Origin of the sequence: Providencia sp. 2023EL-00965 (assembly GCF_033550225.1) — a bacterium.
Taxonomy (GTDB): domain Bacteria; phylum Pseudomonadota; class Gammaproteobacteria; order Enterobacterales; family Enterobacteriaceae; genus Providencia; species Providencia manganoxydans.
In genome coordinates this window covers 1-115,343 of the sequence record NZ_JAWUEH010000001.1, presented here as the reverse complement: position 1 = coordinate 115,343, position 115,343 = coordinate 1, and the positions used below count along the sequence as shown (strand labels likewise).

Here is a 115,343-nt window from a genome sequence, read left to right as displayed (position 1 = left end):
GCCAGAAAAGCTCAGTGTTGGTATCAGTTATATTCCTGAAGATACTTTTGAAAGCTATTCATTGATGAAAACCAGCCCTTATTTTCTAGAGATCTCCAGTAAAACAGCAAGCAAAGGCGCTGCTTTACAAGTGATTTGTGAAAAGTTAGCCATCACACCGGACAAAGTCATGAGTATTGGCGATCAAAATAATGATTTACAAATGCTTCAGTATGCCAAGATCCCTGTCGCGATGGGCAATGCAATTGATAATGTCCGCAATATTGCAAAATTTGTCACAGCAACGAACAATGAAGATGGTGTTGCCGTCGCATTAAATAAATTTATAAACCAACAATAATGCCATAGGCAGTGTCACTCACTGCCATTTAATAAAATATTGAAATAAATCGCTAATCACTAGCTCTAAGCCCCCCTATTTATCTACCTCCTAAAGTCAAATGACTGATCGAAGTCTGACGCTCCCCTCTAAATTTGATACTATCTGCGCCTTTAAAAATACTGTAATAAAAAAATATTCATTGCAAAACAAACATTACAAGCAGGTAGTAACATGTTTTCGACTAAAGATATGATAATTCTTGGGATGATGGTCTTTGCACTCTTTCTTGGTGCAGGTAATATCATTTTCCCTCCTATGGCTGGCTACCAATCAGGAACAGATTGGTTTAGCACATCACTCGGTTTTATTATTACTGGCGTTATTCTGCCTTTTATTACACTAGTGACTGTTGCTGTAAAAGGCCGTGGGGAAAGGCTTTCCGTTGATCTACCTAAATGGGTTGCTGTTATTTTTTGGGTCGCACTATATTTAATTGTCGGTTCAACATTTGCCATGCCTAGGGTCACCAACACCGCATTTGAAATGGGATTCATTCCTTTAGGTTTTGTGGAAAAAAATACCGCCTCTCATTTAACGTTTGCATTAGTTTTTAATATTTGCTCGCTATTTTTCATGCTCAAACAAGGCACCATGATCAGTGCCATCGGTAAATTTATGACACCTGCACTGCTAGTCTTATTAGTTGTTGTTGGTGTCGCTGTAGTGGTTGAGCCTCTGTCTGCGATCAATGCGCCAGTGAAACAATATGCAGATTATGCCTTCTTCGGTGGAGTCATTGATGGTTATCAAACCATGGATGTTTTATCCGCCATGGCATTTGGGGGGATTGTCGCTAGAGCTTTAGCCTCTAAAAATATTACTCAGCCTCGCACAGTTGCATTTATTACCATAAAAGCAGGTTTAATTTCAGTTAGTCTATTGGCAGCGCTCTATATTTGCTTATTCTATCTTGGCGCAACAAGTGATCTCGTCGCCAATACGGCAACCAATGGCGGACAAATTTTCTCACGTTATGTTGATGCACTATTTGGTTCTGTGGGAACGTGGATCATGTGTGGGATTGTATTGTTAGCCAGTATGACAACGTTAGTCGGTGTGACCAGTGCTTGTGCCGATTACTTTGCAACATTCCATCATCGCTTAGGTTATCGTTTTTGGGTTATATTTTTCACGCTGCTAACCACGATTGTTTCGACCTTCGGGCTAGACACCCTATTACGCGTCACCATTCCAGCACTCCTGATGATATATCCTTCATCTGTTACTATCGTATTCCTTCAATATGCTCGTCGCTATATGGCTGCTCCGCGGATTTCTTACGGTATCACGATCGCCGTCATTGTTTTTATGAGTCTATTGGATACGTTAAACTATTTGAAATTACTCAGTGATAATATGAAGAATTTCCTTCTTACTCATCTCCCTCTCTTTGAGCAAGGTATGGGCTGGTTAATACCGGGTATTATTGCTTGTATCATCTCACTGTTAATTGGAAAAATGTGCTCAGGTAAAACAGCGCAATTGAACAATGAAACAGTATAAATAACCTTAATGGCGCTCTTTACTTGTATTGAACGCCACACGCCTCGTCGCTAGAAAGCAAATAATTGATCCTAACGTTACCATTAACACACCTTGCCAAAAACCAAGTGTTAGCGCGGTACTCAAGAGTATTGAAGAAAATGCCGTTGAAATCACGGGGGTAAAATAGGATAAGGTACCTAAAAATGCCACATTTCCTCTGATCACTGCCAGTGTCCATAACGCATTAGCCCCACCTGTTGCCAACGCAGCAACCAACAATAAACCGACACTAGCAAATGAAAAATCAAAAGATTTTGCGGGTTGCAAAGCAAACAAAAGCCACAAGCCTATTGATGTGACGATAAAAAATAGCACCATGCCATTATGTCCGCCAGAGATACGTTTGGTGACATTACTGTAAAATGCCCAAAAAATGGCACCCACAAAAGCCAATAAATAGCTTAAAGGGTTGCTTTTGATATTCGTTAAGATGGCCTCTACTGAAATGGGTTTATCGCCTGAAATAACCCAAACCAAGCCGACAAAAGCCAACGCTAAACCAACACCAAGCAGCCAAGTAAATTTTTGTCGATTAAAGAATACGGCTAGTGCAATAGTAAAACTTGGCCATAGATAATTTACCATACCCAATTCTATTGCTTGCTGACGGTCATCCGCTAACCCTAACGCTAATACAAAACAGATTTCATAACTGACAAATAAGAGTGTTCCCCAAAAAAGATAACGTTTAGGGTAAATATGGATTTTAGGTAATCCCATAAATAGAATTAGGATAATGGTACCAAAACTATAGATAAGCGCAGCACCACCAACAGCACCAAAGCTTTCGCTTGCACTACGAATTAAACCGACAATAGTGCTCCACAATAATATTGAGATCACACCGTAAAATGTTGCTGCATGCTGACCTAATTTCATTTTTTACTCAGTTTCAAGGTTATCTCACCATTTATTGATAAAAACCTTAAAGCTCAAAATGTTAGAAAGCAAGTATTATTAATAGTGTTTATAGAATGACAATTTTATTAGGGAAGATCTTAGTAAAAAGGCCACCTTATTTGGTGACCTCAAATTGTTGATGATGTGGGATAAAAACGTATTTTCCCTGCTACGTATTATCAGCCGAAAATCAATTTTTATGATTCTTGAATCGCTTTTTTAGATACCCATTGCTTGAGTTGCTCTTTTTCCCAAATTCCTTCTTCTACTTGGATCTTCAATTCAGGATGCTGCTCAATATCAAAGGTCGGTATTTTTCCTGCTTTTCTTTGCAAGTTATAGTCTTTAGCCAATTTAAACGCGATACCAGAGAGTAATAGGATCGCAATGAGGTTGGTAATTGCCATTAGCCCCATCGATAAATCAGCCATCTTCCAGATTAATGGCATTTCAGCTAATGCCCCAAACATCACCATTCCGAGAGCTGCTAAACGCAAGAGAAATAAGCTTGTAGTATGATTATTTTCAAGAAAGATCATATTACTTTCAGCATAGGCATAATTAGCAATGATCGAAGTGAAGGCAAAAAAGAATATCGCCACAGCAACAAATGTAGACCCCCATCCACCAACAACTGATGACAAAGCCAATTGAGTTAGCTCAATGCCATTCACTTTTTCCGTTGGGTTATCCAGCACACCAGAAGAGAGTATAATGATTGCAGTAGCGCTACAAATGACAATGGTATCCATAAAAACACCCAACATTTGTACATAGCCTTGTGAGGCAGGATGCGGTGGATAAGGTGCAGCTGAAGCGGCAGCATTTGGTGCAGATCCCATCCCCGCCTCGTTAGAAAATAAGCCCCGCTGGATCCCCTGCGTCATCGCTTGTCCGATGCCATAACCAATAGCGCCACCAGCAGCCTCTTGCAATCCAAATGCATTACGAATGATCAGTGTAAAAATCTCAGGCAAACGTTCGACATGATGCCCGACAACCCAAAACGCCAATATTAAATAAGCTAGCGCCATAACTGGTACAACTAATTCAGCAACCTTTGCAATTGATTTTAATCCGCCGAAAATAACAATACCGCTCATGATCACAAGAGCAATACCCACATAGAGAGGATTAAAATCAAATGCTACAGCAGTAGCCTGTGCGATTGAGTTTGCCTGCACCGCATTGAATACTAAGCCAAATGCAATAATAAGGAATATCGAAAACAAAACCCCCATCCAACGCAGATTTAGTCCTTTTTGCATATAATAGGCGGGCCCACCACGATAATTACCTTGGTCGTCTTTCGTTTTATAAAGTTGCGCTAGTGTTGATTCAACAAAGGAAGTTGCCATACCGAGTAAAGCAACAACCCACATCCAAAAAATTGCCCCTGGTCCACCAGCGGTAATCGCAATAGCGACCCCCGTTAGGTTTCCGGTTCCCACTCTTGCCGCTAAGCTAGTACATAAAGCTTGGAAAGAAGAGATACCTGCTTTATTTGTTTGATTACTATTTTTTAAGATGCCAAACATATGACTGAAATGACGGATTTGAATAAAACCGGTACGAAAAGTAAAATAGATGCCTGCACCAAGTAACAAGTATATGAGTAGTGAGCCCCAGACTACACTGTTTAGATAGTTGATAAATTCGACCAAACTGTTCCCCTTATTTTATAATATACAAATAAAAATCATTGTTTCACCAATGATAGTTTTCACTATGTTTCGCCTGAAATAACACAGGGATGATTATAGAAACTCATCTTTTATAGGAAGCGTAATTAAATACAAAACAAAGAATCTTAAAACTATATTTTTTTATCTTTTATGTAAAACATTTTTTTAGTTTTAGATAATTACTATCAATTTTTTTATTAAAAAAACTAATATGCTCTCATAATTGGGATAAAAAATAACCATTAATATTAATGGATTATATATTTATCATCTAACAAGACAAATTATTAATCACTTGATTACATTAAAATGTTGTAAGTAGAATTTGATATTCATACACGAGGTTAATTTCTATATGATACCTAAAGTAAATAGCGTTACTTTCATTATTAAGCTTAAGCACTCTACTAATAAAATTGATAGACTAGCGGCTTACATATTTTAAATGTATTAACTGATAAATTAACATTACTCACTTATACATTTTTACTGTGTTTAAAACATACAAATCGCTTATTTTTTCATCTCATCAAAAAACGACTATTGAAAAATAAGCATTGCTTCTATTTATACATCACAATAAACTTTACAACTAAATTGTGATCCTACTGAAGGTTAAAAAATGAAAATCACCATTAAAATCTCTGATGATACTGTATCCCAAAAATCCTATGATGCATTCACTGCTGAGCTAAGAGCAAGAGTGCTAGAAGTATACCCTGGTAGCGATTTATATATTATTCATGATTCAGGTGCCACCACATTTGAAACCAGTGGATTTCATGACGACAAAGAAGCACATGTCGTGTTGCATGAGCTGGTTGAAGATGTTTTAAAACATGGTCACTGGTCAAAATAATCCACACTAGCCACCCATGAAAATGTATCAACAATCATCTTATTGATTGAAAGATAACAAACTTATCTAATATGTGATCGGTTATTAATCAAATACTGGTCACATTTTATCTCTTTTATCTTGCCAATTTTTGACTGACCTTATTTCTGATCAAGAGCAGCCTTAGCATAATTAATTAGCATTTTGCTGCCAAAACAGCTTTACCTTCCACCGTTATATGATAAATTATATAACGTAATTTTCATTTACATTGCTTTGCTATTTATGGCAGCCAGTATTTTTACTGGCTCTTTTTTGTTTCAAAATGCGAAATATGGCTTAAAACCTCATCTTTTCAGGCAATTCTGCTATAGTCTCACTTCAATACACGATAAAGTTAATACTCATTTAGTGTAAAACTAGAGGTACTGTCATGAAACGTCTTTTACTTGCTGTATGCTTTGCACCTGTTATCGCAATGGGTGCTAATGAACCACTAAACATTAGCCAAACTGCTATTGATTATTGTGATATCACTGGAAAAGCACTGAATGATGCTTATGATTCAGATAAAAGCAGCAATGAATTAACATCCAGCGCTCTAAGCCAACTGAAAAGCAAACAAGTTGATCTCGCGAAGTTAGAGATAAATGAAGCTGATTTGCAAAAGAATTTAGATGTTGCCATCAAAGCAGTTCGTGATAGCAAAGGTAAATTTAAAAACCACGATGAATTTACCAAATCGCTAAATGATTCAATCTCAGCCTGTAAGATCCAAACTGAGCTATTATTGAATAAAACAAAATAGCGCGACTTTAACAAATGATGCCCAGACTAATGGCTGGGCAGCATAATGCATTATGATTTTTCTTCTTGGCATATTTTGATGATTGATGCCTCTATTTCTGGTGTATCGCTCAATAATAATTGATTATGACCTGAAAACTTACCATCACGTACATCAACGCTAGCAACAAAAGGCAAAACCGTGCCAGACTCCCCTACTTGGTACGAGCCGCACACACGAACCCCTTCCCCATCTTTATACTGATTACGTTTGACCACGGCGACATCTTTGAAAAAGATTTTCTGTTGCGATGATGACAATTTTTGCTCAACAAGCTGCTGAGCCATTTTTTGGATATCAGTATCATTGATAGTGATTGTGTATTGGTATGCAAAACCTGCTGCCACAATCAATAAAATAATCAATAACTTAGTCTTTACACGTTTCAAGTCATAATCCTTATCTGTGCGTTTAGCTACTAAGTGTAATTATAACGGTATTTTTTAAAATTAAGTGAACAAAATGAGTCAAATGTTTCCCTCAAAGCGCCCTATCATAATGACAGCTATATTTTTTTCGATATTATTTTATTTACATAGGTATCTAATAACCAAATTAAATCAGATATTATTTAATAAATAAAAATGCATTAATTAATGTATGATACTTTAATCAAAATGAATTAAATATTAACAATAAAGCACATTAACACTTAAATAAATCTTAAAATTAACTTTACTTCAAAATTTGAAACAAATATTTTTCATTGTGATGAAATAGTGAGTACTTCATGGCTAAATCATGTTTTATTCTTTTATTTGAGTAAATAGAATTGAAATAATAAATAAAACAGCCACAATAATAATTAGTAGATAGTCAATAGGAGAATAATTATGAAATATCTAAAGCCTCTATTTATTGTGGCAAGTGTTTTCGCTGTGAGTTTTTCTTCTTTCGCATATCATGGTAACAACAATTGTGATGGAACTTGGCATCGAGGAGGTTACCAAAACAATGCCCAGTCCTATGATAATCGACCTTGTAATGACAGCCGCCATTATAATGCTTCAGGTCGCCACTACGGTATGCATAATGGCGCTATGCAATATTCAACTTCTTTGCAAACAGCCCAGCCAGATGAAGCACTGAAAAAAATCGCACTTGATGCACCAAAAGCTGAAAGTGGTAAACAGTATGTTGTCCACGTTTCGGTTGTTGAAATAACGGGTAATAATACTCTACCTCAAAATCAATAACTCATTCAGGGCAGCCAACCTGCCCTATTTTATGATTAGCTACGTGCTATTTTAAAAACCTATCGGTTGGTAACCTTGCCACTCCGGTTTAAAATGCTCGCTATTTGGCTGTTCTATTAAATGAATATAATAATCACTAACTTGATTTAGTAACACACAATCATCAACATCTTTTAAATTATCTTTATGCTGCTGCTGGCTATCAACCAATAATGTATCGATCGCTTTTTGTTTTGCTTCTGCTGGCGTATTTGCAACAAATAAATCGAATTCATGCAATTCAGCTAACTTTGAAGGTTTATAGCCCCAACATTCACAAAATATAATTTTTGCTGATGAGTTGCAGGCTCTTTGCTTAATTCAATTCGATACCCATCTACCCAATTGATGATTGCATAACCATCGATATGAATTTTATCTTTATCTCCAAACCAAGCTTCTCGCAATGCAGGCCATGCATCTGTTGGCTGATGTACCACCACAAATTGGATATCATGTACTTCAATATTGGATTTGCCAGCATTACCACCCACATAAAACATATATAACTTCATTTGTTTTTTCCAATTTATTATTTAATTTCGATATATAATTTATTATATAACCATGTGAATTAAAAGCACAATCTATGCACTATTTTAGTCACATCTGTAATGAAATTTTTATCTTGTAGTTCAATGCAATAGATAAAAATTTAGCTTTATTTTCCTTTTAAAAATATCAAAAAAATCATTAAATGAATATAAATTCACTTTTAATAAATAAATATTTACATTATTATCATTTTTAATCTACTTAGCTCTCAGGGAAAACTATGGATCGTCGTACATTTATAAAAACAAGCTCAATGATTATGAGTGGCCTAGCTGCAAGCAATTTACTTAATCAAGCCATCGCAGAAACAAAAACAGCGATGATTATTGATGAAAAACACCCGTTACTACTCAACTTTAATGAAAATTCACTCGGTATGTCCCCCAAAGCACGGCAAGCCGTTATTGCTGCATTGCCGAGTTCCTTTCGCTACCCAGATAGTGCACGTGCTGAACTCATCAACCATATCGGTGACCACTATAACTTGACAGAACAACATGTGACTTTAGGAAATGGTTCTTCAGAAACCATTCAAGCTGCTATTGCTATGTTGGCTGCACAAGCTCGCAAACAAAATCAAAATATTCAATTAGTCACACCAGATCCCACTTTTAACTACGCTGAGCTCTACTCAATTCCTCTAAATATCAAGATCAGCAAAGTCCCTTTAAAAGAGGATTTTTCTTTCGATTTACACAAGATGGAACAGTTGGCTGACCAATTCGATGGACTATCCATCATTTATATTTGTAACCCTAATAACCCAACAGCAATGATCACCCCTTCCAGTGAGCTCAATCAGTGGATGACAAAGGCGTCTAATAAACAATTTTTTATTATTGATGAAGCCTACGCTGAGTTTGTCGAAGACCCTCAATTCACCAGTGCAATAGAACAAGTAAAACAAGGGCAAAAGAACCTTCTTGTTACTCGCACTTTCTCAAAAATTTTTGCATTAGCTGGCTTACGTGTTGGTTACGGTATTGGAGCTCCGGAAGTCGTAGCTGCAATTGATCAGTTTCTTCCTTTAGATAATACCAATACCGCAGGAGCGGTTGCAGCTCTGGCCTCATTACAAGATAAGCCTTTCATTGCATATAGCTTGAAATCAAATAATGTTTCAAGAAATATCGTGAAATCTGCGCTCAATGAGTTAAATATTGCTTATGCACCATCACAGGCGAATTTCATCTTCCATAAGGTGAAAGGTGACGTGAAAACCTACCAAAAAAGAATGGCAGAAGCGCATATTATGGTTGGAAGAGAATTCCCTCCTGCATTGGGTTGGAGCCGTCTTACATTAGGAACACCTGAAGAAATGGAACAATTTGTTGTGGTATTAAAGCGTTTCCGTGAAAAGGGTTGGATCTAAATATCATAATATCCTCTTGTGTAAAAACCATAAGAGGATAATTAATTGAACAATTATTTGCAGTCAGGTGATATGACATCCCACTTAGCAAACAAACTTAAACCTAACGAATTTGCTAGTGCTATCGAAGCCTGATTATCTATCTGAGTGCGATATTGAGGCTCATAGCCTAATTGAATGGCTTTTTTGCTCATCGCACTAATCACTTTTTTGGCATAACCTTTACCTCGAAAAGGGTCAAGGGTTAGGACGCCAATATCAGCAAATTGAGTATTATCCCAGTCATACATACTCGCCGCACAAACCAACTGTTGCCCTTCAAACGCTCCATAAACTAACCAATGCTCTAACTCAACGTAAGCATTTTCTAAATCATCTTTTGATGCTAATCGTTCAAACTGGCTAAATGCATTTTTATCTTCAGAGGTTAGTGGTCGTATATTTTTTTTGTCACTTTCATTAAGTAATTTTAATTGATTTTGATGAGAAAAATAATAAAGGTTATCGGGACCATGTAATTTAAGTTTTTTTTCTGCTAAATATACTTCTAATTGTTCAAGATTCGTTATTTCTATTTTGCTAAGCATCAAAGCTTCTGCAACTTTCGATGAAAGAGTGACCCTTGTTTTACCATTCACCACTCCTAGCACCATAATACTGTTCGACTCATCTAGCGAATTATTTATCGTCAAGCAAAATGACTCATTTTCAAAATGTTGCACATCACCCGACATTTTCTTAAACCAATACTCAGTTACTATAGAATGGAAATCAGGCATACAATCCTCACTTTGTATAAAAAATATAGTGAAAAGTATACGCTACAACATAGGAATTCCCATCGGTTTGAGTGCTCTTTTCATAGCTATGACATCACAAGCGCCACACCAGTAAAATATCAAAAAGGCCCTTTAAAAATAAAAAATGCACCAGCAAAAATCAAAATAAAGCCAATAATATGATTAATAGTGATACTTTCCCCTAAATAGAGCACAGAAAATATGACAAATACGCAAAGCGTGATAACTTCTTGCATCGTTTTCAATTCTGCGGCGCTATAGTATTGATGCCCAAGGCGATTAGCGGGAACAGCAAAGCAGTACTCAACGAAAGCAATTAACCAACTAAAGAAGATAACACTGTACAACGGTTTATCTGTAAATTTTAAATGGCCGTACCACGCAAACATCATAAAAACATTCGAAATAACTAACAGTATAATAGGATAAGATTTAGCAAGCATTTTGATATACATAGTGGTCAATCGTTTCGCTATTATGGCGATAAAAAAAGTAAAATTCACCACAATTCACGCTTTCTTTTCTTGATAAAATCTTGCTTTAGTTTTATCTCTCTCAGGCTTGGCGAATATTATCGTATCTAGGGGGTTACATGACGTTTCAGTATCGTTTAATGAAAATGACCGATTGTGAAGAAGTCACACATCTACTACAGCGCAATGCACAATCACAAGGCGGGGGATTATTAGGTGAATTTCCACTAAATAAAGTTGAAAGTATGTTTGCTAATTCGTTGCGCGTTATTATCGCTTATGAACGCAACCATATTGTTGGTGTTGTTTTCAGCTTTGATGTAAAAAGTAGCGCTCTTCCCCGGTTAGCACAATATATTACTCAGCAATTTAAAGCGGAAATGAATAATAGCTGGTTTTATGGGCCCGTTTGTATCGATGCGGCCTATCGAGGAAAAAACATGCTTAAACCGCTATATGATGCAATTTGCACTCAGCAAACGGGTAGTCCAGTTGCTTTTATTAACATAGATAATATCCGCTCTCTAAAAGCACATCAAAAATTAGGTATGCGAGAAATCGCTGAGTTTAGCTTTGCTGGCACCCGTTATTACTTAGTAAAAGGATAGTATTGTAATTTACCCTACGCCATATGTACCAACTAGTACATTTTTCTTTTATTTTATTGTCTATTGAGTTACATTAAATAAATAATGTATTAATGAGTACTAATTTATGACGGATTTTTTAACTGCAAATCAAAAAGCATGGGATAAGCAAGCTCAACAGCAGCAAGCTTGGTCAATTCCTGTTGATGCTGACACTATTACAAAAGCCAAACAAGGTGAATGGCAAATACACCTAACCCCTTCTCCATTAGATAAACAATGGTTGGGGGATGTTAAAGGGAAAAAAATCTTATGCCTTGCCTCAGCGGGTGGACAACAAGCCCCTATATTGGCAGCTGCGGGGGCAGATGTGACTGTTTTTGACCTTTCAGAGCAACAATTGGCACAAGATCAACAAGTTGCTATTCGTGATAACCTAAGATTGGAAACCATACAGGGTGATATGCGTGATCTGCATATGTTCGCAGACACTAGCTTTGACCTGATTTTCCATCCAATTTCAAACCTTTATATACCCGATGTCACCCCTGTATGGCGTGAATGTTATCGAATATTGAAAAAAAATGGCAGACTACTTTCGAGTTTTTTCAACCCCATTGTTTTTGTTGGTGACAGAGACCCAAAATTCAGTGAACAAGGTTTAATCAAACCAGCCTACAAAATGCCTTTTTCTGAATTAGAAAATCTCACTGAACAACAAATTATGCTGAAGCATCAAAATCAAGAAGCGTTTGTTTTTGGTCATTCACTCACAGATTTAATTGGCGGGCAAATAAATGTAGGCTTTAATATCGCAGGCTTCCTTGAAGACTGGCAACCTAACCCACGTTTTGTTATCGATAACTACTTACCAACTTTTTTAGCTACATTAGCCATTAAGGTTACATAAATAATAAAGTTAAGGTGAATTATGTTTAAAACTCTACTCTAAATAATTCGAGTTGTAGGTAGGCGACAAATAAAGAGAGTCGCGGGGAGCATAAATAATTATGTGACTCGGCAAGCTGTATGTCGTCAACACCTGTGCAGTTCGAAGTATGATGAGTATAACCTTAACTTTTTAAATTTATTTTTGGCAATATCGAGACCAAACAACCTCAAATTGCTCCACTGGAATAATATCATCAACCTCTTCGACAAAAGGAATTGATACCATGGTTTTACCCACTGAACTTTTATGATATCTCACAATAAAACGTTTAAAACCATAGGGGAGTTCATTTTTAAAACCATAAACCTCACCGCAGTAATATCCCGTTTCTTCGCCATTATCCGATTGACTTAATACATGGTAATTAACATTCCGATACTCTGCTGCGGTTGGGTAAGCAAGAAAATCTTCAACTGAGTTCTCTATTTTCTTTTTAGTATCTATCTCTGATACTTTAGCCATATTTGTCATTATGCCAGCAATATAGGCACCACCAACAATAAGTAACAGCACTAGGCTTCTTAGTAGCATATTTCCCACGGTAATATTGATAAAATCCACACTACCATATTATAGTTAAATTGTAACAAAATGCGACAAGAAAAATAGTCATTTACTGATATGCCATACAGAGATTGGTTAACGATTTATTTTCGTCCCAATTACGTCATTATAAAATAACTAAACCTATTGATATAATTGCCAAAAATAGATCAGTATTGCCGCTGCTAAAACCCAATTCACAGTAGCAATACTTAAACACAACCATGCCGATACTTTGGTTGCCAGAAAATATACGGTAATTAAATACAACAGATAAGGAATTAATGACCACATACCAAATAATGCGGTTTTACGTAATGCTAAAGCACCTTGTTCTTGAATAACAATCACATGAGCAATCAACGCAAATGTTGGGAATAAAGGGATCAGACCGGCAATATAAAAAAGCTTACTCTTTGATAAGATAGCAATCACCAAAACGGCCACAGCACCTAACAAACACTTTAAAAAGAGAGTAATCATAGTTATCTCAAGTTTCTCATCAGAATCAATATATTCTTACCCTTAAAAAGACTCAGACTATCAGCACGCTAGTTTTATCTCAATAACCTACGTTTTAAATCAATTCACGCTAAAAAACAAATAATTACCATTAATACGACGAATGAATCATTAGCATTAATTTAGATTAATATTGATTTGAACATAAAGTATACGTCGTAGCTGCCGATATCATTGATTAGTCCCTACGCCTGACTTCTGTATGACTGTTATAAGGTATATACCAACTATCTGATTTAGCTAGTTATTACCTTATATCTAATAAGTGGTTTACTTATGCATGTTAGAAACATGTTACCGACAGTATGAAAGGAAATAATAAATGATGTCCGATATATCACAAAAATTTAAATTATCGCTTTTCCGGTCTTCGGGTCTTAAAACAACAACTCTAGTTTGGCTTTTATCTGGATTATTAATTGTATTATTACTCTCTTCATGCTGGCTATTCTTTAGTTACCTCAAAAACTACCAAACAACCCTTGGTAAACTGGATGCCATATACCAAGAACAATCAGCTTTGAACGAAACATGGCAATCACTATTACAGGCACGTAATACCTTAAATCGTGCCAGTTCTCGGCATTTACTAGTCATTAATAAAATGCAAACTGCAAATACTGACATTGATAGTTTGATTAAACAGTTCCACGAAAAAATTGATCGGGCTGATTTGCAATGGAAAAATTTCGCTCAACTATCACAAAATAAAAGTGAATTATTATTTAGTGAGCTAGCTCAAAGCTATACCGAGTTACAAGCAGCATTAATGGAACTTTCAAGTTTTTTGGTGCAAGGAAAGACCTACGATTTTCTGAATCAACCTACTCAAAAATTTCAAGATACCTTCGAACTGAATCTTAACTACTATCACCAACAATTAAACCAAAGCTATCATCAAATTTCTGCTGCTAGCGAACAGTTATATAAACAAAGCATTATCGGTATTATTGCGGTTATTATTACTCTTACCTTTATTACTCTGTTAGTTCGCTTTATTTTACAATATTTATTTGTACGACCTTTAAATCAGGTTATCGATGGCATCGAAAAAGTAAGCCAAGGTATTCTTTATCATCATTTTGATAATAAAGGGCTAGCAGAAATTAAATCACTCAAACAGCATGTTTCTAATATGCAAAATAAGCTAATCGAGATCGTTCAAAATATTTACTCCAATACACACAACATCAAAAATGAATTAAACGACATTACTCAAATGAATCAAGACCTGTCAATTCGCGCAGATCAGCAAGCCGCCGCGATTGTAGAAACAGCAGCGAGTATCGAAGAATTAGATTCTTCTTTCAAACTTAATAGTGCTCATACCCACGAATCTTGCCAACTAATGGTTGAAACAGGAGTTACCATTGATAAAAGTAATGAACTGATCTCAGATGTTGTCGAAAATATGGATGATATCGTTGATTTTTCAAAAGAAATTAGCAAAATCACCTCTACTATAGACAATATTGCTTTTCAGACAAATTTATTGGCGTTGAATGCTGCCGTGGAGGCGGCACGTGTTGGTGAACACGGCAAAGGATTTGCTGTTGTCGCCAATGAGGTTCGTGAGCTTTCTATGAGTTGCAACCAAGCCTCTAAAGAAATTAAAACGCTAATCGATAACTCGAATGAGAAAATACACCATTGTTTTCAACTCGCAGCGGATGCTAATGACAATATTGTATCAATTGCCAAGAGTACCTCTAATATCAACGAAAAAATCCAGAATATTTCTCTCGCTTCACATGAGCAAACTTATGGTGTTGGGCAAATACATTTAGCGATTAATGAGCTGGATAATACCACACAAGCTAATGCGACTATGACAAGAGAATTACAAGGCTCTTTACAATCTTTGAAAGCACAATCTGACTTATTAGAAGAAATTATCGAAATATTTCATATTAAACCTTGTGGATCACCACAACCAGAACAAAAAACTCAACAATAATAAATATTTTATATCGCTAAGCAGCTATTTCTTAGTTGCTTAGTCTTGGAGTAAAGCATTTTTATTACCTATTATTGAATCAAATCTGCTATAACTGTCATCCTCTACCCACTAACTATGCATAATAAGTAAAAATGACAATAAAAATAGCCGTTCTTGTTGATAACAACACTCTTATCGATAGCTACTTTTGCGGTGAGCCAGGCGTTAGTTACTATATTGAAGCCGATGGGCGTAAAATCCTATTTGATACGGGATATTCCAATATCTTTATCGATAATGCACACACACTTAATATCGATTTATCTCAGATTACTGATTTAGCTTTATCGCATGGACATAATGATCATACATGGGGGCTAAATCATCTCATACAGCACTATGATAGAAGAAATTGCTGTTTTCAGAAGAAAATTGACTTAATTTATCACCCAGATGCACTATTACCAAAACGTTTTGGCTCAAAAGTTATTGGTGCTAATATTCCTAAAGACGTGTTAGATGCTTATTTTGACAGTAAGCAAACTGTTGAACCCTATTCTCTTACCGAGAACATTATCTTTTTAGGCCAAATTCCACGAAACAACCATTTTGAAGGCAAAGAACCTATTGGTTCAACGGTAGATGCAAACAATCAAACTATAGATGATTATGTATGGGATGATAGTGCCCTAGTCATTAAAACTTCAGCAGGAATTATCATCGTGACCGGCTGCTCACACGCAGGAATTTGTAATATTATTGAGTACGCTAAGCAAGTCACTAATACAAATAAAGTTGTCACTGTGATTGGTGGATTCCACCTACAAAATGCATCTGATGAAATTCTCAATCAAACAGGTGAATACTTCAGCCAACTCGATGTTGATCATATTCATCCATGCCACTGCACTGATTTAGCAGCTAAAATCCACTTATCCAAATTTTCATCTATTAAAGAAGTCGGTGTTGGTTTAGTATTAAATTACCCTCTATAGTCCTCCAAGAGTGATGATTAGCAATTTTCATCACTCTCAGACTTCAGTAATATTAATAAAATCCATAATCCATATTCTCTAAATTACCACCATAAACTTTATCTATATCATTAACTCTTTTTACATAAATGATGCCTTCATTTCCGTAATTATCATAAAATGTAATATATCTAATATGTTGGCCGTACTGCGGATTTTTGGCTAAAATACCATAATCACCATTTTTATCTTTGATCTTAAAACCATAGCTCCTAACTAAATTAATTTTATTATTTGTATTCACTTGAAACTTATATTTGTCTGATAATTTTTCCACCTCTTTATGAGGTGCCAATGCCCACGCAGGCACATACATATCTTGTTGGTTTTTATTGATATGCCGATAAAGTGTTAACGATGAATCCACGTCCATATCTTGGAAAAAATGACTTAATTGATGGGTAGCAACTTGCGATGAATTATACACCTCAATGGATGCCCCATTAGATATCGCTCGACTTAGCTGCCAACCTTTAGGTACAAGTTCATATGTTTTAAATCGCATGACCCCATCATACCAATCAATCTCTTCAGAAATAATTGTAAAGTCATTAATTGTATATCGTTTTGGTTGTAATGCATGGAGGGTAACATACGACTCTTTATCGGAGTTATTACAAGTTGAATAGTGTTCTATTCGGTTAGTTTGCGTATTAGCCGCACTCAATTTAGCACAAATTCGTGTTGCTCCAGCGTCTCTTGTCGCTAAATAAAAATATTTATACTGATTATTATCTCCGACTAATAACACCGGCACAATAGTTTTTAAGCTCTCAATTTCATGTGGATAATTATTTTCTTTTTCAAAAAACTTAAAATTATTTAACTCACTACCTTCATGTTTTAATAGTTTAATATTTTGAATAAGATAATTGTCATTTAGTTGATAACTAACAATTATTTTAGCTTGCATAGTACCATTAGAATAGATACTAACATTATTAGTGTAATTTGAGGTGTAAATATTAACATGACGAAATGCATCGTTATTATTTGAAAATGTAAAACCACTCCAAAACAACAAAATAAAACAAATCAATACCCTAGGTAGCATAAATATTCCATACATGAACAATGTCATGTTTTATATGTGTTAATTGAATATATACAATACCTTTCCTCATTTATCCGGTATATTTTTAAAATTATCAGCTTATATTTATTAAATAGTATGTACTGGTGCGACAAGTGAATGAATCACTAGGAGCGTACATAAGTACGTGACTGGTGCGAATGAACATAGTCAACAAAGTTGCAACTTGAAGTATGACGAGTATAGAAGGCTATAAATATATAGCCTTAACTTTTACCTACAATGAATATTCAAATTCGGGAGCCGAGATCTTCATCTGCTTTTTTGCCATTAATCATACGCGTTAGCTCTTCACAGCGAACAATTTTATTGTTTGAAAGATGGAAACAAGCAAAAACTTCGAATTCACTGATTTCTCCATTTTTCTTTTTAGCACAAGCAATATGCTGAGTATGTACGCACCCATCACCTTCAGCAATCGATTTTATCGTAATAGAAATACTCTCAACCGCATTCTTTAATGCATTAAGATGAGCGACAAACTCTGTATAATCAATTCTTTTCCCATCAACAACTTGAACATAATCAGGGGAAAAATATTGTTCAATAGCGTTAAGATTACCTATATCATTCCCTAATACACTAATTAATGCTTGCTGAACTAACGCCAAATTACTCATTAGATTTTCCTCTTATTAATCATCTCTTTTACTGGATATTTTGCTAGATGACCAATAATTCAAGTCCCGAATAAGAACATTGAACAAAAACAACAATAAATTCTATTTATAGTTGTTTTAACATTATTTATATAGATAAAAGTAAAACTAACAGTCAAAGAGATACTATGTAGCCAAGTGTACAATATCATCCCCTAAATAGTTACTTATTCCCTGTCTGTCTCATAAGGTTACTACTTAAAACCAAATAGTTTAACTGATGTAATCCTATAACATATAAACCTCGGTTGAGAGATCAATGGTAGGTTTTATCGAGTCATTAACAGGAGAGTTATGCACGACAAAATCAACAAACTCTTTTATTTCACTCTCGCTATTCTCAGCTTTTATATGAAATTTTGAAATTATTTTTGAAAAACCAAGTGCGACTTTATCATTTACGCCTAGTAATCTATCACCATCAAACTCACCGATCATATCTACTTTTACTTCTTTTAAATCAATCCCCTTTTGTACAGCAAAAAATTTCGTCACAATACACTGACATGCACCTATAGCAGCAAGTAATGCTTCCACGGGGGTCATTCCTGAATCAGTACCGCCCATAATTGAAGGTGCATCAAGATAATAAGAAATATCACGAGCTTTACATATAACTTTAAAATCATCGGTTGAAACAGTATTTACATTAAAATATCTCTTAGCCATATCATCACCTTTATGTTACTTATATTCACTCAAATAATTAATATAAAAACCCAGTAAAACCTTTATACTAAAAGAACTGATATCGTACATTTTTATGTATTTCATTGAAAAAAATTCACCATCTGATAATAGAGCGTTCATCATAATCCATCATTATTATGGGGAAAAGTCAGATGAGGAACTTAAGGGAAAGAGCACTTACCAGCAAAATGGATTGTACATTTAAATATTATTTTAAATAGCATCAATAAACCTCCTTTCACTAATAAAACAAATAAAAAACTGTTACTACTTAGAATGAATTTTATTTACGATTAATAAGAAAAGGTTTCATACTATCCTGACTAAAAATCCACATTATATATTTACGTCCTGCCAATAACTGACCTTGGTGGCGTATTAAATAAATTAAATTACTATATAGTGAGGTTATTATGAGCTCCGATAATACTACCAATGTACAAGTCACTGATGACGCATCTATCATGCCAGATATATCGAATAAAAAAATTTTAGTTGGCTATTGGCATAATTGGGCTGCTGGTACTAACGATGGCTATCAACAAGGTTCTTCCGTAGCGATGAATCTGACCGATATTCCAACGGAGTATAATGTCGTCGTGGTTGCCTTTATGAAAGGCACCGGCATTCCGACCTTCAAGCCTTATTCACTGACTGATGCTGAGTTCAGACGTCAAGTTGGCGTCTTAAATAGCCAAGGACGTGCAGTACTCATTTCTCTAGGCGGTGCTGATGCACATATAGAATTGAAAACTGGCGATGAAAATAATTTGGCAAATGAAATTATTCGTTTAGTAGAAACTTACGGCTTTGACGGCTTAGATATTGATTTGGAACAAGCGGCAATTAACGCAGTCAATAATAAAACCGTTTTGCCCGCTGCATTGAAAATTGTGAAAACACATTATAAAACTGAAGGCAAAAATTTTATTATCAGCATGGCACCTGAATTCCCTCATTTAGGTACCAACGGAGCTTACTCTGCTTATATTACTGCACTTGAAGGTTATTATGATTTTATTGCACCTCAATATTATAATCAGGGGGGTGATGGCATATGGGTGGATGATACTGGAAATGGAAGTGGTGCTTGGATAGCTCAAAATAATGATTCTGTGAAAGAAAATTTTCTTTATTTTCTGACTGAAAGCTTAGTGACTGGCACTCGCAATTTTATAAAAATTCCTCCCTCTAAATTTGTTATTGGCTTACCCGCCAATAGAGATGCTGCTGGTAGTGGTTATATCGTCGATAAACAGGCTGTTTATAATGCTTTTTCCCGTCTTGATGCTAAAGGTTTATCGATTAAAGGCCTGATGACATGGTCGGTAAATTGGGATAACGGCAAAAATGTCAGTGGTGTAGCTTATAACTGGGAATTTAAAAATCGGTATGCGGACTTACTATCAGGTAACATGTCTTAGCTACTGATATTCAGCCAAAACAGATTGTTAGCTTTATTATTTTAATATTTATAACCAATAACGGGGGCTTTTAGGCTCCCGTTATTAATTACACCATGTAATAAATCATATCGCTTGATGTTTTTATTATAAAATTTATTATATTTCATTAACTTAGAACAATTCATCAGATATTTGAGATCATAAATCACGTTCTTCGCTTCAATTAAATCTATTTCAAATAAGTATATCAATACGGTACAATAAGCTAATTTCTATATAGAGCGTGCACATGAAACAAAAGATCGAGTCTGAGTCAAATAATATTACCCAACCATATTGGCCCACCTTGAAGCTCATGTTGAGCTCTCTCATTGTTTTTAATTTCTACTTAAATTTATCCGATAAAAACAATGTCTCGTTTCTTATTAGTATTTTCGACTTAACATTAATTCCTATGTTTGTATTCATAGTTGCATTCGTTACCAAGAATACGACATGGAAGTCTTTGAGACTTAGTTTACTTTCACCCCTTATAATTTACGTAACATTTCAAACCATTGATGCAATTCCATTATATTTTTCAGGGGAATTAAGTTTAAAAACTTATCTCCTTGAGCCTCAAAATGGAGTATGGTTTTTTTTAGCCACCCCAATTTGGCAAGCCTTTTTTTTATTGTTATCACCAAAATTAAAGTCTAATAGTTTCGCTTTATTTTGTATTTTAGTCGTATCATTGATTTCTGCTTATTTAGCAAGCAACTATCTAATGAAGCTATCAAGCTTTTTTTCTATTATTTTATATTTTCCATTCTTTATAATTGCTTATTTTATTAATGATGAAAATATAGCTTCACTTAGAAAAAACTCTTATTTTACAATTTTAATCATTACAGCTTTAGCCATAGCCGCACTCTATTATGAAAATGACATCAATAGATTAGTTATAACTATGACTAATATTGATTCGCCATCATCTTTTTTTATTATTTATATTTTAAAGTTCTTTATAAGTATGGCTTTAGGTTCTAGCATTATATATTTCGCTTTATCAACGGATAAATATGCAAAAGTATCAAATAACGCTTTAGGTGTGTATTTGATCCATCCTATTATTTGTTTTATTTTTTTACAAGTTTTCGCTTATTTTCATGTGGAATATAGCCTATTAATAATAATATTATTAACGCTATCAACTATTAGCATCGCACTTTTATTAGCTTTTAGTCCAACCATCCACTGGTTTATTGAACCTAAGTTAAATTTTAACAAATTAACGCAATAGGACTGTTTGAGGATCGCTCTCTTTTCATTTGGGATTCACTACATTAGTACCAGTATCACTTAACCAATGACAATATCATGGCAGTAATGAAACATGTTGAGTGTGATTTACAGGAGGATATGCGAAAAAAGCTACACTAAAACCAGCCCCCATAAAGTTGGATAATTAATTAAGTTACCATTAGGAAAGATTGAACGCTGTGATCTACAAGAATCAACCCTTTTAATGCGACAATAAAAAACGGGAACTATTAAGTTCCCGCTATTAATTACACAATATAATTAATTACATAATAATAAATTACATGTGTTTGATGATTGCGTCGCCGAACTCGCTACATTTCAGCAGTTTAGCGCCATCCATCAGACGTTCGAAGTCATAAGTTACGGTCTTAGCTTCGATTGCGCCTTCCATACCTTTAACGATTAGGTCAGCTGCTTCAGTCCAACCCATATGGCGCAGCATCATTTCAGCAGACAGAATGATTGAACCTGGGTTTACTTTATCTTGACCTGCATATTTTGGTGCAGTTCCGTGAGTTGCTTCGAATAGTGCGCACTCTGAACCAATATTCGCACCTGGTGCGATACCAATACCACCAACTTGTGCCGCTAGTGCATCAGAAATATAGTCACCATTTAGATTCATACACGCGATAACATCATACTCCGCTGGGCGCAGTAAGATTTGTTGTAAGAATGCATCGGCAATAACATCTTTAACAATAATATCTTTGCCAGTTTTTGGATTCTTAATTTTAACCCATGGGCCGCCATCTAGTAGTTCACCACCAAACTCTTCTAGAGCAAGCTGATAGCCCCAATCTTTGAAAGCACCTTCAGTAAACTTCATAATGTTACCTTTGTGAACCAGAGTTACTGAATCACGGCCATTATCGATAGCATACTCAATTGCTGCGCGAACCAAACGTTTTGTCCCTTCTTCTGAGCAAGGTTTAATACCAATACCGCAGTTTTCTGGGAAACGAATTTTGGTAACACCCATTTCATTTTTTAAGAAATTGATGACTTTGTCTGCTTCAGTACTGCCCGCTTTCCACTCGATTCCTGCATAGATATCTTCAGAGTTTTCACGGAAGATCACCATATCAGTCAGCTCAGGTTGTTTAACTGGGCTTGGTGTACCTTTGTAGTAACGAACAGGACGTAAACAGATGTAGAGATCAAGTTGTTGACGCAGTGCAACGTTCAAAGAACGAATACCACCACCAACTGGGGTTGTCAGAGGGCCTTTAATTGAAACACGGTAATCACGGATTAAATCGAGAGTTTCTTGCGGTAACCAAACATCTTTACCATAAATTTGAGTAGATTTTTCGCCGGTATAGATTTCCATCCAGGAAATTTTGCGCTCGCCGTTATAGGCTTTTTTAACTGCCGCATCAACCACTTTCAGCATTGCTGGTGTTACGTCAACACCAATCCCATCACCTTCGATATACGGAATAACAGGGTTGTTCGGAACATTCAGTTTGCCTTTGGCATCAATGGTAATCTTAGCGCCTTCTGCCGGAACTACTACTTTGCTTTCCATTAACCTCTCCTTTCACTTGCGCATTTGCTTGTTAATTTTTTGTAAGAGACCTGTCAATACTACTTCAATCTTTCTCTAACGCCAATGGTTAGTCGCTCTAGGTTTAATGTCGATCGCATTAAACGTACTAATCAAATGCCATCACGTCGAGTGCATTCAAAATAATAAACCTTAAAATCAGTTAGTTAAGATTAAAACTCTGTCGTACTCCATATAAAACAGTGATCAGCAAAAAATCCTCATGATTGAAAAATCAAAAAATTTCGCAAAACTATTCGTAGTTTAGCTGGAAAAATATTCTTAAAAATTCGATTTGCTCACATAAACATTGTTAATTACTTAATTTATAATATAAATTATATCCACTTTATGAAAATAAAGTACTTAATGTTCTTAATGTTTTTTATTAATTTAGTAACTATCAGCTTTAGCCTATTTTTAAATTAGATAATTAATATATAAGATTACTAGAATTTCACTTTGTTAACTTAACCGTCATTAAAATCATTATTATTAAAGAAATAAACACAATTCGTATAGTATATTTAATACTGTTAATAAAATAATCAGATATACATTACTTCCACCTAACTGTGACAAAAATATCAATCTAGAACCAACTAATTCAAGAAGATGTCATATAATGTGACATGGTGTTGAATTAATCATTTTATGGGGCTTAACAATCGACTTAAGCTCCGTAATATCACCGATATCCTACCCTACCCTTGAATAAAAGACATATGTCAATTTAATTAAAATTCAACTACACTATAACAACTAGGTTATTTTGCTTTGTGCATTTACTCTTACCTAGCCATCAAATTTGGAATTCAAGCTAATTACTTAAAATGAGTACTCATGTCGATAGCCAAGCGTAAAACTAAGCCACTAGCAAACAAAAAAGCAACGTCAAAGTTTGGTGCTAAATTGCCCTCAAACCGTGCTCGACAACCACTATCACCTCTCGTACGTAAAGTGATCTTATTCAATAAACCTTTTGACGTTTTACCGCAGTTTACCGATGAGCAAGGTAGAGACACCTTAAAAAAATATATTCCAATCGCTGATGTTTATGCTGCTGGCCGGTTAGATCGTGATAGCGAAGGGTTACTCATCTTGACCAATGATGGCAAATTACAAGCACGTTTGACTCACCCCCAAAAAAATACCAATAAAGTCTACTACGCCCAAGTAGAAGGTATCCCCGATGAAGCCTCTCTAGTCAAATTTCGTCACGGGCTGATACTCAATGATGGTCCTACTCTCCCTGCGGGTGTCGAACTAGTTGAAGAGCCGAATTGGTTATGGCCACGAACCCCGCCGATACGCGAACGAAAAAATATTCCAACCCATTGGCTAAAGATCACGTTAAAGGAAGGGAGAAACCGTCAAGTTAGACGCATGACTGCTAATATAGGTTTTCCCACGTTACGATTGATTCGTTATCAGGTTGGTGAATATACACTCAACGATTTAGCTCCCGGAAAATGGAAGGAGATCACACTTGTTTAGACCTCACGTGACTGTTGCAACGATTGTGCACGCCAAAGATAAGTTTTTAGTCGTAGAAGAATGGGTCAATGGTAAGCCTACATGGAATCAACCTGCTGGTCATTTAGAAGCAGATGAAAGCCTGCTTGCCGCAGCTGAACGTGAATTGTTCGAAGAAACAGGGATCCGAGGCAAACCTGAAAAGCTGATTAAAATACACCAATGGATAGCACCCGATAAAACGCCATTTATTCGCTTTTTATTCTCTTTAGAACTGCCAGAGATTTGTGAGACACACCCACAAGACAGTGATATCAGCGGCTGCCACTGGGTTACCGCACAAGATATTTTAAGTAGTGATTGCTTACGCTCGCCTCTCGTTGCACAAAGTATCCATACTTTCCTTGAAGGTGTGACTTACCCATTAGAGGTACTCAATGCCTTTGGTGAGCACTATCAGTAATGCTATATGTGCTATATGTAAAGTAAGCTGATATACGGCACTCATCAGGTCACTGGATGATTTAACAACAAGCCCCATAATATTCCCCGCTAGTGCTGGCGTAATAAGGACACAACATGGTAAAGTATGGGGCTTAATTTTTCCGCAGTGAGAGTATTCCATGTCAGATAACAGCCAAAAAAAAGTCATCGTCGGTATGTCCGGTGGTGTTGACTCCTCCGTTTCAGCTTATTTGCTCCAGCAGCAAGGGTATCAGGTTGTTGGTCTGTTCATGAAAAACTGGGAAGAAGATGACGATGAAGAATATTGCTCTGCGGCAACAGATTTAGCTGATGCACAAGCCGTTTGCGATAAATTAGGTATTGAACTTCATACTATCAATTTTGCGGCTGAATATTGGGATAATGTGTTTGAACACTTTTTATCTGAATATAAAGCAGGCCGTACACCAAACCCTGATATTCTTTGTAATAAAGAAATTAAATTTAAAGCCTTTCTTGAGTTTGCCGCTGAAGATCTTGGTGCTGATTACATCGCAACAGGCCACTATGTTCGTCGCCGTGATGTTGATGGCAAAAGCCAATTACTTCGTGGACTAGATGGCAATAAAGATCAAAGCTATTTTCTTTATACACTCAGCTATGAACAAATTGCCAAAAGTTTATTCCCTGTCGGTGAACTCGAAAAACCAGAAGTTCGACGCATTGCCGAAGAAATCGGCTTAGTCACTGCCAAGAAAAAAGACTCAACTGGCATTTGCTTTATTGGTGAACGTAAATTCCGTGATTTCCTTGGCCGCTATCTACCTGCGCAGCCCGGCCCTATTGTTACTGTTGAAGGTGAAACCATCGGTCAACACGAAGGTTTGATGTATCACACATTAGGGCAACGTAAAGGTCTTGGGATTGGCGGTACAAAAGACGGATCGGATGACCCTTGGTATGTCGTCGATAAAGATGTCGAAAAAAATCAACTTATTGTTGCACAAGGGCATGAACATCCTCGTTTAATGTCAACAGGTTTGATAGCTCAGCAATTGGATTGGGTAGATAGACAACCTCTCGTACAATCTATGCGTTGTGTCGTCAAAACACGCTATCGCCAAGCTGACATTCCATGTACTGTCACCCCGCTTGATAATGGTAAAATTGAAGTCATTTTTGATTACCCAGTTGCCGCGGTGACGCCTGGGCAATCCGCAGTCTTTTACCTTGATGAAGTTTGCCTTGGTGGCGGCATCATTGAATCTCGTATTCAGGAGTAATTGTGGCTAAAAATTATCGCGATATCACTCTTGCGCTCGCAGGCATCTGCCAAGCAAGTTATATGGTACAACAACTTGCTCAAGAAGGTATTTGCAATGACCATGACGCTGAAGTCATGGTCAGCAGTTTAACCAATATGAATCCCTCTTCAACGCTTGATGTCTATGGCAATAACCCTGCTAATCTTAAAACAGGGCTTGGCGCACTACTTGGCATGCTATCAGGCGGTAATAATGGCGGTGGTCTATCCGCTGAAATGACGCGATATATGCTAAGCATTATGGTGTTAGAACGTCGATTGAATAAACAACAACAGGCAATGGATCAGCTAGGACAGCGCATCGATCAATTTGAGCGCCAAGCCAGCTATTTTGAACCTATGTCTGAAGGTGTATTTAATGCGCTAGCGGGGATTTATGTCGATGTCGTTAGCCCGCTAGGTCCTCGTATTCAAGTAACGGGTTCTCCTGATATTCTAAAGAACTCGCTGGTACAGGCAAAAGTTAGAACTCTCTTGCTATCTGGTATTCGCAGTGCGGTCCTATGGCAGCAAGTGGGTGGAAGCCGTTTACAATTAATGTTTTCTCGAAGCCGTCTGAGTAATCAGGCGAAAGAAATTCTGTCTCACCTTTAAAATCTGGAGTTGCTACCAATGGAATTATCCTCACTGACCGCTGTATCCCCGATTGACGGCCGTTACGGTGATAAAGTCAGCGCATTACGCACTATTTTTAGTGAGTTCGGCTTGCTGAAATTTCGCGTACAGGTTGAAGTTCGCTGGCTACAAAAACTGGCGGCAACCGCTCAAATCAAAGAAGTTCCATCATTTGATGCTGACGCAAACGCTTACCTTGATGAAATTGTGGCAAACTTCTGTGAAAAAGACGCGATGCGTATCAAAGAAATTGAGCGCACAACCAATCATGACGTTAAAGCTGTTGAGTATTTTTTAAAAGAAAAAGTAGCCCAAGTTCCCGCCTTACATGCTGTCTCTGAATTTATCCATTTCGCCTGTACTTCTGAAGATATCAATAACCTTTCCCATGCCCTGATGTTGAAAACAGCGCGAGAAGAAGTGTTATTGCCACAATGGCGTCAAATGATCGATAAAGTGACAACAATGGCTCACGAGTATCGTTCACTGCCACTGCTTTCACGCACTCACGGTCAACCAGCAACGCCATCAACCATTGGTAAAGAATTTGCTAACGTTGCTTACCGTATGGAGCGCCAATATCGCCAGTTAGAACAAATTGAGATTTTAGGTAAAATTAATGGTGCTGTAGGTAACTACAATGCACATATTGCAGCATACCCAGAAGTTAACTGGCATGAATTCAGTGAAACATTCGTGACTTCATTAGGTATCACTTGGAACCCGTTCACAACACAAATTGAACCACATGACTATATTGCTGAACTGTTCGATTGTGTTGCACGCTTCAACACTATCTTATTAGATTTTGACCGTGATATTTGGGGCTATGTTGCACTCAATCACTTCAAGCAAAAAACGATTGCAGGTGAAATTGGTTCTTCAACCATGCCTCATAAAGTCAACCCTATTGATTTTGAAAACTCAGAAGGTAACTTGGGTCTTGCCAATGCTGTACTTGCCCATTTAGCCAGTAAACTGCCAGTCTCTCGTTGGCAGCGTGACCTTACTGATTCAACAGTACTGCGTAACCTTGGTGTCGGTCTTGGCTATTCATTGATCGCCTATCAATCAACGCTAAAAGGTTTGAACAAATTAGAAGTGAATGAACAGCATCTATTGGATGAGTTAGATCAAAACTGGGAAGTTCTTGCTGAGCCAATTCAAACGGTAATGCGTCGTTATGGTATTGAAAAGCCATACGAAAAGCTGAAGGAGTTAACCCGAGGTAAACGTGTCACTGCTGAAGGAATGAAACAGTTTATCGATGGGCTTGAGCTACCAGAAGACGAAAAAGTACGTTTGAAAGCGATGACACCGGCAAATTATATTGGTTACGCGGTCTCTTTTATTGATGAATTAAAATAACTGACATCGTATACACTTAATATAATTCAAGCTGTAGTTAGGCTAACTGCTCACTAAAAGCATAGACATAGCCAGAAGCATAAATAGTTATGTGGCTGATGCAAGAGCTGACGCAGCACACTTAAACCAAGGTGTGCTGCAATTTGACGTATCGCAGGTAGATAATTTCTACCGGCCTCCTTCTCTTTTAGCGTATCTATTTTTCTTTTGTTTGCCCTAGGTTTACTTAATCTCTTGTTATGAAGCACTTATCTTTTTACCATAGTGATACCTAATGCGACTGCTCTACAATTATAGGGTGATCTTTTCTTCTTAATGTGAGGTTTTAGATGCGTATTCTTATCGTTGAAGACAATGCCCTGCTGCGTCACCATTTAACTGTCCAGCTTAAAGAACTGGGTCATCAAGTGGATTCAGCTGAAGATGCTAAAGAAGCTGATTACTTTTTACGTGAAAGCTGCCCTGATATTGCAATGGTTGATCTTGGTTTGCCTGATGAGGATGGTTTATCGATGATCCAGCGCTGGCGTAGTGCTCAAGTGAATATCCCTATTTTAGTGTTGACTGCACGTGAAAGCTGGCAAGAAAAAGTTCAAGTCCTTAATAGCGGCGCTGATGATTATGTGACAAAGCCATTCCACCTTGAAGAGTTAGTTGCTCGTATGCAAGCCTTAATGCGTAGAAATAGCGGACTGGCTTCTCAGGTACTCGAACTTGATGGCTTTGTCATTGACCTATCAAGGAAAGAATTTACTGTCAATGGTGAACCCGTCAAACTCACTGCGTTTGAATATACCATCGTAGAAACCTTGCTACGGAATAATAGCAAAGTGGTGAGTAAAGACTCGTTAATGCGCCAGCTGTACCCTGACGCTGAATTACGTGAAAGTCACACTATTGATGTCTTAATGGGGCGTTTACGCAAAAAAATACAGCAGTTTCACGCTAAAGATGTCATAGTTACGGTTCGTGGACAAGGTTATCGTTTTGATGTGAACGGCTAATTATGTGGCTAAAAAAATTTAAGTTTAAGCCTTTATCACTGAGGGCGCGCTTCTTGTGTGCCACCTCAGCGGTGATCCTAGCTTTAACGTTATCTTATGGTATCGTTGCAATATTAGGTTATTTAATTAGTTTCGATAAAACGACTTATACGCTCCTGCGTAGCCAGAGCAACCTTATCTACAGCCTAGCTCAATGGCAAAATGATAAAATTGCTATTCGTGTGCCCCCTAATTTCACACTCAATAATCCTTCTTTAATCATTATTTATAATGAAAATGGCCAAGTTCTCTGGCGACAACGTGAAGTCCCTGCGGTTGAAAACCTGATCCGCCGCGATTGGCTAAAAAAAGAAGGGTTATACGAAATTGATACTGATATCGGCGAAACGCGTCAATTATTGCAGAACAATCCTGAGTTCAATAGCAAGCTAGATGATATGAATAATGATGATGAGCCACTAACGCACTCAGTATCAGTCAATCAATATGAACGTTCAGAAAACCTTCCTCCACTCACTATCGTGGTCGTGGATACGCTACCACAAGATCTGCAAAAAACCGGTTTAGTTTGGGAATGGTTTGGTTATGTGTTACTTGCAAACCTAATATTAGTGATCCCTTTGCTCTGGCTCGCTGCTTATTGGAGTTTGAGGCCGATTAAATCGCTCGTTTCGCAAATCAGTAGCCTTGAGAAAGGCGAACGTGAAATGATGGATGAAAACCCCCCTTATGAATTACGAGGGTTAGTTCGCAATTTAAATAATTTGCTCACTAATGAACGTAAGCGCTATAGTAAATATCGCACCACACTTTCTGACTTAACGCACAGTTTAAAAACCCCACTCGCTGTCCTACAGTCAACGCTACGTTCTCTTCGTACAGGCAAACAAATGACGATTGAGCAAGCCGAGCCTATCATGCTTGAGCAGATAGGTCGTATTTCTCAGCAGGTTGGCTATTATTTGCATCGGGCTTCCGCTCAAGGTGACAAAAACCTGATGCTACGTGAAATTTCCTCAGTTCCCTCTTTGTTAGATAGCCTAGCCAGTGCACTACATAAAGTGTATCAGCACAAAGGAGTTTCTATTACCGTTGATATCTCACCTGAAGTCACTTGGCTAGGCCAGCCCAATGATTTTATGGAAGTAATGGGCAATATTATGGAGAATGCCTGTAAATATTGCCTTGAGTTTGTTGAAGTCAAAGCTATCGTGGGTAATGATAGCCTAACGATCACCGTGGATGATGATGGCCCCGGCGTCCCCGAAAATCAGCGTAATCTTATATTTGTCCGAGGGCAACGTGTCGATACATTAAGACCAGGGCAAGGCCTTGGATTATCTATTGCAGTAGAAATTATTGACCAATACGACGGAGAGATCAAAATCAGTGATAGCTCACTCGGAGGTGCTAAAGTTGAGGTCATTTTCCGTAGGCAAAGCATTCATCAAGACAGTTAATCTGTGATCATAAGTCTGGTTTATCGCCTGCTCTAGCCTGAAATTCAGGTATACTATGTCAATAATATAACAACTCAGGACAATAAGATGGACTATAAACTGAATCTTGACTGGCAGAGTTTTCTGGACAGTCATTGGCAGAAACGCCCTTTACTCATCAAAAATGGTTTTACACGTTTTATTGATCCTATCTCGCCAGATGAACTTGCGGGACTGGCAATGGAAGATGAAGTCGATAGCCGCCTTGTCAGCCATAAAGACGGCTTATGGCAAGTAGCGCATGGCCCATTCGAAAGCTACGACCACTTAGGAGAAGAAAACTGGTCTGTGTTGGTACAGGCTGTTGACCATTGGCATCATCCAAGTGCTGCATTAATGAAACCTTTTCGAGTGTTATCTGACTGGCGAATGGATGACTTAATGATCTCCTATTCAGTACCGGGCGGTGGTGTAGGCCCTCATTTAGACCAATATGACGTCTTTATTATTCAAGGTGAAGGCCGTCGTCGTTGGCGTGTTGGTGAAAAAGTCCCGATGAAGCAACATTGCCCTCATCCTGATCTGCTTCAAGTTCAACCTTTTGATGCGATTATTGATGAAGAAATGGAGCCCGGCGATATTCTTTATATTCCACCGGGGTTCCCACACGAAGGTTATGCGATTGAGCCATCACTCAACTACTCAGTTGGCTTCCGTGCGCCTAATACCCGCGAGTTAATGAGCAGCTTTGCTGATTATCTGATTTCAAATGATCTTGGTAGCTATCGTTATAGTGATCCTGACTTGTCATTTAGAGACAATCCAGCTGAAATATTGCAAGGCGAACAAATAAAATTGCGTGAGATGATGGAGTCTCTGATCAGTGATCCTGAATTGTTCCGCAAATGGTTTGGCGAATTTATCTCACAATCACGTCATGAGTTAGACTTAGCTCCTCCTGAGCCACCTTATGAACAAGATGAAGTGTATAACTTACTCAAAGAACAGCAAGAAACACTGTACAAACTCAATGGGTTAAGAGCACTGCGTGTTGGTGATCAATTTTTTATCAATGGTGAATGTTTAGAAACCATCTGCTATGAAGCTGCTGATAGCTTATGCCGTTATGATTCAGTGGATGCTCAACGATTAGGTGATGCTATTGATGATGTCAACTTTATTGCGTTAATCACGGCATTGATTAATAGTGGTTATTGGTATTTTGACGATTAGTTGATCCGTTTATCCTCTAAATAATTTAAGATGCTGCTAAGCGACAACTAAATGAGTCGCTTAGCAGCATAGAAAGGCTGCAACTGGCTCAAATGAGGCAACGGCTCATTACCTCAGCCCCTGCAACTTGCTATATAACGAATAGCTCCCTCGCTTATTGTTTTATCCTCTAAGGATAATCACTCATTATTTTTTGCATTTTCTGCTGTTAACTCAGCAATACGCATGATCACACTAACCGCCTGTTCCATTCCCTCTAATGTTATAAACTCATGTTTACTATGAAAATTATAACCACCAGTGAAAATATTTGGGCACGGTAATCCACGGTAAGATAATTGTGCACCATCTGTACCACCACGTATTGGTTTAACGATGGGTTCAATACCACACTCTTTCATTGCCTGATGAGCGATTTTAATCACATGCGGGTGCTTCATCACCTCTTTATGCATATTGTAATAAGTATCATCAATTGTCAGTTCGATATAACAACTAGGGTGTAAGCCTTGTCCTACTTTTTCTGCAATACGAATGATATTTTTCTTACGAGCCTCAAACCGTTGGCTGTCGAAATCGCGAATAATGTAATTCATTTCCGCTTTTTCCACTGTACCTTTCATGGAATTAAGATGATAAAAGCCTTCGTAGCCGTCAGTGTGCTCAGGTGTTTCATCTTTAGGTAATTCTGCATGAATACGGTTCGCCAACGCTAATGCATTCACCATCACACCTTTAGCTGTTCCCGGATGCACATTGTTACCCACAATTTTTATGGCCACATTGGCTGCATTGAAGTTTTCGTACTCTAATTCTCCAACACCACCACCATCAACAGTGTATGCCCAACGTGCATCAAATATATTCAAGTCGACATAACGTGCACCCCGCCCGATTTCTTCATCTGGGGTAAAAGCCAAACAAAGTTTACCATGAGGGATTTTGTTAGCTTTTAGACGTACAAATGCAGTAATGATCTCCGCAATACCGGCTTTATCATCAGCACCCAGTAATGTTTTACCATCGGTCATGATCAGTGTTTTACCAATCATTTCATGTAACACGGGAAACATCACTGGTGATAGCACTTCATCACCAATACCTAATGCAATATCACCACCACGATAATTTTCTAAAATTTGAGGGGCAACATTTTTACCTGAAAAATCAGGAGAAGTATCAAGATGAGAAATGAAACCTATCGTTGGTACATCCCAATCAACATTGGAAGGTATACATGCGGTGACGCAGCCTTGCTCTGAAAGCGCGACATCATCGAAACCTAATTCCTTCAATTCTTTCACCAAGGCTCTAGCAAACTTCAATTGCCCTGTACTACTTGGTATTACTTTTGCGTTTAGTTTTGATTGTGTATCAAAAGCTGTATAGTCAAAGAACCGTTCTAAGAGTTTGTCCATACATCATCCCCTTAATATTAATGTCCCTATTATGAGAAAGAATGTATGAACAATTGTTGTTTCAAATCAGCTTTGAGGCTAATCACTGAGTATTTTGCGACTTATTAATACATCAAACTCTCTCAATGCTTGAATTTTCTTTATTAATAAGATTAATTGACCTCAGATACCCATCGTGCTTGTTTAACATCAACGGCGTTAGGAATGAGCCCTATTTTTGTGAATATATCCGCAATTTTTTGTTGTCCTACCAATGTCTCATCATCCATACGCGTAAATCCATACTGTGCACGTTGTAATGCTTTTAACCATATCGCGTTATCTAGGCCCGTTGATACCGATAATATTTCCGCTGTTTCTTGTGGATGCGTATTCGCCCATTCACTTTGCTTGACGAGCTGCTCAATGATGACTTCTGCATACTTAGGGCTTTTTTCAGCGAAATTACGGCTAGCGAGGAAGAATGTGTAATGAGGAACTAAATTTTCACCGTTAACAATTTGGCGTACCGGCAAATTAGTTTCCACTTCTGCCAAAAAAGGATCCCAAATCGCCCATGCATCAACAACCCCTTTTTCAAAGGCTGCTCTCGCATCTGACGGTGGTAAATAAACAGGGGTAATATCCCTGTAGTTAAGCCCTGCATGTTGTAATGCAGCCACCAGCAAATAATTCACATCAGAGCCTTTATTTAATGCAACTCGCTTCCCTTTTAAATCATTGATCGATTTTATTGATGAATCATTAGGTACGATTATTGCTTCTGATTTTGGATTAGCAGGGGAATGACCTAAGTAAACAAAATCAGCTTGTGCCGCTTGAGCAAATATTGGTGGCGCATCCCCTGTCGCCGCTAAATCAATACTCCCAACGTTCAATCCTTCCAACATTTGTGGGCCAGCAGGAAACTCAATCCAACGAATATTGACATCATGTTTTTTAAATTCGTTTTCTAATGTGCCTCGATATTTTAATAATGCAAAAATATTAGCCTTTTGATAGCCAATATTAATCGTTTTTACTTCCCCAAAAGAAAAACTGGAGTAGATGGAAACCACTAATAATGAGGCAAATAACATTAGTTTTTTCACAATAAAGCTCCTAATAAAATAAGTTAGCTCAAATAGTTTCTAGCCGTCATACTTCAGGCGCAGTTCTTGGACTAAGAAATAAAATGTCATCTTGTGTGCTTATTCATGGGTCATTTAAATGTGCCGCAAATCACTTACTATCTAGCTAGCGCTTACCTGCTTTGGCCTTAAATCATTTGCGATCGTTTCGCCAAATGGCCCAGTATTGAAACCTGATCTCGGCAATGAGACCCCTTTTTGTTCTCCCAATAAAGGCATGACTAACTCTGCAAAACGATGTGCTTCCTCTAAATGTGGGTAGCCCGAAAAAATAAACTTGCTAATGCCTAATGCCTGATATTCTCTGATCCGCTCTGCAACTTGTTCAGGAGAACCCACTAAAGCGGTCCCTGCGCCACCACGAACTAAACCAATTCCTGCCCACAAATTAGGCGCAATAAATAAATTATCTTTAGAGCCATTATGAAGTGCTTGCATGCGAGCCTGACCCGCAGAATCCATACGAGCAAAAATGGACTGAGCTTGGGCAATTGTTTCATCATCAAGATGCGAAATCAGTTTATTCGCTGCATCAATCGCTTCTTGTTCGGTTTCACGAACAATGACATGTAAACGAATACCAAACTCCAAGTGATTTCCCCTTTCATCAGCAAGTTGCCGTACGGCTGCAATTTTTTCAGCCACATCAGCAACGGGCTCTCCCCACGTCAAATAGGCATCTATGTGCTTGGCTGCAACCGTTAAAGCAGCAGGAGATGAACCGCCAAAATACAGGGGTGGTCCAAATGGTTGTACTGGCGGAAACAGTAATCCTGCATTTTCAACATGAATATGTTTTCCGTGATAATTTACCTGCTGTTCGCCACGGATCAGGCGTTTGTATACTTCTAAAAATTCCTCTGTGACTTCATAGCGTTCTGAATGTTCGAGGAATATTCCATCACCTTTGTTTTCTGTTGGATCACCACCGGTGACGACATTCACTAATAACCGCCCATCAGATAGCCTATCCAAGGTAGAAGCCATTCGAGCAGCAAGTGATGGGGGTTGCAGCCCTGGCCTAACTGCCACTAAAAAGCGTAATTGCTTAGTTACCGAAACTAATGCTGCTGCGACTAACCATGAGTCTTCACAGCTTTTTCCTGTTGGGATCAAAACACCATGAAAACCTAGACTGTCCGCCGCGATAGCAATTTGCTGTAAATAAGGCAATGTCACTGAACGTCCACCTTTTTGCGTCCCTAAATAGCGCCCTTCTCCATGTGTTGGTAAAAACCAAAATAACTGTAAATCTTGCTGTTTTGTCATATAGACTCCTATTTATTCAATAATCACCGGAGCTTGAACGTCATAATGTTCAAATTCAGTGAGTGCATTCAATACTTTCGCTTCGAGCGCGCCCAAACGAGGGTTAGTCAAGGCTCTGGGATACTCTTCATTAACCTGTAAATCGAAATACACCCCGCCATCCTTTAACATCAACACCCGTTCAGAGGTAAATACCGCCTCGTGCACATCATGTGTCACAAGCACAATAGTAAATTGGTGCTGTTGCCATAACTTAATAATCAGTTGCTGCATTTCGATGCGAGTCAATGCATCAAGTGCTCCTAACGGCTCATCGAGTAATAACAAGCGTGGCTGGTGGATCAGGGCTCTTGCTAATGCGACTCGCTGTTTCTGCCCCCCTGATAACGTGGCTGGCCATTCGTTGGCTTTATCAGCTAACCCGACCGCATCCAAAGCCTCTAGCGCCTGATTAGTCCACTTTCCTGTTAATCCTAGCCCAACGTTATCAATGACTTTTTTCCATGGCAGTAATCGTGGCTCTTGAAACATCATGCGTGTATTACGGTAAAAATCGCTTAGCGATAGCTTTTCAGCTGTGATTTCCCCTGATGTTGGTAAATCGAGATTAGCAATTAACCGTAATAAGGAACTTTTGCCACAACCACTGTGCCCAACAATGGTGACAAACTGCCCTGAAGGAATAGTCAGGCTAAGTGATTTGAGTACTTCATTTGACCCAAACCGCTGAGTGAGGCGATTAATATTTACAGTGATCCCTGCATTTACGTCAGTTGTCATGATGCAGTGACCTCTTTTTTCTGCCAAGCGGGATGCCAACGCAGTAGGACAACCTCTAATAAATAAGTTAGCCAATCTGCCGTTTTACCGAGTAAGGCATAGACAATAATGGTGAATACCACGATATCGGTTCTCAGGAACTCGCGCGCATTCATGGCTAAATAACCAATCCCTGCATTTGCAGAAATTGTTTCAGCGACAATCAGTGTCAACCACATCAACCCAAGTGAGAAACGAATACCGACTAATATTGATGGTAATGCACCAGGAAAAATAACGTGATGAAATAGTTGGTACCCACTTAATCCGTAACTTCTCGCCATTTCAATCAAACCGCGATCAAGATGTTTTATGCCATGTAATGTATTTAGATAGATAGGAAAAAAAGTCCCTAATGCAACAAGAAATATTTTTGCTTTCTCATCAATACCAAACCATAAAATAACCAGCGGGATAAGTGCCAAATGTGGAATATTGCGGATCATCTGTATTGAGCTATCTAATAAGGTTTCCCCCAAACGCGATAATCCTGTAATCAATCCTAAAATAAGCCCTATTGTTCCGCCTATTATAAAACCTATCGAGGCACGCAAAGTACTGACGGCCATATTTGTCCATAACTCACCACTTTTTATTAATCCCCAACCTGCATGCATTACCTGCAAGGGTTCTGGTAATATCCGATTTGATAGCCAACCTGTACTCACAGAAAATTGCCAAATTACCAGTAAACCGAGTGGTACTAACCAACTCAAAATTATATTACGTTGATAATTCATTTTTATCCTCTCAATTCAATAATCGAGTGTGGCTTGGCTTTTATTGTAAAGTTTTCAACTTGAATTTTATTTTTATACAGTGATTGATAAAAAGCATGTAAGTTATTATTTATACGTTCGATAATTTCATTAGAAAATATATATTTCTTATTAATCTCTGAATAGTGAGACTGATTATCACTAATATATATACCACTAATAATTTCCTCTGTTTTTAGCGTCACTAATAAAGGTTTCAGCGCATAATCTAAAGCTAATCGGTGACATTCACTACCACCAGACATAATAGGTAATACGGTTTTATTGGCAAATGCACCTTGTGGCAATAAATCAATCACCGATTTTAATACACCACTGTAAGATGATTGATAAACGGGTGAAGCAATAATAATACCATCTGCTTGTTTAACTCTTTGAATAAATGCTTGTATCTGAGAGTGCTGATATTCTGCTTTCACTAATACATTTGCATCGAATTCACTCACACTCGCCCGGTAGATTTCCCAATCATATTGACTTAACCATTGCTGTGCATAATCGAGTAAGGCAGATGAACGCGATCGCAACGTTGGGCTACCTGAAATAATCAGAATTTTCATATCAATCTCGCTATAAATAACTAATCATCATTAATATTTAGCGAGTTAGCCAATGAGAAAGAAATAATTATTTGTTATTAGCCAGACACTAATTTGTATAAGAATTTTTTCCTCTATAATAGAACAAAATATAAAACCTTTTAAACCAAAGAGATTAATATTAATCTATAAAGTAAAAACTTTTAATATAGTACTAACATTCATTAAATTTACATTAAAGTGAATACTCTCTATTTTATTAGTCATTTGTTTAATTTATTACTCATTGCTTTTTTAACCATAAATGAGTTTACACTAATGACATTTTATCTGTATTGGTGTGTACAAGTCGGCAACTTAACCTATGAACAGCATGCCACTAAAAATCAACAGGTTATAGCTTCTATTCAGGTATACTGCCGCTTCAATTAATTCAACGTAAAATAATTAAAATAGCAGAGAAAAATAATGGCAAAGAACTTTTTAGTTTATGGTGTTAGTAAAGGGCTCGGTAAGGCTCTGGTAGAAGGTATACCGAGTAAACAAGATACCCTGTATGGTGTATCACGCTCATGCCCTCCATTTGTTAGTGATCGTTTTCACTGGATCCAAACTGATTTGTCCGAAGCAAGCTCCGCAGAAGTGGTTAAACAGAGCTTGCAAGACGTGCCTATCGATTGCTTGATCTACAACGTTGGCATCTGGGAAAAACATGCGTTTAGCGACGAATATCACTTTGAAACGACTACAGATGCTGAAATATTGACGATGATCCAAACCAATATCAGTGCTTGTATATTGCATCTAAAAGCGATGCTACCGAATCTGCGTCGAGGAACCAATAGTAAAATCATTTTAATCGGCTCGACGTGGGGGCTGGATAACCATAATGGCCATGAAGTTGCATTTTCTGCGTCTAAATATGCTTTACGCGGTATTGCACAATCACTTCGAGAGACTTTACGTCAAGATCAAATAGGTATTTCAGTGCTGAACTTAGGTTATTTAGCCACTGAATACCCATTATCTGTGCCTGTAGATGAGGTTATTTCACATACGGAAGGTTCGTTGATCCCGCTACAAGATGTATTAAATGCGGTCAAATTTATTTTAAGTACCAGCCATGCAAGCTGTGTCAAAGAGATCACCATGCCCGCAATGCTGGATAAAAATGTGTAATATACTCGTCATACTTCAAGATGCAGGGTTGTTGACTGCATCTCAAATTATTTAGAGTATAACCCACATTTAATGGCTATCACTCGTCATACTCAGCTCGGTAATTAAGTGGTTGATATAATCAACCACGACTTTACTGGCGAGGCCATAGTGTTTTTCATCAAACTCACTTTCTACCTGACTCGGCTCTAAGTTTAATTCAACCGTATGAGCACCGTTGAGTTTCGCCTCATGCACAAAACCTGCCGCAGGATAAACGTGCCCAGAGGTTCCAATCGCAATAAAAATCGTGGCGCCTTCTATCGCCTGATAAATTTGATCCATACCGATTGGCATTTCACCAAACCAAACAATATGTGGTCTTAGCGGCTGAGGAAATTGACAACAATGACAGCGTTCCGTTACTGATAAGTCACCTTTCCATTCCACAACCTGATTAGACCAACTACAGCGTACTTTTAATAGTTCACCATGCATATGAATAATACGCTTACTACCCGCTCGTTCGTGTAAGTTATCTATATTTTGAGTGACAAGTAAGAAATTATCTCCCAACAACTCTTCTAATTGTGCTAAGGCATAATGTGCAGAGTTAGGCTTAATACTGTCTTGCTGTAGCTGACGACGGCGCTCATTGTAAAAGCTTTGCACTAATTGAGGATCTCGAGCAAACCCCTCTGGTGTTGCAACATCTTCAACACGGTGTTCTTCCCATAAACCATCAGTGGAACGAAATGTTTTGATCCCTGATTCTGCGGAAATTCCAGCTCCTGTTAATACAACCACTTTCACATTTTTCATATTAAACATTCTATTTTCACTGTAAAAAGAACGGTTGCGAAATCTTTGACGGCGTAATGTTTTAATTTTTTTAAATTTCTTTAATCTATGACGAAATCGCAACATCGATACACTTCCTTTATGCCAAAAACCTTTTAAAAATACCTGCTTATACTCCAAACAATTCAAGATACAGCTAGGCGATAAATGAATAAGTCGCTGAGAGCTGAGATAGCTATGTGACGAATGCAAATAGATGTCGTCAACAACGCTGCAACCTGAAGTATGATGAATATATAACGCTAATTGGAATGTTAACATAACACAACCAATAACATTAAAATTTGTGAGGAAGTAGACTTAACAAATATTTCACACAACTTCGACAAAAATATACTCTTAATTATCGAAGTTCGAATAAAGACAAGCTAAAATAGCACTAACCCACACTGTCTGATTAATACATCTAAAAGGTTTGTATGGAAAAATTCTTTGAAAGAGCCATGTATGCATCACGTTGGTTACTTGCTCCTATCTATTTTGGCCTTTCTTTAACGTTACTTGCGCTGTCAATCAAGTTCTTCCAAGAGCTTTGGCATGTGCTCCCCAATATTTTTTCGATCCCAGAAGCAGATTTGATACTGATTTTATTGTCACTGATAGATATGGCACTCGTCGGTGGCTTGCTCGTCATGGTGATGTTCTCAGGCTATGAAAACTTTGTTTCTCAGCTCAATATCCCCGATAGTAGCGAAAAGTTAGGTTGGTTAGGTAAAATGGATGCAACATCGTTAAAAAATAAAGTTGCAGCGTCTATCGTCGCCATTTCGTCAATCCATCTATTGAAAATATTCATGAATTCACAAAATGTCCCTGACAATAAATTAATGTGGTATGTGATCATTCACTTAACCTTTGTTTTGTCAGCATTTGTGATGGGTTATTTAGATCAATCTATCATGAAAAAAACCAAATAATCATACTCGCTTGGTTGCGAAATTGACGTAACCAAGCGAGGTTAACGCACTTAAACACCTACATTACCCCCTCTTTTAAGCGAAAATGCCCCCTAAATAATTCAAGGTACAATGAGGCCAAAGCGCTAGGAACATTGACAACACTCCGACCGGTGTGGATAAACCTAACCAACATGCCGTAAATAACCGCTAATTCACTGAGCACTAGGATAAGCCATGAGTAATCATTTCGTTGGCAAATATGAAGCAGAAATCAAATTTAAGTTATTAAACCACCAGCAATTTTTGCAACAGATTATGGCTGATGGTGCAGAAATCTTTACTGAAAATAATACTGAGACTGACTATTTTTTTGATAATCCAAACACCCCTCTAGCTCAGCAAGGTATTAGTATGTCAGTTCGTGAAATGTGGCCCTCAGGGATCAAACTCTGGATAGTCAAAGGCCCTGCGACATCTGAGTGTAAAGCCATTGATATTGACGATTGCAATCATGTTAAGAGCATGCTTACCACTTTAGGTTATCAATGTCATCTCACCACAACGAAAACACGCAGTATTTACTTTCTAGGTGAAGCGCATATTACTATTGACCATTTAGCGGATATTGGTTGGTTTGCTGAATTCGCCATCATGACTGATGAAAAATCGCAATTACCTGAATTGAACCAGCAAATGATGTTGCTCGCCAGACAATATGGTTTTACTGAAACATTAATTGAAAGGCGCAGCTATAAGCAAATCCACCAAGCTCATCAGAATGCAAAATAAAAGAAAGAGGCTGAGTGGGTTTTAGCCGCTCAGCCAATGATAGATTATTGACCGCTTAAAATACGTGCTGGATCTAATTTACTGGCACGACGCGCCGGATACCAGCTAGCAATTAGACTCAATATAACAGTAGTGAGCAGAACATAAACCACATCTAATGGATGTAATTGCGACGGTAGAAAATCAATAAAATAAACATCACCCGATAAAATAGGATGGCCAATTACATATTCCAGCCCTTTGATCATGGTGGTTAAATTGAGTGAAACAACAACTCCAAGTACTGCTCCAATTAATGACCCCACCAAACCGCTCAACAAACCATACCAGAGAAAAATCGCACGAATTTGCCGATCTTTTGCGCCCAAAGTACGCAATACCGCAATATCGTTACTTTTATCTTTCACGGCCATCACTAATGTCGAAACAATATTAAAACAAGCGACACCGATGACGAGGATCATGGCAAGATACATGATACTGCGAACCATTTGAATATCGCTATACATGTAGCCATAATCACCAATCCAACTTTTCACGACCACATGATGCATCGTTTTCAGGCCTGCATCATACACCACCTTATCGGCTTCAAAGGGATTATCGGCTTTGATTTCAAATCCTGTAATGCCATCACCATAATCTAAATATTGCTGTGCATCGGCAAGCGGGATCAGCGCCAATTGATGATCTAATAAGCCACTTAGGCGGAAAATACCCGTTACTTGAACACGGATCCGCTTGGGTTGCTGTATTTTCATACTCGGGTCGGTATTTGGGATCATGATAGTAACCCAATCCCCCACTTTCACATTTAATGAATTTGCGACCCCTTGGCCTAAGATAATTGATTGTTTACCTGCTTTAAAATCCTTCCATGCATCATCAAGCACAAATTTAGGTAATGCACTCACATCCGATTCGGTTTCAGGAGAAACCCCCATCACTTGAATCGCTTTAAGATTTGCACCACGCTCCAGTAAGCCAGTAAAACCAACATAAGGGCTAACAGCTTTCACCCCAGGGGTATTACTAATCACCTTCTCTGCATACTGCCAGTCTTGATAAGGTGCTTTCACTGCATATATTTGCCCATGAGGAACCACTGATAACACGCGGTTTTCTAGCTCACGTTCAAAACCATTCATTGCACTTAAGCCGATAATCAATACCGCAACACCCAGTACAATACCCAATGTCGATACGATAGAAACCAGTGAAACCATACCTGTACGGCGGCGTCCTCGGCTAAAACGTATCGCGGTCAGTAGAGTTAAAGGCAATCCTGACATTACACTGCCCCTAGTGTGATATCTGACTGTAAGTGGCCATCTCGCATTTCAAGTTGCCGTGACAAGCGATGCGCTAATTTCATGTCATGAGTGACCACAAGAAATGCCGTACCTTGGGTCTTATTCAATTCGCCTAACAACTCAAAAATGGCATCTGCATTGCGCAAATCAAGGTTACCTGTTGGTTCATCGGCCATTACCAACGCAGGTTCATTCACCAGTGCACGTGCAATCGCCACACGCTGACGTTCACCACCAGAAAGTTCCGAAGGACGATGACCTGAACGATGTGCTAGCCCAACCGCATCCAACATTTTAGTTGCTCGATTAAATGCATCCGTTTTATTGATACCACCAATCAGCAATGGCATAGCGACATTTTCCAGAGCGGTAAAATCAGGCAGCAAATGGTGAAATTGATAAATAAAACCGAGATCTTTATTGCGAATAGCAGCACGCTGATCAGATGATAAACGGTTGATATGTTGACCACGGAAGATCACTTCGCCCTCGGAAGGGGTATCAAGCCCTCCTAACAAATGAAGTAAAGTACTTTTGCCGGAGCCTGAACTTCCGACAATGGCCATCATTTCACCTTCATTAATCGAAAAGCAGACATCGTTTAACACTTGCGTCGATAACGCCCCTTCTTGATAGACCTTACTCAAATGTTCACAGACAAGAAGTGGTTGTTTATTCATAACGTAATGCCTCAGCAGGTTGCACAGCCGCAGCACGCCAAGAAGGATACAGCGTTGCCAGCAGCGAAATTAGCATTGCGGATATCGCAATAATCAAAATACCTGAAAAATCGAGTTGAATAGGCAATTGAACCCCTTTTGGTAATAATCCGAATAGCGGCATCAAAAAGTTCAATTGACTGGATAGCAAGATACCGAGCAATGCACCAACCAGTGAGCCAATCACCCCAGCCCCCGCACCTTGGATCATAAAGATCGCTAAAATACGCCCTCGTTTAAGACCTAAAGTCTTTAAAATGGCGACTTCAGCTTGTTTTTCCATAACTAGCAGTGATAACGAAGTGATGATATTAAAAGCGGCAACGGCAATAATCAGACTTAATAATAGCCCCATCATGTTTTTTTCCATTTTAACGGCTTGGAAAAATTCCCCTTTACGCTCACGCCAATCAGTCCACACCAAACCTTCAGGTAATGTTTGTTGGCTTAAAACATCGACTTTCAAAGGTTGATCTAAAAACAACCGCCAGCCAGTGATATCCCCTTGTGGATAGCGCATCATTCTTGCGGCATCATTTTGTGCCACAATCAATTCACTTGAATCCGCTTCACCATTAGTCTGGAACACCCCTGCAACGGTAAATAACCGCTGACTAGGAATGCGTCCCATCGGGGTCAACTGACTAACACCCGGTATGATTAGGCGTACTTCATCACCGCGTTTTAATCCTAAATTTTCAGCGAGTTTTTGGCCTAAAAAAACACGATATTGACCCGCCACCAAATCTGCACGCTGGCCATTAACCAAGTTGTCCAAAAGTGGTGATCGCTCATCTGAGGTAATACCCACCATCATACCTACGCCAACATTCGAACGGCTTTGCAGCACAACATCTGATTGCACTATTGGGGCGATATGATTAACCCCTTCGAGATGCTGAAGATCTGTAACGGGGTATTTTTTGGGATCGATATGCCCTGACGCCGACGTTAAAACCGCCTGCGGCATATAAGCAAGTATGCTATCTTGTAGCGAACGTTCGAATCCATTCATGACAGAGGTCACAGTGATCAATGCTGCAACCCCTAACGTGATACCTATCGCTGATAAACTGGATACAAAACGGCCGAATTTATCGGCTGCTCGTCCACGCATATAACGTAGACCTATAAATATTGAGACAGATTGAGACATGAAAACTGTAACGCCCCTGTTGCCAAAGCGAAGTGTTCAGGGATAATAAAGGGTACGAATGATGAATGGAACCACCCGGCCCCGGTTTTGTGGTTTTTTTTCTTATTGGCATGGCCTGTTTGTCTTACTTTCAGACAATTTACGGGGTAAAACAGGTTATTGACCATACTGATCCATTGAGAAACCGAATATTTTTATGTCTTCAAAATATCGTTACGAACTCCCTACTCGCGGTGGTGATGTCCGCCATTTAGGATGCTTGATTGGGGCTGCGGGTGCACTTGAGTGTGCACAGATGATGGAACGTCATCAAGGTCCTGTGGTGTTAGTCACAAGGGATATGCAAAATACCTTACGACTACGCGATGAAATCCAACAGTTTACCGAACTGCCAATCGAAACGCTTTCTGACTGGGAAACCTTACCTTACGACAATTTTTCCCCTCATCAAGAAATTATTTCACAGCGTTTGTCTACCTTATATCGCTTACCAAGTATGCAAAAAGGGGTTTTGATCTTACCGGTCAATACTTTAATGCAAAAAGTTTGTCCCGCAGCGTTTCTCACCGGCCATGCGCTGGTCATGGCAAAAGGCGATAAACTTTCTCGCGATAATTTACGGGATGAACTCGACAAAGCGGGTTATCGCCATGTTGAACAGGTCTTAGAACACGGTGAATACGCGACACGAGGCGCGTTATTAGATTTATTCCCAATGGGCAGTTCATTACCCTACCGTATTGACTTCTTTGATGATGAAATTGATAGTTTGCGGACCTTCGATGTCGACAGCCAAAGAACCCTTGAGGAAGTGGTTAGTATTAATTTACTCCCTGCACATGAATTCCCTACTGACAAAGACGCCATTGAACGCTTTCGTAGCCAATGGCGCGAACGTTTTGAAGTCAGACGTGATCCTGAACACATTTATCAACAAGTCAGTAAAAAGACCTTACCTACGGGGATCGAATATTGGCAACCGTTATTTTTTAGCCAACCATTACCTTCATTGTTCGAATATTTACCAGAAAATACGTTATTTATCTCGCAACAATACCAAGAAGCCGCGGAACGCTTTCAAATCGATACACAACAACGCTTTGAGAGCCGTGGTGTCGATCCTATGCGACCATTGTTACCCCCTGCTGAGTTATGGCTAACGGTTGAACAACTTAATCAAGCCCTCAAAAAATGGCCGCGTGTACAATTATCGACAGAGACATTGACGGATAAAGCGGCCAATACCAACTTAGATTATCAGCCATTACCCGATATCAGCACTCAAGGGCAAAGCAAGCAACCGTTTGAAAAACTGCGCCAATTTATTGAGCATTTCGAAGGTACAGTGATTTTCTCCGTTGAGAGTGAAGGACGTCGTGAAACGGTGACTGAATTGCTCGGCCGTTTAAAAATTCGGCCTGATATTATTAATGATTACTTTAATACTACAGACAATCGTTTTGCTATCATGGTTGGAGCCGCTGAGCATGGTTTTATTCAGCCACATAAAGCGTTAATTTGTGAAAGCGATTTATTGGGTGAACGTGTTGTCCGTCGCCGCAGTGACCATCGCCGTACTATCAATACAGATACGCTGATCCGTAACCTTGCAGAACTGCGCCCCGGTCAACCGGTCGTCCATATCGAACACGGTGTTGGTCGTTATCAGGGTCTTACAACCCTCGAAGCAGGTGGCATCAAAGCTGAGTATTTAATATTAACTTACGCAGGGAATGACAAACTGTATGTCCCTGTTTCATCCCTACATCTAATTAGCCGCTATTCAGGTGGCGCTGACGAAAATGCGCCACTACATCGTTTAGGTAGTGACAGTTGGGGCAAAGCACGTCAAAAAGCGGCCGAAAAAGTGCGTGATGTCGCCGCTGAGCTACTCGATATCTATGCTCAGCGCGCAGCAAAACCTGGTTTTGCCTTTAAACATGATAAAGAGCAATATCAAGAGTTCTGCCAAGGCTTCCCATTTGAAACCACACCTGATCAAGAGCAAGCTATCAACGCAGTACTCAGTGATATGTGCCAACCCATAGCGATGGATCGTTTAGTCTGTGGTGATGTTGGCTTTGGTAAAACAGAAGTCGCTATGCGTGCAGCCTTCTTAGCTATCAATAATAATAAGCAAGTTGCGGTATTAGTACCGACCACGCTACTCGCCCAGCAGCATTATGATAACTTCCGTGATCGCTTCGCCAATTGGCCTGTCAGAATTGAAATGCTGTCACGCTTTAAAACCGCCAAAGAGCAACAACAAATCATTGCAGAAGCAGCCGAAGGTAAAGTCGATATTTTGATTGGTACTCATAAATTACTGCAAAGTGATTTGGTGTGGCATGATCTCGGCTTGCTCGTCGTCGATGAAGAGCATCGTTTTGGTGTTCGCCATAAAGAACGCATCAAAGCAATGCGTGCAGATGTTGATATCTTGACCCTAACGGCGACACCTATCCCACGAACCTTGAATATGGCGATGAGTGGTATGCGTGATTTATCGATTATTGCCACACCACCCGCTCGCCGCTTAGCGGTAAAAACCTTTGTGCGCCAATATGATGATCTTGTGGTTAGAGAAGCGATTCTGCGTGAAACCTTGCGTGGTGGGCAAGTTTATTACCTTTACAATGATGTTGAAAATATTGAGAAAGCCAAAAAACGCCTTGAAGAGTTAGTACCCGAAGCGCGTTTTGTTGTTGGTCACGGGCAAATGCGTGAGCGTGAACTTGAACGTGTGATGAGTGATTTTCATCACCAACGCTTCAATGTTTTGATTTGTACCACTATTATTGAAACAGGTATCGATATTCCAACCGCCAATACCATTATTATTGAGCGTGCCGACCACTTTGGTTTAGCACAATTGCATCAATTGCGTGGTCGTGTCGGTCGTTCACATCATCAAGCTTACGCCTACTTACTCACGCCACACCCGAAAGCGATGACCACCGATGCGCATAAACGACTGGAAGCGATTTCATCACTGGAAGATTTAGGTGCAGGTTTTGCCCTTGCGACTCATGATCTTGAAATTCGTGGTGCAGGTGAACTCCTTGGCGAAGATCAAAGTGGGCAAATGACCACGATTGGCTTCACCTTGTATATGGAGTTGCTTGAAAGTGCCGTCGATGCACTAAAAGATGGACGGGAACCTTCACTAGAGGATTTAATTAACCAGCAGACGGAAGTTGAGCTACGCATGCCAGTTCTCCTCCCCGATGAATACATTCATGATGTAAATATTCGCCTGTCATTTTATAAACGCATTGCCAGTGCCCGTGATGAAGATGAACTGAGTGAACTGCGTATTGAATTAATTGATCGCTTTGGAACGTTACCTGATGCAGGGAAATTTTTACTCGCTAGCGCAGCTATCCGTTTAGAAGCTGAAAAGCTAGGCATTAAACGTATTGAAGCACATGAGCAAGGCGGGTTTATCGAGTTTAGTGAGAAAAACAAAGTTTCACCTAATTTCTTAATTAGTTTATTACAAAACCAGCCTAAAACCTTCCGTCTTGATGGCCCAGTGAAATTGAAGTTTGTAATTGATTTAAGTGACAGGGTCACGCGCATTGATTTTATCAAGCAACTGCTACGTGATTTTTCTGATAACTTACTTGATTAATTAGCCCATAAAACAGCCCTCCAGTAATTGATTGTCCAATTATTGGAGGGCAATTTTAGAGATTACCTTTGCTAAAGAGAGTTCGATACTCAACTAAACAATGAGTGAAAAGTATTACCACTTGAAATTTCACGGACATTTACACAATCATTCAAAATAGGCATAAGTGTTCTTGCCCGGATAGATCTCAACCACTTTATTCAGTGAATTACCATTAGGCTCATCTAATTTCACACAATAAAAAGGCACTAATGCATCAACATTGTTGCGAGCGTTTTCGCACATCTGGCCACTCGATGCGGTTAGCTTTAAACGACCATCACTATCAAGAGGAATAAATAAACCTGGATCATAAGGTGCTCGTACCTTACCTAAGGTATTACCAATCCGATACACCACATCATACCCTACCACGATTTGTTCAACTTTCTGAGTAACCACACAGTTACGGTATTTCTTTTCAACCGGTGGTGGAAATCCATTCGTTTGCAGTGTTTCAATTAGAAAAAACAGTTTGCATTCATTTTGCGCAGGATGGTAACGCGATAAGTACTCTTGGCTAAAGCCCTCTAGCACGCCAATCACTGAGCAATTTTCAGTTTCGATTAAGCGATGCGATTTAATGGGCTCCGTTGAAAGTACCGTTGCTATCCTATTATTTTTCTGTGATGAAGATGATATGAAAATTGCTGTGATAATAATGAGGCAAATAACCATAGCGGCTAATAGCAACTTATATTTTAGCTTCATAGCTTGCCCTTATTAAAAACAGAAACAAAAAATATACTCTACATAATTCGAGGTGCAGCTAGGTAACAAGTATATAAAACGCTAAGAGCATACCTAAGTGTGCAATTAGCGTGAATGAACACCGTTCAGCAACCTTGCAACTTGGAGTATGATGAATATATGTTCATTGTATCCATTCGTTTTTAAAATTCGATAACTACTGTCAATATAAATGAAAGTTTTAGATTTTTCTTAATATAGACCAAGTTAGAGTAAATTTAACTTAGTTATATCCGTTACTAAATCAATAAAGCCACAGTTAGATTCATCTTCACTCATTGATCTAGCTCAATATTTTAAGTAAATATACCATTGTAATAATCATTTTTATTTCGCAGCATTTACCATGCTAAAATAAAATAAATCAAAGCTAATTTTTTATTTGAATCAATTATTATCCTGTGAATAAATAATTATTAGCATATTATTTCAATACTATTAGTTATATTTTTAATTCAAAAGCCCCCGCTAAATGCGAGGACTCATCAATTTAAATATTCACACTCAAAATTTAATGCAGCTTTAATTTCGGTCGAATAATGCGGTTAATACTGCCAACTAACATCATTAAACCTGTCTTGATGTAACCATGAAGTGCGATTTGGTGCATGCGATACAGCGAAATATAGACAAAACGGGCAATACGTCCTTCCACCATCATATCACCACGCATTAGGTTACCCATTAAGCTACCTACCGTGCTGAAACGCGATAGAGAGACTAACGAACCATGATCTTTATAAACATAATCTTTGAGAGGCTTATCTTTCATCATCGCTAAAATATTATCATAGCAACGGCTCGCCATTTGATGTGCAGATTGTGCACGAGGTGGTACAAAGCCACCTTCTGGTTTCGCACAGGAAGCACAGTCACCAATAGCAAAAATAGTGTCATCTAGCGTGGTTTGCAATGTCGGTTTAACCACCAATTGGTTAATACGATTGGTTTCTAACCCTGCGATATCTTTCATAAAATCAGGTGCTTTGATACCCGCAGCCCATACCATCAGGTCGGCACGAATTTTCTCACCGTCTTTCGTGTTTAGCCCTTCATCATCAGCGCTGGTAACCATGGTTTTCGTCAATACTTTAACGCCTAATTTGTTCAACTCTTGGTGGGCTGCACTCGAAATACGCGGAGGCAATGCAGGCAAAATACGTTCCCCAGCCTCAACCAAGGTCACATTCAACGCGTCAGTATCTAACCCTTTAAAACCATAACTGGTCAATTGCTCGACTGCGTTATATAACTCAGCGGAAAGCTCTACCCCTGTCGCTCCTGCACCAACAATGGCGATATTCACTTTTTCTTCTGCGTTATCACGTACAGAATAACGTAAAAATAGGTTGAGCATTTCATCATGGAAACGATGCGCTTGCTGCGGATTATCTAAGAAAATACAGTGTTCTTTAACCCCAGGTGTTCCGAAATCATTTGACGTGCTGCCTAATGCCATCACTAAAATGTCATAATCAATTTCACGTTCAGGCACCAATAGCTCTGTATTTTTATCGCGCAGCTCACCAAGAATAATTTTCTTATTATCACGATCAATTTGTGTTAAAGAACCCAATTGAAAATTAAATGCATTATGACGTGCGTGTGCAAGGTAACTCAGTGCATCTACCCCATCATCTAATGAACCTGTAGCAACTTCATGCAACAATGGTTTCCATAAGTGGCTAGGATTGCGGTCAACCAATGTAATTTCAGCGCGTTTTTTACGCCCTAACTTACGACCAAGCCGTGTTGCTAGCTCTAAGCCACCCGCACCGCCACCCACAATAACAATCTTAGGTTGAGATAAGGCCATGTATTCCTCGTTACAAAATAAATTAATGTTATTTAAGCTTTTTTGAAAATAAAAAACTTAAATAACACTAATAAGCACCGATAAAACCTTATTGACACGTCAGAATACCACGCTTGGTTATTTGGTCATACCAAATATTGATGCATATCAAATTAACTGATTAATATGACAGCGATCACATGTTTTGCTCATATTACTGTTATCACGAAACGAGTCAGCTTCCGATAGATTGATATTAATCAATATTCGAAGTAATTACCAACCTATTTGATAATGAGAATTACTTATTGTAATCTGAAAGTTTTAGTTTAAGTGTAGTAATGGATGAAAGGATATATAATTATTTGAATATAATATAAATATAGAAAAACACCTGATAAATTGACTATCAGGTGTTTACGTTTAATCGGATATATTATTTATTATCGGCTAGCGCTGTTCCTGCCACTTACGATGCAAGTCTACTAACTTATTGTGACTTTCTTGCCAGCGCTGCGCTGCTTGCAGCTCTTTTAAGCTGTATTGACGACCACTATGAAATAGTGATGAAGCTAAGCTGCCCGTTTGTTTAGGTAAATTATCTAAAACACTGACCGCACCAGTCCGATTATTACACACTAGTACCATGTCACAACCCGCCGACAACGATGCTGCTGCTCGCTCAGGGTAGCTTCCCATAATTGCGGCACCTTCCATCGAAAGATCATCAGAGAAGATGACCCCATTAAAGCCTAACTGTTCACGGAGAATCGATTTTAACCAGAAAGGAGAACCACTCGCAGGACGATCATCTGCCTGTGTATAAATTACATGAGCAGGCATCACAGCATCAAGTAAATCACGCTGAATAAAATCCCTAAAAATAGACATATCTTTTTTACGGATAGTTTCCAATGCACGGTCGTCACGTGGCGTCTCTTTATGTGAGTCCGCTTTCACCGCACCATGCCCAGGAAAATGTTTGCCTGTCGTCTTCATCCCTGCGCTACGCATGCCTTTAATAAAACGCTCTGCCATAACCATCGCAATTTCAGGATCTTCATGGAAAGAACGCTCACCAATCGCAATACTTTGATGGCCTAAATCCAGAACTGGAGCAAAACTAATATCAATATCCATCGAAATCATTTCAGAAGCCATTAACCAACCTGCTTCTTCTGCCAACTGGGCACCGTCTGATTGGTTATTTAGGGCAGCAAATGCTTGAGCTGAAGGTAATGCGGTAAAACCATCGCGAAAACGCTGAACTCGACCACCTTCTTGGTCAACGGCAATCAGCAAGCGATGACGCGATGCATCACGAATTTGGCGAACTAACTCCCTTAATTGTGCTGCATCATGAAAGTTACGAGTGAATAAAATCAACCCGCCAACTAACGGATGTGCCAATATTTCACGCTCTTCATTGTCCAGCTCATAACCCTGAACATCTAGCATTATCGGACCCATACATGCCTCACTATTTAAACTGTTTTGCAATTATCACTTACACAGGCAATTCATATTAATTGGATAAATGGAAATATTGCCGTAATGATTGTGATCCTATCAAAAAATTAGGATTTTGGCTTTGATTCCATTGCACTTCATACCACATCAGCATCATATACTTCACCCAAGGCTCCCAACGAGTACAATGGCGAGCTAAGGTTGCCACATCAGTATAAGCACCGCAGTGCGCGCCATATTGATACAAAAAGAATTGACGCTGCTTCTGATCCAGTTGATTAGCTTGAAAATAGGTTTCTAAAGACAGCCCTATATCGGTATTTGCGGCATATTCCCAATCTAACAACATGATACTTTTATCATTCGCACACAAAATATTACCGCGATGAATATCCATGTGCGCAGGAGCGAGTTTTAACATTTTGGGCATGGGTGTGGAAAGAAAATAGTGATGCAATCGTAGCCAACGGGGTTGTTGTCTTTTTCGATCGATCAGATAGCCGTAATGAGCAATTTCATCTCTTAGTTGTAAACGATAACTCAGTAACGGCTGGGTATGTAATTTCGCAATAGTTGCGGCCAAGGCCGATTGAAACTGAGGCGTTAAGAATTGTTCCGGACTTGGATGCTGCCCATCGCACCATGACAGCAACAACCAATCGCGATTTCTTGCCAATTGCCTTGGCGCTTGAACAAAACCCTGCAATTGCTGCAATACACGAGCTTCTTTGCGCCGATTAACCATTAATGAAGATTGCGTTTTACCTTGTGCTCGTGCAATCACATTAATAGGTTGCATTTTAACTATAGCACGTAGGTGGTAACTACCTCCTGATAGCCCTGTTAATGGCGTTATTTCCCAACCTTGACTTGTAATTTCAGGGAAATAACGCGCCAATAAAGCCAATAAAGAGTGCCGATTACTCAATATCGTTTTTTCCTGACCAGAGAATTTCACCGCTCTGTACTGCCATTAATTGCATCTCAATATCGCGTTGTTTGCTTGAACCAGAAACAACACTGTATAACACATAATCTGCTTGTACGTAGCGGCCTAAGCCGATCGCTTTACTTCGTGTCACCAGACTATCTTCTTGAGATAAGCCTAATGTTTTACGCGCTGCATTCGCCACATCTTGCGGTACAACTTTAAAATGGTGGCTATCATCAACCTCTTTTACGATTGCAGCGGTCGCATTTTGTACGGAAAACGATCCTGTCGTATTATTTTTTACAGAATCAACTAACAAGACTTTACCGCCCTCAACACCACTCGTCCCCACCATCTGATTTATCAATGGTGAAATAGCCGAAGACCAATCTATTGTTTTTTGCTTCGGTGGTGTCGGTACCTTATCTGATGGCGGTGGTGTCACCGGTTCAGTAGGTTCACTTGGTTCTATCGGTATAACTGGCGGCGGTGTTTGTGGCCCTTCAGGATGAAAAGAAGGACACCCTGCCAATATCATGGCTGCGGCGGCAACCAATAAGATCCGTTTCATTATTTTTCTCCAGACACTTGCGGTAAAAATACATAAATACGTACATTACGAGCGAGTGGTGATGTACTTTGTGCATTAACGCTCACCGACGAATTGGCGGGGATCAATTGCTGCAAATCATGTGAAGTGACAACTTTTAACCCTTTATCATCATACCAATAGAGCCGATACATCACCGTTACCGCCTTTGGTTGACTATTGCTCATATTGATCCTAGCAACCGTCGCGTAGTTATCAATAGTCACTACAGGTTGTTCAACAATGACACCATGGGCAAGAACAGAAGGCTCCATAATAACACTTTGCTGTTCATTAAAGACTAACCCGTCTCTTTTCCCCCATATACAACCACTCAGTGAGAGAAGTATTGTACTGAGTACTAAACAACGAGTCACAACGGCCCACGGTCTTTTCATTGTCTAACCTTATTTTGCGAGTAATGGTCCCAGTGGACGCCCACCAACAAGATGCATATGGATATGGAAAACTTCCTGGCCTGAGTGTTCATTACAGTTCATAATCAGGCGATAACCACTCTGATCAATGCCTTCTTGCTGAGCAATTTTAGCTGCAACGGTAAACAGTCGTCCAAGAACCAGTTCATCTTCTACAGTCACATCATTCACTGTTGGAATTAATTTGTTTGGGATAATGAGAATATGTGAAGGCGCTTGTGGCGATATATCACGAAATGCGGTGACCAGATCATCTTGATAAACGATATCAGCAGGGATTTCGCGTCGAATAATTTTACTGAAAATAGTTTCTTCTGCCATTGCAAATTCCTTTAATAGTGACAAACAATTACGCTTTCGTCGTACCAACATTCATATGAAATAAACGATTAAAGTTTTCGGTGGTAATGCGAGCCATTTCTTCGGCGCTCACACCTTTTAATACAGCCATGTATTCAGCCACATCCCTCACATACGCAGGCTGATTTTCTTTTCCACGATGAGGAACCGGAGCCAAATAAGGTGAATCTGTTTCAACTAAAATCCGATCTAACGGAACAACCCTCGCCGCTTCACGAATTTGTTCTGCATTACGGAAAGTGACAATACCTGAAAAAGAGATATACATACCTAAATCGAGTAATTCAATGGCTGTTTCTTTATCTTCAGTGAAACAATGCAATACTCCGCCGCATTCTGTCACGTTCTCTTCGCGTAAAATAGCCAATGTATCTGCTCGTGCATCACGTGTATGCACAATAACAGGTTTGTTCACTTGACGGCCAATACGAATATGTTGGCGAAATGACTCTTGTTGAAGAGCTGCATTTTCCTTTTGATAGTAATAATCTAGACCTGTTTCACCTAATGCAACTACTTCTTTACCCGCGGCCAGTTGCGCTAAACGATCAAAATCATGACCTTCATCCAAATTTAACGGATGAATACCACAAGAGAATGCGACATTAGGTCGCTCACCAATCAAGGTTTTCATACTGTCAAAACCCTGTAGTGTCGTTGCGACAGCTAACATAAAACCGACATCGCGTTGCGATGCTTTTGCGATAACATCATCAACGCCTGTATGTAATTTTTCATAATCAAGGCAATCGAGATGGCAGTGTGAATCAACAACAAACATATTTTACTCTTTTATGCTGTAGGGAGAGCAATCAATGCTTCCCATTGTAATAACTGATTAGTTAATAGTAACTCTTGATTAAGCGCAGGCACAGTTAATAACTGATGCCGACAATTTTGCCACGCTTCATAGACATCAAACAGTTTCTCTTTTGACATTCGAGATGCCAAGATACTCGCAAGAGGTAGCTGATCTTGATTTAAACAGAACTGCGCCGCCTGTTGTTGTAGTTTCATGCTATCACTCAACAAACCTAGTACCCAGCCAATCTGTTCAAGCGCTTTATCATTATTCATCACTGGCAATAATGACAACATATCCCCCTGTTGCAAAGCATGTGCTAACGCGTGGCACAAGGTTGTACGCTGTTGCCAATGCTCAGGCTGTAGTAATGACATTGCAGCAATCGGCGCGCCTTGGCATAATTTTAATGCCGTTAACGCGTCATTATAGTTAAGACCCGCAACCTGTTTCTGTAACCAATACCATGCCGTTTGTAACTCAGGTGGTGACAAAAAAGTATATAAGCAACGACTACGCAATGTTGCGAGCAAGCTTTCTCGCTTTTCACACCCTAACAAAAAGTAAGTTTGAGGGGTTGGTTCTTCGAGTGTTTTCAATAACGCATTTGCAGCTGCATCGGTTAATGCTTCGGTACGAGGTATATAAGCCACTTTGGCTCCGCTCTGCTGCGCATGGCTACTCAAGGTATCCGTTAGTTTCCTGACCGCCTCCACACTGATAGTATTTTTACCTTTTTCTGGCTCTAACACATGATAATCAGGGTGTGTACCCGCCAACATAAGTTGACAGCTGTGGCATTTACCGCAACTTTTTAATCCATCCGTATTTTGACATATTAACCAACGACTTATGCCATAACATAGCGCTTCGGCACCATTACCCGGAAGAGAGTGTAATAACAGTGCATGGTGCCCACGGCCTTGTTGATAGGACGTCACCAATTGACGATACGTTTCATTCAACCAAGGGTACCAATTCATACCTTCACCTTATTTAGCCAACCATTTTTGCAATGTTTGGCGAATATCTTGCTGAACTTGTTCAATAGTTTGGCTTGCATCAATAGTGAGAATAGTGTCGTCCGCAGCAGCTAATTCAAGATAGCGTTCACGGGTTCGTTCAAAAAATGATAATGACTCTTGTTCTATTCTATCTAATTCACCACGAGCTCGTGCACGCTGTAACCCTAATTCAGGCGGAAGATCTAAATATAGCGTCAAATGGGGTTTAAAATCACCCAGCACTAAATCACGTAATGATTGCATTAATTGACGATCAATACCTCGCCCGCCACCTTGATATGCTTGAGATGACAAATCATGCCTATCACCAACCACCCAGTGCCCCGCAGCTAATGCAGGTTTAATGACATTTTCAACCAGCTGAACACGTGCAGCGTATAGCATCAAAACTTCTGCCTTATCTGTCACTTTTTCCCCTGAAATACCCTGCTTGATGAGCTCACGCAATTTTTCAGCTAATGGTGTACCACCGGGCTCACGAGTGAAGGTAATATCGTCAATACCTGCGTGGTTTAAGGTTTCTACTACGGTGTTAATCGCCGTCGTTTTTCCCGCACCTTCTAATCCTTCAATAACAATATAGGCGTTTTTCATTTTACTTATCATTCTGCTTTTCAATTTGTCGATAAACTTTCACCGCACGGTTGTGGTCATTCAGGCTATGGCTGAAAGTATGCCCACCGGTTCCATTGGCGACAAAGTATAAATAATCCGTTTTGGCTGGATGGGCTGCGGCTTTAATCGACGCAAGACTTGGCATCGCAATTGGCGTTGGTGGCAATCCATCAATTCGATAAGTATTGTATGGGGTATAGTTATCCAAATCACTACGATAAATTTTACCTCGGTACTTATCACCTAAACCATAAATGACTGTTGGGTCGGTTTGTAAACGCATGTTTTTCTTCAAGCGATTAACAAATACTGAAGCCACTTGATTGCGCTCGCTATCTACCCCTGTTTCTTTTTCAATAATTGATGCCATGATTAACATTTCATAGGCATTTTTATATGGCAGATCTTTATCCCGCCCTTGCCATATTTCATCAACATTTTTTTTCATCTGCTGATGAGCGCGCTTTAAGATATCAAGATCGCGCGTACCCGCAGTATATAAATAAGTATCAGGGTATAGCCACCCTTCAAGTGCGCCATCGCCTTCAAAGCCAATAAAAGCATATAACTCAGTTTGCGTTTTATCTTCCGCTTCATGCTTTAAATACGGCGCATCGCGTAAAGTATTTGTCCAGTCAGACAAACGATTACCTTCCACAAAGCGAATAGTGAATTGTGCTTCTTTACCTCTCGCAATCAATGCCAACATTTGCTCGACGTCCATATCAGGTTGCAAGCGGTAAGTTCCTGCTTTTATTTTGGCGAGCTCAGGACGTAATTTCAGTAACCATTGAAATTGATAACTTGGGTCTATTACCTTCTCATCAACTAACAAAGTTTCAAATGCTACCCGTCCCGTTCCTGCTGGAACAGTAAAGATTTTTTCTTGTGTTAAATTGAGTGGTGTTTTCGCATAGTTCAAAACTTGCTGATACATAAAGTAAGCTATGGCGCCTAAGATCAAGAGAACAACCACCACCGCCATCGAAATTTTTTTAGCTAGTTTCATTCATCAACCATTTAATGACTAAATTTGGCAACGTAAAAAGAGATATTCAAACAATTCCCTTGATGAATATTGCCATTGAGACCTATCTTTACCTAAATTGATAGTGGCAACAGGTAAAATTGGCATTAATGTGTTACAGAGTAAAACTTCTTCACAACACCCCAAGACATCTGGAAAACGCTCGACTTCTTGAAGATGGTACTGGCTTGTGCTGAGCAGCGCTATAATCTTTTGTCTCATTAATCCATTCACCCCAGAGGTGGCTAGACTTGGCGTAAATACCTGAACACCTTTTCGCCAAAAAATATTTGCACTACAGCACTCAATTAAAACACCATCAATATCAACAACCAATGCCTCATCCGCTTGTGCCGCATCGATTTCTTGGCGTATCAGCACTTGTTCTAAGCGATTAAGATGTTTGATACCAGCCAAATACGGATTTTTACTAATTGGCACTTTACTCAGTATTAAATTAGCGCCTGTTTGCTGTATGGTCTGATAATGTTGTGGGAATGCTGACACCGATACAATCACTGTTGGTTGTTCAAATCCTACAGAGCTATAGCCTCTTCCCCCTGTACCACGGCTAATAATAACTTTCATCACAAATTCATCATTGGCCTGCTGCTGACAAATTTGTTGAATATGTTTCTTTAATTGCAACCAATCTGGCTGAGGTAATTGTAGGCGAGCACTATCCTGCACAAGACGTGTAATATGATTGTCAATATTTTTTGGTTGGTGATTAAATACATGGATCGTCGTAAAACAACCATCGCCAAATTGTACGGCACGATCGGAAGCATCGATTTGGCGACATGCGACCCCATTAACCCAATATGACATTGATAACTCTTACAATAATAGCTGATAAATCAGTCAGTAATAGAATGCTGACCATCATAAACTAAAGTGAAGATGACTGCAAAAGGCGCCTAAGAAGAAAAGGCCCCAGTTTATTAAAAACTGAGGCCTTTAAGCTTTTATCGTGTTAATAATTTAACGCGATAATATTCACTTCGATTAAGCTTATTGATAGCGGCGGAAAATCAATGAACCGTTTGTACCGCCAAAACCAAATGAGTTACACAGAGCATACTCCATGTTCTCCACTTTTCTTGCTTTGCCAGGGACAAAATCCAGCTTACAAGCTTCATCTGGATTATCAAGGTTAATCGTTGGTGGAACAATTTGATCTGTTAGAGATAAAATTGTAAAAATAGACTCGATAGCACCTGCGGCACCTAAAAGGTGACCTGTCATTGATTTCGTCGAGCTAACTAACACATTAGCGTCTTCGCCAAACACTGAGATAACAGCTTGTGCTTCAGCAAGATCGCCAGCTGGTGTTGATGTACCATGAGCATTGATATAGCCCACAGCGTTTGCATCAATACCTGCATCATGTAATGCATTTTCCATTGCCAATGCCGCACCTTCACCATTTTCAGGTGGTGATGTCATATGGTAAGCATCACTGCTCATCCCAAAGCCAGCAATTTCAGCGTAAATTTTCGCACCGCGCGCTTTTGCATGTTCATATTCTTCAAGAACAATAATACCTGCACCGTCACCAAGAACAAAACCATCACGGTCTTTATCCCATGGGCGACTAGCCGCTTGTGGATCATCATTACGCGTTGAAAGTGCACGTGCTGCGCCAAACCCAGCAACGCCGAGTGGCGTCGTTGCTTTTTCAGCGCCGCCCGCTAACATAACATCAGCGTCGCCATATGCGATCATGCGCGCTGCATGACCAATATTGTGTACACCTGAAGTACAGGCTGTGGCAATAGAAATACTTGGGCCACGAAAGCCGTACATAATGCTCAGATGACCTGCAACCATGTTAATGATCGTCGAAGGAACGAAGAATGGGCTCACTTTACGAGGACCGCCAGCTTGCAATGCCTCACAGTTCTCTTGGATCAAGCCTAGGCCACCAATACCAGAACCAATCGCTAAACCGATACGGGTAGCATTGGCTTCTGTTACTTCCAATCCAGAATCTTTGATGGCTTGAGAGCCAGCAGCAATACCATACTGGATGAATGGATCCATCTTCCGTGCTTCTTTACGGGAGATGCCATAATCTTCGTAATTGAAATCTTTGACTACACCAGCAAATTTAGTTGCGTGGTTGGTAGTATCAAAATGTTCGATGAGGCTGATACCACTCTGTCCGTCACAAACAGCTTTCCATGATGATTCAACTGTGTTGCCGACAGGAGATAACATGCCCAGTCCGGTTACGACTACACGACGCTTAGACACGTAAATCCTCCAAGGAGGGAAATAATTACAAAAGGAACATAGGCGGTCGAGTGACCGCCTAGATAAGTTTTAAAGCTATTATTTTGATGCGTCTGACGCATTCTCGACGTAGTCAATCGCAGCCTGCACTGTAGTGATCTTTTCAGCTTCTTCGTCAGGGATTTCGATATCGAACTCTTCTTCCAGAGCCATTACTAGCTCAACTGTGTCAAGAGAATCAGCGCCCAAGTCATCAACAAATGAAGCTGCTGTTACAACTTCTTCCTCTTTAACACCTAGTTGCTCAACGATGATTTTCTTAACGCGTTCTTCGATAGTGCTCATACTATTAAAATTCCTATCAAAACTCGCTTTCGCGATGGTTTTCGTAGTTTATAAAATACAGGAAAAGATACAACCCAATCCCGGCTGTTGAAACCTTAATTTTGCATTATTTTGCGCTAATTAACACTAATAATGCAAATGGTTCCATCATTTCTTTAGATCATGTACATGCCGCCATTGACATGTAATGTTTCACCCGTGATGTAACCAGCTTCATTAGAAGCCAAGAATGCTACAGCACTGGCAATTTCTTGCGCATCACCCAGCCTATCAGCAGGAACTTGAGATAAAATGCCTGCACGCTGTTCATCTGTCAATGCTTTGGTCATATCAGTTTCAATAAAACCAGGTGCAACGACATTGACGGTGATACCACGGGAAGCGACTTCGCGAGCTAATGATTTACTAAAACCAATCAACCCAGCTTTTGCTGCTGCATAGTTCGCTTGTCCCGCATTTCCCATCACACCCACAACAGATGCGATAGAAATAATACGTCCACAACGTTTTTTCATCATGGCGCGTAATACGGATTTAGATAAACGGTAAACGGATGAAAGGTTAGTGTCAATAATATCTTGCCACTCATCTTCTTTCATGCGCATCAAAAGGTTATCACGAGTGATACCTGCATTGTTAACCAGTATATCAATTTCGCCAAACTGTTGACGAATATTATTCAAGGTTTCATCAATTGATGCAGGGTCTGTCACATTCAGAGAAAAACCTTTGCCTTTTCCGTCCAAATAAGCAGAAATCGCTTCTGCACCACTTTCGCTCGTTGCGGTACCAATAACGGTAGCGCCACGCTCAGCCAGTGTTAAAGCAATCGCTTTACCGATACCACGGCTAGCACCTGTTACCAGTGCAATTTTTCCTTCAAAGCTCATATCGTCCTCAGAGGTTTTCTAACGCAGTCGCTAATGATACAGGATCATTGGCTGCAACGGCAGTTAAATTAGAGACAATACGCTTGGTAAGACCAGTGAGTACTTTTCCTGGGCCTACTTCAACAAGATGTTCAACACCTTGATCTGCCATCAATTCTACCGTTTCAGTCCAACGAACTGGATTATACAATTGGCGGACCAAAGCATCACGAATATTTTCTGCTGATTGCTCAATTTTCACATCTACGTTGTTAATAACGGGGAAAATTGGTGCATTAAACGTGATTTCTTGTAATGCAACGGCTAATTTTTCAGCAGCGGGCTTCATTAATGCACAATGTGAAGGCACACTAACTGATAGTGGCAGTGCACGTTTAGCGCCCGCTTCTTTACAAGCAGCCCCCGCACGCTCAACCGCTGCTTTTTCACCCGCAATCACCACTTGGCCGGGCGAATTAAAGTTAACCGGTGAAACTACCTGCCCTTGCGCTGCTTCCTGACACGCTTTTTCAATTGCTTCGTTATCTAAACCGATAATTGCATACATTGCACCCGTACCTTCAGGTACCGCTTCTTGCATCAACTTACCGCGTAACTCAACTAATTTAATTGCGTCTTTAAAATCTATCACACCAGCGCACACTAGCGCAGAATACTCACCAAGACTATGTCCTGCCATCATCGTTGGCATTGGACCATTTTTCGCTTTCCACACACGAAAAATGGCAACAGATGCAGCTAATAAGGCAGGCTGGGTTTGCCACGTCTTGTTTAACTCTTCTTCTGGCCCATTTTGCACCAATGCCCAGAGATCATAACCTAATGCTTCAGATGCCTCAGCGAATGTTTGTTCTACGAGCGCATTTTCAGCCGCTAGCGCAGACAACATACCAAGAGACTGAGACCCCTGACCGGGAAAAACCATAGCAAATTGTGTCATGTCTATTTTCTCAGTAAATTAAAAACGAACGAGTGCAGAGCCCCACGTAAAACCACCACCAAATGCTTCAAGAAGCACGAGTTGCCCACGTTGGATACGCCCATCACGCACTGCTTCATCAAATGCTGTCGGCACAGAAGCCGCTGAGGTATTACCATGTCTATCTAACGTCACAACCACTTTATCCATGGTCATATCAAGCTTTTTCGCCGTTGCGGAAATAATTCTTAAGTTTGCTTGATGAGGAACTAACCAATCAAGATCCTCTTTCGCAATACCGCTTGCGGCTAATGTTTCATCAACAATGTGAGCTAATTCACGCACCGCAACCTTAAATACTTCATTACCTGTCATAGTTAAGTAAGCTTGCTCTTCAGAGCCACGCTCACGGTTTGGCAATGCTAACAACTCACCATAACGGCCATCTGCATGCAAATGGGTTGATAAAATCCCCGGTTCTTCCGAAGCGCCTATCACCATCGCGCCTGCCGCATCGCCAAACAGTATAATCGTACCACGATCAGCAGGGTCTAAGGTTTTAGACAGTGCATCTGCGCCAATCACTAATGCTTTTTTCGCCATCCCCGTTTTAACAAACTGATCGACGATGCTAATTGCATAAGTAAAACCTGCACATGCTGCGGCAACATCAAAGGCCGCACAGTCATTAATACCCAACATTTGTTGAATTTGACATGCAGCGCTTGGAAATGCATGTGTTGAAGAGGTTGTTGCAACAACAATTAAACCGATTTCGCTGCTATCCACTTGAGCCATTTCTAGCGCTTTTTGCGCCGCATGGAATCCCATTGTTGCAACACTTTCATCTTCACCGGCAATACGTCTTTCATGAATACCTGTGCGAGTTACAATCCACTCATCAGAAGTATCAACCATTTTTTCCAGATCAGCATTCGTTCTAATTTGTGTTGGTAAATAGCTGCCTGTGCCTAATATTTTGCTATACATAGGTTATTGATCACTCCTGGGTAATACGATATTCAACCGAGCCGCTATTCTGTCAGGGACTTGTCTATCAACCGCTTGGACTGCACGTTCGATGGCCGCTTTAAATGCGCCTTCATTTGCAGCACCATGACTTTTAATAACAATACCGTTTAATCCTAACAGAGTTGCACCATTATACTGGTCGGGGTTCAGCTCCCCAAAACGCTTCATTAAACGTTTTTTTAGCCATTTTTTAGCCAGTTTCATCAACCAACTAGGCTTTGTTTGTTTTTCTTCTGATGATTTCAACAAGGAGAGAATGACTCGGATCACCCCTTCCATTGTTTTTAGCGTGACATTACCTGAGAAGCCGTCACACACAAAAACATCTGTTTTGCCTGTCAGTAATTCATTACCTTCGACATAACCGATATAATTAATTGCCGCAGTTTCTTTGAGGATTGCGGCGGCTTCGCGGATATTATCTAAACCCTTACTTTCTTCTTCACCAATATTGAGCAAAGCAACTCTTGGTGAGGCAATTTTGGCGACTTCCTCAGCAACCACTGAGCCCATCACGGCAAATTGCACTAGCATCTCACTACTGCAAATAACATTTGCACCTAAATCAAGTACAACAGTTTGACCTTTTTGCTGATTGGGCAAAATAGTCATCAACGCAGGTCGTTCAATACCTTCGATGGATTTTAGCATCAATTTAGCTAAGCCCATCAATGCACCTGTATTGCCAGCACTTACGCACGCTTGTGCCTGCCCAGTCTTGACCAATTCTAGCGCCGTTCTCATCGAAGTTCCTTTGCTCTGGCGTATAGCAGCTGATGGTTTTGCATCGTTTGCTATCACACTCTGTGCTGGAATTATTTCGACACGCGAAGTCAACTCAGCACTTTGTTGTGCAAGCAGAGGTTGAATGGCGTCAGGTTGACCGACTAGCAGTAATTTGAGTGCTGGATTAGATGCCAGAGCCTGCAATGCAGCAGGCACTGTGACGCGGGGACCAACATCCCCGCCCATAGCATCTAACGCAATGGTTAGATTAGCCAAAGTCTCAACTTGTAAATGAATTACTTGTTGATAACCTTACGGCCACGGTAGTAACCATCTGCTGTCACATGGTGACGCAGGTGGGTTTCACCTGAAGTTTTGTCTACAGAAACTAGGGTAGCAGTCAGTGCATCATGTGAACGACGCATACCGCGTTTTGAACGAGTTGGTTTATTCTGTTGTACGGCCATTGACCTTACTCCTTAAGTACTTTTCTTTAAACTGGCTAATACGGCAAATGGGTTTGGTTTTTCTGCCTCAGGAGGTAGTTCGCCAAAAACCATGTCCGCTTCGGACACTTCACAGTGTTCAGAATCATGAACCGGAACCACTGGTAAGGATAGAATTATTTCATCTTCTATCATTCCCAGCAAATCTATTTCACCAAACTCATCAATTTGAATTGGTTCATAGCCTTCCGGTAATGCTTCGGCCTTTTCGTCACTGACGACAGGACTAAAACAATACGATACGTAAACATGATGCTTGAAATCTTTTCTGCAACGCTGGCATTGTAGGGTGACATCCACATCAGAATGCCCCTCTATGACCGTCAGACGCTGATTATCAATTTTAAATGATAATTCGCTCTCAACATCACTGTCTACACTGACTACTGATTCAGCAATACGTGTAACTTGCTCAGGTTTATAACTCCCGACATAGTCGAGGTTTTTCTGAGCTGCACGCTGCGCATCGATAGTCAGGGGTAATTTTACCTTTTGCATAAGGCGCGCATATTAACTTTGTAATGAACTATAGTCAAAGAAAAAGGCGGGCAAAACTCGCCTTTTCACCAAAAAATCGCCTGTTAAGCGCCAGATAGTTTAAAATGAGTTCATCCGTTTGGCTATGAGTTTCGAGAAAAATTATGAAATCGATTATTTTGGCATCAACTTCACCTTATCGACAGCAGTTGTTAAAAAAGCTTGGATTACCTTTTTTAGCGGTTGCCCCTAATGTCGACGAAAGCGCAGTGCTAAATGAATCCGCAGAAGCTTTAGTGACACGTTTAGCGCATGCAAAAGCCCATGCTATCAGTAAACAATACCAGCAACACTTGATTATCGGCTCCGATCAAGTTTGTGTGATCGATGGGCAAATCATGGGTAAACCACTTAATTATGACAAGGCCTTTCAACAGCTAAAAAAAGCGTCTGGCCATAAGGTCACTTTTTATACTGGCTTATGTTTACTTGACTCAAGTACGGGGAGTTATCAGGTACAATGTGAATTATTCAATGTTTATTTTCGTTCACTAAGCGATAAGGAAATTGAGTCTTATTTACGCAAAGAAGAGCCTTATCAGTGCGCAGGCAGTTTCAAGTCCGAAGGATTGGGGATTGTTTTATTCGATAGACTCGAGGGGCGCGATCCAAATACCCTGATCGGCCTGCCATTAATTCTATTACTTGAAATGCTACGTCACCATGGATATAGCCCATTAAATGATTAAGCATTAAATAATTAAAATAGATAACCGGTAGTTATACTACCGGTGATAATTTTATTGATGATTTTTACGAGCGCGAAGCACTTTTAAACATTGGTTTAACTCATTATCAAGTGGTGCTTGAATACGCATCTCTTCCCCACTCTTAGGATGGGTAAATTTTAATGAGCTCGCATGTAAAAATAATCTTTTTAATCCTGTACCCGCTAATTGGCTATCAAATTGTTTATCACCATAACGGTTATCAAAGGCAATCGGGTGCCCTGCGTGTAAGGTATGAACACGAATTTGATGCGTACGACCTGTAACTGGACTCGCTTTCACCAAGGTCGCATTTTCAAAGCGCTCCTCTACTTTAAAACGTGTTTCTGATGGCTTACCTTCTGGGCTAACGCGAACGACTCGTTCACCGCTTTGTAAAATATTTTTGAGCAAAGGTGCTTGAACCACTTTAGTATGGGACTGCCAATTTCCACGCACAAGCGCCAAATAATCTTTCTGCATTTGTTTTAAACGTAATTGTTCATGCAGTGCCCGCAAAGCCGAACGTTTTTTGGCTACCAGCAAAATACCGGATGTATCGCGGTCAAGGCGATGTACCAGTTCTAAGAAACGTGCCTCAGGCCGTAATGCACGTAACCCTTCAATGACGCCAAAGCTTAGCCCGCTACCACCGTGTACCGCTGTACCTGACGGCTTATTAATCACGAGGATCGCGTCATCTTCATATAAGATGCAATTGGCCAGTGCGGCAACTTTATCGAGTTTCGCAGAAACTGGCGCCTCTTCACGCTCGGCCACTCTAACCGGTGGGACTCGGACTTGATCGCCTTCGGCAAGTTTGTATTCAGGTTTGATGCGCCCTTTGTTTACCCTCACTTCTCCTTTACGGATAATGCGATAAATCATGCTTTTAGGCACACCTTTTAATTTTGCGAGCAAGAAATTATCGATGCGTTGTCCGGCCTCATCATCGCTAATATCAATAAACTGAACTTGATTTTGTGTATTCATTCAAAAATGTGTTAACTCTAATTGATTAAATTACGACCTCATTTGCAGAATATATCATACCGACTCCAAAAATTTTTTTATCATTTTTTTTATTTGGTTAAAGAATAGCTGGTTAGTCATATTTCTAAATAAAATTTTCATATAACTGATCTATCGACTTGCTATAATGTCGTCAGCAGTGGAATAATACACAATTGCCATCATGTTTGATAAAACGATAATTGGCATAAGATATAAGTTTACTATTTGATTGAGTAAAGACGCTGCAATGGCGTAAGACGTCTAGCAAAATCAAATATTTAGCGAGCAACGAATATTAGCTTATTGGGTTAGGAACTTCCGTTAATTTAAATGATGACGGCTTCCTGATTAAGAACGCTGAATTTTTAATCTAAAAATCAGGTTCACCGAATACTGCGCGTCTCTATACGAACGACTGCCGTGAGGCAGGCGGTTTTGTAAAAATCACGAGGCCATCGGTTTACAATAGCTCCTTTTTTCGCTGCTCTTTATTGAAAGTAAAAAATAATGAGTAAGTAACAATATGAAAAGAATGCTAATAAACGCAACTCAACAGGAAGAGTTGCGTGTTGCCCTTGTTGATGGGCAACGTCTCTATGATCTGGATATCGAAAGCCCAGGTCATGAACAAAAAAAGGCAAATATTTACAAAGGTAAAATCACTCGTATCGAACCTAGTCTTGAAGCCGCTTTTGTTGATTATGGTGCTGAAAGGCACGGTTTCCTTCCCATCAAAGAAATCGCTCGCGAATATTTCCCAAGCAACTACCACTCTCAAGGTCGTCCTAACATCAAAGATGTGTTGAAAGAAGGCCAAGAAGTTATTGTCCAAGTTGATAAAGAAGAGCGCGGTAATAAAGGTGCAGCATTAACCACCTTTATCAGCCTAGCCGGTAGCTATTTGGTATTAATGCCAAATAATCCACGCGCAGGTGGCATTTCTCGTCGTATTGAAGGTGAAGATCGCACTGAGTTGAAAGAAGCGCTCTCTTCTCTAGAAATTCCTGATGGCATGGGCCTTATTGTCCGTACTGCGGGGGTCGGTAAATCTGCTGAGTCTTTACAGCAAGATTTACTCTATCGCTTACGTCATTGGGAAGCCATCAAAAAAGCCGCAGAAAACCGCCCTGCACCTTTCTTGATCCACCAAGAAAGTAACGTGATTGTACGTGCATTCCGAGACTATCTGCGCCCTGATATCGGTGAAATTCTTATCGATAATCCGAAAGTAGTCGAAATGGCACGCAACCACATTGAAGCAATTGGCCGTGGTGATTTTGCAAGTAAGATCAAACATTACAGTGGTGATGTGCCATTATTTAGCCATTACCAAATCGAATCACAGATTGAATCTGCGTTTCAACGTGAGGTTCGCCTTCCTTCAGGTGGTGCATTAGTTATTGATACCACAGAGGCATTGACAGCTATCGATATCAACTCCTCACGTTCAACCCGTGGTGGCGATATTGAAGAAACTGCATTCAATACTAACTTGGAAGCGGCCGACGAAATTGCTCGCCAATTGCGTTTACGTGACCTCGGTGGCTTAATTGTTATCGACTTTATTGATATGACGCCTGTAAGGCATCAACGTGAAGTGGAAAATCGTTTACGTGAAGCCGTTCGCCAAGACAGAGCACGCATCCAAATCGCGCGCATTTCTCGTTTTGGCTTACTCGAAATGTCTCGCCAACGTTTGAGTCCATCTTTAGGTGAATCTAGCCACCATGTTTGCCCACGCTGTTCAGGTACCGGTACCATTCGTGATAATGAATCACTGTCTCTTTCTGTTCTTCGCCTGATTGAAGAAGAAGCATTGAAAGAAAACACCCATGAAGTGCATGCAATCGTTCCGGTACAGATTGCCTCCTATTTGCTTAACGAAAAACGTAACGCTGTCAGTGAAATTGAAACACGTCAACGTAATGTGCGTGTCGTCATCGTGCCTAATGACCAGATGCAAACACCACATTTCCACGTGATCCGTATTCGTAAAGGCGAAGAGATTAATACACTAAGCTACAACTTAGCGCAGTACCATGAAACGGAAACACTGAATGGTACCGATGAAACAACCGCTGAGCGAAAAATGCCTGAGCAACCTGCAATTTCTGCGTTTGCTTTGCAGGAACCCGTAGAGCAACCTGTTGCGGCTAAACAAAAAGAAAATAAACCTCGCCCTCAAACACCAAAACAACCTGCTAAGGCAGATTCTGAGGTGAGTTTATTCAGTAAAATTGCGGCATTCTTCAAGAAACTATTTGGTGAAGAAGAGAAAGTTGTTGAGAAACCTGTCGAAAAAAATCGTCAGAACAACGACAGACGTCGTAACAACGATCGTCGCAACAACAATAACCGCCGTAATAACCGTCGTGACCGCGATGATAATAATGAAAATCGTGATAACCGCGACAATCGTTCTAATCGTAATGCACAAAGTGACGATAACAACAATCGTAAGGGACGCAATAACAATAATAAGAATGCGAACCAACAAAACGATCAAGCAACCGATAGTAATAATCGTGATGCGCAACAGCAACAGCGTCGTGACCAACGCGCTGAACGTCGCCGCCGTCAAGATGAGAAGCGTCAGCAACAAGCCGCTAAAACTCAACAAGATGTAAGCCAAGACGTTGACTCATCAACCACAGAGAAAGAAGAGGCTCAGCCGCGTCCTGTTACACCACGTCGCCAACGTCGTCAGTTAACGCAAAAAGTTCGTATTACTGATGACAATAACGTTGATGTGATAACGCAAAGTGAAACCACAGAGACTGTAGACGTGGCCGCTGAAAATAATGCTAAACCGATTGCAGCATTACCAGCACCAACGACCTCTGTTGAAATGCAATCTAGTCGTGTTGTTGAGCCAAGTAATGATGAATTACCAGAAACTCAAACAGATGATGAAGAAAAACAAGACACTATCATTCCTCGTCGTTCACGCCGTTCACCTCGTCACCTTCGTGTGAGTGGTCAACGTCGCCGTCGTTATCGTGATGAACGTCATTTAACTAAATCACCAATGCCACTATTTGCTGCTGTTGCATCTCCTGAACTGGCATCAGGTAAAGTGTGTATTAGCTACCCAATCGTTCAACCACAACAAGATGCGGTTGCCATTATTACTAATGAAGAAATGCTTGAGCAACAAGCTGTATTCAACACTGAATCAGCGGTAACGTCTGATGATGTCACGACTCAACCTATTACACCTGTTGACGAAACTGTATCAACGGAGCCAAAAGAAGCTGAAGTCGATATCGTTACTGAAAAAACAGAGCAACAATCTGTTCATTTAGAACCTGTATTTGCCCCACAAGCAGAGCCTGTTGTTACGGAACATTCAGAACAAGTTATTCAGGAAACACAAGAAAGTCGTCAACCAGAACCACAGGTTGAAGTGTTACCTATAACGGTAGAACCTGTTATCGAAGAGACTGTGGTTGAACAACCTAAAGTAGAACAATCTGTTGAAGAGGTTCCGGTGGAAACTGTTCAGGCTGAAGAAGTTCCAGTAGAAACAAAACCACTTGAACAAGTGCAAAGCGAAACCATCCAAGAGTCAGCTGTTGAAGTAGAGACAGCGCGGACAGCAAAATCCGCGGTTATCGTGGCAAGCAAAGCAGTACGCCATGCTTACTCACCAATGACCAAAGCACCAGCTCCAGAAGTGGTTGCGTCAACGTTTGAAATGAAGGTTTATCAACGTGAAGCTTCAACTTTTGTTAGTAAAGGCGCCGGAGGACATGTTGCAACAAACTGCGCGACATCCGAAATGGCAAAACCAACAAGTAACGAATAATCGATTACTGGTCAGTTAAGTCCGTTTTTTCTACAAAACCCCTCAATAATTCGAGGGGTTTTTTATTTCAAAAAACAAAAAAAGTGGTTCTAACACACCTAAGTATATTGCTAATACTTTCGCCTCTTATTAAATCCGTGTCGTACAACACCTAAATAGCTATCACGGTTTAGGCTAAAATAAACATCAGTAATAGATGTAAAAAAACACAATTACGGATGAATTTGCATTAAACATAAAGGCAAAAATGCCATTAATTCTTTCGTAGAATGAACTTTAATCAATTCAACACTAATTCGACTACAATAATAGCTCAAAAGAAGCAGTTTTATCGTTGTTTATCATTAAACTACTCTCTTATGAACGATACAAGGTAACTAAAAAGGAACAAAAAATGACTCATTGGGTGATTTTCGGCGCAACCAAAGGGATAGGCTATATTTTAGCCAAAATGGGTGTAAAACAAGGGAAACAAGTCACAGCATTCGTTCGTCGAGCAGAAGATGCGGAACGGCTAGCCGCTGAAGGTATTCAAACTATCATTGGCGATGCCACTGATTTCAATTCACTCGAACGTATTTTCGCTCAAACTACCCCAGAAACCGTGGTATTTACCACAATTGGTGGCGCTCAAGCTGACTTTTACGGCAATTATAATATTATTCGTAAAGCCGAGCAGCATCAGATAACTCGATTATTATTCGTTACATCAATTGGTTGTGGTGATAGCTGGTCAACCTTATCACCTAGGGCAAAATCATTATTTGGTCCGTCGGTAAGACAAAAATCGATGGCTGAAAACTATCTTCAGAGCAGTGAGATAAATTACACCATTATCAGACCCGGCGGCTTGATGAGTGTACCCGCGACACATAATGCAAAATTATTGTCGAATGAGGCTCATGGTGTAATAAGTCGGGAAGATGTTGCGATCGTTCTCGCTAAATTAGTTGAAGATAAAAGTAGTTACCGACAAATATTTGCCGTTGTTGATCCTGATTTGAAACCAGGTTGGAGCAAGTGAAATTGAGAGCCGAGGATAACTCGGCTCAATTTTATTTATTTAACGTCTTTCTTACTTAAATCACCCATCTCTTTTAATTTATTAGAGATCTCACGGCGCTCTTTCGACAGTTCCGCATTTTTAATGATGTAATCATCAACACGATCATCATAGTCACTGCGCATGTTGGCAATAATTGCTTGAATTTCTTCAATCGTCATGCCTGGCTTAATATAATCACTCAGGTTATCAAGCAATAAAACACGTTTTTGGTTATCACGAATTTTCTTTTCGTTATCGGTAATTTCACGGCGAATTTTATTTTTACGACGATACATACGCACAAATTCCAGGACATTTTGGAAAGATTGCTTGTTAGCGTTGTCCATGTTTAAAAACCCTCTATTAGAAAAACAAAACGCATCTCTACCTACACAATACCTTCTATCAGTAGATTGTTACAACCCTATTTCACCTATTCATTGATTTAAAAACAGTGAAAAGGGACTTTTTGCTTAATATACATACAGTATAGGCTGAATTGTTTCAGTTATCTCTTTTAAGCCGCCGTTTTTCCTTTAATTTCTGCCAAGGACGTATTGTGCTCAACGGGATCCATTTTATCGCCACGTAAACAAAATGCCGATAGAATCGTCGTAATCACAACAAAACATCCCATAATCAAATAAGTATCAGCAAAACCTATCTTATCGTATCCCCACCCCGCTAATGGCGATAAAATACTGGCCACAATCGAAGTAATGCAACTGAAACCCACTAAATACAGCGTTGATGATAACCGCTTATCAAAATGACGGCTGTTATACTTAAAAATAGCAATTAACAGTATAGGCAGCTCTACTGCATGTAATAACTTCATGGCTGAGATCATGATCGGGCCTTCGACTAAGGCAGAGCCTATGATCCTAATTGCCATCACACTACTGGCAAACAACAAGCCATTTTTAGCGCCAATGCGGTTAACGATATAGGGTGCGAGGAACATCCCACCAGCTTCTAGAAAAACTTGTAATGAATTTAAGTAGCCATACATTTCATTGCCCATTTTTTCATCTTGGAATTGATGCGCAAAATAGACCATAAACTGCTGATCATACACACTATAAATACAGGTACCTAATACAAACAAAATCAGCGCCCAGAAACGAGGTAAGGCAAACAGTTGTAATGCATCACCAATAGTGATCCCAGAGGGCTTTCCATGTTCTAGGCTGTTAAATGCATTTGTTTTATCTGTTTTTAACCGTAATAAAATCACTAAGAAAATGACACCTGAAACAGTTGCCATAATAAAATTATAGTTCGGATCAACATTAATATTACGCCCAGCAAAGAAAGTGGCGATAGCCCAACCTAGAGAGCCCCACATCCTTGCTTTACCGTATTCAAAATCACGCAGACGGCTTACCCGTTCAGTATAAGACTCAAGAACACCAATCCCTGCATGAAAAGTCATCCCAATGAATAAACCACCAGCTAAACTGCCAATTACGACATTCCATTGTAATAATGGGCCAAACAACATAAAAAATGGCCCTGATGATATTAATAAGATTGCGATAAACAACAGTAAATTTTTACGCAGCCCTAATTTATCTTGTAAAAATCCATACAGTGGTTGCGCACATAGCGCGATAATTGAAATACATGAGAATATAACCCCTGTATCTGTGCCTTCTAAACCAACATATTTTCGAAGCCAAATAGCCACAACTGAAAACGTTGATGACCATGTAAAAAAGAAAAAAAACAGTAATGCGCTCAATGAGGCATAGTATTTTCTTGACTCGATGTTCATTATCATTTGCCCATTCATTTCCCTGACTGAGAAAATGTTAAGGTTAACATTAGTGCTAAACTAGGAATTCACGTTAATATTGTGATGTTACGCACGATTGTTAACGTTAACAATCGTGTTTTGTGAGCAATATCACTTAAAGTATTGGCATAAAAAATCCACAGTTAACTTAATAATATTCAAAATTATAGACTCTAAATAATTTGAAGTGCAGTTAAACAAGAAATCAATGGGCGGTTAGGAACATAGAAAACGATGTAACTGGCGCATATGAACGAACTTATCATCGCTTAACGAGAAATGCGCTAATTTGAAGTATCGCAAGGGACAGTGAATTAACAATAACTCGGACAAGAAGATAAAATTGCATGAAACTCTAGCCCTCAAACGAGGGCTCGCGATATCAATATTCAGCTATTGAATTTTACTGTTAAGAAAGGTAATTGCATCATCTAAAATGCTTTTTCGTGCAGGATTGGATTCTTCTTTTGCTTCCGCTTGTAGCCTAGTTACTATTTTTTGTTTATTCACTTCGCTACTGGCAAGTAACCCTACTGTTACCCTACCAATCTCAGACAAAATCAAACGTGTTCTTTCATCATAAGTATTCATAAACGCATCCTTTTTTGTAGTGATGTATTAAATAGTAGACTAAAAATACAGTGTTTACGCTTATTTTTACGCTGTTTTACGCTATTTTTTGATTAACACCACCAGAAAAAAACAATTTAACATATTGATAATAAATGGCTTATTGATATTTAAATTTTAAAGATAGCTAGCTGAATTTAGTTAAACAACAGTTTACTTTTAAATACCATTCGTTCAGGTTTTCCCCCATATCAGGTATAATAGAAGGTCGGTGTTTTATGTTTGCTATAAATAGATTTAAATAATTCACAATATCCTCATCACGGAAACCCTGCTCAGGCCAAATGGAGAAGCACGTTGCAAGAGACTAAAAAACAGCCCTCATTCTTTATCCATGACTATGAAACCTTTGGTAAGCATCCAGCGCTAGATCGCCCTGCACAATTCGCTGGAGTACGCACAGACTTAGATTTTAATATCATCGATGAGCCAGAGGTTTTCTATTGTTCACCTAGCGATGATTATCTTCCCCAACCTGAAGCTGTAATGATCACCGGAATCACTCCGCAACTTGCTTTAGCTCAAGGGGTCAATGAAGCAGAGTTTGCTAAACGCATTCATCAAGCCTTTTCTCAGCCAAATACCTGTATCATGGGCTATAATAATATTCGTTTTGATGATGAGGTTACGCGTAATATTTTCTATCGTAATTTTTACGATCCCTATGCCTATAGCTGGCAGCAAGGTAATTCACGTTGGGATTTATTAGACGCATTACGAGCCTGTTTTGCGTTACGCCCTGAAGGGATCCAATGGCCTGAAAATGATGATGGATTACCGAGTATGCGCCTTGAACATCTGACTAAAGCCAATGGAGTTGCTCATGAAAATGCCCATGACGCAATGTCTGATGTATTAGCCACCATCAATATGGCGAAGCTCTTAAAAGCAGCACAGCCAAGAATGTTTGACTACTTTTATCAATTACGTAATAAAAATAAAGTTAGTCAGCTGATTGATATTGTGGATATGACCCCTTTAGTCCATGTTTCAGGTATGTTTGGTGCTTTACGTTCCTACATTAGCCTTGTTGCGCCATTAGCTTGGCACCCAGATAACCGTAATGCCATCATCATGTGTGATCTTTCAGCTGATATTTCGCCATTGATTGATTTACCCGTGGAAGTACTGCGCGAACGCTTATATACCCCTAAATCTGAATTAGGTGATGCTTTAGCTGTTCCGATTAAATTAGTACATATTAATAAATGCCCAATTTTAGCGCCTGAAAAGACATTACGAACAGAGGATGCCCTACGTACAGGGGTTGATCGTGACCTTTGCTGGCGTAATTTAGAAATTTTGCGTAAAAATCCAGATGTTCGCAACAAGGTCATTGAAATTTTTGCACAGGCACAACCCTTTGATGAGCCTGATGATGTAGATGCAAAAATCTATAGTGGCTTTTTTAGTAGTTCTGATCGTTCAACGATGGATATTATCAGAGAGACATCACCACTGAATTTACCTGCGCTCGATCTCACATTTGAAGACTCTCGAATGAAAGAACTGTTTTTCCGCTATAAGGCACGTAACTATCCCACAATTCTCTCCTATGATGAACAACAACGTTGGCTGCAACATCGTAGAGATTACTTTACCGAAAGCCGTTTGACCGATTATATGCACACCATTGAATTACTCATGATCGAGCATCAAAATGATGCTGAGCGCTGTAAACAATTAAAAGCCTTGGTGAATTACGCAAGGGAATTAGCGAGTTAATCTATACTCCAAATAATTCAAATGCAGGTTGGCAACAAGTGAAGATACCCGCTGAACATAGATAAACTATAGGATTTGGATAGCAGAACGTGGCCAACAACTTCCATGGGGCATATACACTGCCGCCAAACATATTATGTTTGGCGGCAGTGACTAAGATTTTTGATATCAATTAAGAAAATCAATTCATTGATTTTAACTGATAACACGAAACGGGAAAAAGCCGCTTTATCCCGCTTCGCCAACAACCTTAATGGTCGTGGTTACACCCACAATCCCCTTCCCAGTTTTTCTTCTTGGTGGTTTTCCCTAAACCAGGGTTCATAGTATTAGTGGGATCCGCTTGTTTATAAAAAGATTTAAGCTGCGGCTGCGCTTTATAAAGATGGCCCACATTATGCTCAGCAGGATACTGCGCACCGCGTTCATCCAACAACGCTAACATTTTTTCTTTCAGTTCTTTTGGATCAACGCCCTTTTTCAATACATAGTCTTGATGCATCACATGACACATAAAGTGACCACAATATAATTTATGTACTAATAATTTTTCAATTTCAGGTGGCAGTTTTTCAAACCAGTCGCGATCATTACGACGTAATGCAATATCCAAAGGTAAAACATCTTCAACATCTTTATTATGCACGGCATGATAGCGAACTGCTGAGCCTGCCGCTGCAAAACGGTGTAAAAAAGCTTTAGCGCCTTCTTCGGGAGTACATTCAAAATAGCCGCCATCTGCGCTAGCAAAAAATGATTTTAACCACACTTGTGCTTCTGCAATACCATCGCCCGCCATTTTTAGCATTAGGTGATGTTCATATTTATCGCGAAATTGCTTCATACGCGGTGGTAAATGCGATGGCCATAATTTACTAAGCAACTGCATAGTGCGGTCAACAAGATTTGATGGCAATAAAGGCACTTTATTGAGCACCGCGTCAATACGCCCTTTAATGGTGAAAAAGAGCGGCATTTTATCTGTGCCGAATTTATCAATCATTAAAAAGGTATCTTTGCCATACACTTCTGCAATATCAAAACAACCACGGTGCATATACTCACCAGCAACGGGTAAATTTTTGAACTCACTTAAAATATGACGACGAATATCTTCCAGTACATCAGGGTTATTCGAGCCAATATAAAACACCTGAGTTGAAGTATCTGCTGGGAAGGTATCAAGGCGTACAGCAAAAACAGCCAGTTTCCCTGCACAACCAGATGCTTCAAATAAACGACGCTCATCAGCATTAAAACGAGATGGCGTATCTGCATCAACATCACGTACCCGTTGTGCATAGTCATGATCAGAAGCCAATTTTTCACTATGCTCAATATCTTCAGTACGATAACGACGGTTTTGCAGATTCGTTAATATCTCTTCCGGTGTTTCACCTAAATCAATTCCTAAATGGTTAACTAGCTCGACTGTGCCGTCTTCATTAACGCGGCCATATAAAGCTAACTCTGTATATGCAGGGCCTCGACGGACTAAAGAACCACCGGAACTATTACAGATCCCTCCCACTACTGAAGCACCAATACACGATGAGCCAATTAATGAATGAGGCTCACGACCAAGTGGTTTTAGTATTTTTTCTAAGTCATAAAGCGTGCTGCCCGGCATGGCAACCACTTGATTAAACTCTGGGAGTATTTGGATTTGGTTTAAACGCAATGTACTGATGATCACAATATCGCGATCATAATCATAGCCACTTGGTGTAGACCCTTCAGTTAGCCCTGTATTTGCTGCCTGCATAATCACTATTTTATCTGCTTCAACACAGGCTTTAAACACATACCATTGCTCTAACAGAGTCGTAGGGAATACAACCGCAATCGCATCCCCCACACCTGAACGAAAACCTTTACGATAACGCTCAGTTTTATGGGGTTCAACAAGGATATTTTTGTTGCCAACAATATTCCTGAGTGTGAGTAATAGTCGTTGGTTCTCAGGATTTTTTGCATTGTTCATATGCGCGCCTTTTCACTCGAATTCATATTGATTATTGGTAGTATAATACTAGTGCTAACAACAGTATCACATAATATTAAGATATTAATAGGCTATATTATTTATCTTAAGGACTTCTTAAATAGCCAAAAATATTCCATATTAATGATATATACACATAGTTATCTACATACTTGTTTATTTTTTTCTTTGGTCTGAAAAATCAAAACAATCGTTACTTAGCTCTTTCAACGCATTGATGAGAAATTCTTTGTCATTTATCGACTTTAAAGGAATGATAATTTCATCATATTCTGCGGTATACCGCCCCTTTTCGGTCTTAGGCGGGCAAAAGGCAAAATTCACGCAAGTCTCATAGACAGCAACATAATGTAAAGCATCCCAGTAAAGGCTAATATTTTGGTTTGGCTCATCAAATACAAATCCTTCTGGATAGAACCAATAATGGTTTATTTTATCTGCTTTGATCAATCCCTGTTTTAAAAAAGATCCATGCAATGATACAGCGCGCCACAATCCAAATCGAAAACATAAAACAAATAATCCCAAAATAATAAATGAACCACCTATTATTTGTATTATCGTCGTGTAGTAAGGGATATTTTTATGAAAAAACAAGGGATCATCAAATGTGAAACGTATAAATGATGCAACTAACAACACAAAATCAATATGGACTATCCAGCGAATAATTTTAAATTTTCTTTTATATAGGCTAATCAATTCTTGCTTAAATTCAGTGAGCATCTCTTTGTAACTTGCCGGTGTGTACTGAATATCAATTTTATAAAATGGTTGTTCCTGTGTAGAGGGCTCAAAATAGAAGGGATTCATATTTTCTCCTTTATAATCTAGGCGTTACATTATGAAATATCAGTAAGCCCAGTCAATAAGAAGATTCGTGATACCACTCTATTATGAATTTTTATAACAAAAATAGCGCCTTATGGCGCTATTTAATTATTACACGTTGATATAACGTCAATATCGCTTATTCGATAATGTCAAATTAGACATCGCTCATTTGCGGCATTGGTCGTTTAAACATTCTCGTCAATATCGCCATATATATCAGGCCAACCGCTGTCCAAATCAATCCATAAACCATTGAGTCTTCCTCGATATTCAGCCATAACACACAAACGGTTAGTGTCCCAATAACAGGTAAAATCAAATAATTTAGGATATTTTTAAAACCACTCATACGACGTTCACGAATAAAGAATTGGCTGATCACAGAAATATTCACAAAGGTGAAAGCAATCAATGCACCAAAGTTAATCAGCGCTGTTGCAAAGTCCATTTCAAACCAAATCGCACCCAGTGCCAATACACCAACCATTAACACGTTATAAGTAGGGGTACGCCATTTAGGGCTAACATGACCAAATACTTTTTCTGGGAATACACCATCGCGTCCCATAACATACATCAAACGCGCGCTACCTGCGTGTGCAGCCATGCCTGATGCTAATACTGTAACGCATGAGAATACCAAAATAATAGATTGGAAGAATGCCCCTGCAACAAAACGCATAATATCAGGCTGAGTTTCGTTGATATTCTGAAAACGTGAAACATCAGGGAAATACTGTTGTAAGAAGAATGAAACCGTAATGAAAATGATACCACCAATTAATGCGGTTAAGAAAATCGCACGAGGGATCACTTTACCTGCATTAGGTGTTTCTTCAGACAATGAACTTAACCCATCAAACCCTAAGAATGAGAAACAGAGAATGGTTGCTCCAGCAATCAGTGGAATTAACTCTGTTTTTTCATTAGCAAATGGATTAAATGTCCATATTTCACCCGTACCTTCACCATTTGATACCCCGTGGATAACCAATATAGTAAAGACTGCCATCACACCAATTTGGATAATAGCAATAACCGTACTGAGGTTAGCAATCACATTAATTCCACGCAAGTTGGCCGCGGTCATTAAAATCACTAAACCAACCACAAATATCCACGGTTCAACTGTCGGGAAGATGTCTTGTAAGTAGATCTTGGCCAATAAAATGTTGATCATTGGCATAAAGATATAGGAAAGCAATGATGTCCATCCGACTAAGAAGCCAATGTGTGGACTCATTGATTTTTGAGCATAAGTATACGCTGAGCCAGCTGATGGGAAACGTTTCACCAATTTGCCGTAGCTCAGAGCAGTAAATAGTATCGCGACAAGCGCAATAATATAAGAAGTCGGGACGTGTCCGCCGGTTTTATCGGATACCATGCCAAATGTGTCAAAGATGGTCATTGGCTGAATATAAGCCAGACCAATCATCACGACTTGCATTAACGTTAACGTTTTTGCAAGTTGCACACGGTTATTAGCACCAGTTTGGTTGTTACCGATTGATAGTGGTATTGAATTATTTGGCACGACAAAGCCCTCCCATAACTTTCGATTGAGTACTACTAGACCTACTTAATCGACAGTTACTGGGAAGACTTTGCATCTGCCTATAGGCAGAAAAGAAAGAAGAGAGGTTGAACGGTGAATTAGCGAAGCAAGTCGTTGCTCCGTAGTCATCGATGCGGCAACCGCGGCCACCAGGCCCTGCTGCGAATGCGAAAAAGTAAGCCATGCAAGCATTCCTCAAATCGGTAGCATTAAATGTTAGCTACACGCAAAAATATAATTTATCTATCCGGCCTATCATCCGGCCCCGTGAAAATGAACGAACTTAAAAAGCAAAAAAAAACCGATACCAGCAATTGGGGTATCAGTCATTTTTTTAGTTCGCGCATTTTGCACTTCAAGTAGTGAAATAGCAATAGTTATCGTCAAAAAAGTGGCCAATATTTGATGAGAATTTCTGATATGTTTATTATTTTCACGGCAAGAGCTAATAACCTGTTTTATTCAATAATTTTTCGCCATTAAATATGTCTTTTTAGACTTTTTTGCACTATAAACAAAAAAGCCTTCTGGCAATAGCGAGAAGGCTTTGATCAAGTTATTTATACTTTACATAATGCAAAGTGCAGGTAGGTGGAGAACATAGATACACTATGTAACTCAACGAGCGCCGCGTAACCCCTTATACCCTAACGCCCCCCTGCAACTTGAAAGATGACAAGTATCTAACACCAATTAGAAGTTATAGTTGATACCGATGTTATAACGACGACCTTCTAATTCTGCACCATAGGTTGCATTATCCACACGGCGATCTAAGACGTTATATACCCCACCAACAATATTGGCATTTTTGTTTAACTGGTAACTAGCACCTAAATCAAACAGTGCATAAGACGGTGTACCACTTGCCATTTTTTGACCACGCCCTTGGTATTCTGACGTTTTACCGCGGAAATTCATGCGTGTCCATGTTTCCAGATCTTCAGTCGTTTGCCAAGTCAATGTGGTATTACCCATATGTTTAGGTTGCTTATTTAATGGCTTACCTTTATTTACACCACTTTTTTGCTCTGTATCGGTATAAGTATAGTTAGCTGCAAACTCTAAATTATCTAAAATGCCCCAATTAAAGGTTAATTCCACACCACGCATTCTGGCTTTATCTACGTTCGCTTTATCGCTGATAAAGTTATATGGCTTACCAGCGATATCGCCTTCACCATCTTCAGCAACTGTACATGGTCTCAGAGATGGGTTATCTGATTCACAACGTCTAACTTCAGTAATTTTATCTTTAAAGTCAGTATTATAAATAGTGATACCTGCGGTGATGTTATCTTGGTTGTTCCAAATAACACCTATTTCTTCAGTAACGCTTTTCTCTGGTTTTAGATCAGGGTTACCATAAATAACCGCATTTCCTCTACTACCACCCGTTGCTTGCCCCCAATTTGCGGATGACTCACGTAAGCTAGGCGCTTTATAACCTGTGGTTACACCACCTTTAATTGTCCATTGTTCATCTGCATGCCACACACCGTAAAGACGTGGAGTCCAATGACTACCGTAGTTTTCATCTTTATCCATACGAATACCGCCTGTTAATGCAAAATCATTGGTCATTAACCATTCATCTTCTGCAAATAACGCCCAGCTATAACGATCTAATTTATTATATTGTTTAAATTTATTCCCTTCGTCTTTCAGTTTTTCTTTACGGTATTGACCACCAAGACTTAAGCTGTGATCACCTAGCAAAAAGACGCTTTGATTACGGAACACAAGATCTTCCGCAGTCATTTTACGACCTGGGTTTTTAGTTTCATCGTACTGTACATAGGTATCAGTTGAAGCAATATCGTAAATACCTGTGTGGGTTAGCGCCATATGCGTTAATTCATATTTGCTAAAGCCACTGCCATCACCTCTTTTATTACTATAACCTTCACGGTCATCTCGGTGTTGGTTATCACGTTTATACTCAGCATCAATGGTATTTTTTTCGTCTGGAGTCCAAGAAAGTGTTCCACCACCACTTGCCATAATTTGTCGATTAAATCCATCGACAATTTTATCTTCACCACGGTGTGAATACTGACCATTTAGTTTCACACCAAGCAAACCATCGATTAATGGACCTGATGTATAAAAGCTGCCCTGTCCCGTGTTACCTGAATTTTTTCTTTCCGTAATTGTCGTATCTGCACGTAAACTTGTGGTCCACTCTTGTTGGACTCGACGAGTAATAATATTGATAACGCCGCCCATGGCATCTGAACCATACAGAGAAGACATAGGTCCGCGAACAACCTCGATACGCTCAATTGCAGGTAATGGTGGTAACCACCCTTGTTCGATACCTGAACCGTCACTGTTTGGACGTGTACTACGGGTATCAACACGTTTACCATCAATCAAAATCATCGTGTATTTTGCATCCATACCTCGAATGCTTATATCACTACTACTTCCCCCACCGGTGACTAATACACCAGGTACATCTTTCAAGGCATCCGTCACATCACGGTAGGCTTTGTCTTCTAATTGCTGACGAGTGATCACAGAAATAGAAGCGGGTGCATCTTCTATTTTTTGCTGGAAACCAGATGCAGTGGTAACCATCATCACATCTTTACTGTTATCAGCGAATGCAGGTGCAGATGCCATAGCCGCAATAATGCTGACCGCAATTTTTCTTTTATTAAAAACAACCATTCCCAACTCTCCGAGAGATAAATTAGATTTAATTTTTTGATGTGACAAAGCTCAATATAGGGATTTAACCCTATTACAAATATTATTATTTTTTGATTATGAGATAATATAAATTACCTATAGGAAATTTATGGTATATAACCATTTACAATAAATTTCCTATAATTAATTACCAGCAAAAAATATAATGTTATTTTATTCGTGTGCCTATTCAACCTTAATAGACACACTTCACTAATTAATTAACTAACTGGCTAATCTTGTACTCACTAAACCATCAACCAATACTTGTGGCACACCTTGCGAACAGCGCTCTATACGCCCCCTTACACCATATACTTCGGCTAGGCTTTCAGGTGTAATCACTTCTTCAGGTTCACCTTGCGCAATAAGTTTGCCTTTCTTAAGCATTAACACATGCTCTGCATGCTTTAATGCAATATTAATATCGTGAACCACAACTACCGTTATTATATTACGGCGTTTAGTTTCTTTCGCGACCAAATCCATAACATGATATTGATAATTAAGATCAAGTGCACTCAATGGCTCATCTAATAATAATAAATTAGGCTGACGAATTAATGATTGAGCCAAACCAACCAATTGTTTTTGGCCACCCGATAGTTGATCTAAATAGCTTAATGCTAAATGTTCAATACCTAATTGACGCAATAAATGCATCACTTCATCTTTACTATTTTCATTACTTAAGCCGCCTGATGCCCTTTGAGCAACAATCACGGATTCTAATACATAAAGATGAACACCTGCCGGTAAACTTTGTGGCAAATACACCACATTTTGGGCACGCTGAGCAAAGTTTTGACGGGTTAAATCCATACCATCAAGCAACAACTGCCCTGTTGCTTTATTTAGCCCAGCCAAAGAACGCAATAACGTTGATTTACCGCTCCCATTTGGCCCTAGTAAAACAGTAATCTTGCCTCTTGGTAAAGACTGTGTCGTTAAATCTTCAATCACAGGGTGTTTCGGATAACCTGCATTAAAGCGATTAATAATCAGGCCATCTGTCATGATACATTTCCTCTGTGACGCAAAATAATACTTAAGAAGAATGGCACCCCGACTAACGAAGTCACAATACCAACAGGGATAATCACACCCGGTATAATATTTTTCGAGGCAATTGATGCCATCGATAACACTAATGCACCAATTAATGCGCTTGCAGGAAGATAGAATCGATGATCTTCACCAAACATTAAACGGGCAATATGTGGTGCAACTAAACCAATAAAGGCTATTGGGCCAACAAATGCAACAGCCAGCGCAGATAAAATACTAATACGCAATAATGTTGTTAAACGTAAACGACGCACATCAATACCAAAACTAATGGCACGATCTTCACCAAGCCTTAACGCCGTTAATTTCCATGAACTCATCATCGCAATCGGGAAAATCAGTGCAAATACCAATGCCATTACACCTAATTTCACCCATGTTGCTTTCGACAGACTCCCCATAGTCCAAAAAACCAAACCTTGGAGCGTATCTTCTGTCGCAATAAACTGCATCATCGACACCAGTGCATTAAAGGTAAATACCAATGCGATACCAAATAACACGACACCTGAAGTTGCCACACGCGTCCAACGAGTTACCGCATCAAGCATTAATGCAGCCAGCAACGCAAAAATAAACGCATTAGCAGAAATCACCCACTGGTCAGGGACTCCGGGGATAGCGATACCTGAAACAATCGCCAGTGCTGCACCAAATGCTGCGGCATTGGACACCCCTAAAGTAAATGGACTAGCTAATGGGTTATTTAAAATGGTTTGCATCTCAGCCCCAGCGAGGCCTAGAGACATACCAATTACCACAGCCATCAACGCATAGGGTAACCGGATATCCCAAACAATCACTCGCGTCCCTGCTTCAACAGACTCAGGGGAGACGAGTGTTTGCCATAATTTCTCCAACGATAACCCCGATGGCCCGAGGGTAAAATCTATCACCAGTGACAACAAGATTGCTGCAATAATCACAGCAATCCACGCCACTCGACGACGTAACATTTGTTGATAATGATGTTTTACACCATTATTCTGTTCTTTAGCTGGCTGTTCTAGAACTGACATTGGCTCGCTAGTAAGACTCATGATGATAATTACCTACTAAATTTATTTTTCACTCACCCAATATATACCTGTTGGCTCTACCGCCAAAAACTGGCTATGCAATTCATTTAAGGTTTTTTGCGGATCAAGCTCCGCGAATTGCTCTGGATAGAACCACTTAGCGAATACTTGCGTCGCTAACACGTTATAAGGTGAGTTGTAGTAGTTATGCCAAATCGCATAATCTTTACCATCTTTCACGGCAGATAAAGAATGAATACCTTTGCGCTCAGTTATGGCTTTTAGACTCGCTTTTGCATCTTCAGCGGTACTTTGTGCGCCAAGTTGCACCCCCGCGTCTTTACTCTTTGGTGCCTTCGCACCTGTTGCGATATAAATTTGTGGATCTGCGGCAATAATTTTTTCTAAATTCATCGTGCCCAGTGCGCCCGGAAGTACCCCTTTGGCAATATTTTTACCGCCAGCAAGGTCAATAAAATTCCCCATATTGCCGTCACCTGCGGTACCACAGCAATCTTCAAATGCACCAGCACGTAATTCAATAAATACACTTGGTTTTTTATCTTCAGGGATATGACTGGTGATATCTGTGACAAGTTTTTGGTTTCTTTCGTAGAAATCAGCATATTTTTCCGCAACTTGTTCACGATTTAATGCTTTTCCTAACACCCGCATGCTAGGTAAGGTGTTTTTCAGAGGGTTATCTCTAAAATCAACAAAAACCACTGGCACGCCGGCTTTTTCAAGTTGATTTACTAACTCACTATTTTTTCCTGGTCCATGACCTGACAGACCAAAAATAGCGATATCAGGATTTAGTGTTAATACTTTTTCAGCGCTAACACTGTCCGCGCTAGTATTACCAATCAGAGGGATTTTATCGATTTGGGGGAATTTATCTTTATATACCGCGTAAGTTTGTGGGTCTAATTTACGTAAATCACCTTGCCAACCTACAATTCGATCTAAAGGCTTATCGCCTTCGAGTAAGGCTATTGCACTAAATAAGCGACCTTCGCCAAGTAAGATACGGTTAACATTATCAGGTACTTCAACAGTACGTCCAGCAATATCAGTGACAGTTGCGGCCAAGACACTGGCGCTTATGGTAAACACTGAACTTGCTAATAGTGTTAAACTTATCCCCTTTGCTAACGATTTCGCCATGCAATTCACTTTACACCTCTTCACCCCATATTTTAGTGCCATAACAATAAAGCAAATAAGAATACTTATCAATACGATTGCCAATTTAATTAAAGGTGTTGGCGAAATTGTGATCGTACTCGGTAATCGATAGTGTAAAACTCAAACAATTATCATGAAAATAGGCCAATTAACTGGCCTATTTGAGAATATAATAAAGAGGTAATGACAATGTCTATGTGCGAATAATTCAGGTAACTAGCCGCATAGGAATTAGGTGAAGCGTCACGAGTGAACCAAGCCCTCATGCCTTAATCAATCATGCGATAATGTGAAACATCACGAATATATTCATTTAAATCAATCCATTGGCTATCATTACTGCTACTGCGTTTTGCCGCATCAATAAATGCCATCCCTAGTAAGCCAGTATCAATTCTTGGCAACAATGGTGCAGCTTGCGCTCCTTCACGTAAGCATTTAGCCGCTTCGCGATAGATTTGCGCAAATCCCTCTAAGTAACCTTCGGGATGACCAGGGGGAACACGTGCTAAATGGCGGTTTTCTGCATATTGGGACAACGACGCGCGCGTAATATAATACGCAGGCTTATCGAAAGGTTTCATCCATAATTGATTCGGATTTTCTTGTAAAAACTCTAAACTTCCGAGGCTACCATATATTCGTAAACGTAGGCCATTCTCCTCTCCACAAGCAACTTGGCTCGCCCACAAACGGCCTTTAGCACCATTATGATAACGCATTTGTACATGTACATCGTCATCTAACTGGCGACCTGAAATCAAAGAGGAGAGTTCTGCGCGGATCACTGACGGGATCATATCAGTCACAAATTGAGCCAATTGCCATGCATGTGTGCCTATATCACCAATACAGCCTGCTCCTGCTTTTTGCGGATCCGCTCGCCAACTGGCTTGCTTATTACCCGTTGCTTCTAATTGAGTCGCTAGCCATTGCTGTAAATATTCCACTTCGATATAGCGGATCTCCCCTAATTCACCTGCTAGTATTCGGCTACGCGCTTCACGTACTAATGGATAAGCACTGTAATTATGAGTTAGAAACAGTTGTCGGCCACTAGCACGCACCGTTTGTGCTAGCTGTAATCCTTCCTTATAAGAAGTACATAAGGGTTTGTCGCAAATCACATCAATGCCTGCATTGAGGAATGCGGTTGCGACAGGCGCATGTAAATAGTTGGGTGTGACAATCGCAACAACATCAATGCCATCCGTTCGTTGCGCTTCTGCTAACGCCATCTGTTGATAATCCGCATAACAACGATCAGGTGACACATGCAGTTGTTGCCCTGTACGTTGGCAATTTAGAGGATCGGAAGAAAATGCACCAGCCACTAATTCATACTCATCATCCATGCGAGCCGCCAATCGATGAACCGCACCAATAAATGCCCCCTCGCCACCACCAACCATGCCTAATTTTAGTCTCATACATCAGCACCTTTTATGCCTAAAAGCGCTCTGATTTGTTGGGGATCGGTTTCTACGGCAGCAAAATCATCAAAAGCATGTTCTGCGATTGGAATAATATGACGTTGAATAAACTCAGCCCCTTCCCTCGCCCCCGCTTCAGGGGATTTTAAGCAACATTCCCACTCTAAGGTTGCAACACCTGAAAAATCATATTGCGTTAGCTTGCTGAAAATGGATTTAAAATCAATTTGGCCATCACCCAATGAGCGGAAACGCCCTGCACGCGCTAACCATGGCTGATAACCACCGTACACGCCACTTTTGGCACTGGGGGTATATTCGGCATCTTTAACATGAAATGCTCGGATCCGTTGATGGTAGCAATCAATAAAACCGAGATAATCCATTTGCTGTAAATGTAAATGGCTCGGATCATACAAGATATGACAACGTGGATGGTTATTCACTAATCCAAGAAAGCGTTCAAAGGTCACGCCATCATGCAGATCTTCTCCTGGATGTAACTCATAACAGACATCAATCCCACACTCATCGAATCGATTAAGAATGGGTAGCCAGCGCTGTGCGAGTTGTTCAAACGCTTCCTCAAATAACAATGCATTATGGGGAGGCCAAGGGTAAAAATAAGGCCATGCCAGCGCTCCAGAAAATGTCACATGCGTGGTTAGACCTAACCGCTGTGAAGCTTCAGCCGCTTTCATCAGCTGTTCAGTTGCCCATGTTTGTCGCAGTTTAGGGTTTCCTCTCACTAATTCAGGAGCAAATCCATCAAATACTGAATCATAGGCGGGATGTACTGCAATCAGCTGCCCCTGAATATGAGTTGATAATTCACTAATACGAATGCCATATTGTTGAAGCCGTGCAACTGTCTCATCACAATAGCTTTGGCTCGTCGCCGCCAAATCCAGATCAAAAATTTGCGGATCCATTGTTGGAATTTGAATATTGGTGAAACCAAGCTCACTCGCCCATTTAGCTAATCCATCCAATGAATTAAAAGGAGCACTATCACCAATAAATTGGGCTAAAAATAACCCCGGTCCTTGTATCCTTTTCATGACCCGCTCCTAAGTATCACCGTGCGTTGACTGCGAACCGCTTCATCGGCTGCAAGAACAATACGTAAGCTATTTAATGCATCCTCTAAATGCTGTTCGAGATCTAACTGCTGTTTAATCGCCTGAACAAAATAACGCTGCTCACTTAAACATAAGGCCAAATGGTCGGGTTCGTCTTGACAATCAATCCAACTGTCGGGTTGCTTAAAATTATTTTCTTCATCAAGCGCCGCATGATGCAAGCGTAATGATTCAGTACGGGTATGCCCACCAACGTTATCTGAGCGACCTTCGTTATGGCGAGCCATGATTGAAACCGAGCCATGAGGGCCGATCACGTCTTTCACAAAATAAGCGGTTTCGCTGATCATAGGCCCCCATCCAGCTTCGTACCAACCTACTGAGCCATCCGCAAAACGTACTTGCAACTGACCATAGTTATACATATGTTCGGGTAAATCATCGGTGAGCCTAGCCCCTATCGCACTCACACTAATGGGCTCTGCTTGAGCCATTTGGCACATCACATCGAGATAATGCACCCCGCAATCGACAATGGGTGATAATGATTGCATCAAATTACGGTGAACATTCCACATCTGCCCATGGCTTTGTTGATTTAAGTTCATACGCATCACTAATGGTTTGCCAAGCCCACGAGCTAACTGAATAAACTGCTGCCATGATGGGTGGTGACGTAAAATATAACCGACTACCACTTGGCGGTTAGCCTGCTTTGCAGCGGCGATCACCCTTTTCGCTCCTTCCACGGTTGTCGAAAGGGGCTTTTCTATAAAGACATGACAACCTGCGGCTATGGCTAATAGCGCATATTCTTCGTGTGTATCTGGGTAAGTTGTTAGGCAAACTGCGTCAGGTTTAGTGTGTTGTAACGCTTGTTCATAATCACTGAATGTAGGATAACCTCCACCTAATTGCTGATTGAGTACATCACGAGAACGACCGCGTGATACTAAACCGCAAATATCGACATCATCCATTGTATGATAAGCCTCTGCATGTGAGGCTCCCATATTGCCGCAACCCACAACTAATACCTGTAAATTAGCCATTTTATTTTTCCCCCTCAGGTTTATCTTTATAGTTGAAAGTGAAGAAGAACAGTGCAGCAATCACTAAAGCACCAATTGCTGGGTACCACCAAAAATGTTGCCATTGAGGCAATGCAGCATCACCTTGTGCGGTAACCATATTGTTAAATAGCAGCCCACTAACTTGTGAACCAATTAACATCCCTACCCCATAAGTGAATAGCACTAATAGGCTCTGTGCTTGTCCTTTCACTTTTTCACCAGCGACTTTATCGGTATAAATGAAGCCAATAACAAAGAAAAAGTCATAACACATGCCATGCAGAAAGATGCCAATGTAGATCATCCAGCGCAGCTCTTCGGTGATACCTAATGCGAACATCACATAGCGTAAAAACCATGCTAACATCCCAATGAGCAACATCACCTTAATACCTAATCGAGCAAAGAAGAACGGAATGAGCAACATAAAGAACAGCTCTGACATCTGCCCAATAGATAACACGCCACCCACATTAGTAAAACCGGTTGCCGCAACGAACGGTGCAGCATAGGCATAATAGGCAGCAAGCGGGATAGAAATTAACATCGCACAAATAATAAACACTAAGAAATGGCGTTGCTTTAACATGGCAAATGCATCAGCACATAATAAATCGCGCATAGCAACAGGTTTACCACGCTCTGGAGCAGGTGTGTGTGGCAACGTAAAGCTGTAGATAGCCAGAACTAATGAAGCGACCGCCGCTAATGTGAAGATTTCAATACTGTCTGACAGCCCCGTTCCCCCGACAATCAGCCCTGCGACAATCCAGCCAAATGTGCCAAATGCACGCACTACTGGGAAAGCTTTTTCGCTATTCGTTAAACTATAAAATGCAACATTATTACTTAAAGCAATAGTTGGCATGTAGCACAACATATAGCCAAAAATCAGCCACAATAACCAGCTGTGATCCGCAGTAAAAAAGTTAGGAATGATCCATAACAACACGGCCCCTATTAGATGTAATACGCCGAGTACTTTTTGCGAAGCGAAAAAACGGTCAACCACCATTCCGAGTACAAATGGTGATAAAATAGAGGCGATTGGACCGGTTGAATAAGCATCTCCAATAATAGCGGATAAACCATATTTGCCCATGACAACACCGAGCGTCACGTACCACGCGCCCCAGACAAAAAATTGTAAAAACATCATTAATGCTAACCGCGGTACCACCCATGAATAAGCAGTGTGCTTGCCCTCTTGAGCGATGTTGTTGATACCCATAAGACCCCCAACTATAATTTTTATACTCGCTATGACGTTATCACCTAATCGCATAGCAAATTATTTAGGATATATTGTTATTAACCACTTTCAGGTAAAAAAGACGGCATAATTATGCCGCTGGGTTGCTGTGCATAGCCTTTGACTTGAGCAAGATGTAATTCACAGATCTTTGCTCCCCACTTTATTAAGGTTTGAGATAGTTCCAAACTTTCAACGGGCACTAGTACAACAGGTGTTGTGCCGCGATGATGATGATTTAGCATCCAATTCACTAAATCGAGGGCAACGTCATAACGATAACTACATCCAGGCCCTAACATACGAGATGCAGGATGAGCGACTGATGCGAGATACCCTTCAATGCGTCCATTCAATTCCCAAACCGCAATACGCCATATTCCACTGGTGTTGTGCAGAAAATATTCAATATCGCGTTTGCGCGAGATCCCCAATAATTCGGATTCAAGCTGCATAATGGCAGCTAAATCTTCAATTTGAGCATCACGTATCTTTCCATTAGTCAGTCGTGGGAACGCAGTTCCCTCAATAGGAACAGGGATCACCATATCTTGATAGATGGCATAAGGTGTAAAACCAGCTCGTCGATAGAGTGAATAAGAATCTAAATTTAGGGCGCTGGATAACAAACGGATCGGTAAACCCCCTGCGAGTTCGTCGGCTTTTGATAGCAAGCGACTTGCAATACCTTTACCAAAATGATCAGGATGTACATTCATGATCCCTAAACCTAAATGCGTTTCTCTTGGATGGAAAAAGCAAGAGCCGCGTATCATGTCTTGCTCATCACGAGCAATCCAGTGATAACCATCATCTAATTTGTGGTAGACCTCGATAAACAATTCACAACTTTCTGGGCCCGCAGGAAATATTTTTCCAAGTCCATGCTGTTGATACCACTGATTAGTTGAATCATGGATTAACGCTGCCACTGCTTTGCGATCAGTAGGCTGTGCTATCTGTAATTGCAAATCCATCCATCACCTCTCACATTTTTAGTTTTTAAAATGAGGTTGTTACTAAATGGCAATATACACTTATGCTAAATATACTTAGATGAAATCGATTTCAAATTGAATGTAATCGATTTCATTTTTTAAAATATAATCAATTTGTTTTTTTCAGCAACTAGCAAAGTGCTTATAAAGCAAGCAAAAAGATGAATTTGTAATCTACATCACAAGTTCAGTGCAATAAAATCTTAATAATTCGAGGGGCTGTGAGACGACAAATGAATGAGTCGCTAGGGGCTTACATAAGTAAGGGACTGCGCGAGTGAATGAAATCGACAACACTGCGACTGGAAGTATGACGAGTATAGTCGTACTTTTGATCACGATGTAGCATACTGTGCATGACAATGAATAAAAGGAAAAACAAGCTATGTCGATAGATAAAGTAGCAAAAATCGCAGGAGTATCAAAAGCGACCGTTTCGCGGGTGCTTAATAATCAACACATTGTCAAACCTGCGACACGAGAAAAGGTTCTAACGGCAATTCAGCAATGTAATTATCAACCTAACCTACTCGCCCGCCAACTGCGTACTTCGCGTAGCCGTATGCTATTAGTTCTCGTTTCAAACATTACCAACCCCTTTTGTTCTTTGGTTGTTAGAGGCATTGAAGAAGAAGCAGAGCGCCATGGTTATCATATTTTGTTATGTAATTCCGAATCCAATCCTACCCGCGAATCGGCTTATTTAAGCCTACTTAGCGGTAAGGTTGTCGATGGTGTGATCACCATGGATGCGATAAGTTGTCTACCGGGACTAACCGATATGATCGGTGATTTTCCATGGGTTCAATGTGGCGAAGGTGATACTGATTTTAGGGCATCATCAGTGACCATCGATAATGCACAGGCCGCTATCGCAGGGGTGTATCATCTCGCCGCGAAAGGCCGTCAACGCATTGCTTTAATCAACAGTGATATGCGTTACCTTTATTCACAACAACGTGAACAAGGCTATCGAAAAGCGTTAACAGAACTTGGGCACAATTATTGCCGAGTAGAATATATTGAAGAGCTGGACTATACCGGTGGCGCCAAAGCGATGCAGAAGATATTACAGGACGACCAACGACCTGATGCAATATTTGCGATATCTGATGTAATAGCAGGTGGTGCAATGAGCGTGCTCCACCAGCAAGGGTTACGTATCCCTGATGATATCGCCGTGATGGGTTTCGATGGCATTCCATTTGGTGATGTCACAGTCCCGCCCCTCACAACCATTATTCAGCCAATGCATCAATTTGGTGTTCGTAGTGTTCAATTATTACTGCGTAAAATTAAAGATCCCCAATTAGACGATTGCCATGAAGTTCTTGAATGGAAATTATTAGAACGCGGGTCTGCTTAATTTAACCTCTAATCGTTGTTCCGACTTTTTCTGATTGCAGGAAACATTCTGTTTTTATATTTTATTAATACATACTCAACATCATTGAAGTGCAGCTAGCGGACAAATGAGAGAAGTCAACAATGCTGCAATTTGCAGTATGATGAGTAAGCGATAATTTTAATTAAAAGGCATCAATATGACCATTATCCTCACTGTTGTATTTATTATTTTACTCTTATTTATTGTTGGCTGGAGTATTTCTATCTATAACAGCCTAATCAGTACACGTAATCAAGTTGATAACCAATTTGCGAATATTGATGTTATTTTAAAACAAAGAGCAGATCAGATCCCTCAATTAGTGACTATTACTGAAAAAGCAATGGAACACGAGAAAAGTTTATTTACTTCCTTAAGTGATGCACGACAGCGTTATCTCAATGCCCAACAAGTTGATGATAAAATTTCAGCATCAAATGAAATGGGTCGTGTGCTGAGCCGTATTGTCGCCGTTGCTGAAAATTACCCTACATTAATTTCTGGGGAGCAATTTTCTCAATTGCAAATTGCCCTTAGCGAAGTTGAAGATAAGTTAGCTCAACGCCGCGAAGGGTTTAATGATGCAACAACTGAATATAATACGGCAATTCAAATGTTCCCAAATAGCATTATTGCTGGTTTCTTTAATTTTAAATTATTACCATTACTAGATATTTCAGATGATGAAAAAAAATATAACGGTATTCAATTCAAATAATCCGTATGTGACAGGCCATAAATGAATATATACTATTTTTTAGGTGCAATTTTAGGTGCACTTATTTTCTATTTAGATAATAGATTTTCTCAAAAGAAAAAAACGAACTGGGGGATTATTCCATTTATTTCGATAGTCTGGGGCGCTTGGGTATATATTTCCCCTCAAAAGGGTGACTATCTCGACATAATTTACTATACCGTGATTTTAATCGTCGCATTTCTTATCATTAAATTTGTTAGGCGATTAAGTAACAGTGCGTATGCGCATTATCAGAAATTACAAAATGAAGGCGACACTAAATTTAGTGCATCCATTAAATCAATTTATATGTTTCTTCTTGCCGGCAGTTTAATGCTAGGCTTTTTTATTGATATTCGTATTTTCTTTCTTGCCTTTGTCTTAACCATCGTCTTTTATTTGCTCGAAAATACCCCAGAAAAACGTTTTCTGAAGTATCAAAAAAACCTCGCCACCTCAAAAATTCGTTCTGTCGCCATGGGGTTAGCCGAAATTGAAGGGAAGATCACAGCGGGAACACAACTTAGGAGCCAATTAGGTGGTAAAAGTTGCTATGGCTCGTTTTACTCTGAATATGCTATTTCAAAAAATAAAGAAGGCAAAAAAAGCTATCGGCTGATCAAAAGTAAAAATGTCATACATGATTTTACCCTAACCGATGATACTGGGTCGATTAAAGTTGTTTGTGACCCCGAGCACTTTGTTTGCGCAGGCTTACAACCACATAGTGATTTTGAAAGTGGTAGTATCCGCTATAAAGAATATATCATTGAAGGCAATAAAAGTTATTTACTGATAGGGACTGTAGATTCTGACAACGGCACCCCAATCATTACCCGCAAGCCTCCGCATCATTTATTAGGGCTATCCCCTTCTGCATATGTCACTCGTTGGAACAAAACCGGTCCATTTCGTAGAAATTTAGTCATCACCATTTCAATTGCTTTGATATTAGTAGCGTTTGTTTTCATTACGCCAATGGAGTACCACAATGGCTTGCTCACGCTGCATTTTAATCAGATCTCATTTCTAGGTGGCAAGTAATATGGGATTAATCGTTTTTTGGATCATCATTCTTCTGTGTTGTTATATGCTCATCCGCTATTTAGTTGGTACCTACAATAGCCTCGTTTTCTTAAAAAATAACTGCTACAAGGCATTTGCCAATATTGATGTGTTACTGAAAAAACGCTTCGATTTACTGCCTGCAATAGTGCAAATAGCCGATCAAGCGATGACACATGAAAAATTCTTGATCAATATGTTAGTCAAAAGCCGAGATACCTATATCTCTACTTCAGATCTTGATACTAAAATTAATACAGTAAACCAAACCGCTGCTTATTTTCAAAAAGCTATCATCATTGCTGAAAACTATCCCCATTTAATTAGCAAAAATACCTTGCTGGAATTACAAAGCCAAACAAAACGTATTGAAGATCAAATTGCTGATCGCCGCGAATTTTTTAACCAAACTGTGACGCTGTACAATACCGGTATTCAGCTGTTCCCAAATGTTATTTTTGCCTTTTTGTTTGGATTTAAAATGATTTCTTTGCTCTATGCTCAACAGGAGCCTAAACAATGATCACAATCCCTTTTTCTTTATTTGGCTTTACTGACTGGATACTTGCAAAAAATGAACCTGCTATTGTGGTGATGCTTGCAACCTTCGGCATGCTATTAGGAATTATAGTAATAATAACCTTACTTAATGTCCTTGGCTTAAAACGCTATTCAGGCTATATCACCCTTGCTTTACTCTGCTCAGTATTTATTAGTTTAGTTATCATGATCCCTATGCTATTGCTCTTTAGGATTGAGGATACAATAAAATTTATTTTGGTTTGGATAGTGATCGTCGGTAGCTGCCTCACTTTTAGCCTATCTAACAAACGTTATATCGATATGTTTACTGAAGAAGCGACTAATACTGCGAATACAAAAAATCAACCAACATCAAAGAAACCACAAAATAATAAGAAAAATAAGCGTAAAAACAAAAAATAGTTAAAATATAAAAAAGCCAGCTGATAAAATCAGCTGGCTCAATTCACACTCAAAGCTTAGTTAGTGCTATTTGTTTAGATTTTCGCGATAAGTTGGAAAATCCATCTCTTTATAACGCACAATCGATGTTTTCTTGGCAATCTTATAACCAAACCAAATTGCTAAGAATAATGGAATACCGATATAAGTTGCAGTTACACCTACCCAATCAATCTTATCTTCTAAGAATGCCTGATAGTTTTGTCCTAATGTGATCACCAAACAAAGTACAAAGGCAAAGATTGGTCCAAGAGGGAAAAAGCCTGAACGATAAGGCAGATCATTTAAATCCTTACCTTGCGCAATATAGCCTTTACGGAAACGATAGTGACTTATAGCAATCCCTAACCAAGCAATAAAACCTGTCATACCTGAGGTATTCAATAACCATAAATACACAGTTTGGTTACCAAACATCGAACTTAAAAAGCACAGCGCCGCGATCACGGTGGTTGCCAATAATGCATAACGAGGAACACCGCCCTTAGAAAGGCGAGCAAAAATACGTGGGGCTTTACCTTCACGCGCTAAAGTATAAAGCATACGAGTTGATGCATACATTCCTGAGTTACCCGCTGATAACACCGCCGTTAAGATAACCGCATTCATCACTGCGGCAGCAGATAGTAAACCTGCATTTTCAAACACTAATGTAAACGGACTCACACTAATATCTTTAACATCGTTACGCAGTAAATTTGGATCAGTATAAGGAATGATCAAACTGATAATTAAGATAGCAAAAATATAGAACAGCAAAATACGCCAAAATACTTTACGCACAGCTTTAGGAATGTTTTTCGCAGGATCTTGTGATTCACCGGCTGCAATACCAATCAGTTCAGTCCCTTGGAAGGAGAAACCAACGATCATGGCAACGCCAATCATTGCTGAAAAACCACCAGCAAATGGTGCATCACCGATAGTCCAGTTATGCCATCCTGCATTTTCAGCACCATTCATGATCCCAAAAATCATCAATACACCGACAACGATAAAAATAATAACGGTTGTAACTTTGATTAAAGAGAACCAATATTCCGCTTCCCCAAATCCTTTTACGGAAATGTAGTTAAGTAAGAAAATAACCGCTAAGAATATTGCACTCCAAATCCAACCCGGCGTATCAGGGAACCAATAAGTCATGACTAATTGCGCTGCAACCAAGTCAACAGCAATCGTAACCGCCCAGTTATACCAATAGTTCCAGCCTAAAGCGAAACCAAAACCTTCATCAACGTATTTCGCGCCATAGGTAGCAAAGGAGCCAGATACTGGCATATAAGCCGCCAGCTCCCCTAAACTGGTCATTAAAAAATAAACCATTAAGCCGATGATGGCATAAGATAAAAGTGCCCCGCCGGGGCCTGCTTGAGCAACTGTCGCACCTGATGCGACAAAAAGACCGGTACCAATTGATCCGCCAATCGCAATCATCGCAAGATGACGAGCCTTTAGCTCACGGCGCAATTTATTCTGCCCACCGCTTTGTACCGTAGTGGTATGTTGTTCTGACATCTGTTCCCTGTATTTCTTCATTTAACTAATATTGAATGAATTCTAGCAAAACATCCTGTCATAACTAAGTAACTCTTGGCTGTTATAAGATACCTTCATAATCCAAACAAAATTATTAGCAAAATATTTATGTGAACCCCATCATTTTCGTACAAAAAACGAACTTTTTTATAGCTATTGAACGTTAAGGGTCACCAGCCTCAAAATAGCGAATATATTTGTTTTAGACACATTGATATACTTAGAAACACTCTTTTTATTAATTTTTATTTACACATTAAGAAATATTTATCATTATATTACCTAAATAATTAATAAATTAATGATGGTTCAGAGAAGCAATAATAAATTGTTTTATAAAATACCAAATTTAATGACAAATGATGAGTCGAAATAGGTCAAATGTGCTCCTTTGTGCTCCTTAACGTTTAGTGCTATCTTATAGCAGAACTTATAAAATATGCATATAAAGAGTCGTTATGGTCACTATAAGCGATGATCGTATAATATAGACTCGGTATACCTAAATATAGCTAGGCTAATAGTGGATAAAGGACTTTCTCCGATAGAAATAGCATGTCTAACACACCAACCTAGTTCGTCGACTTCAATACGAAAACTTCCTAACTTGAAATATGATGAATATAAATAGTTCGAGACGATTGTATACTCATCATCTGAATAGATTATATATAAAGGAATAAAATATCATGAGTGATCTGCTTGTATTAATGCTAATTATCGCGCTTATTACTATTTTTTCAGTAAGAATGCATAACAATATTATCAAAAAATACAATCGAATGAGACAAGCGTGGGCTGACGTCATAGTACAAGTTCGCCAAAAAGAATTAGTTATTCCTAAAATTGAAAAAATTGTGAATGAACATAAAGAATTTGAGTCGACTGTTTTAACAGAAATTACTAAGATGCGCTCTTTAGCATCTGATTTAGATAAATCCCCTGAGACTGTTAGCCCACAAACTTTAAAAAATTACAAAGATAACTTTGATACTCTATTTAAGAGTATTAAGCTCACGGTAGAAAACTATCCAGATTTAAAATCAATCAATCTTTATCGTGACTTAGCAAATCAAATCTCCGAGCAAGAAGATAATATTAGTGCCGCTATTCGTATATACAACAGTAATGTTGCAGAATTTAATACGTCAATAGAAGAGTTTCCTAACAATTATATCAACAAAACCTTTACCAAAAAGAACCCAGGACAACCCTTTGAGCATGAGCAATCCTCTATCGATATCGGGTTTACTCCAACTTTTTAATGCACTACTGACCACTGTGCATTATGTGAAAGCGTAGTAACGACCATTTACTTACACCAGTTACTGAGTTTTCTATGCGTCTAGCGATTCACCCGCTTGTCACCTAGCTACATTTTAAATTATTTAGGTATATACAGGTTCAATGTTAAAACATGCTATCAAGTAATATTAAAACTCAACAAGTTATTGATAAAATACAAGAACAGGTCAACAATGCCAAAAGCTATAATGACCTCACTGAAGCCATATTTATCGCAAAAGCTGAGAACAAAAAATTAGAATTCAATAATCTAGTGTTTCTAACTATTTGCCTTGTTTCTCTACTAGCCGTTGCTATTCTTTGGGCTAATGCCAATGAAAATGGTGGATTCAGCTGGTTCAGCTTAACGGGTATTTATATCGTACTCATTTCTATTGTTGGTCTTTTTTCATTACTCGTCATTTGGGGAAGAGAAAGTAATATTCCTCAATTAAATAGAGATATTTATCGAATGTGGGGGCTACTTGATAATAAGCTTAATTGCCACCCTACTCATAACGGGAACGTTAAAACAATGCTTAATGATTTTGAACAGTTTAAAAGAGGCAACTGTTCAAGAGAAATTGAATGGGAGTATCGTTCTTTAGCTGAAATATCAACATCATTTTATTTCTATAACTTTATATATACTGAACGAACGCGTACTACAAAAGGGACAAAAAAACTACATTACTATCGTTATGGACTAATTTTACCGTTCACCGGTTTCAAAGATATTCACATTATTAGCGATGGAAAAACGCCCTGCAAAACTCACTATTCATTAGCATCAGCAGAATTTAATAAACATTTTAAACTCGGTGCTAAAGATCCCTTACTATTGAGTAAATTTTTAAAACCAATGGTCATCGAAGCGCTGGTTAATGCGACAAAAGAACTTGATAGTTTAAATGTGGAAATTAATGCAAATGAGATGATGTGTATTTCTTTTAGTAACGCCGATAAACTTTACTACACTCCTAATTACGGCTTAAATTCACCCGATAAGTTCCTCAACGAGCTAAACAAACCAGACTTGAAATTACCCATGCTAACCACTGCGATACAACTTTATAATACCTTCGTAAAATACTCTGATAAAAACTTTTAATTGCAACTTAATGTAATCAAAAAAACCGAGATCAGTAATCGAATTGAGCCTATAAGCGATTAAGTTAAGCCGTAAACAACCCAAGTTTACGGCACGACTGTGTTGGAGGAATTTGGCTATTTGCAATAATCTAATAGATTTTTTATCGCATTAGATAAGTGTTTTTGACGATGATAAATGAGATACAGTGTTCGATGTAGCTGCAACTCATCCACGTTTAACTCGACTAATGAACCATTCGCGAGTTGCTCATCAATCACTCTTCGTGATAAACAGCTGATCCCCATTCCAAAACGTACAGCATGCTTAATTGCTTCTGAATTGCCGAGCTCCATAAAAATATGAAAACCGGGTAGATGTGCAAATAAAAGTTGATCAAGTACATCACGTGTTCCTGAGCCTCTTTCACGTAATACCCACGGAGCATCTCTTAATTCTTTTAACGTTAACGTTTTTCCCGCTAATGGATTATCTGGGGCTGCGAATATCACTAATTCATCTTTTAGCCATGGTTCAGTAATTAATTCAGGGCTATGACAAACGCCCTCAATAAGGCCTACATCGGCTCTAAATTCCATGACCGCTTTAATGACATCTTCTGTATTACTGATATTTAATTCTAACGGAATGGAGGGATGGTCATAGCGATACTTAGCTAATAGTTGCGGCAGCATGTAATTACCAATCGTTGTACTTGCGGCTAATCGTACCGCTCCCATCTCTTTTTTAAATAATTGTTCCACTTCTAAAGCTTGTTCCAGCAGTGCTAGTGCCTTTGGATATAACAACCGACCATGTTCATTTGTAACAAGTCGTTTACCTACACGGTCGAACAGCTGCACGCCAAGTTGCCCTTCCAGATCAGTCAGAGAAGCGCTCACCGCAGATTGCGATAATGCAAGCAATTGAGAGGCTTGAGTTGTGGAGCCACTTTTAAGTACTTCCGTAAATACCTCAAGTTGCCTAAGTGTTATTCGCATACAGGTCGCTCCAAACATTGTTCGCTTGTGTTTGTAATAATATTGTTAATATTAATGATTTATTACCAAGTTACCAGAAGAAACTTTTAACCACTTTTTTTAATTGATTATACCAAAACAATCAATTTAAATTATTAAAGCTTTTGTTATATGCTTATTCCAAAATTATCTATGCCCTGTATGATCCGTTTAACAAGCAGGTATCAGCAGTAACTAAAGGTACGATTATGGATAAAAGCAATACCAAAACACTCGTTCAACACACCAGCCATCCTGCATTAAAACTCATTCCTGGTGTGATTTTAGCCGGTGTATTAACGGCAATTTCGATGTATTTAGGGGAACAACAATGGTTTATTGAGATAGGCTTAGGCGCACTTACCCTCGCCATCTTATTAGGAATTATCGTCGGTAACACCATCTATCCTGTTGTCAGTAGCCGCTGCGATGATGGGATCAAATTTGCAAAACACTATTTTTTACGTGCGGGGATCATTCTTTATGGTTTTCGACTCACATTTCAACAAATCACGGATGTCGGCGCTACAGGTCTATTGATTGATGCGTTAACATTAGCTTCAACTTTTTTACTGGCTTTTTGGTTAGGTAAAAAAGTCTTTGGTTTAGATGATGAGACAACCTTTTTGATCGGTGCAGGTAGTAGTATATGTGGTGCAGCTGCCGTAATGGCCACAGAGCCAGTCGTAAAAGCATCGGCGAGCAAAGTCGCCGTCGCAGTTTCCACCGTGGTTATCTTTGGTACTATCGCGATTTTTGTTTACCCATGGCTATACCAGTTGAATGCCCATTTCGGCTGGTTTACTCAAACACAAGATACTTTCGGTATCTACGTTGGCTCAACAGTGCATGAAGTTGCCCAAGTGGTTGCTATCGGTCATACCATCGGCCCTGAAGCAGAGAATGCTTCTGTGATCACAAAAATGATCCGCGTGATGATGTTAGCGCCATTTCTTATTATCTTGTCAGCTTATTTAAGCCGCCGTAGTGCCGCAATTAAAGGCTCAAATACAGAAAAAAGCAAAATCACTATTCCTTGGTTTGCCGTCATTTTTATCTTAGTCGCAGGATTCAACTCTTTTAATCTGCTGCCTACCGTTTTAGTGCAATATATTATTACCCTTGATACCATTTTACTGGCAATGGCAATGGTTGCACTCGGCCTCACGACTCATGCCAGCGCAATCCGCCAAGCAGGTATTAAACCAATATTAATGGCACTTATTTTGTTTGCATGGTTAATCGTTGGTGGTTTTGCAATTAATGCACTTATTCAACTCTTCTTATAATATTTTTTCACTTTAATTTATGATTGGCCGCTTTGAGTGAAGCGGCTTTTTTTGTGTATTTCATTTATTGGTCTATTAATGGCATACTTCACAAAAAAGGAGTCAATAATGAAATATGTTGGAGCACACGTTAGCGCCTCTGGTGGCGTTGATCAGGCAGTCATTCGCGCTCATGAAATTAATGCCACGGCATTTGCGTTATTCACTAAAAATCAGCGTCAGTGGAAAGCCGCACCACTGAGCGAAGAAGTGATTGAAAAATTTAAAGCAAACTGTGCTAAATATGGTTACGGTAAACATCAAATTTTACCTCACGACAGCTATTTAATTAATTTAGGGCATCCAGAAATGGAAGCGCTCGAAAAATCACGAGTGGCTTTTATTGATGAAATGCAACGTTGTGAACAATTAGGGATTGATTTACTCAATTTCCACCCGGGCAGCCACCTAAAAAAAATTGATGTCGATGACTGCTTGTTGCGTATCGCCGAATCTATCAATATTGCCTTAAATGAAACAAAAGGTGTTATCGCGGTGATTGAAAATACCGCTGGGCAAGGTTCTAATTTAGGGTACCGTTTCGAACATTTGGCTAGGATCATTGAAAACGTTGATGATAAGAGCCGTGTGGGTGTATGTATTGATACTTGCCATGCTTTTGCCGCAGGCTATGATTTACGCACAGAAGAAACCTGTGAAGAAACGTTTAAACAGTTTTCTGATATTGTTGGCTTCAAATACCTCAAAGGCATGCATTTAAATGATGCAAAAAGTGAATTTGCTAGCCGTGTTGACCGCCACCATAGTCTTGGCGAAGGTAATATTGGCTACACGCCTTTTAGCTATATCATGAAAGACTCGCGTTTCGATGGGATCCCATTAATATTAGAGACAATCAATCCAGATATTTGGCCACAAGAAATTGCTTGGTTAAAATCACAGCAGAATTAAAGAATAAATCAAAGGCGGCATTAGCCGCCTTGAGGTTGTTGACGACGTGGGATAAAAGCGACCTTCTCCGCCTTCAGCACACTTTACAGCGATTCCATCTCAATTTTAGCCATCATATCCGCTAATTTATTACGATTCTTTAACCCAACATCAGGTTGAGAAACGGATAGCGCTGATATCGCCGTCGCCATACGCAGCGTATGTGCACTTGATTCACCGTTTAGTAACCCGTAAGCCAGCCCTGCAACCATAGAGTCACCGGCTCCCACAGTGCTAATCACTTCACAATGAGGCGGTTTCGCTAACCAAGAGCCTGATGCATTCACCCACAGTGCGCCGTCTTCACCAAGAGATATCACCACATGAGAAATACCTTTATCACGCAGCTCGTGTGCCGCTTCAATAACATCTTTGAGTTCAGGTAATTTACGCCCCATCCACATCTCTAATTCATAACGGTTAGGTTTCACTAACCAAGGTGACGCTTTTAGCCCCGCTTTAAGGGCTTCACGGCTACTATCAAAAATAATACATGGGCATAATTGGCGTAGCCGAGTCATCCAGCGGGTGAATTCTTCAGGTTCGATCCCATTTGGCAAACTTCCGCTAACAACGACCATGTCAAAATGACCTAGCCAATTCAGCGATTCTGTGGCAAAACGGTTCCAGTCTTCTTTACTGACATCAAATCCTGAAAAATTGAAATCAGTAGACTCACCGTTATTTTCGGTAAGTTTAACGTTGATCCTAGTACGCCCCGGAACCATACAAAAACGGTTTGCCATACCATTATCACTAAAAAAGTGTTGGAACTCTTCTTGGTTATCTTTTCCCATGAAGCCACTTACCGTGATATCTATTCCCAAATCACGTAATACTTTTGCGACATTAACACCTTTGCCTCCGGCATTGAGGCTAGCAGTCTTCACTAAGTTGACTTCACCGACTTCGATTGATGGACATAGCCCAACCAGATCATAGGCAGGATTTAATGTAATTGTAGCAACTCGGCGAGTCATAACCTCGGATCTCCCTTATCGTTATAGTCATTTATACTCTAGATCACTTGGCACATAGCCACTGAAAGTATCATGAGTATAGCAAGATGTTTTGCCCTACTTATACCATTAAAACACAATAGCTTCAGCGATATTTGCTGTTTTTCCTGATTGTTTTTTCATAATGAGCTGGCAAAATGTCACCACCGAAAAAACAGAAAGAAGAAAAACTTATGTCTAATATTGATCATGTTGTTGTGGGCGTTGGTGTGATTATTACCAATCCCCAAGGTCAAATTTTAATGGGTAAACGCAGTAGTCAGCATGCTCCTTACTGGTCGATTTTTGGTGGACATGTCGATGCTGGGGAATCTTTTGAAGATTGCGCTATTCGAGAAATAAAAGAAGAAATTGGCATTGATATCTCAGCTCCTACCGTTTTTGGCATTAGCAATAATGTCAACACTTACCGCCAAGAAGGTAAACATACGGTTTCCATCTGTATGCATGTGGAATATCGTGGTGATAAACAACCTCAGATTATGGAGCAAGACAAATGTGAGAGTTTAATGTGGGTTTCCCCCCATGAGCTTCCTGAACCTCACTTTGAAGCAAGTCGTAATGCTATTGATCTTTGGCTCAATCACCAATTTTATCACCATCCCGCTTAACGCCTGCATTATTGTACAAATGCCAAATCCGTGTTTGTACAATAAATGGCCAACTCATTATATTTACTATCAAAATTGCCTTTTTATTCATTATTTATTGTTTACATTAATATACACTACATGTATCATCAAGCTAGTACAAAGAAACATTACTCGGGAGTTTCCATGTCTGTTGATACAGCAAAAACAATTAAACAGCCCTCCATTCTAGGAGGCGCGATGATCATCGCTGGTACCGCTGTAGGTGCTGGTATGTTTTCAATACCCATGGTTACCTCTGGCGTCTGGTTTACAGGATCTATTGTCCTTTTAATTTATACCTTTGCTTGCATGTTACTCTCTGGCTTGATGATTTTAGAAGCCAATATGAACTATCCAGCAGGGGCAAGTTTCCATACGATGGTCAAAGACTTATTAGGCCCCGTGTGGAACTCTATAAACGGCTTATCGATTACTTTTGTACTGTATATTCTCACCTATGCTTATATCTCCGCGGGTAGCTCGATTATCTCTAGCAACTTATCCGACTATATGGAAATGCCACAAACTATCTCCGGACTTGTTTTCGCATTGATAGTCGCTTTCTTTGTATGGTTATCAACCAGAGCCGTTGATCGTTTAAGCACTATTTTGATTGGTGGTATGGTCATCACTTTTGTGATGTCAATCGGAGGTATGGTAACAACAGCATCACCATCTATTTTATTTAACCAAGTAGAGCATGGTGATACACATTATTTACCTTATGCGCTTGCCGCTCTACCTTATTTGCTAACATCCTTTGGTTATCATGGTAATGTTCCAGGTTTAGTGAAGTACTACAATAAAAACAGCCGCTCAGTCGTTCTAAGTTTGGTTTATGGTGCGGTCATTACTGTTGCTATTTATATTTTGTGGCAGTATGCGATCCAAGGGAACATCCCTCGTTCTGCTTTCGTACAAATTCGCGAAGAAGGCAACAATATTGGCGCTCTACTAAATCAGATGAACTTATCCACCAACAGTAGCTTTATTTCGCAATTTCTAACGCTATTTTCCTATATGGCTCTTGCAAGCTCATTCTTAGGTGTATCTTTAGGTTTATTTGATTTTATTGCTGATTTCTTTAAGTTTAATGATAACCAGCAAGGCCGTTTAAAATCAGCCTTAATTACTTTCTTACCACCCACTGTGTTCGCTTTGGTTTTCCCAAATGGCTTTATTTATGCAATTGGTTTTGCGGGACTAGCAGCTACAGTTTGGGCAGTGATTATTCCTGCGCTGATGGCAAGGGCGAGCCGTAAACGTTTCCCTAAAAACAGTTATAAAGCTCCCGGTGGTATGGGTGTGATTTGGTTTGTGATCCTCTTTGGTGTTATTAATGCTGTCGCCCACATTCTTTCTTTACTAGGTTTATTACCTATTTATTAAATAATGTTTCCCCTCTCCTTGCCTACTAGCGAGAGGGGTTAGTCTCAGTTTTATCTTATACTCTTCTTTGAAATTGATGCTTAAATTTTTCTCGTTGATATCCCTCAACTTAACGGCAATCATAAAAGATATTATGTTTATCGATAACTGTCGTTTTTTTTACTAAAAAATAGGCTTGGTATCTTGCCTAATCGCCTATCTGCGAGTACTTTTGTCGCACTCTTTTTTGACAATTCTAAAGAAGGTTATTTATGGCAAAGGCCAATGAAATCAAACGTGGGTTTGCAGTCAATTACAATGGCAAACTGCTGCTGGTTAAAGATATCGATATTCAATCACCAAGTGCACGTGGTGCCAGCACTTTATACAAAATGCGTTTTACGGATATAAAAACAGGTCAAAAAGTTGAGGAACGCTTTAAAGGCGATGATATCTTAGAAACCATCTCCTTAACTCGCCGTGGTGTGAGTTTTTCTTACATTGATGGTGACGAATACGTGTTTATGGATAACGAAGACTATACACCATACCTATTTAAGCATGCAGATATTGAAGAGGAATTATTATTCATTCCAGAAGAAGGCTTACCTGGAATGCAAGTTCTGACAATGGATGGGCAAGTATTAGCTCTCGAATTACCACAAACGGTTGATATGGTTATCGTTGAAACAACGCCAGCTATCAAGGGTGCTTCCGCAAGTGCGCGTACTAAGCCTGCAACGATGGCCACAGGTTTAACAGTACAAGTTCCTGAGTACTTAACTAGCGGTGAAAAAATTCGTATTCATATCCCTGAACGCCGTTTCATGGGCCGTTGCGAATAAAATCAGTATAACAATCACCTATGGGCATCTGCCCATAGGGCTTTTCTTAACCACTCACACAATGAGATTAAACAACTGACAACTCAAATTAATTATAATCCAGCGTATACATACCTAATTTTTTATCTTGATCTATCCATTTAAAACTTTGTGTGCCTTTCTGGTTTGGTAGTTCATGCGTTCCTGTTTTTAATTTTTTGAATGACGTTTTTACCGTTTCTACTTTGCCTCGATCACTCCAGCAAGTTGTTTCAATTTTGTCTCCCATAGTACCAACTTGGCATGGAGGTACTACGATTGCCCCCACAAATGTAATAGTGGCACTACCGATAACATTTCGCTTTTCGGCATGGGCTGTATAAGTGATGAAATAGCTTAACGTGATGACAAACAATAAAGTCATTAAAGAAGGTTTATTTGCTGTAAGTTTCATGAAAAAAGTATCCGCTTAAAATTAGGTTATCGTCATTTGGTATAATTTATTTATATTAGGAATAGTTTTTTATTATCTATTACCTGATGACGAGGATCTTAATTCGAACGAATAGAATGATATTTAACTAATGGCCGCAGTTTTTTATTTTTCTCTAAATCTAAAGACCGAAGTAAAATTAGTGATATTAATCACAAAAAAATAATAACCACACATTTTGCAATTTTATTTTTTCGTTTTCTATTAGAATTAGCCCTAGTATTTAAGAATATAAAAAATCGTCTTTACTTTCATTCACTTAATTTACAGTTATTTCACTAGCTAATATGAAAAGTTTACTCGCAAAAAAAATTGTTCTATCACCTTCTTTATTGATAGCAAGTGGCCGCCATCGTGCGTGTTATCAGCATCCAGAACATGATGGTCTCTGTATCAAAGTACACCATCCTAATAAAGACGATCGTGAAACAATACGCGAAGTAAAATACTATAAAAGAATTTACCGAAACACATCATCAATAAACGCCATCGCTCATTATTATGGTACGCAAGAAACTAATCTTGGTACTGGGTATGTCTTTCAGTTAATCAAAGATAAAACAGGAAATGTGGCAAATACACTCGACTATTATTTAAAAAATAAACATTCTTTTTTAAAACATCAAAAAAGCATGAGAATTGCCTATGAACTTTTTAAAAAAACAGTTTATAAAGATGCGATTGTCACGATGACGTTAAAACCCTATAACATCGTCTATCAATTAGGCTATAAACCTCACGGACAATTTTTTATCATCGATAACCTTGGCTGCGCTAATTTAATCCCTATTGACTATTACTCATCAACACTTGCCAGAACCACTCTCACTCGTCGATTTACCGACTTCGAACAGCGTATGATGAGAGAATATCATGTCAAACTATCCACGATGCAATCTGTTGAGTAAAAGGATTAATCAAAGCAATACAAAATCCTGCGGTTATCGACTGTGATTATGGTTATTTTTTATAAAAAATTTAAACTTCTTTACAATTATAGGGCCGGAATATAAACCTGACAGAAATAAGGCAAAACCACCTTAATCAAAATGTGATCTAGATCGTTATTTTAACTGTATTATTTGCAAGCACTACACTCAAATCGCTATTTTTTTAACAAAAAACTCTCAAACCGCGATTTTTATCAGTATTTAATATAATGTTTTGTAAATTATGACCTGATTAACTCGCCATTTCAGTTCTGTTTATGTATGCTCTTTATGTTTGGTGAAATAAGTATGCAACTGCCAAACTCTAACGATGAGTTTCTAACAGGTTGTGGTTATGTTCACATAACTGATTTGCGTCTAATGCAACTCTCTATCTGGTTTTACTCATATACAAAATTTAGCTGTTCTGTATTAAACACTTTCTGTGAAAAACCACAGTAGCATTTCAGAAAATGCGTTTTTCACAGGGATAAGTTTACGTTTATTGTGTGGATAAAACACAGTACAAAAAAGGCAAGGGATATTAAGAATAATGGCAACATCTGAAAAATTTAAGCGCAACATTTTGCGCATTATACCAGCAATAGCGATTGCCGCGACACTCTCAGCTTGTACTACCCCTAATTCTTCAAAGAATGCTCAACGTACTACTCATTCTGAATCTCGCATGTTAAATAATTCATCTGATTCTTTAGCAATGGCCTCTCAAGACGAATTTGAGCAATTAGTTCAAAGTGTTGATACCAAGTCTAAAATCATGGATCAATATGCGAATTGGAAAGGTGTAAGTTATCGTTTAGGTGGAACAACTAAAAGCGGTGTTGACTGTTCAAGTTTTGTGCAACGCACATTCATCGAACAATTTGGCGTTGCTTTACCACGCACGACTTCGGAGCAAGAGTCCTCCGGTAAAAGCGTTAGCCGCAATAGTTTAAAAGCCGGTGATTTGGTTTTATTTAAAACAGGTCGCCGTATGAAACACGTTGGTATCTATATTGGCGATAATAAATTTGTCCATGCATCCACCAGCAGTGGCGTGATCGTTTCAGAAATGACCAACGAGTATTGGAACAAACGATACTATGCGGGTCGCCGCATTATCAATGGTTCGTAATCATTAAAAACAGCTAAATTCCTTGCCAATAAAAAAGCTTCCAAGTTGAATAAACTGGAAGCTTTTTTATTATATTCAGATTAGTTATTACGATGAATAAAAACCTGATTCCAATTCTGCAATAGCAACACCAGAGGCTTTTAAGCGACACATCGCAGCATGCTCATCACTGGCATGAATAAAGAGACAAATTTCTTTCTGCCATTCTAAAATTGCACTTTCAATCTGCAAATCAGATAACGACTCTGACAGTTGCTTCATTGCAATACAATCTGTTGCACAGTCATGACTGAGTAATTTCAGCCCCACAAGTTTATCGCTAGCGAAATCATTAGTAGGCACCACCTCAACATGAGTTCCTATCTTTCCTGATAACCAGCGGTAACTTTGCGGCAGCCTGTGCACTACCGAAAGACCTGATTTTTCCACAACAATATCCTATTGCTACCTAACCATTATATTGTTCGTTGAACTAAATTACTTACCAAACAAAAGCGCTATAGTGTCATCTGCTATTAGTTAGCAAATTTTCGCTTTTTTATTCTCCCTTCTCTACTTTCATCGTAGAGGTTGGTAAGGATTATAAACCTCGTTCAAACCGAATTCGCTACAACCACAAAAAGTAACGTGATTGTTAAAAACCATACCTAAATATAACATTAAATATTATTCATGTCGTTAAATTTTTGTGACATAAATCATTGCATGCTTATTTCTTTACTTCAAGTGTTAAATTTTAAATTTTTTTTGATCTCAAAACTCAACACCAGCACTAATAATTAGTCATTTTTTTTACATTATTAAACGATTTTCAATAATAAACCGCCTAATTTTGAACAATAGTCATTAAATTTATCTTTTAATGACTAACTACTAAATAGCTTAGCTTAACACAGAAATTTAACAAATATTCATCAATTGATAATTGATTTAGATCATTTTTATACTGAAATTCTATTTTTACTGAATATAAATTCGGTTTTGCCGAGTAGTTGATTTTTACTTAACACTATTAGAATAAATATGGTGACTGACTGAAATGAAAACAGGAGGGAGATGTTTCATCCATGAAACATAAATACCAATTCTATTTCTTTATACGCTTAGCTAGAACAACAAATAGCATAGAGAACGCAACACACGCCACCATAGAGCCAACCATTGGCCATGCTGACTTAGCAGGGATCATCGATAACAACGTCCCAACCAACGCTCCTATTGAAAAACGGATCGTTCCCGCTAAAGATGAAACGGTACCTGCTATATGTGGATAATTGTCTAAAATCACCGCCATTGCGTTGGATGTGATCATCGCAATACCACTGACATAAATAGCAACACCTAAGACCAATGCCCAAAAGCCAACGCCTAGTGCCGTCGTCACTAACAACCAAATTCCCATGGTAAATTGGACAATAATACCTAAATAAAGCAAACGTTCTGCACCAAATCGCCTTACATAACGACCATTAAACGTGGTCATAATAAATAAGAAAATAATATTAATGCCAAAGAAGTAGCCAAAGTCCTGTGGGGTGTAGCGCGGCGAAGTATTTTGCATTAAATAGCAATCAATTCCGCACTAACGGAGCGGAAAAAAATACATTATTTCGCACTGTGCAAAATTGAACGCAACTGAGCACACTAATAAGAAAAGACCTCTATGTGAATTAGAGGTCTTGGTAGTGTGTATGGTATGCTGTAGTCATTTAACCATAGTGAACCCTGCTAAGTTTGATGTTGCAAGCTTGCTTATAACGCACGTAACTCCTGTCATATCTGACACCCCTGTCAATCTCAGCACATCAAGCCCATCAACTATGGCTATCATTGATGATGTGATGTTCGCATTAGCTGTCGTTTTGCTTAATATAGCTGTTCCATGCGCATGCTGTTCATTTGAGGGGAAAGAAAGTTGATTAACACAAAAACTAAGGCGAGGATAAGATGAAAATGAATGGATTGTAATCATGAACATTCCCGTCCCGAGAGGGATGTCTGTCGTAAAAGCCCCATTACCATTGCTAACACTTGTTAGAGTGATAGAGCTACCTGCGTTGTACAAATAAGTTCCATCTGGATTTATACTGCCAAGGATAACGTTAGTATTTCCAGCTCTAGAGTCAACTGCTAAGCCGTGCCCTGAAATCTTTGTTGCCCCTATCCAATTTGTACCTAACTTACTTCCCGTTGTGTCAATGAATGTTCGCTCACCAATATCATTTATATTTGTGGGATAGTTAGTATAATTTGCAGAGATGTGAGTATCTTTTATTACCGCGTTACCGCCTATTACAGCCGCTCTAGACCTTACCAAAGGTGAATCAACAGCGAACTCAATATCACAGGAATCAAAAAGACCGTTGGTAATATACAAAGCATCTAAATAGGTAGTTAGGATTTTACAATTAACAAACTTAACCTCTTTACCTATATTTTCCATCACTGTACCAGACGGTTGGATATTGTATTTCATGAGCGTGCTAATAAAGCAATCCCTAAAAGTCAATTTTGCATTTGCTGCTCTTATGCTACCGTGAATATCTGTGTCATGAATATTCATGCGCACTTTAGGTGTGTTAACGTAGAACGCCGCACCGGGGCTCGTGCTGACAATTTCCCCACCCGAAATGACAATATTAGTTGTTTGCTCATCAGAAACGCCGAGCCCTAGAACACCCGCCCCGCGATTACCGACAATACACGGGTTTATGATTTTTAGTGACTTTGTACTAAAGCCCGCATTCGGCTCAATATCAATGCCCGCGCCCGGAGATGAATAGATAACCCCCATGCCCGTGTAGCACCATCTTGGGTTTATGAAAACGATACCTTTGCCGCCCGTAAAAGAGAACCCTTGCCGCCCGTTGTATTCACACACTTCATTGATCACAGTAATACCACCAACATCGATGGAAGAGTTACCGCCAATGTAGGTTCCGTCCAGTGCAAAGTGATTGCATGTACGATTCTGCCATATTGCATTAGAGCAGTTGAATTCTCTGATGCCGATGTGTTTTAGCTGAATACCAGTATCCCCCCATTTACCCCCCACAATTAAGTGCCCATTATTTCCATTTGCGTTAAAGTTAAGACATGTGTAGTTTTTGCAATTATCAAGACTCAAGACTACACCCAGCTCAGCGGCATAGGCGGCATTAGTGAAATTACCAACTGCGTCATATTTAGCCCCTGTCAATGGATGAAATGAACCATAATGCAGGCCGCGCTTTGTTACCATCTCACAGCCTGTAAAATCCAAAATAAAATCAGAGCAGTCTTTCAGACTAAAAATATCACCAATTGACTGATAATATCTTGTATTTTCATTGGGGGTTGGATTTACTCTTTCATCAAATATTTCGGAATTTGAAACATCAAAAATAACTTTGAAATGCGATTTCTCAGCGTTGCAAGCTAAAGCAAGTTTTTGAAAAGCTAACGTGTTATTTGCCCCATCAATTGCACCAAAATCAGAGGCGAATAAAATTTTCTTAAATCGTTTTTGTAGCTCCCCCTTCAATCTATCAATAGACCGATTGACATAATCTTTACTTGCAATCACGGTGTCATGATTAACAATCAATTCAACCGCAGCAACATTATCAACCTTAATGATGATATTAATATAAACTTGGCTTTTAGCACCTGATAATACAGGCGGAATATAGGTTTCAGGGTATTTACCGACCGCAATTAACCCACCTTTAACATCAAACAACCCAATTTCACGTGCAGTCCAATCCCCATCCTCAATATCGTGGGGAATGATGGCTTCAGCGATGACTTGACCTTGAAGTTCATCATCCGTACGCAAATCATTTAAGTCACCACGCCACCGCTCATTGCGCAGGTTAGTTTGCGTCTCGGTCGGTTCATAGTATTCGCCTCCACCGTCACCCACGGCCATGTGAGGGATTTTCAACGGCTGTTGTGCAGCAAGCGCTTCTGCTAAGGAGGTTTTACCGTAGTTTGTTAGAATTGTATAAAAAGGTGTCATGATGCGTCCCTCGGGTAAACCGTCGTGATTGTGCCGCCTACGGCACCTGTGGTAATAACTGGCGTCAATTCGCCTTGTGATGAGTGTGTGATTGGTCGACTGATGACATAACGGCCATATTGACCAAACAAGTCATTAGCCGGTCGCGTGGTATCGAGCAACACATCTGCATTGAGTTCAAAGCTGCTGAGGGTGGTGGCGTTATTAATCAGTTCTAACGCATCGGTCACATCAAATTGCAGACGATACAATTCGACTAAAACAGGTGACATGTCTTCAGCGAGATTCACAGCCTCATAGCGCAACATCAGCTCTAACGGCTTGTTAGTTAAAAACGGAATAGTGTCGCCGCCTGCATACTTATAATGCACCGTGATAGGCTGTACGAGTGGGGTTTTGAGTATTTCCAACGTGCCAAAATTGACATCAATGCGATAATCAACACCCTCGACCAAGCCCGGTATTACCACATCCCACAAATTGACTTGCTGTAAGGCGTAACGACCTCCGGACACCAAGCCCATGGGTAAGGTTTCTTTTGCTGCGCGTGCTTTGGTTGCAAGCGATTGACCAAAGACGGCCAGGGCAATATTTTCCGGTGAAAACGTGAAAAAGTTTGCGCTGACTTGGCACGATTGGTGTGTGATGTGTTTTTGGGTGTTATGCACAATCCCTTGCTGCGCTTGCTGTTTCATCTGCGAGCGGCTCGCAAAAGACACTGTCAATTGGTCTACATCCCCGACCCATCGTAAATTTAGCGGCTTACCAGGCTGTCGAACCGCGAGTGACACCTTGCCTTGTCCGTAAAAATAATCAGACATCGGTCACCTCCGATTCTTCAGGTAGCTCAGGCTCAATCACAATGAGTCCTACAGGCAATAATGTCGTGAACGTTACCAGAGAGCGACGGCCTTGACGCTCAACCCACAATTGCAAATAGTGGGCTTCCGCCTTTTTCGATGTCGTATCCGTGGTGTACGGCAAAGTGATATGATTATCCGTTATCGTCATTTGCCAAGCAGGCTCCGCCGCACCTTGCGGCGTCAGCGTTAAGTGATATTGCGTTTCTGGCTCTGGCCCAATATCGGCCATCAGGCAATCAATCAACCTGTCTTGCTGTAACACGCGGTCACGATGTGCCCAGCTCAGGACATATTCATCCGCTTGTGTCACTGATCATGTAAAACTGATCCACTAACGATCATAGAAAACTGAGCCACTTGGTATTATCCGTACATTTTTGTACGGGGAATTTATGATTACCAAGGAGATATTTGTGGATATTCATGTTCG

At 39.5% G+C, this 115,343-nt stretch carries 106 protein-coding genes and 3 pseudogenes (1 of these 109 running past the window's edge); 42 read left to right on the top strand and 67 right to left on the bottom strand.

All coding sequences use genetic code 11. The features are described from left to right. Both yidA and brnQ read left to right on the top strand, forming a co-directional pair. Positions 1-340: the end of a sugar-phosphatase gene (gene yidA / locus SC428_RS00550; RefSeq protein ID WP_070928408.1), read on the top strand. 476 nt of this gene lie to the left of the window's left edge; 340 of the gene's 816 nt are visible here — the last part of the coding sequence; its start codon lies beyond the left edge, outside the window; the stop codon is at positions 338-340. A gap of 213 nt (positions 341-553) precedes the next feature. Then, positions 554-1,885, top strand: a complete 1,332-nt coding sequence (gene brnQ / locus SC428_RS00545; protein ID WP_318705472.1) for a branched-chain amino acid transport system II carrier protein — start codon at positions 554-556, stop codon at positions 1,883-1,885. A gap of 6 nt (positions 1,886-1,891) precedes the next feature. Here brnQ and yddG read toward each other — a convergent pair whose 3' ends face one another. Both yddG and SC428_RS00535 read right to left on the bottom strand, forming a co-directional pair. Further along, positions 1,892-2,806, bottom strand: coding sequence for an aromatic amino acid DMT transporter YddG (gene yddG, locus SC428_RS00540; protein ID WP_318705470.1), 915 nt, complete (start codon positions 2,804-2,806; stop codon positions 1,892-1,894). A gap of 218 nt (positions 2,807-3,024) precedes the next feature. After that, complete coding sequence (locus SC428_RS00535) at positions 3,025-4,491, bottom strand: sodium:alanine symporter family protein (protein ID WP_318705468.1); 1,467 nt, start codon at positions 4,489-4,491, stop codon at positions 3,025-3,027. A 643-nt stretch (positions 4,492-5,134) separates the two neighbouring features. Here SC428_RS00535 and SC428_RS00530 point away from each other — a divergent pair. Continuing rightward, positions 5,135-5,371, top strand: coding sequence for a DinI-like family protein (locus SC428_RS00530; RefSeq protein WP_070928414.1), 237 nt, complete (start codon positions 5,135-5,137; stop codon positions 5,369-5,371). A 412-nt stretch (positions 5,372-5,783) separates the two neighbouring features. After that, the gene (locus SC428_RS00525) at positions 5,784-6,158 is read left to right on the top strand and encodes a hypothetical protein (RefSeq protein WP_070928416.1); all 375 of its coding nucleotides are present in this window, start codon (positions 5,784-5,786) and stop codon (positions 6,156-6,158) included. Between the two features lie 50 nt (positions 6,159-6,208). Here the strand turns inward: SC428_RS00525 and SC428_RS00520 are convergent, their stop codons facing one another. Further along, the gene (locus SC428_RS00520) at positions 6,209-6,586 is read right to left on the bottom strand and encodes a hypothetical protein (RefSeq protein WP_070928418.1); all 378 of its coding nucleotides are present in this window, start codon (positions 6,584-6,586) and stop codon (positions 6,209-6,211) included. A gap of 444 nt (positions 6,587-7,030) precedes the next feature. On the opposite strand from SC428_RS00520, the gene SC428_RS00515 reads away from it, so the two are divergent. Continuing rightward, positions 7,031-7,393, top strand: a complete 363-nt coding sequence (locus tag SC428_RS00515; RefSeq protein ID WP_318705463.1) for a hypothetical protein — start codon at positions 7,031-7,033, stop codon at positions 7,391-7,393. Between the two features lie 51 nt (positions 7,394-7,444). On the opposite strand, the pseudogene SC428_RS00510 reads toward SC428_RS00515, so the two are convergent. Next, positions 7,445-7,947: pseudogene (locus SC428_RS00510) on the bottom strand (DUF1543 domain-containing protein). Between the two features lie 260 nt (positions 7,948-8,207). Between SC428_RS00510 and SC428_RS00505 the strand changes: the two are divergent. Further along, the gene (locus SC428_RS00505) at positions 8,208-9,359 is read left to right on the top strand and encodes a pyridoxal phosphate-dependent aminotransferase (RefSeq protein ID WP_318705461.1); all 1,152 of its coding nucleotides are present in this window, start codon (positions 8,208-8,210) and stop codon (positions 9,357-9,359) included. Positions 9,360-9,412: 53 nt separating this feature from the next. Here the strand turns inward: SC428_RS00505 and SC428_RS00500 are convergent, their stop codons facing one another. Both SC428_RS00500 and SC428_RS00495 read right to left on the bottom strand, forming a co-directional pair. Continuing rightward, entirely contained in the window at positions 9,413-10,138 is a 726-nt protein-coding gene (locus tag SC428_RS00500) for a GNAT family N-acetyltransferase (protein ID WP_318705459.1), read from the bottom strand. Between the two features lie 119 nt (positions 10,139-10,257). Then, positions 10,258-10,602 (bottom strand): DMT family protein, encoded by a 345-nt coding sequence (locus SC428_RS00495; RefSeq protein WP_070928479.1) that lies wholly within the window; start codon positions 10,600-10,602, stop codon positions 10,258-10,260. Between the two features lie 149 nt (positions 10,603-10,751). Here SC428_RS00495 and SC428_RS00490 point away from each other — a divergent pair, with 149 nt between their 5' ends. After that, complete coding sequence (locus SC428_RS00490) at positions 10,752-11,240, top strand: N-acetyltransferase (protein WP_318705457.1); 489 nt, start codon at positions 10,752-10,754, stop codon at positions 11,238-11,240. Positions 11,241-11,346: 106 nt separating this feature from the next. Further along, on the top strand, positions 11,347-12,129 hold the full coding sequence (locus SC428_RS00485) for a class I SAM-dependent methyltransferase (RefSeq protein ID WP_318705455.1): 783 nt from the start codon (positions 11,347-11,349) through the stop codon (positions 12,127-12,129). A 177-nt stretch (positions 12,130-12,306) separates the two neighbouring features. On the opposite strand, the gene SC428_RS00480 is transcribed toward SC428_RS00485, so the two are convergent. Together SC428_RS00480 and SC428_RS00475 are read right to left on the bottom strand one after the other, a co-directional pair. Further along, positions 12,307-12,684 carry a hypothetical protein gene (locus tag SC428_RS00480; protein WP_318705453.1) on the bottom strand — a complete coding sequence of 126 codons (378 nt, stop codon included), beginning with the start codon at positions 12,682-12,684 and terminating at the stop codon, positions 12,307-12,309. 174 nt (positions 12,685-12,858) lie between these two features. Next, a complete protein-coding gene (locus SC428_RS00475; RefSeq protein WP_070928434.1) occupies positions 12,859-13,197 on the bottom strand; it encodes a GlpM family protein in 339 nt (112 codons plus the stop codon). Between the two features lie 361 nt (positions 13,198-13,558). Between SC428_RS00475 and SC428_RS00470 the strand changes: the two genes are divergently transcribed. After that, entirely contained in the window at positions 13,559-15,193 is a 1,635-nt protein-coding gene (locus SC428_RS00470) for a methyl-accepting chemotaxis protein (protein WP_140185993.1), read from the top strand. A gap of 134 nt (positions 15,194-15,327) precedes the next feature. After that, a complete protein-coding gene (locus SC428_RS00465) occupies positions 15,328-16,170 on the top strand; it encodes an MBL fold metallo-hydrolase (protein WP_070928438.1) in 843 nt (280 codons plus the stop codon). 52 nt (positions 16,171-16,222) lie between these two features. Here SC428_RS00465 and SC428_RS00460 read toward each other — a convergent pair whose 3' ends face one another. The 3 genes from SC428_RS00460 to SC428_RS00450 all read right to left on the bottom strand — a co-directional run bounded on the left by SC428_RS00460 (position 16,223) and on the right by SC428_RS00450 (position 18,630). Beyond that, the gene (locus SC428_RS00460) at positions 16,223-17,263 is read right to left on the bottom strand and encodes a hypothetical protein (protein WP_070928440.1); all 1,041 of its coding nucleotides are present in this window, start codon (positions 17,261-17,263) and stop codon (positions 16,223-16,225) included. A gap of 269 nt (positions 17,264-17,532) precedes the next feature. Further along, positions 17,533-17,922 (bottom strand): nuclear transport factor 2 family protein, encoded by a 390-nt coding sequence (locus SC428_RS00455; protein ID WP_070928442.1) that lies wholly within the window; start codon positions 17,920-17,922, stop codon positions 17,533-17,535. A 267-nt stretch (positions 17,923-18,189) separates the two neighbouring features. Next, positions 18,190-18,630 carry an OsmC family protein gene (locus SC428_RS00450; RefSeq protein ID WP_318705446.1) on the bottom strand — a complete coding sequence of 147 codons (441 nt, stop codon included), beginning with the start codon at positions 18,628-18,630 and terminating at the stop codon, positions 18,190-18,192. Positions 18,631-19,064: 434 nt separating this feature from the next. On the opposite strand from SC428_RS00450, the pseudogene SC428_RS00445 reads away from it, so the two are divergent. Beyond that, a pseudogene (locus SC428_RS00445) lies at positions 19,065-20,072 on the top strand (chitinase); the annotation flags it as partial. A 490-nt stretch (positions 20,073-20,562) separates the two neighbouring features. Then, entirely contained in the window at positions 20,563-21,339 is a 777-nt protein-coding gene (locus tag SC428_RS00440) for an acetyltransferase (RefSeq protein WP_233445647.1), read from the top strand. A 300-nt stretch (positions 21,340-21,639) separates the two neighbouring features. Here the strand turns inward: SC428_RS00440 and icd are convergent, their stop codons facing one another. Continuing rightward, the gene (icd, locus tag SC428_RS00435) at positions 21,640-22,893 is read right to left on the bottom strand and encodes an NADP-dependent isocitrate dehydrogenase (protein WP_070927078.1); all 1,254 of its coding nucleotides are present in this window, start codon (positions 22,891-22,893) and stop codon (positions 21,640-21,642) included. 861 nt (positions 22,894-23,754) lie between these two features. Between icd and rluE the strand changes: the two genes are divergently transcribed. The 8 genes from rluE (at position 23,755) to SC428_RS00395 (ending at position 31,814) form a co-directional block, all read left to right on the top strand. Continuing rightward, positions 23,755-24,408, top strand: a complete 654-nt coding sequence (rluE, locus tag SC428_RS00430; protein ID WP_283125226.1) for a 23S rRNA pseudouridine(2457) synthase RluE — start codon at positions 23,755-23,757, stop codon at positions 24,406-24,408. Further along, positions 24,401-24,850: an NUDIX domain-containing protein gene (locus SC428_RS00425; protein WP_070927082.1), complete on the top strand. Its 450-nt coding sequence runs from the start codon at positions 24,401-24,403 to the stop codon at positions 24,848-24,850. The genes rluE and SC428_RS00425 overlap by 8 nt, the downstream gene beginning before the upstream one ends. Positions 24,851-25,010: 160 nt before the next feature. Next, positions 25,011-26,114: a tRNA 2-thiouridine(34) synthase MnmA gene (gene mnmA, locus SC428_RS00420; RefSeq protein WP_070927085.1), complete on the top strand. Its 1,104-nt coding sequence runs from the start codon at positions 25,011-25,013 to the stop codon at positions 26,112-26,114. A 2-nt stretch (positions 26,115-26,116) separates the two neighbouring features. Beyond that, the gene (gene hflD / locus SC428_RS00415; protein WP_070927087.1) at positions 26,117-26,749 is read left to right on the top strand and encodes a high frequency lysogenization protein HflD; all 633 of its coding nucleotides are present in this window, start codon (positions 26,117-26,119) and stop codon (positions 26,747-26,749) included. Between the two features lie 18 nt (positions 26,750-26,767). Then, on the top strand, positions 26,768-28,138 hold the full coding sequence (purB, locus tag SC428_RS00410) for an adenylosuccinate lyase (RefSeq protein WP_070927089.1): 1,371 nt from the start codon (positions 26,768-26,770) through the stop codon (positions 28,136-28,138). A 329-nt stretch (positions 28,139-28,467) separates the two neighbouring features. Continuing rightward, the gene (gene phoP, locus SC428_RS00405) at positions 28,468-29,142 is read left to right on the top strand and encodes a two-component system response regulator PhoP (RefSeq protein ID WP_070927091.1); all 675 of its coding nucleotides are present in this window, start codon (positions 28,468-28,470) and stop codon (positions 29,140-29,142) included. Between the two features lie 2 nt (positions 29,143-29,144). Further along, positions 29,145-30,602 (top strand): two-component system sensor histidine kinase PhoQ, encoded by a 1,458-nt coding sequence (gene phoQ / locus SC428_RS00400; protein ID WP_140178380.1) that lies wholly within the window; start codon positions 29,145-29,147, stop codon positions 30,600-30,602. An 87-nt stretch (positions 30,603-30,689) separates the two neighbouring features. Beyond that, positions 30,690-31,814, top strand: a complete 1,125-nt coding sequence (locus SC428_RS00395) for a cupin domain-containing protein (protein WP_140178383.1) — start codon at positions 30,690-30,692, stop codon at positions 31,812-31,814. A gap of 179 nt (positions 31,815-31,993) precedes the next feature. Here the strand turns inward: SC428_RS00395 and pepT are convergent, their stop codons facing one another. The 6 genes from pepT to ssuE all read right to left on the bottom strand — a co-directional run bounded on the left by pepT (position 31,994) and on the right by ssuE (position 37,789). Next, a complete protein-coding gene (gene pepT / locus SC428_RS00390) occupies positions 31,994-33,232 on the bottom strand; it encodes a peptidase T (protein WP_272580038.1) in 1,239 nt (412 codons plus the stop codon). 152 nt (positions 33,233-33,384) lie between these two features. Then, positions 33,385-34,311, bottom strand: coding sequence for a sulfonate ABC transporter substrate-binding protein (locus tag SC428_RS00385; RefSeq protein WP_140186040.1), 927 nt, complete (start codon positions 34,309-34,311; stop codon positions 33,385-33,387). A gap of 153 nt (positions 34,312-34,464) precedes the next feature. Continuing rightward, positions 34,465-35,631, bottom strand: coding sequence for an FMNH2-dependent alkanesulfonate monooxygenase (ssuD, locus tag SC428_RS00380; RefSeq protein ID WP_318705437.1), 1,167 nt, complete (start codon positions 35,629-35,631; stop codon positions 34,465-34,467). A gap of 12 nt (positions 35,632-35,643) precedes the next feature. Next, the gene (locus SC428_RS00375) at positions 35,644-36,414 is read right to left on the bottom strand and encodes an ATP-binding cassette domain-containing protein (RefSeq protein WP_217495489.1); all 771 of its coding nucleotides are present in this window, start codon (positions 36,412-36,414) and stop codon (positions 35,644-35,646) included. Next, entirely contained in the window at positions 36,408-37,190 is a 783-nt protein-coding gene (gene ssuC / locus SC428_RS00370; protein WP_070927102.1) for an aliphatic sulfonate ABC transporter permease SsuC, read from the bottom strand. The genes SC428_RS00375 and ssuC overlap by 7 nt, the downstream gene beginning before the upstream one ends. Before the next feature lie 2 nt (positions 37,191-37,192). Continuing rightward, positions 37,193-37,789 carry an NADPH-dependent FMN reductase gene (ssuE, locus tag SC428_RS00365; protein ID WP_070927104.1) on the bottom strand — a complete coding sequence of 199 codons (597 nt, stop codon included), beginning with the start codon at positions 37,787-37,789 and terminating at the stop codon, positions 37,193-37,195. A gap of 447 nt (positions 37,790-38,236) precedes the next feature. Here ssuE and SC428_RS00360 point away from each other — a divergent pair, with 447 nt between their 5' ends. Then, positions 38,237-38,947 (top strand): SDR family NAD(P)-dependent oxidoreductase, encoded by a 711-nt coding sequence (locus SC428_RS00360; RefSeq protein ID WP_283125232.1) that lies wholly within the window; start codon positions 38,237-38,239, stop codon positions 38,945-38,947. Positions 38,948-39,016: 69 nt separating this feature from the next. On the opposite strand, the gene cobB is transcribed toward SC428_RS00360, so the two are convergent. Next, the gene (gene cobB / locus SC428_RS00355) at positions 39,017-39,850 is read right to left on the bottom strand and encodes a Sir2 family NAD+-dependent deacetylase (protein ID WP_070927199.1); all 834 of its coding nucleotides are present in this window, start codon (positions 39,848-39,850) and stop codon (positions 39,017-39,019) included. Positions 39,851-40,206: 356 nt separating this feature from the next. Between cobB and SC428_RS00350 the strand changes: the two genes are divergently transcribed. Continuing rightward, positions 40,207-40,704, top strand: a complete 498-nt coding sequence (locus SC428_RS00350; protein ID WP_070927107.1) for a TIGR00645 family protein — start codon at positions 40,207-40,209, stop codon at positions 40,702-40,704. 216 nt (positions 40,705-40,920) lie between these two features. Then, positions 40,921-41,475 (top strand): class IV adenylate cyclase, encoded by a 555-nt coding sequence (locus tag SC428_RS00345; RefSeq protein WP_140178403.1) that lies wholly within the window; start codon positions 40,921-40,923, stop codon positions 41,473-41,475. 44 nt (positions 41,476-41,519) lie between these two features. Here the strand turns inward: SC428_RS00345 and lolE are convergent, their stop codons facing one another. The 3 genes from lolE to lolC are packed head-to-tail and all read right to left on the bottom strand — an operon-like array spanning position 41,520 to position 44,663. Beyond that, positions 41,520-42,767, bottom strand: a complete 1,248-nt coding sequence (lolE, locus tag SC428_RS00340) for a lipoprotein-releasing ABC transporter permease subunit LolE (protein ID WP_070927109.1) — start codon at positions 42,765-42,767, stop codon at positions 41,520-41,522. Next, positions 42,767-43,468 (bottom strand): lipoprotein-releasing ABC transporter ATP-binding protein LolD, encoded by a 702-nt coding sequence (gene lolD / locus SC428_RS00335; protein WP_070927110.1) that lies wholly within the window; start codon positions 43,466-43,468, stop codon positions 42,767-42,769. The genes lolE and lolD overlap by 1 nt, the downstream gene beginning before the upstream one ends. Beyond that, positions 43,461-44,663 carry a lipoprotein-releasing ABC transporter permease subunit LolC gene (gene lolC / locus SC428_RS00330; protein WP_070927112.1) on the bottom strand — a complete coding sequence of 401 codons (1,203 nt, stop codon included), beginning with the start codon at positions 44,661-44,663 and terminating at the stop codon, positions 43,461-43,463. Before lolC ends, lolD begins: the two co-directional genes overlap by 8 nt. A 196-nt stretch (positions 44,664-44,859) precedes the next feature. On the opposite strand from lolC, the gene mfd reads away from it, so the two are divergent. After that, positions 44,860-48,297 carry a transcription-repair coupling factor gene (mfd, locus tag SC428_RS00325; protein ID WP_318705427.1) on the top strand — a complete coding sequence of 1,146 codons (3,438 nt, stop codon included), beginning with the start codon at positions 44,860-44,862 and terminating at the stop codon, positions 48,295-48,297. A gap of 147 nt (positions 48,298-48,444) precedes the next feature. On the opposite strand, the gene umoD is transcribed toward mfd, so the two are convergent. The 20 genes from umoD to yceD form a co-directional block, all read right to left on the bottom strand. Next, positions 48,445-49,047, bottom strand: a complete 603-nt coding sequence (umoD, locus tag SC428_RS00320; protein WP_318705425.1) for a UmoD family flagellar biogenesis regulator — start codon at positions 49,045-49,047, stop codon at positions 48,445-48,447. Positions 49,048-49,597: 550 nt separating this feature from the next. Next, positions 49,598-50,902, bottom strand: coding sequence for an NAD(P)/FAD-dependent oxidoreductase (locus tag SC428_RS00315; RefSeq protein ID WP_070927116.1), 1,305 nt, complete (start codon positions 50,900-50,902; stop codon positions 49,598-49,600). Between the two features lie 429 nt (positions 50,903-51,331). Then, entirely contained in the window at positions 51,332-52,351 is a 1,020-nt protein-coding gene (gene nagZ / locus SC428_RS00310; protein WP_070927119.1) for a beta-N-acetylhexosaminidase, read from the bottom strand. A 55-nt stretch (positions 52,352-52,406) separates the two neighbouring features. Further along, entirely contained in the window at positions 52,407-53,279 is an 873-nt protein-coding gene (locus SC428_RS00305; RefSeq protein ID WP_318705422.1) for a phosphotransferase, read from the bottom strand. Further along, positions 53,272-53,853 carry a penicillin-binding protein activator LpoB gene (lpoB, locus tag SC428_RS00300; protein WP_070927123.1) on the bottom strand — a complete coding sequence of 194 codons (582 nt, stop codon included), beginning with the start codon at positions 53,851-53,853 and terminating at the stop codon, positions 53,272-53,274. The genes SC428_RS00305 and lpoB overlap by 8 nt, the downstream gene beginning before the upstream one ends. After that, a complete protein-coding gene (locus SC428_RS00295) occupies positions 53,853-54,269 on the bottom strand; it encodes a YcfL family protein (protein WP_070927124.1) in 417 nt (138 codons plus the stop codon). Before SC428_RS00295 ends, lpoB begins: the two co-directional genes overlap by 1 nt. 9 nt (positions 54,270-54,278) lie before the next feature. Then, positions 54,279-54,629: a purine nucleoside phosphoramidase gene (hinT, locus tag SC428_RS00290; protein WP_070927126.1), complete on the bottom strand. Its 351-nt coding sequence runs from the start codon at positions 54,627-54,629 to the stop codon at positions 54,279-54,281. Between the two features lie 28 nt (positions 54,630-54,657). Continuing rightward, entirely contained in the window at positions 54,658-55,449 is a 792-nt protein-coding gene (locus SC428_RS00285) for a metal-dependent hydrolase (RefSeq protein WP_070927128.1), read from the bottom strand. Positions 55,450-55,460: 11 nt separating this feature from the next. Continuing rightward, positions 55,461-56,453, bottom strand: coding sequence for a DNA polymerase III subunit delta' (holB, locus tag SC428_RS00280; protein ID WP_140186022.1), 993 nt, complete (start codon positions 56,451-56,453; stop codon positions 55,461-55,463). Positions 56,454-56,462: 9 nt separating this feature from the next. Next, on the bottom strand, positions 56,463-57,089 hold the full coding sequence (gene tmk / locus SC428_RS00275) for a dTMP kinase (RefSeq protein ID WP_070927132.1): 627 nt from the start codon (positions 57,087-57,089) through the stop codon (positions 56,463-56,465). 1 nt (position 57,090) lies between these two features. Next, positions 57,091-58,119: an endolytic transglycosylase MltG gene (gene mltG / locus SC428_RS00270; RefSeq protein ID WP_318705415.1), complete on the bottom strand. Its 1,029-nt coding sequence runs from the start codon at positions 58,117-58,119 to the stop codon at positions 57,091-57,093. A gap of 18 nt (positions 58,120-58,137) precedes the next feature. Beyond that, complete coding sequence (gene pabC / locus SC428_RS00265; protein WP_318705413.1) at positions 58,138-58,968, bottom strand: aminodeoxychorismate lyase; 831 nt, start codon at positions 58,966-58,968, stop codon at positions 58,138-58,140. A 183-nt stretch (positions 58,969-59,151) separates the two neighbouring features. Beyond that, positions 59,152-60,396, bottom strand: a complete 1,245-nt coding sequence (fabF, locus tag SC428_RS00260) for a beta-ketoacyl-ACP synthase II (protein WP_070927138.1) — start codon at positions 60,394-60,396, stop codon at positions 59,152-59,154. A gap of 78 nt (positions 60,397-60,474) precedes the next feature. After that, positions 60,475-60,720 carry an acyl carrier protein gene (gene acpP, locus SC428_RS00255; protein WP_070927140.1) on the bottom strand — a complete coding sequence of 82 codons (246 nt, stop codon included), beginning with the start codon at positions 60,718-60,720 and terminating at the stop codon, positions 60,475-60,477. A gap of 155 nt (positions 60,721-60,875) precedes the next feature. Beyond that, a complete protein-coding gene (gene fabG, locus SC428_RS00250) occupies positions 60,876-61,610 on the bottom strand; it encodes a 3-oxoacyl-ACP reductase FabG (RefSeq protein WP_070927142.1) in 735 nt (244 codons plus the stop codon). Between the two features lie 7 nt (positions 61,611-61,617). Beyond that, on the bottom strand, positions 61,618-62,550 hold the full coding sequence (fabD, locus tag SC428_RS00245) for an ACP S-malonyltransferase (RefSeq protein WP_070927144.1): 933 nt from the start codon (positions 62,548-62,550) through the stop codon (positions 61,618-61,620). An 18-nt stretch (positions 62,551-62,568) separates the two neighbouring features. Further along, the gene (locus SC428_RS00240; protein WP_070927146.1) at positions 62,569-63,519 is read right to left on the bottom strand and encodes a beta-ketoacyl-ACP synthase III; all 951 of its coding nucleotides are present in this window, start codon (positions 63,517-63,519) and stop codon (positions 62,569-62,571) included. Positions 63,520-63,522: 3 nt separating this feature from the next. Next, on the bottom strand, positions 63,523-64,563 hold the full coding sequence (gene plsX / locus SC428_RS00235; protein WP_140186024.1) for a phosphate acyltransferase PlsX: 1,041 nt from the start codon (positions 64,561-64,563) through the stop codon (positions 63,523-63,525). 20 nt (positions 64,564-64,583) lie between these two features. Then, the gene (gene rpmF, locus SC428_RS00230) at positions 64,584-64,754 is read right to left on the bottom strand and encodes a 50S ribosomal protein L32 (RefSeq protein ID WP_004253223.1); all 171 of its coding nucleotides are present in this window, start codon (positions 64,752-64,754) and stop codon (positions 64,584-64,586) included. A gap of 12 nt (positions 64,755-64,766) precedes the next feature. After that, complete coding sequence (gene yceD, locus SC428_RS00225; RefSeq protein WP_070927148.1) at positions 64,767-65,291, bottom strand: 23S rRNA accumulation protein YceD; 525 nt, start codon at positions 65,289-65,291, stop codon at positions 64,767-64,769. Positions 65,292-65,434: 143 nt separating this feature from the next. Between yceD and SC428_RS00220 the strand changes: the two genes are divergently transcribed. Further along, the gene (locus SC428_RS00220; RefSeq protein ID WP_070927150.1) at positions 65,435-66,019 is read left to right on the top strand and encodes a Maf family protein; all 585 of its coding nucleotides are present in this window, start codon (positions 65,435-65,437) and stop codon (positions 66,017-66,019) included. Between the two features lie 51 nt (positions 66,020-66,070). Here the strand turns inward: SC428_RS00220 and rluC are convergent, their stop codons facing one another. Continuing rightward, positions 66,071-67,030, bottom strand: a complete 960-nt coding sequence (rluC, locus tag SC428_RS00215) for a 23S rRNA pseudouridine(955/2504/2580) synthase RluC (RefSeq protein ID WP_070927153.1) — start codon at positions 67,028-67,030, stop codon at positions 66,071-66,073. 544 nt (positions 67,031-67,574) lie between these two features. Here rluC and rne point away from each other — a divergent pair. After that, entirely contained in the window at positions 67,575-70,859 is a 3,285-nt protein-coding gene (rne, locus tag SC428_RS00210) for a ribonuclease E (protein WP_318705360.1), read from the top strand. A gap of 394 nt (positions 70,860-71,253) precedes the next feature. Next, the gene (locus SC428_RS00205; RefSeq protein WP_070927158.1) at positions 71,254-71,883 is read left to right on the top strand and encodes an SDR family oxidoreductase; all 630 of its coding nucleotides are present in this window, start codon (positions 71,254-71,256) and stop codon (positions 71,881-71,883) included. A 35-nt stretch (positions 71,884-71,918) separates the two neighbouring features. Here the strand turns inward: SC428_RS00205 and tmaR are convergent, their stop codons facing one another. The 3 genes from tmaR to SC428_RS00190 form a co-directional block, all read right to left on the bottom strand. Continuing rightward, positions 71,919-72,251, bottom strand: coding sequence for a PTS system regulator TmaR (gene tmaR / locus SC428_RS00200; RefSeq protein WP_070927160.1), 333 nt, complete (start codon positions 72,249-72,251; stop codon positions 71,919-71,921). Positions 72,252-72,421: 170 nt separating this feature from the next. Continuing rightward, the gene (locus SC428_RS00195; protein WP_070927162.1) at positions 72,422-73,681 is read right to left on the bottom strand and encodes an MFS transporter; all 1,260 of its coding nucleotides are present in this window, start codon (positions 73,679-73,681) and stop codon (positions 72,422-72,424) included. 414 nt (positions 73,682-74,095) lie between these two features. Next, positions 74,096-74,293 carry a hypothetical protein gene (locus SC428_RS00190; RefSeq protein WP_070927164.1) on the bottom strand — a complete coding sequence of 66 codons (198 nt, stop codon included), beginning with the start codon at positions 74,291-74,293 and terminating at the stop codon, positions 74,096-74,098. Between the two features lie 336 nt (positions 74,294-74,629). On the opposite strand from SC428_RS00190, the gene sbcB reads away from it, so the two are divergent. Next, complete coding sequence (sbcB, locus tag SC428_RS00185) at positions 74,630-76,057, top strand: exodeoxyribonuclease I (protein ID WP_272580015.1); 1,428 nt, start codon at positions 74,630-74,632, stop codon at positions 76,055-76,057. 250 nt (positions 76,058-76,307) lie between these two features. Here sbcB and dld read toward each other — a convergent pair whose 3' ends face one another. From dld to SC428_RS00120, 12 genes are all read right to left on the bottom strand, one after another. Next, on the bottom strand, positions 76,308-78,041 hold the full coding sequence (dld, locus tag SC428_RS00180) for a D-lactate dehydrogenase (RefSeq protein WP_318705353.1): 1,734 nt from the start codon (positions 78,039-78,041) through the stop codon (positions 76,308-76,310). Between the two features lie 177 nt (positions 78,042-78,218). Then, positions 78,219-78,875 carry a hypothetical protein gene (locus tag SC428_RS00175; RefSeq protein WP_140186028.1) on the bottom strand — a complete coding sequence of 219 codons (657 nt, stop codon included), beginning with the start codon at positions 78,873-78,875 and terminating at the stop codon, positions 78,219-78,221. A 175-nt stretch (positions 78,876-79,050) separates the two neighbouring features. Continuing rightward, a complete protein-coding gene (locus SC428_RS00170) occupies positions 79,051-80,433 on the bottom strand; it encodes an APC family permease (RefSeq protein ID WP_070927176.1) in 1,383 nt (460 codons plus the stop codon). Between the two features lie 714 nt (positions 80,434-81,147). Further along, positions 81,148-83,130, bottom strand: a complete 1,983-nt coding sequence (locus tag SC428_RS00160; RefSeq protein WP_140186029.1) for a ligand-gated channel protein — start codon at positions 83,128-83,130, stop codon at positions 81,148-81,150. A 246-nt stretch (positions 83,131-83,376) separates the two neighbouring features. Further along, positions 83,377-84,168, bottom strand: coding sequence for an ABC transporter ATP-binding protein (locus tag SC428_RS00155; protein WP_070927181.1), 792 nt, complete (start codon positions 84,166-84,168; stop codon positions 83,377-83,379). Beyond that, entirely contained in the window at positions 84,165-85,259 is a 1,095-nt protein-coding gene (locus SC428_RS00150) for a FecCD family ABC transporter permease (protein WP_318705345.1), read from the bottom strand. Before SC428_RS00150 ends, SC428_RS00155 begins: the two co-directional genes overlap by 4 nt. Before the next feature lie 21 nt (positions 85,260-85,280). After that, positions 85,281-86,405: an ABC transporter substrate-binding protein gene (locus SC428_RS00145; RefSeq protein ID WP_318705343.1), complete on the bottom strand. Its 1,125-nt coding sequence runs from the start codon at positions 86,403-86,405 to the stop codon at positions 85,281-85,283. 290 nt (positions 86,406-86,695) lie between these two features. Beyond that, a complete protein-coding gene (locus SC428_RS00140) occupies positions 86,696-87,856 on the bottom strand; it encodes a Gfo/Idh/MocA family oxidoreductase (protein WP_318705341.1) in 1,161 nt (386 codons plus the stop codon). Beyond that, entirely contained in the window at positions 87,853-88,920 is a 1,068-nt protein-coding gene (locus tag SC428_RS00135) for a sugar phosphate isomerase/epimerase family protein (RefSeq protein ID WP_318705339.1), read from the bottom strand. The genes SC428_RS00140 and SC428_RS00135 overlap by 4 nt, the downstream gene beginning before the upstream one ends. Then, entirely contained in the window at positions 88,917-89,993 is a 1,077-nt protein-coding gene (locus SC428_RS00130; RefSeq protein ID WP_070927190.1) for a Gfo/Idh/MocA family protein, read from the bottom strand. Before SC428_RS00130 ends, SC428_RS00135 begins: the two co-directional genes overlap by 4 nt. Position 89,994: 1 nt before the next feature. Then, positions 89,995-91,245 (bottom strand): MFS transporter, encoded by a 1,251-nt coding sequence (locus SC428_RS00125; protein WP_070927192.1) that lies wholly within the window; start codon positions 91,243-91,245, stop codon positions 89,995-89,997. A gap of 80 nt (positions 91,246-91,325) precedes the next feature. Beyond that, positions 91,326-92,243: a GNAT family N-acetyltransferase gene (locus tag SC428_RS00120; protein WP_318705334.1), complete on the bottom strand. Its 918-nt coding sequence runs from the start codon at positions 92,241-92,243 to the stop codon at positions 91,326-91,328. Positions 92,244-92,649: 406 nt separating this feature from the next. Between SC428_RS00120 and SC428_RS00115 the strand changes: the two genes are divergently transcribed. The 5 genes from SC428_RS00115 (at position 92,650) to SC428_RS00095 (ending at position 96,400) form a co-directional block, all read left to right on the top strand. Next, positions 92,650-93,630 (top strand): LacI family DNA-binding transcriptional regulator, encoded by a 981-nt coding sequence (locus SC428_RS00115; RefSeq protein ID WP_140178464.1) that lies wholly within the window; start codon positions 92,650-92,652, stop codon positions 93,628-93,630. Between the two features lie 178 nt (positions 93,631-93,808). Next, the gene (locus tag SC428_RS00110) at positions 93,809-94,369 is read left to right on the top strand and encodes a LemA family protein (RefSeq protein WP_318705331.1); all 561 of its coding nucleotides are present in this window, start codon (positions 93,809-93,811) and stop codon (positions 94,367-94,369) included. Positions 94,370-94,390: 21 nt separating this feature from the next. Beyond that, positions 94,391-95,434, top strand: a complete 1,044-nt coding sequence (locus SC428_RS00105; RefSeq protein ID WP_070927921.1) for a hypothetical protein — start codon at positions 94,391-94,393, stop codon at positions 95,432-95,434. 1 nt (position 95,435) lies between these two features. Continuing rightward, complete coding sequence (locus SC428_RS00100) at positions 95,436-95,978, top strand: LemA family protein (RefSeq protein ID WP_070927919.1); 543 nt, start codon at positions 95,436-95,438, stop codon at positions 95,976-95,978. Beyond that, complete coding sequence (locus SC428_RS00095) at positions 95,975-96,400, top strand: hypothetical protein (RefSeq protein ID WP_318705328.1); 426 nt, start codon at positions 95,975-95,977, stop codon at positions 96,398-96,400. Before SC428_RS00100 ends, SC428_RS00095 begins: the two co-directional genes overlap by 4 nt. Before the next feature lie 66 nt (positions 96,401-96,466). Here the strand turns inward: SC428_RS00095 and SC428_RS00090 are convergent, their stop codons facing one another. After that, positions 96,467-97,957 (bottom strand): amino acid permease, encoded by a 1,491-nt coding sequence (locus tag SC428_RS00090; RefSeq protein ID WP_070927915.1) that lies wholly within the window; start codon positions 97,955-97,957, stop codon positions 96,467-96,469. A gap of 710 nt (positions 97,958-98,667) precedes the next feature. On the opposite strand from SC428_RS00090, the gene SC428_RS00085 reads away from it, so the two are divergent. Then, positions 98,668-99,243 (top strand): LemA family protein, encoded by a 576-nt coding sequence (locus tag SC428_RS00085; RefSeq protein ID WP_318705326.1) that lies wholly within the window; start codon positions 98,668-98,670, stop codon positions 99,241-99,243. Between the two features lie 152 nt (positions 99,244-99,395). Continuing rightward, positions 99,396-100,373: a hypothetical protein gene (locus tag SC428_RS00080; RefSeq protein ID WP_070927912.1), complete on the top strand. Its 978-nt coding sequence runs from the start codon at positions 99,396-99,398 to the stop codon at positions 100,371-100,373. A 116-nt stretch (positions 100,374-100,489) separates the two neighbouring features. Here the strand turns inward: SC428_RS00080 and yieE are convergent, their stop codons facing one another. Continuing rightward, entirely contained in the window at positions 100,490-101,353 is an 864-nt protein-coding gene (gene yieE / locus SC428_RS00075) for a DNA-binding transcriptional regulator YeiE (protein WP_140178484.1), read from the bottom strand. A gap of 227 nt (positions 101,354-101,580) precedes the next feature. Between yieE and SC428_RS00070 the strand changes: the two genes are divergently transcribed. Beyond that, the gene (locus SC428_RS00070; protein ID WP_070927908.1) at positions 101,581-102,660 is read left to right on the top strand and encodes a YeiH family protein; all 1,080 of its coding nucleotides are present in this window, start codon (positions 101,581-101,583) and stop codon (positions 102,658-102,660) included. Between the two features lie 108 nt (positions 102,661-102,768). Continuing rightward, the gene (gene nfo / locus SC428_RS00065; RefSeq protein WP_070927905.1) at positions 102,769-103,611 is read left to right on the top strand and encodes a deoxyribonuclease IV; all 843 of its coding nucleotides are present in this window, start codon (positions 102,769-102,771) and stop codon (positions 103,609-103,611) included. 83 nt (positions 103,612-103,694) lie between these two features. Here the strand turns inward: nfo and fruK are convergent, their stop codons facing one another. Continuing rightward, complete coding sequence (gene fruK / locus SC428_RS00060; RefSeq protein ID WP_318705320.1) at positions 103,695-104,630, bottom strand: 1-phosphofructokinase; 936 nt, start codon at positions 104,628-104,630, stop codon at positions 103,695-103,697. 212 nt (positions 104,631-104,842) lie between these two features. Here fruK and SC428_RS00055 point away from each other — a divergent pair, with 212 nt between their 5' ends. From SC428_RS00055 to yeiP, 3 genes are all read left to right on the top strand, one after another. Beyond that, entirely contained in the window at positions 104,843-105,280 is a 438-nt protein-coding gene (locus tag SC428_RS00055) for a nucleotide triphosphate diphosphatase NUDT15 (RefSeq protein WP_070927929.1), read from the top strand. 165 nt (positions 105,281-105,445) lie between these two features. Beyond that, positions 105,446-106,690 (top strand): tryptophan permease, encoded by a 1,245-nt coding sequence (gene mtr, locus SC428_RS00050; RefSeq protein ID WP_318705318.1) that lies wholly within the window; start codon positions 105,446-105,448, stop codon positions 106,688-106,690. A gap of 251 nt (positions 106,691-106,941) precedes the next feature. Then, complete coding sequence (gene yeiP / locus SC428_RS00045) at positions 106,942-107,514, top strand: elongation factor P-like protein YeiP (RefSeq protein ID WP_070927903.1); 573 nt, start codon at positions 106,942-106,944, stop codon at positions 107,512-107,514. Positions 107,515-107,602: 88 nt separating this feature from the next. Here the strand turns inward: yeiP and SC428_RS00040 are convergent, their stop codons facing one another. Continuing rightward, positions 107,603-107,947: a hypothetical protein gene (locus tag SC428_RS00040; protein WP_070927902.1), complete on the bottom strand. Its 345-nt coding sequence runs from the start codon at positions 107,945-107,947 to the stop codon at positions 107,603-107,605. Between the two features lie 326 nt (positions 107,948-108,273). On the opposite strand from SC428_RS00040, the gene SC428_RS00035 reads away from it, so the two are divergent. After that, the gene (locus SC428_RS00035; protein ID WP_318705315.1) at positions 108,274-108,894 is read left to right on the top strand and encodes a YrbL family protein; all 621 of its coding nucleotides are present in this window, start codon (positions 108,274-108,276) and stop codon (positions 108,892-108,894) included. A 574-nt stretch (positions 108,895-109,468) separates the two neighbouring features. Further along, a complete protein-coding gene (mepS, locus tag SC428_RS00030) occupies positions 109,469-110,050 on the top strand; it encodes a bifunctional murein DD-endopeptidase/murein LD-carboxypeptidase (RefSeq protein ID WP_070927900.1) in 582 nt (193 codons plus the stop codon). A gap of 87 nt (positions 110,051-110,137) precedes the next feature. Here mepS and SC428_RS00025 read toward each other — a convergent pair whose 3' ends face one another. The 5 genes and pseudogenes from SC428_RS00025 to SC428_RS00005 form a co-directional block, all read right to left on the bottom strand. Continuing rightward, on the bottom strand, positions 110,138-110,479 hold the full coding sequence (locus SC428_RS00025) for a hypothetical protein (RefSeq protein ID WP_070927898.1): 342 nt from the start codon (positions 110,477-110,479) through the stop codon (positions 110,138-110,140). A 658-nt stretch (positions 110,480-111,137) separates the two neighbouring features. Further along, positions 111,138-111,587 (bottom strand): annotated as a pseudogene (locus SC428_RS00020) (MFS transporter); the annotation flags it as partial. A gap of 168 nt (positions 111,588-111,755) precedes the next feature. Next, positions 111,756-114,050: a phage tail protein gene (locus SC428_RS00015; RefSeq protein WP_318705308.1), complete on the bottom strand. Its 2,295-nt coding sequence runs from the start codon at positions 114,048-114,050 to the stop codon at positions 111,756-111,758. After that, on the bottom strand, positions 114,047-114,841 hold the full coding sequence (locus tag SC428_RS00010) for a hypothetical protein (protein WP_318705306.1): 795 nt from the start codon (positions 114,839-114,841) through the stop codon (positions 114,047-114,049). The genes SC428_RS00015 and SC428_RS00010 overlap by 4 nt, the downstream gene beginning before the upstream one ends. A 22-nt stretch (positions 114,842-114,863) precedes the next feature. Next, positions 114,864-115,223: a hypothetical protein gene (locus SC428_RS00005; protein WP_318705304.1), complete on the bottom strand. Its 360-nt coding sequence runs from the start codon at positions 115,221-115,223 to the stop codon at positions 114,864-114,866. Between the last annotated feature and the right edge of the window lie 120 nt (positions 115,224-115,343).

Excerpts from the sequence above, each read along its gene's own strand:
- brnQ (WP_318705472.1), top strand. The coding sequence starts at position 554 with ATGTTTTCGACTAAAGATATGATAATTCTTGGGATGATGGTCTTTGCA.
- yddG (WP_318705470.1), bottom strand. The coding sequence starts at position 2,806 with ATGAAATTAGGTCAGCATGCAGCAACATTTTACGGTGTGATCTCAATA.
- SC428_RS00530 (WP_070928414.1), top strand. The coding sequence starts at position 5,135 with ATGAAAATCACCATTAAAATCTCTGATGATACTGTATCCCAAAAATCC.
- SC428_RS00525 (WP_070928416.1), top strand. The coding sequence starts at position 5,784 with ATGAAACGTCTTTTACTTGCTGTATGCTTTGCACCTGTTATCGCAATG.
- SC428_RS00515 (WP_318705463.1), top strand. The coding sequence starts at position 7,031 with ATGAAATATCTAAAGCCTCTATTTATTGTGGCAAGTGTTTTCGCTGTG.
- SC428_RS00505 (WP_318705461.1), top strand. The coding sequence starts at position 8,208 with ATGGATCGTCGTACATTTATAAAAACAAGCTCAATGATTATGAGTGGC.
- SC428_RS00500 (WP_318705459.1), bottom strand. The coding sequence starts at position 10,138 with ATGCCTGATTTCCATTCTATAGTAACTGAGTATTGGTTTAAGAAAATG.
- SC428_RS00495 (WP_070928479.1), bottom strand. The coding sequence starts at position 10,602 with ATGCTTGCTAAATCTTATCCTATTATACTGTTAGTTATTTCGAATGTT.
- SC428_RS00490 (WP_318705457.1), top strand. The coding sequence starts at position 10,752 with ATGACGTTTCAGTATCGTTTAATGAAAATGACCGATTGTGAAGAAGTC.
- SC428_RS00485 (WP_318705455.1), top strand. The coding sequence starts at position 11,347 with ATGACGGATTTTTTAACTGCAAATCAAAAAGCATGGGATAAGCAAGCT.
- SC428_RS00475 (WP_070928434.1), bottom strand. The coding sequence starts at position 13,197 with ATGATTACTCTCTTTTTAAAGTGTTTGTTAGGTGCTGTGGCCGTTTTG.
- SC428_RS00470 (WP_140185993.1), top strand. The coding sequence starts at position 13,559 with ATGATGTCCGATATATCACAAAAATTTAAATTATCGCTTTTCCGGTCT.
- SC428_RS00465 (WP_070928438.1), top strand. The coding sequence starts at position 15,328 with ATGACAATAAAAATAGCCGTTCTTGTTGATAACAACACTCTTATCGAT.
- SC428_RS00460 (WP_070928440.1), bottom strand. The coding sequence starts at position 17,263 with ATGCTACCTAGGGTATTGATTTGTTTTATTTTGTTGTTTTGGAGTGGT.
- SC428_RS00455 (WP_070928442.1), bottom strand. The coding sequence starts at position 17,922 with ATGAGTAATTTGGCGTTAGTTCAGCAAGCATTAATTAGTGTATTAGGG.
- SC428_RS00450 (WP_318705446.1), bottom strand. The coding sequence starts at position 18,630 with ATGGCTAAGAGATATTTTAATGTAAATACTGTTTCAACCGATGATTTT.
- icd (WP_070927078.1), bottom strand. The coding sequence starts at position 22,893 with ATGGAAAGCAAAGTAGTAGTTCCGGCAGAAGGCGCTAAGATTACCATT.
- rluE (WP_283125226.1), top strand. The coding sequence starts at position 23,755 with ATGTCGATAGCCAAGCGTAAAACTAAGCCACTAGCAAACAAAAAAGCA.
- mnmA (WP_070927085.1), top strand. The coding sequence starts at position 25,011 with ATGTCAGATAACAGCCAAAAAAAAGTCATCGTCGGTATGTCCGGTGGT.
- purB (WP_070927089.1), top strand. The coding sequence starts at position 26,768 with ATGGAATTATCCTCACTGACCGCTGTATCCCCGATTGACGGCCGTTAC.
- phoP (WP_070927091.1), top strand. The coding sequence starts at position 28,468 with ATGCGTATTCTTATCGTTGAAGACAATGCCCTGCTGCGTCACCATTTA.
- phoQ (WP_140178380.1), top strand. The coding sequence starts at position 29,145 with ATGTGGCTAAAAAAATTTAAGTTTAAGCCTTTATCACTGAGGGCGCGC.
- SC428_RS00395 (WP_140178383.1), top strand. The coding sequence starts at position 30,690 with ATGGACTATAAACTGAATCTTGACTGGCAGAGTTTTCTGGACAGTCAT.
- pepT (WP_272580038.1), bottom strand. The coding sequence starts at position 33,232 with ATGGACAAACTCTTAGAACGGTTCTTTGACTATACAGCTTTTGATACA.
- SC428_RS00385 (WP_140186040.1), bottom strand. The coding sequence starts at position 34,311 with ATGTTATTTGCCTCATTATTAGTGGTTTCCATCTACTCCAGTTTTTCT.
- ssuD (WP_318705437.1), bottom strand. The coding sequence starts at position 35,631 with ATGACAAAACAGCAAGATTTACAGTTATTTTGGTTTTTACCAACACAT.
- ssuC (WP_070927102.1), bottom strand. The coding sequence starts at position 37,190 with ATGAATTATCAACGTAATATAATTTTGAGTTGGTTAGTACCACTCGGT.
- ssuE (WP_070927104.1), bottom strand. The coding sequence starts at position 37,789 with ATGAAAATTCTGATTATTTCAGGTAGCCCAACGTTGCGATCGCGTTCA.
- SC428_RS00360 (WP_283125232.1), top strand. The coding sequence starts at position 38,237 with ATGGCAAAGAACTTTTTAGTTTATGGTGTTAGTAAAGGGCTCGGTAAG.
- SC428_RS00350 (WP_070927107.1), top strand. The coding sequence starts at position 40,207 with ATGGAAAAATTCTTTGAAAGAGCCATGTATGCATCACGTTGGTTACTT.
- SC428_RS00345 (WP_140178403.1), top strand. The coding sequence starts at position 40,921 with ATGAGTAATCATTTCGTTGGCAAATATGAAGCAGAAATCAAATTTAAG.
- lolE (WP_070927109.1), bottom strand. The coding sequence starts at position 42,767 with ATGTCAGGATTGCCTTTAACTCTACTGACCGCGATACGTTTTAGCCGA.
- lolD (WP_070927110.1), bottom strand. The coding sequence starts at position 43,468 with ATGAATAAACAACCACTTCTTGTCTGTGAACATTTGAGTAAGGTCTAT.
- lolC (WP_070927112.1), bottom strand. The coding sequence starts at position 44,663 with ATGTCTCAATCTGTCTCAATATTTATAGGTCTACGTTATATGCGTGGA.
- mfd (WP_318705427.1), top strand. The coding sequence starts at position 44,860 with ATGTCTTCAAAATATCGTTACGAACTCCCTACTCGCGGTGGTGATGTC.
- umoD (WP_318705425.1), bottom strand. The coding sequence starts at position 49,047 with ATGAAGCTAAAATATAAGTTGCTATTAGCCGCTATGGTTATTTGCCTC.
- SC428_RS00315 (WP_070927116.1), bottom strand. The coding sequence starts at position 50,902 with ATGGCCTTATCTCAACCTAAGATTGTTATTGTGGGTGGCGGTGCGGGT.
- nagZ (WP_070927119.1), bottom strand. The coding sequence starts at position 52,351 with ATGGGTCCGATAATGCTAGATGTTCAGGGTTATGAGCTGGACAATGAA.
- lpoB (WP_070927123.1), bottom strand. The coding sequence starts at position 53,853 with ATGAAACGGATCTTATTGGTTGCCGCCGCAGCCATGATATTGGCAGGG.
- SC428_RS00295 (WP_070927124.1), bottom strand. The coding sequence starts at position 54,269 with ATGAAAAGACCGTGGGCCGTTGTGACTCGTTGTTTAGTACTCAGTACA.
- hinT (WP_070927126.1), bottom strand. The coding sequence starts at position 54,629 with ATGGCAGAAGAAACTATTTTCAGTAAAATTATTCGACGCGAAATCCCT.
- SC428_RS00285 (WP_070927128.1), bottom strand. The coding sequence starts at position 55,449 with ATGTTTGTTGTTGATTCACACTGCCATCTCGATTGCCTTGATTATGAA.
- holB (WP_140186022.1), bottom strand. The coding sequence starts at position 56,453 with ATGAATTGGTACCCTTGGTTGAATGAAACGTATCGTCAATTGGTGACG.
- tmk (WP_070927132.1), bottom strand. The coding sequence starts at position 57,089 with ATGAAAAACGCCTATATTGTTATTGAAGGATTAGAAGGTGCGGGAAAA.
- mltG (WP_318705415.1), bottom strand. The coding sequence starts at position 58,119 with ATGAAACTAGCTAAAAAAATTTCGATGGCGGTGGTGGTTGTTCTCTTG.
- pabC (WP_318705413.1), bottom strand. The coding sequence starts at position 58,968 with ATGTCATATTGGGTTAATGGGGTCGCATGTCGCCAAATCGATGCTTCC.
- acpP (WP_070927140.1), bottom strand. The coding sequence starts at position 60,720 with ATGAGCACTATCGAAGAACGCGTTAAGAAAATCATCGTTGAGCAACTA.
- fabG (WP_070927142.1), bottom strand. The coding sequence starts at position 61,610 with ATGAGCTTTGAAGGAAAAATTGCACTGGTAACAGGTGCTAGCCGTGGT.
- fabD (WP_070927144.1), bottom strand. The coding sequence starts at position 62,550 with ATGACACAATTTGCTATGGTTTTTCCCGGTCAGGGGTCTCAGTCTCTT.
- SC428_RS00240 (WP_070927146.1), bottom strand. The coding sequence starts at position 63,519 with ATGTATAGCAAAATATTAGGCACAGGCAGCTATTTACCAACACAAATT.
- rpmF (WP_004253223.1), bottom strand. The coding sequence starts at position 64,754 with ATGGCCGTACAACAGAATAAACCAACTCGTTCAAAACGCGGTATGCGT.
- yceD (WP_070927148.1), bottom strand. The coding sequence starts at position 65,291 with ATGCAAAAGGTAAAATTACCCCTGACTATCGATGCGCAGCGTGCAGCT.
- SC428_RS00220 (WP_070927150.1), top strand. The coding sequence starts at position 65,435 with ATGAAATCGATTATTTTGGCATCAACTTCACCTTATCGACAGCAGTTG.
- rluC (WP_070927153.1), bottom strand. The coding sequence starts at position 67,030 with ATGAATACACAAAATCAAGTTCAGTTTATTGATATTAGCGATGATGAG.
- rne (WP_318705360.1), top strand. The coding sequence starts at position 67,575 with ATGAAAAGAATGCTAATAAACGCAACTCAACAGGAAGAGTTGCGTGTT.
- SC428_RS00205 (WP_070927158.1), top strand. The coding sequence starts at position 71,254 with ATGACTCATTGGGTGATTTTCGGCGCAACCAAAGGGATAGGCTATATT.
- tmaR (WP_070927160.1), bottom strand. The coding sequence starts at position 72,251 with ATGGACAACGCTAACAAGCAATCTTTCCAAAATGTCCTGGAATTTGTG.
- SC428_RS00195 (WP_070927162.1), bottom strand. The coding sequence starts at position 73,681 with ATGAACATCGAGTCAAGAAAATACTATGCCTCATTGAGCGCATTACTG.
- SC428_RS00190 (WP_070927164.1), bottom strand. The coding sequence starts at position 74,293 with ATGAATACTTATGATGAAAGAACACGTTTGATTTTGTCTGAGATTGGT.
- dld (WP_318705353.1), bottom strand. The coding sequence starts at position 78,041 with ATGAACAATGCAAAAAATCCTGAGAACCAACGACTATTACTCACACTC.
- SC428_RS00175 (WP_140186028.1), bottom strand. The coding sequence starts at position 78,875 with ATGAATCCCTTCTATTTTGAGCCCTCTACACAGGAACAACCATTTTAT.
- SC428_RS00160 (WP_140186029.1), bottom strand. The coding sequence starts at position 83,130 with ATGGTTGTTTTTAATAAAAGAAAAATTGCGGTCAGCATTATTGCGGCT.
- SC428_RS00155 (WP_070927181.1), bottom strand. The coding sequence starts at position 84,168 with ATGACAGATGGCCTGATTATTAATCGCTTTAATGCAGGTTATCCGAAA.
- SC428_RS00150 (WP_318705345.1), bottom strand. The coding sequence starts at position 85,259 with ATGAGTCTTACTAGCGAGCCAATGTCAGTTCTAGAACAGCCAGCTAAA.
- SC428_RS00145 (WP_318705343.1), bottom strand. The coding sequence starts at position 86,405 with ATGGCGAAATCGTTAGCAAAGGGGATAAGTTTAACACTATTAGCAAGT.
- SC428_RS00140 (WP_318705341.1), bottom strand. The coding sequence starts at position 87,856 with ATGAGACTAAAATTAGGCATGGTTGGTGGTGGCGAGGGGGCATTTATT.
- SC428_RS00135 (WP_318705339.1), bottom strand. The coding sequence starts at position 88,920 with ATGAAAAGGATACAAGGACCGGGGTTATTTTTAGCCCAATTTATTGGT.
- SC428_RS00130 (WP_070927190.1), bottom strand. The coding sequence starts at position 89,993 with ATGGCTAATTTACAGGTATTAGTTGTGGGTTGCGGCAATATGGGAGCC.
- SC428_RS00125 (WP_070927192.1), bottom strand. The coding sequence starts at position 91,245 with ATGGGTATCAACAACATCGCTCAAGAGGGCAAGCACACTGCTTATTCA.
- SC428_RS00120 (WP_318705334.1), bottom strand. The coding sequence starts at position 92,243 with ATGGATTTGCAATTACAGATAGCACAGCCTACTGATCGCAAAGCAGTG.
- SC428_RS00115 (WP_140178464.1), top strand. The coding sequence starts at position 92,650 with ATGTCGATAGATAAAGTAGCAAAAATCGCAGGAGTATCAAAAGCGACC.
- SC428_RS00110 (WP_318705331.1), top strand. The coding sequence starts at position 93,809 with ATGACCATTATCCTCACTGTTGTATTTATTATTTTACTCTTATTTATT.
- SC428_RS00105 (WP_070927921.1), top strand. The coding sequence starts at position 94,391 with ATGAATATATACTATTTTTTAGGTGCAATTTTAGGTGCACTTATTTTC.
- SC428_RS00100 (WP_070927919.1), top strand. The coding sequence starts at position 95,436 with ATGGGATTAATCGTTTTTTGGATCATCATTCTTCTGTGTTGTTATATG.
- SC428_RS00095 (WP_318705328.1), top strand. The coding sequence starts at position 95,975 with ATGATCACAATCCCTTTTTCTTTATTTGGCTTTACTGACTGGATACTT.
- SC428_RS00090 (WP_070927915.1), bottom strand. The coding sequence starts at position 97,957 with ATGTCAGAACAACATACCACTACGGTACAAAGCGGTGGGCAGAATAAA.
- SC428_RS00085 (WP_318705326.1), top strand. The coding sequence starts at position 98,668 with ATGAGTGATCTGCTTGTATTAATGCTAATTATCGCGCTTATTACTATT.
- SC428_RS00080 (WP_070927912.1), top strand. The coding sequence starts at position 99,396 with ATGCTATCAAGTAATATTAAAACTCAACAAGTTATTGATAAAATACAA.
- yieE (WP_140178484.1), bottom strand. The coding sequence starts at position 101,353 with ATGCGAATAACACTTAGGCAACTTGAGGTATTTACGGAAGTACTTAAA.
- SC428_RS00070 (WP_070927908.1), top strand. The coding sequence starts at position 101,581 with ATGGATAAAAGCAATACCAAAACACTCGTTCAACACACCAGCCATCCT.
- nfo (WP_070927905.1), top strand. The coding sequence starts at position 102,769 with ATGAAATATGTTGGAGCACACGTTAGCGCCTCTGGTGGCGTTGATCAG.
- fruK (WP_318705320.1), bottom strand. The coding sequence starts at position 104,630 with ATGACTCGCCGAGTTGCTACAATTACATTAAATCCTGCCTATGATCTG.
- SC428_RS00055 (WP_070927929.1), top strand. The coding sequence starts at position 104,843 with ATGTCTAATATTGATCATGTTGTTGTGGGCGTTGGTGTGATTATTACC.
- mtr (WP_318705318.1), top strand. The coding sequence starts at position 105,446 with ATGTCTGTTGATACAGCAAAAACAATTAAACAGCCCTCCATTCTAGGA.
- yeiP (WP_070927903.1), top strand. The coding sequence starts at position 106,942 with ATGGCAAAGGCCAATGAAATCAAACGTGGGTTTGCAGTCAATTACAAT.
- SC428_RS00040 (WP_070927902.1), bottom strand. The coding sequence starts at position 107,947 with ATGAAACTTACAGCAAATAAACCTTCTTTAATGACTTTATTGTTTGTC.
- SC428_RS00035 (WP_318705315.1), top strand. The coding sequence starts at position 108,274 with ATGAAAAGTTTACTCGCAAAAAAAATTGTTCTATCACCTTCTTTATTG.
- mepS (WP_070927900.1), top strand. The coding sequence starts at position 109,469 with ATGGCAACATCTGAAAAATTTAAGCGCAACATTTTGCGCATTATACCA.
- SC428_RS00015 (WP_318705308.1), bottom strand. The coding sequence starts at position 114,050 with ATGACACCTTTTTATACAATTCTAACAAACTACGGTAAAACCTCCTTA.